The sequence below is a fragment of the Paucibacter sp. M5-1 genome (assembly GCF_027498415.2).
Lineage (GTDB): Bacteria > Pseudomonadota > Gammaproteobacteria > Burkholderiales > Burkholderiaceae_C > Roseateles_E.
On record NZ_JAPZLM020000001.1, the window covers coordinates 1,519,921 to 1,632,977 of the forward strand.

101 protein-coding genes, 3 tRNA genes and 1 other RNA gene (2 of these 105 only partly in view) are annotated in these 113,057 nt (G+C 67.4%); 42 read left to right on the top strand and 63 right to left on the bottom strand.

The annotated features are described in order from the left end of the window. The 3 genes from O5M90_RS07040 to O5M90_RS07050 all read right to left on the bottom strand — a co-directional run. Positions 1-133, bottom strand: the 5' end (the start) of a protein-coding gene (locus tag O5M90_RS07040; RefSeq protein ID WP_269840485.1) for a thiamine pyrophosphate-binding protein. It extends 1,592 nt beyond the left edge of the window; only the first 133 of its 1,725 coding nucleotides appear in the window; its start codon is at positions 131-133; its stop codon lies beyond the left edge, outside the window. A gap of 50 nt (positions 134-183) precedes the next feature. Continuing rightward, a complete protein-coding gene (locus O5M90_RS07045) occupies positions 184-510 on the bottom strand; it encodes a DUF6966 domain-containing protein (protein ID WP_269840486.1) in 327 nt (108 codons plus the stop codon). Positions 511-742: 232 nt separating this feature from the next. Next, positions 743-1,312: a YrhB domain-containing protein gene (locus O5M90_RS07050; protein WP_269840487.1), complete on the bottom strand. Its 570-nt coding sequence runs from the start codon at positions 1,310-1,312 to the stop codon at positions 743-745. 242 nt (positions 1,313-1,554) lie between these two features. On the opposite strand from O5M90_RS07050, the gene O5M90_RS07055 reads away from it, so the two are divergent. Continuing rightward, positions 1,555-2,223, top strand: a complete 669-nt coding sequence (locus tag O5M90_RS07055) for a hypothetical protein (RefSeq protein ID WP_440401909.1) — start codon at positions 1,555-1,557, stop codon at positions 2,221-2,223. A gap of 251 nt (positions 2,224-2,474) precedes the next feature. On the opposite strand, the gene O5M90_RS07060 is transcribed toward O5M90_RS07055, so the two are convergent. Next, positions 2,475-3,728: an MFS transporter gene (locus O5M90_RS07060; RefSeq protein ID WP_440401910.1), complete on the bottom strand. Its 1,254-nt coding sequence runs from the start codon at positions 3,726-3,728 to the stop codon at positions 2,475-2,477. A gap of 70 nt (positions 3,729-3,798) precedes the next feature. Between O5M90_RS07060 and O5M90_RS07065 the strand changes: the two genes are divergently transcribed. The 3 genes from O5M90_RS07065 to O5M90_RS07075 all read left to right on the top strand — a co-directional run bounded on the left by O5M90_RS07065 (position 3,799) and on the right by O5M90_RS07075 (position 6,157). Beyond that, the gene (locus O5M90_RS07065; protein WP_269840489.1) at positions 3,799-4,614 is read left to right on the top strand and encodes an AraC family transcriptional regulator; all 816 of its coding nucleotides are present in this window, start codon (positions 3,799-3,801) and stop codon (positions 4,612-4,614) included. 68 nt (positions 4,615-4,682) lie between these two features. Then, positions 4,683-5,783 (top strand): quinolinate synthase NadA, encoded by a 1,101-nt coding sequence (nadA, locus tag O5M90_RS07070; protein ID WP_269840490.1) that lies wholly within the window; start codon positions 4,683-4,685, stop codon positions 5,781-5,783. Between the two features lie 89 nt (positions 5,784-5,872). Further along, positions 5,873-6,157, top strand: coding sequence for a late competence development ComFB family protein (locus tag O5M90_RS07075; protein ID WP_137941867.1), 285 nt, complete (start codon positions 5,873-5,875; stop codon positions 6,155-6,157). A 6-nt stretch (positions 6,158-6,163) separates the two neighbouring features. Here the strand turns inward: O5M90_RS07075 and nadB are convergent, their stop codons facing one another. Then, the gene (nadB, locus tag O5M90_RS07080) at positions 6,164-7,774 is read right to left on the bottom strand and encodes an L-aspartate oxidase (protein WP_269840491.1); all 1,611 of its coding nucleotides are present in this window, start codon (positions 7,772-7,774) and stop codon (positions 6,164-6,166) included. Positions 7,775-7,857: 83 nt separating this feature from the next. Here nadB and O5M90_RS07085 point away from each other — a divergent pair, with 83 nt between their 5' ends. From O5M90_RS07085 to O5M90_RS07095, 3 genes are read left to right on the top strand one after another with little or no spacing between them, the layout of a single operon-like run. Next, positions 7,858-8,544 carry a class I SAM-dependent methyltransferase gene (locus tag O5M90_RS07085; RefSeq protein WP_269840492.1) on the top strand — a complete coding sequence of 229 codons (687 nt, stop codon included), beginning with the start codon at positions 7,858-7,860 and terminating at the stop codon, positions 8,542-8,544. A gap of 52 nt (positions 8,545-8,596) precedes the next feature. Beyond that, on the top strand, positions 8,597-9,859 hold the full coding sequence (locus O5M90_RS07090; RefSeq protein ID WP_269840493.1) for a S8 family peptidase: 1,263 nt from the start codon (positions 8,597-8,599) through the stop codon (positions 9,857-9,859). A 16-nt stretch (positions 9,860-9,875) separates the two neighbouring features. After that, positions 9,876-10,661 (top strand): hypothetical protein, encoded by a 786-nt coding sequence (locus O5M90_RS07095; RefSeq protein ID WP_269840494.1) that lies wholly within the window; start codon positions 9,876-9,878, stop codon positions 10,659-10,661. Here the strand turns inward: O5M90_RS07095 and O5M90_RS07100 are convergent. The 5 genes from O5M90_RS07100 to O5M90_RS07120 all read right to left on the bottom strand — a co-directional run bounded on the left by O5M90_RS07100 (position 10,658) and on the right by O5M90_RS07120 (position 15,536). Continuing rightward, complete coding sequence (locus O5M90_RS07100) at positions 10,658-10,924, bottom strand: hypothetical protein (RefSeq protein WP_269840495.1); 267 nt, start codon at positions 10,922-10,924, stop codon at positions 10,658-10,660. The genes O5M90_RS07095 and O5M90_RS07100 overlap by 4 nt on opposite strands. 88 nt (positions 10,925-11,012) lie before the next feature. Continuing rightward, positions 11,013-11,822 carry a PEP-CTERM sorting domain-containing protein gene (locus O5M90_RS07105; protein WP_440401911.1) on the bottom strand — a complete coding sequence of 270 codons (810 nt, stop codon included), beginning with the start codon at positions 11,820-11,822 and terminating at the stop codon, positions 11,013-11,015. A gap of 186 nt (positions 11,823-12,008) precedes the next feature. Next, on the bottom strand, positions 12,009-14,603 hold the full coding sequence (gene clpB, locus O5M90_RS07110; RefSeq protein ID WP_137941860.1) for an ATP-dependent chaperone ClpB: 2,595 nt from the start codon (positions 14,601-14,603) through the stop codon (positions 12,009-12,011). 73 nt (positions 14,604-14,676) lie between these two features. Beyond that, entirely contained in the window at positions 14,677-15,051 is a 375-nt protein-coding gene (crcB, locus tag O5M90_RS07115) for a fluoride efflux transporter CrcB (protein WP_269840497.1), read from the bottom strand. Continuing rightward, positions 15,048-15,536: a molybdenum cofactor biosynthesis protein MoaE gene (locus O5M90_RS07120; RefSeq protein ID WP_137941858.1), complete on the bottom strand. Its 489-nt coding sequence runs from the start codon at positions 15,534-15,536 to the stop codon at positions 15,048-15,050. Before O5M90_RS07120 ends, crcB begins: the two co-directional genes overlap by 4 nt. 187 nt (positions 15,537-15,723) lie before the next feature. Between O5M90_RS07120 and O5M90_RS07125 the strand changes: the two genes are divergently transcribed. Both O5M90_RS07125 and dapA read left to right on the top strand, forming a co-directional pair. Continuing rightward, positions 15,724-17,250, top strand: coding sequence for a GGDEF domain-containing protein (locus O5M90_RS07125; protein WP_440401912.1), 1,527 nt, complete (start codon positions 15,724-15,726; stop codon positions 17,248-17,250). 234 nt (positions 17,251-17,484) lie between these two features. Beyond that, complete coding sequence (gene dapA, locus O5M90_RS07130; RefSeq protein WP_269840499.1) at positions 17,485-18,402, top strand: 4-hydroxy-tetrahydrodipicolinate synthase; 918 nt, start codon at positions 17,485-17,487, stop codon at positions 18,400-18,402. On the opposite strand, the gene O5M90_RS07135 is transcribed toward dapA, so the two are convergent. Beyond that, entirely contained in the window at positions 18,377-19,096 is a 720-nt protein-coding gene (locus tag O5M90_RS07135; protein WP_269840500.1) for a hypothetical protein, read from the bottom strand. The genes dapA and O5M90_RS07135 overlap by 26 nt on opposite strands. A gap of 94 nt (positions 19,097-19,190) precedes the next feature. On the opposite strand from O5M90_RS07135, the gene O5M90_RS07140 reads away from it, so the two are divergent. Next, positions 19,191-19,736 (top strand): Mpo1 family 2-hydroxy fatty acid dioxygenase, encoded by a 546-nt coding sequence (locus O5M90_RS07140; protein WP_269840501.1) that lies wholly within the window; start codon positions 19,191-19,193, stop codon positions 19,734-19,736. Between the two features lie 28 nt (positions 19,737-19,764). Here the strand turns inward: O5M90_RS07140 and O5M90_RS07145 are convergent, their stop codons facing one another. The 12 genes from O5M90_RS07145 to tolB all read right to left on the bottom strand — a co-directional run bounded on the left by O5M90_RS07145 (position 19,765) and on the right by tolB (position 28,450). Beyond that, positions 19,765-21,039: a hypothetical protein gene (locus tag O5M90_RS07145; protein ID WP_269840502.1), complete on the bottom strand. Its 1,275-nt coding sequence runs from the start codon at positions 21,037-21,039 to the stop codon at positions 19,765-19,767. A 65-nt stretch (positions 21,040-21,104) separates the two neighbouring features. Continuing rightward, positions 21,105-21,689, bottom strand: coding sequence for a nitroreductase family protein (locus O5M90_RS07150; RefSeq protein ID WP_269840503.1), 585 nt, complete (start codon positions 21,687-21,689; stop codon positions 21,105-21,107). Next, positions 21,686-22,792 (bottom strand): transglutaminase-like domain-containing protein, encoded by a 1,107-nt coding sequence (locus O5M90_RS07155; protein WP_269840504.1) that lies wholly within the window; start codon positions 22,790-22,792, stop codon positions 21,686-21,688. Before O5M90_RS07155 ends, O5M90_RS07150 begins: the two co-directional genes overlap by 4 nt. Before the next feature lie 25 nt (positions 22,793-22,817). Continuing rightward, positions 22,818-23,318: a TlpA family protein disulfide reductase gene (locus O5M90_RS07160; RefSeq protein WP_269840505.1), complete on the bottom strand. Its 501-nt coding sequence runs from the start codon at positions 23,316-23,318 to the stop codon at positions 22,818-22,820. A 115-nt stretch (positions 23,319-23,433) separates the two neighbouring features. Then, a tRNA-Lys gene (locus O5M90_RS07165) sits at positions 23,434-23,509 on the bottom strand. A gap of 39 nt (positions 23,510-23,548) precedes the next feature. Further along, a tRNA-Lys gene (locus O5M90_RS07170) sits at positions 23,549-23,624 on the bottom strand. Between the two features lie 29 nt (positions 23,625-23,653). After that, positions 23,654-23,729 (bottom strand) — tRNA-Lys (locus O5M90_RS07175). Between the two features lie 33 nt (positions 23,730-23,762). Continuing rightward, on the bottom strand, positions 23,763-24,581 hold the full coding sequence (locus O5M90_RS07180; RefSeq protein ID WP_269840506.1) for a tRNA threonylcarbamoyladenosine dehydratase: 819 nt from the start codon (positions 24,579-24,581) through the stop codon (positions 23,763-23,765). After that, the gene (locus tag O5M90_RS07185) at positions 24,578-25,687 is read right to left on the bottom strand and encodes a YeeE/YedE family protein (RefSeq protein ID WP_269840507.1); all 1,110 of its coding nucleotides are present in this window, start codon (positions 25,685-25,687) and stop codon (positions 24,578-24,580) included. Before O5M90_RS07185 ends, O5M90_RS07180 begins: the two co-directional genes overlap by 4 nt. Before the next feature lie 134 nt (positions 25,688-25,821). Next, a complete protein-coding gene (gene ybgF / locus O5M90_RS07190; protein ID WP_269840508.1) occupies positions 25,822-26,595 on the bottom strand; it encodes a tol-pal system protein YbgF in 774 nt (257 codons plus the stop codon). A 1-nt stretch (position 26,596) separates the two neighbouring features. Next, a complete protein-coding gene (gene pal / locus O5M90_RS07195; protein ID WP_332909496.1) occupies positions 26,597-27,130 on the bottom strand; it encodes a peptidoglycan-associated lipoprotein Pal in 534 nt (177 codons plus the stop codon). Between the two features lie 63 nt (positions 27,131-27,193). Beyond that, positions 27,194-28,450, bottom strand: coding sequence for a Tol-Pal system beta propeller repeat protein TolB (tolB, locus tag O5M90_RS07200; protein ID WP_269840509.1), 1,257 nt, complete (start codon positions 28,448-28,450; stop codon positions 27,194-27,196). A 168-nt stretch (positions 28,451-28,618) separates the two neighbouring features. Here tolB and O5M90_RS07205 point away from each other — a divergent pair, with 168 nt between their 5' ends. From O5M90_RS07205 to O5M90_RS07215, 3 genes are all read left to right on the top strand, one after another. After that, positions 28,619-29,227, top strand: a complete 609-nt coding sequence (locus O5M90_RS07205) for a peroxidase-related enzyme (protein WP_269840510.1) — start codon at positions 28,619-28,621, stop codon at positions 29,225-29,227. A 107-nt stretch (positions 29,228-29,334) separates the two neighbouring features. Next, the gene (locus tag O5M90_RS07210; protein ID WP_269840511.1) at positions 29,335-30,222 is read left to right on the top strand and encodes an amino acid ABC transporter substrate-binding protein; all 888 of its coding nucleotides are present in this window, start codon (positions 29,335-29,337) and stop codon (positions 30,220-30,222) included. Between the two features lie 8 nt (positions 30,223-30,230). Next, a complete protein-coding gene (locus O5M90_RS07215; protein WP_137941844.1) occupies positions 30,231-30,968 on the top strand; it encodes an aspartate/glutamate racemase family protein in 738 nt (245 codons plus the stop codon). Here the strand turns inward: O5M90_RS07215 and O5M90_RS07220 are convergent. The 10 genes from O5M90_RS07220 to O5M90_RS07265 all read right to left on the bottom strand — a co-directional run bounded on the left by O5M90_RS07220 (position 30,919) and on the right by O5M90_RS07265 (position 39,377). Beyond that, the gene (locus O5M90_RS07220) at positions 30,919-31,818 is read right to left on the bottom strand and encodes a LysR family transcriptional regulator (protein ID WP_269840512.1); all 900 of its coding nucleotides are present in this window, start codon (positions 31,816-31,818) and stop codon (positions 30,919-30,921) included. The genes O5M90_RS07215 and O5M90_RS07220 overlap by 50 nt on opposite strands. 10 nt (positions 31,819-31,828) lie before the next feature. Then, positions 31,829-33,322 (bottom strand): ribonuclease G, encoded by a 1,494-nt coding sequence (gene rng, locus O5M90_RS07225; protein ID WP_137941842.1) that lies wholly within the window; start codon positions 33,320-33,322, stop codon positions 31,829-31,831. Positions 33,323-33,405: 83 nt separating this feature from the next. Beyond that, on the bottom strand, positions 33,406-34,002 hold the full coding sequence (locus O5M90_RS07230) for a Maf family protein (RefSeq protein ID WP_269840648.1): 597 nt from the start codon (positions 34,000-34,002) through the stop codon (positions 33,406-33,408). A gap of 10 nt (positions 34,003-34,012) precedes the next feature. Next, on the bottom strand, positions 34,013-34,483 hold the full coding sequence (gene rlmH, locus O5M90_RS07235) for a 23S rRNA (pseudouridine(1915)-N(3))-methyltransferase RlmH (RefSeq protein ID WP_269840513.1): 471 nt from the start codon (positions 34,481-34,483) through the stop codon (positions 34,013-34,015). Further along, positions 34,483-35,190 (bottom strand): ribosome silencing factor, encoded by a 708-nt coding sequence (rsfS, locus tag O5M90_RS07240; protein WP_269840514.1) that lies wholly within the window; start codon positions 35,188-35,190, stop codon positions 34,483-34,485. Before rsfS ends, rlmH begins: the two co-directional genes overlap by 1 nt. Continuing rightward, complete coding sequence (gene nadD, locus O5M90_RS07245; protein WP_269840515.1) at positions 35,191-35,817, bottom strand: nicotinate-nucleotide adenylyltransferase; 627 nt, start codon at positions 35,815-35,817, stop codon at positions 35,191-35,193. It abuts the gene before it with no gap. Further along, positions 35,808-36,743: an oxygen-dependent coproporphyrinogen oxidase gene (hemF, locus tag O5M90_RS07250; protein WP_137941916.1), complete on the bottom strand. Its 936-nt coding sequence runs from the start codon at positions 36,741-36,743 to the stop codon at positions 35,808-35,810. The genes nadD and hemF overlap by 10 nt, the downstream gene beginning before the upstream one ends. After that, the gene (locus O5M90_RS07255; protein ID WP_269840516.1) at positions 36,743-37,375 is read right to left on the bottom strand and encodes a 1-acyl-sn-glycerol-3-phosphate acyltransferase; all 633 of its coding nucleotides are present in this window, start codon (positions 37,373-37,375) and stop codon (positions 36,743-36,745) included. The genes hemF and O5M90_RS07255 overlap by 1 nt, the downstream gene beginning before the upstream one ends. Further along, positions 37,372-38,652, bottom strand: coding sequence for a phosphoribosylamine--glycine ligase (gene purD, locus O5M90_RS07260; protein ID WP_269840517.1), 1,281 nt, complete (start codon positions 38,650-38,652; stop codon positions 37,372-37,374). Before purD ends, O5M90_RS07255 begins: the two co-directional genes overlap by 4 nt. After that, positions 38,649-39,377 carry a YebC/PmpR family DNA-binding transcriptional regulator gene (locus O5M90_RS07265; protein WP_269840518.1) on the bottom strand — a complete coding sequence of 243 codons (729 nt, stop codon included), beginning with the start codon at positions 39,375-39,377 and terminating at the stop codon, positions 38,649-38,651. Before O5M90_RS07265 ends, purD begins: the two co-directional genes overlap by 4 nt. A 110-nt stretch (positions 39,378-39,487) precedes the next feature. Between O5M90_RS07265 and O5M90_RS07270 the strand changes: the two genes are divergently transcribed. Continuing rightward, the gene (locus O5M90_RS07270) at positions 39,488-41,017 is read left to right on the top strand and encodes a helicase HerA-like domain-containing protein (RefSeq protein ID WP_269840519.1); all 1,530 of its coding nucleotides are present in this window, start codon (positions 39,488-39,490) and stop codon (positions 41,015-41,017) included. A gap of 2 nt (positions 41,018-41,019) precedes the next feature. Here O5M90_RS07270 and O5M90_RS07275 read toward each other — a convergent pair whose 3' ends face one another. Then, positions 41,020-41,283, bottom strand: a complete 264-nt coding sequence (locus O5M90_RS07275) for a DUF2798 domain-containing protein (RefSeq protein WP_262969496.1) — start codon at positions 41,281-41,283, stop codon at positions 41,020-41,022. A 149-nt stretch (positions 41,284-41,432) separates the two neighbouring features. Between O5M90_RS07275 and O5M90_RS07280 the strand changes: the two genes are divergently transcribed. Next, complete coding sequence (locus tag O5M90_RS07280; RefSeq protein ID WP_269840520.1) at positions 41,433-42,371, top strand: LysR family transcriptional regulator; 939 nt, start codon at positions 41,433-41,435, stop codon at positions 42,369-42,371. Here O5M90_RS07280 and O5M90_RS07285 read toward each other — a convergent pair. Beyond that, complete coding sequence (locus tag O5M90_RS07285; protein WP_269840521.1) at positions 42,361-43,194, bottom strand: N-formylglutamate amidohydrolase; 834 nt, start codon at positions 43,192-43,194, stop codon at positions 42,361-42,363. The two genes, O5M90_RS07280 and O5M90_RS07285, sit on opposite strands and share 11 nt — an antisense overlap. Positions 43,195-43,315: 121 nt before the next feature. On the opposite strand from O5M90_RS07285, the gene O5M90_RS07290 reads away from it, so the two are divergent. Both O5M90_RS07290 and O5M90_RS07295 read left to right on the top strand, forming a co-directional pair. Continuing rightward, positions 43,316-44,425 (top strand): sensor histidine kinase, encoded by a 1,110-nt coding sequence (locus O5M90_RS07290; protein WP_269840522.1) that lies wholly within the window; start codon positions 43,316-43,318, stop codon positions 44,423-44,425. Continuing rightward, positions 44,422-45,279 carry a LytR/AlgR family response regulator transcription factor gene (locus tag O5M90_RS07295; RefSeq protein WP_269840523.1) on the top strand — a complete coding sequence of 286 codons (858 nt, stop codon included), beginning with the start codon at positions 44,422-44,424 and terminating at the stop codon, positions 45,277-45,279. Before O5M90_RS07290 ends, O5M90_RS07295 begins: the two co-directional genes overlap by 4 nt. A 94-nt stretch (positions 45,280-45,373) precedes the next feature. Here the strand turns inward: O5M90_RS07295 and O5M90_RS07300 are convergent, their stop codons facing one another. Continuing rightward, entirely contained in the window at positions 45,374-48,916 is a 3,543-nt protein-coding gene (locus O5M90_RS07300; protein WP_332909497.1) for a TonB-dependent receptor, read from the bottom strand. 332 nt (positions 48,917-49,248) lie between these two features. Between O5M90_RS07300 and O5M90_RS07305 the strand changes: the two genes are divergently transcribed. Continuing rightward, entirely contained in the window at positions 49,249-49,512 is a 264-nt protein-coding gene (locus tag O5M90_RS07305) for a hypothetical protein (protein ID WP_269840524.1), read from the top strand. 69 nt (positions 49,513-49,581) lie between these two features. Here the strand turns inward: O5M90_RS07305 and O5M90_RS07310 are convergent, their stop codons facing one another. Both O5M90_RS07310 and O5M90_RS07315 read right to left on the bottom strand, forming a co-directional pair. Next, on the bottom strand, positions 49,582-49,899 hold the full coding sequence (locus O5M90_RS07310; protein WP_262969503.1) for a hypothetical protein: 318 nt from the start codon (positions 49,897-49,899) through the stop codon (positions 49,582-49,584). A 99-nt stretch (positions 49,900-49,998) separates the two neighbouring features. After that, positions 49,999-50,538: a deoxycytidylate deaminase gene (locus O5M90_RS07315; protein ID WP_269840525.1), complete on the bottom strand. Its 540-nt coding sequence runs from the start codon at positions 50,536-50,538 to the stop codon at positions 49,999-50,001. 61 nt (positions 50,539-50,599) lie between these two features. On the opposite strand from O5M90_RS07315, the gene O5M90_RS07320 reads away from it, so the two are divergent. Then, complete coding sequence (locus O5M90_RS07320; RefSeq protein ID WP_269840526.1) at positions 50,600-51,283, top strand: Crp/Fnr family transcriptional regulator; 684 nt, start codon at positions 50,600-50,602, stop codon at positions 51,281-51,283. A 4-nt stretch (positions 51,284-51,287) separates the two neighbouring features. Here O5M90_RS07320 and O5M90_RS07325 read toward each other — a convergent pair whose 3' ends face one another. The 4 genes from O5M90_RS07325 to O5M90_RS07340 form a co-directional block, all read right to left on the bottom strand. Then, a complete protein-coding gene (locus O5M90_RS07325) occupies positions 51,288-54,347 on the bottom strand; it encodes an efflux RND transporter permease subunit (RefSeq protein WP_262969506.1) in 3,060 nt (1,019 codons plus the stop codon). A gap of 13 nt (positions 54,348-54,360) precedes the next feature. After that, the gene (locus tag O5M90_RS07330; RefSeq protein ID WP_269840527.1) at positions 54,361-55,518 is read right to left on the bottom strand and encodes an efflux RND transporter periplasmic adaptor subunit; all 1,158 of its coding nucleotides are present in this window, start codon (positions 55,516-55,518) and stop codon (positions 54,361-54,363) included. Between the two features lie 138 nt (positions 55,519-55,656). Continuing rightward, the gene (gene rnhA, locus O5M90_RS07335; RefSeq protein WP_137941824.1) at positions 55,657-56,124 is read right to left on the bottom strand and encodes a ribonuclease HI; all 468 of its coding nucleotides are present in this window, start codon (positions 56,122-56,124) and stop codon (positions 55,657-55,659) included. Further along, positions 56,121-56,963 carry a class I SAM-dependent methyltransferase gene (locus tag O5M90_RS07340; protein WP_440401913.1) on the bottom strand — a complete coding sequence of 281 codons (843 nt, stop codon included), beginning with the start codon at positions 56,961-56,963 and terminating at the stop codon, positions 56,121-56,123. The genes rnhA and O5M90_RS07340 overlap by 4 nt, the downstream gene beginning before the upstream one ends. A 40-nt stretch (positions 56,964-57,003) precedes the next feature. Here O5M90_RS07340 and gloB point away from each other — a divergent pair, with 40 nt between their 5' ends. Both gloB and O5M90_RS07350 read left to right on the top strand, forming a co-directional pair. Further along, complete coding sequence (gloB, locus tag O5M90_RS07345) at positions 57,004-57,786, top strand: hydroxyacylglutathione hydrolase (protein WP_269840528.1); 783 nt, start codon at positions 57,004-57,006, stop codon at positions 57,784-57,786. After that, entirely contained in the window at positions 57,786-59,327 is a 1,542-nt protein-coding gene (locus O5M90_RS07350; RefSeq protein ID WP_269840529.1) for a transglycosylase SLT domain-containing protein, read from the top strand. Before gloB ends, O5M90_RS07350 begins: the two co-directional genes overlap by 1 nt. 16 nt (positions 59,328-59,343) lie before the next feature. Here O5M90_RS07350 and O5M90_RS07355 read toward each other — a convergent pair whose 3' ends face one another. From O5M90_RS07355 to dnaX, 4 genes are read right to left on the bottom strand one after another with little or no spacing between them, the layout of a single operon-like run. After that, on the bottom strand, positions 59,344-59,733 hold the full coding sequence (locus tag O5M90_RS07355) for an MAPEG family protein (protein ID WP_137941820.1): 390 nt from the start codon (positions 59,731-59,733) through the stop codon (positions 59,344-59,346). 4 nt (positions 59,734-59,737) lie between these two features. Further along, on the bottom strand, positions 59,738-60,319 hold the full coding sequence (gene recR / locus O5M90_RS07360; protein ID WP_137941819.1) for a recombination mediator RecR: 582 nt from the start codon (positions 60,317-60,319) through the stop codon (positions 59,738-59,740). A 4-nt stretch (positions 60,320-60,323) separates the two neighbouring features. Continuing rightward, the gene (locus tag O5M90_RS07365) at positions 60,324-60,650 is read right to left on the bottom strand and encodes a YbaB/EbfC family nucleoid-associated protein (protein WP_137941818.1); all 327 of its coding nucleotides are present in this window, start codon (positions 60,648-60,650) and stop codon (positions 60,324-60,326) included. A 21-nt stretch (positions 60,651-60,671) separates the two neighbouring features. Continuing rightward, positions 60,672-62,678: a DNA polymerase III subunit gamma/tau gene (gene dnaX / locus O5M90_RS07370; protein WP_269840530.1), complete on the bottom strand. Its 2,007-nt coding sequence runs from the start codon at positions 62,676-62,678 to the stop codon at positions 60,672-60,674. Positions 62,679-62,745: 67 nt separating this feature from the next. Here dnaX and O5M90_RS07375 point away from each other — a divergent pair, with 67 nt between their 5' ends. The 4 genes from O5M90_RS07375 to O5M90_RS07390 all read left to right on the top strand — a co-directional run bounded on the left by O5M90_RS07375 (position 62,746) and on the right by O5M90_RS07390 (position 66,174). After that, entirely contained in the window at positions 62,746-63,873 is a 1,128-nt protein-coding gene (locus tag O5M90_RS07375; protein WP_269840531.1) for an AIR synthase-related protein, read from the top strand. Between the two features lie 63 nt (positions 63,874-63,936). After that, a complete protein-coding gene (locus O5M90_RS07380) occupies positions 63,937-64,314 on the top strand; it encodes a SirB2 family protein (RefSeq protein ID WP_440401914.1) in 378 nt (125 codons plus the stop codon). Positions 64,315-64,365: 51 nt separating this feature from the next. Further along, positions 64,366-64,463: signal recognition particle sRNA small type (ffs, locus tag O5M90_RS07385), an RNA gene on the top strand. Between the two features lie 193 nt (positions 64,464-64,656). Continuing rightward, complete coding sequence (locus O5M90_RS07390) at positions 64,657-66,174, top strand: methyl-accepting chemotaxis protein (RefSeq protein ID WP_269840533.1); 1,518 nt, start codon at positions 64,657-64,659, stop codon at positions 66,172-66,174. 9 nt (positions 66,175-66,183) lie between these two features. Here O5M90_RS07390 and O5M90_RS07395 read toward each other — a convergent pair whose 3' ends face one another. The 3 genes from O5M90_RS07395 to hrpA all read right to left on the bottom strand — a co-directional run bounded on the left by O5M90_RS07395 (position 66,184) and on the right by hrpA (position 74,625). Beyond that, positions 66,184-68,610 carry a serine/threonine protein kinase gene (locus O5M90_RS07395; RefSeq protein WP_269840534.1) on the bottom strand — a complete coding sequence of 809 codons (2,427 nt, stop codon included), beginning with the start codon at positions 68,608-68,610 and terminating at the stop codon, positions 66,184-66,186. A gap of 37 nt (positions 68,611-68,647) precedes the next feature. After that, on the bottom strand, positions 68,648-70,525 hold the full coding sequence (locus O5M90_RS07400) for a serine/threonine protein kinase (RefSeq protein ID WP_269840535.1): 1,878 nt from the start codon (positions 70,523-70,525) through the stop codon (positions 68,648-68,650). Between the two features lie 116 nt (positions 70,526-70,641). Further along, positions 70,642-74,625 carry an ATP-dependent RNA helicase HrpA gene (hrpA, locus tag O5M90_RS07405; protein ID WP_440401916.1) on the bottom strand — a complete coding sequence of 1,328 codons (3,984 nt, stop codon included), beginning with the start codon at positions 74,623-74,625 and terminating at the stop codon, positions 70,642-70,644. A gap of 149 nt (positions 74,626-74,774) precedes the next feature. Between hrpA and O5M90_RS07410 the strand changes: the two genes are divergently transcribed. The 10 genes from O5M90_RS07410 to hemH all read left to right on the top strand — a co-directional run bounded on the left by O5M90_RS07410 (position 74,775) and on the right by hemH (position 89,190). Next, a complete protein-coding gene (locus tag O5M90_RS07410) occupies positions 74,775-76,895 on the top strand; it encodes a S8 family peptidase (RefSeq protein WP_269840537.1) in 2,121 nt (706 codons plus the stop codon). A gap of 106 nt (positions 76,896-77,001) precedes the next feature. Next, positions 77,002-78,342, top strand: coding sequence for an amino-acid N-acetyltransferase (gene argA / locus O5M90_RS07415; RefSeq protein ID WP_266005877.1), 1,341 nt, complete (start codon positions 77,002-77,004; stop codon positions 78,340-78,342). 41 nt (positions 78,343-78,383) lie between these two features. After that, entirely contained in the window at positions 78,384-78,656 is a 273-nt protein-coding gene (locus tag O5M90_RS07420) for an oxidative damage protection protein (RefSeq protein WP_137941807.1), read from the top strand. A 73-nt stretch (positions 78,657-78,729) separates the two neighbouring features. After that, complete coding sequence (locus O5M90_RS07425; RefSeq protein ID WP_440401917.1) at positions 78,730-79,776, top strand: Fe(3+) ABC transporter substrate-binding protein; 1,047 nt, start codon at positions 78,730-78,732, stop codon at positions 79,774-79,776. 202 nt (positions 79,777-79,978) lie between these two features. Next, positions 79,979-80,275, top strand: a complete 297-nt coding sequence (locus O5M90_RS07430; protein WP_137941806.1) for an H-NS histone family protein — start codon at positions 79,979-79,981, stop codon at positions 80,273-80,275. 208 nt (positions 80,276-80,483) lie between these two features. Beyond that, positions 80,484-82,502, top strand: a complete 2,019-nt coding sequence (locus tag O5M90_RS07435; protein ID WP_269840538.1) for a putative bifunctional diguanylate cyclase/phosphodiesterase — start codon at positions 80,484-80,486, stop codon at positions 82,500-82,502. A 10-nt stretch (positions 82,503-82,512) separates the two neighbouring features. Continuing rightward, positions 82,513-84,447, top strand: a complete 1,935-nt coding sequence (gene dnaG, locus O5M90_RS07440) for a DNA primase (RefSeq protein ID WP_269840539.1) — start codon at positions 82,513-82,515, stop codon at positions 84,445-84,447. A gap of 320 nt (positions 84,448-84,767) precedes the next feature. After that, positions 84,768-86,960 carry an RNA polymerase sigma factor RpoD gene (gene rpoD / locus O5M90_RS07445; protein WP_137941803.1) on the top strand — a complete coding sequence of 731 codons (2,193 nt, stop codon included), beginning with the start codon at positions 84,768-84,770 and terminating at the stop codon, positions 86,958-86,960. Between the two features lie 156 nt (positions 86,961-87,116). Next, positions 87,117-88,085, top strand: coding sequence for an adenylate/guanylate cyclase domain-containing protein (locus tag O5M90_RS07450; RefSeq protein ID WP_137941802.1), 969 nt, complete (start codon positions 87,117-87,119; stop codon positions 88,083-88,085). 13 nt (positions 88,086-88,098) lie between these two features. Next, positions 88,099-89,190: a ferrochelatase gene (gene hemH / locus O5M90_RS07455; RefSeq protein WP_269840540.1), complete on the top strand. Its 1,092-nt coding sequence runs from the start codon at positions 88,099-88,101 to the stop codon at positions 89,188-89,190. On the opposite strand, the gene O5M90_RS07460 is transcribed toward hemH, so the two are convergent. The 4 genes from O5M90_RS07460 to O5M90_RS07475 form a co-directional block, all read right to left on the bottom strand. Beyond that, a complete protein-coding gene (locus O5M90_RS07460; protein ID WP_269840541.1) occupies positions 89,143-91,917 on the bottom strand; it encodes a PEP-CTERM sorting domain-containing protein in 2,775 nt (924 codons plus the stop codon). The genes hemH and O5M90_RS07460 overlap by 48 nt on opposite strands. A 100-nt stretch (positions 91,918-92,017) precedes the next feature. Beyond that, positions 92,018-93,505, bottom strand: coding sequence for a tripartite tricarboxylate transporter permease (locus O5M90_RS07465; protein WP_137941799.1), 1,488 nt, complete (start codon positions 93,503-93,505; stop codon positions 92,018-92,020). 9 nt (positions 93,506-93,514) lie between these two features. Continuing rightward, a complete protein-coding gene (locus O5M90_RS07470; RefSeq protein ID WP_269840542.1) occupies positions 93,515-94,030 on the bottom strand; it encodes a tripartite tricarboxylate transporter TctB family protein in 516 nt (171 codons plus the stop codon). Between the two features lie 68 nt (positions 94,031-94,098). Continuing rightward, on the bottom strand, positions 94,099-95,058 hold the full coding sequence (locus O5M90_RS07475) for a Bug family tripartite tricarboxylate transporter substrate binding protein (protein WP_137941797.1): 960 nt from the start codon (positions 95,056-95,058) through the stop codon (positions 94,099-94,101). A gap of 104 nt (positions 95,059-95,162) precedes the next feature. On the opposite strand from O5M90_RS07475, the gene O5M90_RS07480 reads away from it, so the two are divergent. The 6 genes from O5M90_RS07480 to dnaJ all read left to right on the top strand — a co-directional run bounded on the left by O5M90_RS07480 (position 95,163) and on the right by dnaJ (position 101,635). Then, on the top strand, positions 95,163-95,837 hold the full coding sequence (locus O5M90_RS07480) for a response regulator transcription factor (protein ID WP_262969527.1): 675 nt from the start codon (positions 95,163-95,165) through the stop codon (positions 95,835-95,837). Continuing rightward, positions 95,834-97,246, top strand: a complete 1,413-nt coding sequence (locus O5M90_RS07485) for a sensor histidine kinase (RefSeq protein WP_137941795.1) — start codon at positions 95,834-95,836, stop codon at positions 97,244-97,246. The genes O5M90_RS07480 and O5M90_RS07485 overlap by 4 nt, the downstream gene beginning before the upstream one ends. Positions 97,247-97,275: 29 nt before the next feature. Further along, positions 97,276-97,707: an RNA-binding S4 domain-containing protein gene (locus O5M90_RS07490; protein ID WP_137941794.1), complete on the top strand. Its 432-nt coding sequence runs from the start codon at positions 97,276-97,278 to the stop codon at positions 97,705-97,707. A gap of 90 nt (positions 97,708-97,797) precedes the next feature. Then, a complete protein-coding gene (grpE, locus tag O5M90_RS07495) occupies positions 97,798-98,313 on the top strand; it encodes a nucleotide exchange factor GrpE (protein ID WP_137941793.1) in 516 nt (171 codons plus the stop codon). 117 nt (positions 98,314-98,430) lie between these two features. Then, positions 98,431-100,380 (top strand): molecular chaperone DnaK, encoded by a 1,950-nt coding sequence (gene dnaK / locus O5M90_RS07500; protein ID WP_137941792.1) that lies wholly within the window; start codon positions 98,431-98,433, stop codon positions 100,378-100,380. 112 nt (positions 100,381-100,492) lie between these two features. Beyond that, a complete protein-coding gene (gene dnaJ, locus O5M90_RS07505; RefSeq protein ID WP_137941791.1) occupies positions 100,493-101,635 on the top strand; it encodes a molecular chaperone DnaJ in 1,143 nt (380 codons plus the stop codon). Here dnaJ and O5M90_RS07510 read toward each other — a convergent pair whose 3' ends face one another. The 9 genes from O5M90_RS07510 to O5M90_RS07550 form a co-directional block, all read right to left on the bottom strand. After that, positions 101,636-102,739, bottom strand: coding sequence for a PA0069 family radical SAM protein (locus O5M90_RS07510; RefSeq protein WP_269840543.1), 1,104 nt, complete (start codon positions 102,737-102,739; stop codon positions 101,636-101,638). A 43-nt stretch (positions 102,740-102,782) separates the two neighbouring features. Beyond that, positions 102,783-104,204, bottom strand: a complete 1,422-nt coding sequence (dnaB, locus tag O5M90_RS07515) for a replicative DNA helicase (protein WP_137941789.1) — start codon at positions 104,202-104,204, stop codon at positions 102,783-102,785. Between the two features lie 158 nt (positions 104,205-104,362). Beyond that, positions 104,363-104,815 carry a 50S ribosomal protein L9 gene (gene rplI, locus O5M90_RS07520; protein WP_262969533.1) on the bottom strand — a complete coding sequence of 151 codons (453 nt, stop codon included), beginning with the start codon at positions 104,813-104,815 and terminating at the stop codon, positions 104,363-104,365. A 13-nt stretch (positions 104,816-104,828) separates the two neighbouring features. Further along, positions 104,829-105,119 (bottom strand): 30S ribosomal protein S18, encoded by a 291-nt coding sequence (gene rpsR, locus O5M90_RS07525; RefSeq protein ID WP_137941787.1) that lies wholly within the window; start codon positions 105,117-105,119, stop codon positions 104,829-104,831. A gap of 17 nt (positions 105,120-105,136) precedes the next feature. Further along, positions 105,137-105,484, bottom strand: a complete 348-nt coding sequence (gene priB / locus O5M90_RS07530) for a primosomal replication protein N (RefSeq protein WP_262969534.1) — start codon at positions 105,482-105,484, stop codon at positions 105,137-105,139. 6 nt (positions 105,485-105,490) lie between these two features. Then, entirely contained in the window at positions 105,491-105,856 is a 366-nt protein-coding gene (rpsF, locus tag O5M90_RS07535) for a 30S ribosomal protein S6 (protein ID WP_137941786.1), read from the bottom strand. A gap of 183 nt (positions 105,857-106,039) precedes the next feature. Further along, positions 106,040-108,136 carry a sodium:solute symporter family protein gene (locus O5M90_RS07540; protein WP_269840544.1) on the bottom strand — a complete coding sequence of 699 codons (2,097 nt, stop codon included), beginning with the start codon at positions 108,134-108,136 and terminating at the stop codon, positions 106,040-106,042. Positions 108,137-108,239: 103 nt separating this feature from the next. Continuing rightward, positions 108,240-109,361, bottom strand: coding sequence for a fatty acid desaturase family protein (locus O5M90_RS07545; RefSeq protein WP_269840545.1), 1,122 nt, complete (start codon positions 109,359-109,361; stop codon positions 108,240-108,242). A 7-nt stretch (positions 109,362-109,368) separates the two neighbouring features. Further along, a complete protein-coding gene (locus O5M90_RS07550) occupies positions 109,369-110,433 on the bottom strand; it encodes a ferredoxin reductase (RefSeq protein WP_269840546.1) in 1,065 nt (354 codons plus the stop codon). Positions 110,434-110,598: 165 nt separating this feature from the next. Here O5M90_RS07550 and fabR point away from each other — a divergent pair, with 165 nt between their 5' ends. After that, positions 110,599-111,276, top strand: a complete 678-nt coding sequence (gene fabR, locus O5M90_RS07555; RefSeq protein ID WP_137941782.1) for an HTH-type transcriptional repressor FabR — start codon at positions 110,599-110,601, stop codon at positions 111,274-111,276. Between the two features lie 61 nt (positions 111,277-111,337). Here fabR and ppsA read toward each other — a convergent pair whose 3' ends face one another. Beyond that, positions 111,338-113,057: the 3' portion of a phosphoenolpyruvate synthase gene (gene ppsA / locus O5M90_RS07560; protein WP_269840547.1), read on the bottom strand. It continues 689 nt past the right edge of the window; 1,720 of the gene's 2,409 nt are visible here — the last part of the coding sequence; its start codon lies off the right edge, out of view; the stop codon is at positions 111,338-111,340.

A 113,057-nucleotide genomic window follows, 5' to 3' on the forward strand; every position in this document is an offset into this window, starting at 1 on the left:
GAAAGCCGTCCAGCACAGCCAGATAGCTCTCGCCGGGGACTCCAAAAACAAAATCCACCCCTTGGGCGATCAGAGCTTCGACGAGGGCATGGCCGGCAAGGCGCGCGCCGGTTCCGTTGTGACTACTGTTCATGGCGGCTGACTGTAGCGAGTGCCGGGATTCGTGCAAGCGTGCAATGGCGATCAAGCGTTACCGGGGCTCGCAGCCGATTCCTCTTGCGCCAATTTATGAGCCAGTTCGTAGATTTTTTGACGCAGCGCTGAAATTCTGTCGTCATCCACCAGGCCGACAACCCTTCCGTCGATGTTCGGCTGCGTAAAGGTCACATCGTTCAGACTGCCCATCCCACCGAATGCCTGTAGTAGGTGCTGCACCCCGTAGAAATCGAGGCTCCGAATGAGTTGGGCATCTCGCTCCATCCAACTTGCCCGGTGGTCATCGCGATGCTTGCGAAGCAGCGCCGCCGCCTCATCAAGCATATCCACCAGTTTCACAATCTCTGGGTGCATAAGGTTTAGGCCTGCTTGTCCGAGTGACTGTTCTTTTCGCTTATCGGTCTAGATACCGAATCGCCAGGCACTCCAAAAATGTCGGCAATGCCCTGTTCGATGAGGGCCTCAACGAGGACGTGGCCGGCGAGACGCTCGGAGGATGCGATCGGGCGGAGGGGCATGCGGCTGAATTTAGAAGGCGGTGAAGTTGATGCAAATCCTCAACGGCTATTGCTGGCGGGGCTCGCTCCTACGCACCTGTCGCGAGTGGAGAGCCAATGTCTGGCATGCAGAAGACCTGACGCTCCCCATAGGAAATTTCCGCGATAAAACCTAGTGACGCAAGTGTGGATACCAACGCCCGCGCGCCATCGACGCTGGCCGTTCCTATGGGAACAGCATGCCCGTTCAAGCAAGCGTCAACCGTTTGCTTGGCTTCGCTAAGGCCGAGAGACGTTGCCGACCTGATGGTTTGAGTCGCGGACACCTTCGACGCGCCAATCTTCCATCCAGAGAGCACCACTTCCGCGTTTGGAGCAGCATTTGGGTCCCCGCAGAAGCGGTAGGCCGCCATGCTTTCGTCTACCGATCGGTGGTAGCTGATGATGGCCGGCGTCGCGCCATCACGAGGAACAAAGAGTGGAGCGTTGCCAACGAGCATTGACGAGAAGTCCCCGGTGGCAAGGTAGTCCTCGCCCTGGTGATAAAACACCCAACCTTCGTCGCGCTCTTCGGTTGCGGTTTCTATCAAGGCAAGCCCATTACCAATAGCGCCTAGCCGTTCAAAGGCTGCGGAGAGGGCCTGTTGGAACGTTCTCATTGGAAACGGACTGATTTGGATACCGTATCGCCGGGCACGCCGAAGACGGAACTCACGCCTTGAGAAATCAATGCTTCGACCAAAGCATGGCCGGCGAGTCTAGATCGTGTATTGCCCATGCCATCAACTGTAGCGCCGGCTACTACGACCATGTATGAGGCCTTTTACTCAGCGCGCAGGCATGAGGCCATCACCTCTGGCATGAGATAGTTGCCTGAAAAACAAAGTAGAGGGAGTTCGACATGATTGGATTGATCGCATTGGCGTTTTTGGTAGCCGCAATCTTCGTGGCTTGGCTGTTTACGCGACTGTTTGACGAGCGTATCCGGCCACTTGTTTGGGTTGGAGTTATAGGCTGCGCTATCGCCTTTCCGTTTCTCCACTTTCTCTACCCCAGTTACTGGGAGTACCAGGCGCTGTGCAAGAGCCCAGATCGGTTTGTCGTGCATGAAGTAGTTCCGGTGCGAAGTGTGTTCTACGGCACCAGCGCCATGTATGCATACCGCTTCGGGCAAAGGCACAAGTACGAAAGCGTAGACATCAAGGAGGGGCACTTCGGATACTTCCGCCTTACCAACACTTCCGAATGGGCAACACCAGCGTGCCAGAAGGCGTGTGCGGACCCATCAGTCTTCGTATGGGAGAAAACCTGCCTTCCTGGCTGTGTATCCAAGACCCCAATAACCGCCCCTGAAGTCGAACCCAAGTTTGTCAGCGCAGAGTCCATCTTGGTCGAAGGCCGCCTTACGGCAAGCCGTATCAAGGTGAACACCCCCGACGGCCGCAAGCTAGCAACCAGCAGCGCCTACACCTACTACCCCTACGGACAAGGTTGGGCATCGCTGCTGGGCGGTGCTAGCGGCTCCCCCCCTCCACGACATGCGAGCATGACCAGCGGCTTTGGGATCTAGCTTTCTTTAGACCAAAGGCCCATTGATTCAATAGCGAGTAGCCGGTGGCTGACTCGGCTGAACAGGGGCAGTTAGAGGCACGTTCCGACGAGTTAATACAACGTATCACTTGGCACGCCGAAGACGGTATGGACACCCTGGGCGATCAAGGCCTCGACCAGCAGGTGGCCGGCCAGTCGTGATGAAGTGGAGTCAGGGCTTTGTGGCATGGGCCGGATGTAGCGCCGGCCAGGGCCGGCGCACATCAGCGCTTATGCGGTGGCCAGCCGCGTGCGGGCGATGCGCAGACCGACCAGGCCGGCCGAGGCGATGCCCAGGCCCAGGGCCGCGGCCGAGCCGGCGAACACGCCGGCCGGATGGCCGCCGTCCAACAAGGCGCCGAATACCGGCGCGGCCAGCGCGAAGCCGACATCCAGGCCCGAGTACACCGTGCCGTAGACCCGGCCGGTGGCGCCCGGGGGCGCGGCGCGCTTGATCAGCATGTCGCGCGAGGGCCCGGCCAGGCCGGTGCCGAAGCCGGCCAGCGCGGTGGCTGCCGCAGCCACCAGCGGCGGCAGCCAGCCGGCCGCGACCAGCAGCAGCAGGCCGGCGGCCAGCGCCATCGCCAGCGCGATCGTGCGTTCCAGGCGCTGCACCTTGGCGACCAGGAAGCCGCCGATCACCATGCCCAGTGCGCCGCACAGCATATAGCCGGTCACCACATAGGCGGTCAGGCTCAGCGGCAGGCCGTACATCTGGCCCAGCGCCGGGCTGGCAAAGCTCTGGATCGCGCTCAACGCGGCGGTCGTGAAGAAGAAGAACGAGAAGCACAGCCAGACCGAGGGCAGGCGCAGAAAGGCCATCGGATGCTCTTCCTTGACACCGGCGGCAGGCTTGGCATGGCCCCAGGAACCCTGGCTGTCATCAATCGCCGCGCGCTTGAGGAACAGCAGCGCGATCACCGCCAGCGCCACCAGGCCGGTGCCCAGATAGGCATAGCGCCAGTTGCCGGTGGCCTCGGCGATGCCGATCGAGAACACCGGCGCCAGCGCCCAGCCCAGGTTGCCGGTGATGCCATGCACCGAGAAGGCATGGCCCAGGCGCGGCTGCGAGACGCGCTTGTTCAGTATCGTGAAGTCCACCGGGTGGAAAGGCGAGTTGCCCAGGCCCGCCAGCGCCGCCGCCAGCATCAGGCCGGCAAAGCCGGTGGCCATGCCGGCCGCGACCGAGGCCAGCACAAAGCAGGCCAGCGCCGCGAACAGCACCGGCCGTGCGCCGCGCTTGTCAACCAGAAAACCGGCCAGCGCCTGGCCGATGCCCGAGATCACGAAGAAGGTCGTGACCAGCAGGCCCAGCTCCGAATAGCTGAGCCCGAAATCCTTGATGAAGGCCGGGAACAGCGGCGGCAGCAGCATGTGGAAGAAGTGCGAGGTGCCGTGGGCCAGGCCGATCAGGCTGATCGTGCCGTAGTCGCGCCGGGCCTGGGCGCGGCCGTCGAGGGTGAGGGAGGCGGTATGCGTCGTCATGGCGCCAATGTAGGCGGCGGCGGCGCGGCCGGGTTACGATAGATCGCCAAGCTTTGTCGCAATCACGCCAATGGCCACCTCTCGATCCGCCACGCGCACCAGCCTGCCGCCCGCCGACCCGCGCCGTTACGCCCCGAGCCCGGAGCGCCCGCTGCGCGGCAAGGCGCGGCTGATGGAGCACCAGATGGACATCCAGCCGCACCAGCACGACTGGGGCCAGCTGGTGTTCTCGGTGGGTGGGGCGGTGCGCGTCAGCACCAGCGCGAGCACCTTCATCGTGCCACCTTCGCGTGCGGTCTGGATCGCGCCGCGCATCGTCCATGCGGTCTCGGCTATCGAGCGGGCCGATCTGCGCACGCTCTATCTGCATGAGAGCCTCACACAGGCGCCCGCCTGGTCGCAATGCCGGGTGCTGGAGGTTTCGCCGCTGCTGCGCGAGCTGGTGCTGCAGCTGCCCACCGACCCGGACGCCGCGCCCGACACCCCGGCCGAGCGCGAACGCTGCATCACCCATCTGATCGTCGACGAGCTGGTCCGGGCGCGCAGCCTGCGCCTGGGCGTGGCCCTGCCGCAGGACAAGCGCCTGCTGCGGCTGTGCCAGGCCATCATCGAAGAGCCGGGCCGCCACAGCAGTCTGGCCGACTGGGCCGCCGAGGTCGGCGCCAGCGAGCGCACGATCTCGCGTCTGTTCCGCGAACAGCTGGGCAGCGGCTACGGCCAGTGGCGCAGCCAGGTGCTGCTGGCCCATGCGCTGTCGATGGCCGCGCGGCAAAAGCCGATGAGCCATATCGCCGCCGAGCTCGGCTATGCCAGCGCCAGCGCCTTCACCGCGATGGTGACGCGCACCGTGGGCATGCCGCCAAGCCGCTTCTTTGCCGAGGCCTGAGCAAGGCCATCGCGCTCCGAAAGGCCTGACGCCAACGGGCGGCATGGCCGCAGACCTAAAATCCGCTGATGACTCAGGTTCTCTTCGACTACACCCGCCAGGACGCCGAAGGCGCCAGTTGCACCGCCCATGCCTGGGCCAAGGTGCCGGCGCCCTTGACGCCCAGCCAGCGTGCCACGCTGAAAGCCCGCGCCGCCGCGCTGCTGAAGGCCCGCAATGCGGTGCTGGTGGCGCATTACTACGTGGACGGCGATCTGCAGGATCTGGCGCTGGAGACCGGCGGCATCGTCTCCGACTCGCTGGAGATGGCCCGCTTCGGCCGCGACCACGAAGCCCAGACCCTGATCGTCGCCGGCGTGCGCTTCATGGGCGAGAGCGCCAAGATCCTGTCCCCGGAGAAGCGCGTGCTGATGCCCGATCTGGACGCCACCTGCTCGCTGGACCTGGGTTGCCCGGCCGATGAGTTCGCGGCCTTCTGCGACGCCCATCCGGACCGCAAGGTGGTGGTCTACGCCAACACCAGCGCGGCGGTGAAGGCGCGCGCCGACTGGATGGTCACCAGCTCCTGCGCGCTCGAAATCGTCGCCGAGCTGAAGGCCAAGGGCGAGAAGATCCTGTGGGCGCCGGATCGCCATCTGGGCCGCTACATCCAGGAGCAGACCGGTGCCGACATGCTGATGTGGAACGGCGCCTGCATCGTCCACGACGAGTTCAAGGGTCTGGAGCTGGACCTGTTGAGCGAGCAGCATCCGGACGCGATGATTCTGGTCCACCCCGAGTCGCCCAAGAGCGTGGTCGACAAGGCCCACGTCGTGGGCTCGACCTCGGCGCTGATCAAGGCCGTGGTCGAAGGCAAGGCGCAGGAATACATCGTCGCCACCGACAACGGCATCCTGCACCGCATGCGCCAGCTGGCGCCCGGGAAGACCCTGATCGAGGCGCCCACCGCCGGCAACAGCGCCACCTGCAAGAGCTGCGCGCACTGCCCCTGGATGGCGATGAACGGGCTGCAGGGCGTGATTGACTGCCTGGAACAGGGCCAGGGCGAGATCCAGATCGACGAGCCGGTGCGTATCAAGGCGCTGGGCTGCATCGAACGCATGCTGGACTTCACGGCGGCGCTGAAAGCCCGGACGGCCGGCATGAAGACCGGCATAGGCGCAGCCTGAATAAGGGGGAATGGCGCCCGTTTTTCGTCTGCAGGGAGCGCTATAAAGCGAATACGCTTGCGCGGATCCACAGAAAGACGAGACGCCTCATGACCGACTTCAGCTCGCTCTACAACCACCACGAACGCGAGGTGTTCAACGCCGTCGCGACGGTGGCCCCGCAGTTCCCGGCCATCAGCAGCAACGACCTGCTGGTCGACGTGGCCTGCGTGGCGCTGAACCGCCTGCCGCCGCGCTACATCCGCCACGAGGTGGATTTCTCCTTCTACCTGACCGAGCATGAGCGGCTGGAGATCGACGCCGCGATCAGCGAGGCGGTTACCTATGCCTTCAACTTCGTGCAGGCGCGCACCGCGCTGCGCGCGCGGCGCTGAGCCTCTTCATCCGCCGCGCAGCCCCCGCTCGGCGATCAGCACGGTCGGGAAGCTGACCGGCAGGGTGCGCGGATAGTCGCGGCTGAAATGCAGGCCGCGGCTCTCGTGGCGCAGCAGCGCCGAACGCACGATCAGCTCGGCGCAATCGACCAGATTGCGCAGCTCCAGCAGATCGCGGGTGACGCGGAAGTTGGCGTAGTAGTCGTCGATCTCGCCGCGCAACAGATCGATGCGGTGCAGCGCCCGCTCCAAGCGCTTGGTGGTGCGCACGATACCCACATAGTTCCACATCAACAAGCGCAGCTCGTCCCAGTTGTGGGCGATCACGACCTGCTCGTCGGCGTCCTCGACCTGGCTCTCGTCCCAGGCCGGTAGCGGCGCCGGCTCGCCCTCGTCCCGGGCCAGGATGTCCTGCGCACAGGTCTGGCCCAGCACCACGCATTCCAGCAGCGAATTGCTGGCCAGGCGGTTCGCGCCATGCAGGCCGGTATAGCTGGTCTCACCGACCGCATAAAGCCCCGGCAGATCGCTGCAGCCCTTCAGGTCGGTGACGACACCGCCGCAGGTGAAATGCACGGCCGGCACGACCGGGATCGCCTGGCGCGCGATATCGATGCCCAGACTCAGGCAGCGCGCATGGATGGTCGGGAAATGCTCCTTCAGAAAGGCCTCGCCCAGGTGCGTGGCGTCCAGCCACACATGGTCCAGGCCGTGCTTCTTCATCTCGAAGTCGATCGCGCGGGCGACAATGTCGCGCGGCGCCAGCTCCATGCGCTCATCATGCGCGGCCATGAAGCGGGTGCCGTCCGGCAATTTCAGATGACCGCCCTCGCCGCGCAGCGCCTCGGTGATCAGGAAACTGCGCTCCTGCGGGTGGTAGAGGCAGGTCGGGTGGAACTGGATGAACTCCATGTTCGCAACCCGGCAGCCGGCCCGCCAGGCCATCGCGATGCCGTCGCCGGTCGAGGTGTCGGGGTTGGTCGTGTAGCGATAGACCTTGCCGGCGCCGCCGGTGGCCATCACGACCGCGCGCGCGGCCAGGGTTTCGACGCGGCGGCTGTCGATGTCCAGCGCGTAGATGCCGTAGCAGCGCGGTTGCACTTCATGTTGCAGATGGCGCTGCACATGGCGCGAGGTGATCAGATCCAGCGCCATCCAGCGCTCGCGCAGCGTGATATTGGGATGGGCATGGGCGGCCGCCAGCAACTGGTCGTGGATGGCCTTGCCGGTGGCATCGGCCGCGTGGGCGATGCGACGCACCGCATGGCCGCCCTCGCGGGTCAGATGCAGGCCCAGCGGGCCGTCGTCGTCCGGCGTGAAGGGCACACCCTGCTGCACCAGCCACTCGACCGCCGCCGCGCTGCGCTCGGCGATGAAGCGGGCGGTGGCCTCGTCGACCAGGCCGGCGCCGGCGTCCTGGGTGTCGCGCACATGGCTCTCGATGCTGTCGTCGCGCCCCAGCACGCCGACGATGCCGCCCTGGGCCCAGGCGGTGGCCGCCTCGGTCAGGTCGCGCTTGGCCAGCACGATGACCGGCACCGCATCGGCCAGATGCAAGGCCACGGTCAAACCGGCCAGGCCGGCACCGACGATCACCACGGGAGCTGCTGCAGTCATTCAGGCGGCCGCCAGTTGCGTGGCGTCATCAAACAAGGAAGCGCTGATTCTAAGTAGCGATCGCGGTCCGGATAATCCGATGCATGAGCGCTCTGCCCCGCATCGCCTGCCCCTTGTGCGGCGGCCTCGATCTGCTGACCCTGCCTGCCGTGCGCGAGCGCGCCTACCGGCAGTGCCCGCGCTGCCGGCTCAGCTTCATGCAGCCGGCCGACCGCCCGAGCCCGAGCGCCGAAAAGCAGGAGTACGACCGGCACCGCAACGAGCCCGGGGACAGCCACTATCGGGCCTTCCTCGACCGCCTGGCCCTGCCGCTGGCCGAGCGGCTGCGGCCCGGCGACGAGGGTCTGGACTATGGTTGCGGCCCCGGCCTGGCCTTGGCGGCCATGCTCAGCGAGCGCGGCTTCCTCACCGCCGCCTACGACCCCATCTATGCCCCGCATACCGAGTTGCTACAGCGCCGCTATGACTTCATCAGCTGCTCCGAGGTGGCCGAGCATTTCCACGCCCCGGCGGCCGAGTTCGCGCGGCTGGACGCGCTGCTGCGCCCCGGTGGCTGGCTGGGACTGATGACGCAGTGGCGCCAGCCGGAGCGTGACTTCGCGGCCTGGCGCTATGTCCATGACCCGACCCATGTGTGCTTTTACGAGCGCGCCACGCTGGACTGGATCGCCCGGCGCTGGGGTTGGGCGCTGCAATGCCCGGCCGCGCACATCGCCTTGTTCCGCAAGCTCCCTAGCCCGAAGGATGCAAGCCGGGGCGCCGCTGCCTAGAGTCCTTGCCAGCGGCGCCGTCGTGCCGCCCGAGCCGTTCTAGGAGAACCCCATGGCCACTGCAAGAAAGAGCACTGGAGCCCCCGACGCCACCGCCCGCAAGTCGGTGATCGTCACCTTCAAACCCAAGGACAAGCGCAAGAACAAAAAGGCCGACAAGCTCGAGCTGCTGGCCAGCAGCTGCCCGCGCAGCGAAAGCCTGGAGTTCTTCGACGTCGGCAGCGCCTCGGCCTTCACGATAGGCTCGCCCGGCCTGCCGGGCGGCCTGGACAGCGATCACATGGGCTTCGACATCAATCTGTTCGAGGCCCCGATCCTGACGCTGACGCTCAGCGATGCCGAGATCAAGGCGCTGAAGGGCAACCCCGACGTCGCCGCCGTCGAGACCGATGGCTGGGCCTATGCGCTGCCGATGGAGACCCTGGTGTTCGAGGGCCAGCCCTCGGTGCAGGCCGAGACCGTGCCGGTGGGTGTCTCGCAGATCAAGGCGCCGCCGGCCTGGGGCTGCTCGCGCGGCCGCGGCATCAAGGTCGCGGTGCTGGACACCGGCATCGACTGGAACCACCCCGACCTGAAGGCCAATGTCAAAGGCGCGGTCAGCTTCGTGCCCGGCGAGACCGCGATGGACGGCAACAGCCACGGCACCCATTGCGCCGGCACGATAGGCGCGGCGATCAACGGCGCCGGCGTGGTCGGCGTTGCGCCCGAGGCCTCGCTGTACGGGGTCAAGGTGCTGGCCAACAACGGCAGCGGCCAGTACAGCTGGATCATTGCCGGCATCAACTGGGCGATCCAGAACAAGATGCAGATCGTCAGCATGAGCCTGGGTGGCGGCGGTGCACCGGCTGCGCTGGAGGCGATCTGCGACGCCGCCTACAACGCCGGCGTGCTGCTGATCGCGGCGGCCGGCAATGCCGGCCCGGGCATGGGCACGGTGGGCTACCCCGGCAAGTACAAGCGCGTGATCGCGGTCTCGGCCATCGACAACAGCAATGTGATCGCGTCCTTCAGCAGCCGCGGCCCCGAGATCGAGATCGCCGCGCCGGGCGTGCAGGTGCTGTCCACCGTGCCGGGCGGCGGCTACGGCCAGAAGAGCGGCACCAGCATGGCCTGCCCCCATGTGGCCGGCGCGGCAGCCGTGGTCTGGGGTGCGCACCGCTTCGCGAGCAACACGCAGATCTGGAACCTGCTGGCCAGCACCGCCGATGCGCTGGGCCCGCCGGGATGGGATCCGCTGTACGGCTATGGCCGGGTCGATGTGGACCAGGCGGCGCTGGCCATGGTGCCGGCCCCGGCCGTGGCCTTCAAGCCCTGAGCCTGCGGACCGGCCGGTGGAACTGCGGCTGCTGAGCCTGGTGCCCGACGCGCCGCTGCCGCAGCGCGCGCCGGCCTCGACGCGGCCGGCCGTGCCACCCGGCTACGGCGTGCAGGAGCAATGCCTGCCGTTCACGGCTGCCTGCGCGCTGGGCCTGCTGGTGCCGGCCCCGTTCGACTTCGGCCTGTGCCTGCCGGCCGAGCTGCCGGCCGGCGTGCAGGGCTTTCGCGCACCGGGGCCACGCGATGCCGCGACCGAGGATCAGCGGCTGTTCTATGTGCGCGACCGACCCAGCAGCCGCTTGCGCGCCAATGCCTACAGCTTCGATCCCCTGCCCTTCGACGACGAGCGCGGCGAACGCGCCGAGTTGCGGCCGGTGCAGCCGGGGCTGAGCTTCTTCGAGCGCGCCGACCAGGTCGGGCTGTTCAAGCTGCACCTGCCCTGGCTGCTGCGTACGCCGGACGGCATCGACAGCCTCTATGGCCCGCCACTGAACCGGTCGGCACCGCTGGAGTTGCTGAGCGGCCTGATCGAGAGCGACTGGTATGCCCACCCGGTCAATCTGGTCGTTCGCCGGCCCGCCATGGGTGCACTGCACATCAGCGCCGGCCAGATCATTGCCCAGGTCTTGTTCCTCGCCCGCGACAGCCGTCGCGCCGAAGCGCTGCCGGCCAACGGCGCCGCCGCCCAGGCCCTGCGCAACGACTTGCTGCGCTGGTTCGTCGCCCACCGCCAAGACCGCAGCGCCTACCGGCGGCTGGCGCGCAGCAAGCAGGGACGGCTCGACGTCGCCAAAGACTAAGGCTTGAGCAGCGCGTCCAGCGCCTGCATCTGCCCGTCCAGCTCGATGCGCTCGATATCGTCGCGCTGGGCCAGCGCCAGGGCCTGGGCCGCGCTCATGCGGCCGGCCGCCATCCGTATCGCGTCGACAGCGGTCTCCACCTTGAACGGCAGCGCCGCCGCCCCCGGCGCCAAGGTCACGATGAAGGACAGCGGCTCGACCACCCCCTGCGCGGCCAGCGAGCGCAGGCGGGTGGCGAGATCGGCGGCGAGCTCGGCGGGCATGGCGGTCCTTTTGGAAGAGCAGGCGAACAGTCTAGTGCCAGCCGTACACCACAATCAAATCAAGCCGAGCGACGCCGCAAAAGCATAGTCAAGAGGCACGGAGAGACGGCGATCTGCGACGTCGCCAGACCAGAAAGCACAAACCAGACAGAAGCGTGGCGATGCTCGAGGGCTCGGGGACGGGGCTGACAGCGCCGACTATGGTCACTTGGGTAATGCGGCCGGTCGTCGCCCAACCCGGCATATCAGGAGCGGGGTCAGGATCAGGCAGAACAACCGGATCATAGACGGGAGGAGTGCTCGGATCTCCATCGAGGACAAGATGCCTCAATCTCGGCAAGCGCCGTATAGCTGTCACCGGGTAGGTGTAATGGGCACTGAAGGCATCAGGCACGAACTTCAAAGCCATTTCAGTCGATGTCACATTCCCCGACAAATACTCTCCCGTCAGCAAGGATCCCAAAGGAACGGCGCTTATGCATGCACACATGCTGCCAGTTCCGGGATACGCCCCTAAATCCGATGGCCACAGCGACGACGAGGGATCCAAGTCATGAACGGCTCGCCCAAACTCGCCGTTGGACGAATCGAAGGTTCTTCGCACATTGGCCGCAAAGCCAAAACTTAACGGAGCTTGGTGAGACAGAACCACCTGGCTGAAATGAACCAGAGGCAGTTCGCCGGGGCCGGCAGGACCCAGACGTACAAGATTCATTGAACCTGACAACTCGTAGCGGGTTGCCGTCACTGAGTAGGTCCAGCCCACGTCGATCCACTCCGGCGCTTCCGTGACCGTCCAACGCAAATCCGCGATCGTCTGTATCTCAACAAAGCTCGCACGCGGATCAATCTCGTATTTCGCTGCATGAGCCAGCAAGGGCGCAGCGGTGGCATACACACATGCCGCAAGCACTAGATTCCTCATGATCCCCCCTGGAGCGGCTCTCGACCGTTTTCGGTGAATCAAGTGAAGCAGGTAAGCATGACGTCGAAATGAACTTCGAGGCGAGGATCGATGGTCGGATCGGACTACTTGAACTGCAGTCCGGTCCTCCCCCGAGATAGCGCGGCCGCAAAAGACCGCTTAGTGCACGACCCGCCCGAACTGGAATTCCCCATCGGCCACATCGACCGGGATCACATCCTTGGGTCCGAAGCGGCCTTGCAGAATCAGCTTGGAGAGCGGGTTCTCGATGCGCTGCTGGATCGCGCGCTTGAGCGGCCGAGCACCGAACACCGGATCGAAGCCGACCTTGGCCAACTCGCTCAGGGCCGCCGGGCTGACGTCCAGCTTCATCTCCATCTTCTCCAACCGCTGCTCCAGGATCTGCAGCTGGATGCGGGCAATATCCTGGATGTGCTTCTGATCCAGCGCGTGGAAGACCACGGTCTCGTCGATGCGGTTCAGGAACTCGGGGCGGAAGTGGGCCTTGACCTCGCCCCAGACCGCGTCGCGTATCACCTCGTCGGACTCGCCGACCAGGTTCATGATGTGCTGCGAGCCGAGGTTGCTGGTCATCACGATGACCGTGTTCTTGAAGTCCACCGTGCGGCCCTGGCCGTCGGTCAGGCGACCATCGTCCAGCACCTGCAGCAGCACATTGAACACGTCCGGATGGGCCTTCTCGACCTCGTCGAGCAGCAGCACCGAATAGGGCTTGCGGCGCACCGCCTCGGTCAGCGTGCCGCCCTCCTCGTAGCCGACATAGCCCGGGGGCGCGCCGATCAGACGGCTGACCGAATGCTTCTCCATGAACTCGCTCATGTCGATGCGTACCAGATGGTCTTCGCTGTCGAACAGGAAGCCGGCCAGGGCCTTGCACAGCTCGGTCTTGCCGACGCCGGTGGGGCCGAGGAAGAGGAAGGAGCCCAGCGGCCGGTTCGGGTCGGACAGGCCGGCACGTGAGCGGCGGATCGCATCGGCCACCGCGACGATGGCCTGCTCCTGGCCGACCACGCGCTGGTGCAGCTTCTCTTCCATCTGCAGCAGCTTGTCGCGTTCGCCCTGCATCAGCTTGGCGACCGGGATGCCGGTGGCTCGCGCCACCACTTCGGCGATCTCCTCGGCGCCGACCAGGGTGCGCAGCAGCTTGTTGGCCGGACCGGTGCCGCTCTTGCCGGCCTCCTTGGCCTGCGCGTCCTTGAGCTTGGCCTCCAGGCCCGGCAGCTTGCCGTACTGCAACTCCGCCACCTTGTTGAAGTCACCCTTGCGCTTGAGCTCCTCGATCTGCTGCTTGATGCGATCGATCTCTTCCTTGACATGGGCACTGCCCTGGGCCTGGGCCTTCTCCGAGGTCCAGATCTCTTCCAGGTCGTTGTACTCGCGCTGCAGCTTCAGCAACTCTTCCTCGATCAGCGCGAAGCGCTTTTGCGAGCCTTCGTCCTTCTCGCGGCGCACCGCCTCGCGCTCGATCTTCAGCTGGATCATGCGGCGATCGAGCTTGTCCATCACCTCGGGCTTGGAGTCGATCTCGATCTTGATCTTGGCCGCCGCCTCGTCGATCAGGTCGATGGCCTTGTCGGGCAGGAAGCGGTCGGTGATGTAGCGATGGCTCAGCTCGGCTGCGGCGATGATGGCCGGGTCGGTGATCTCGACGCCATGGTGGACCTCGTACTTCTCCTGCAGGCCGCGCAGGATCGCGATCGTCGCCTCGACGCTGGGCTCGTCGACCAGCACCTTCTGGAAGCGCCGCTCCAGCGCCGCGTCCTTCTCGACGTACTTGCGATACTCGTCCAAGGTGGTCGCGCCAATGCAATGCAGCTCGCCACGCGCCAGCGCCGGCTTGAGCATATTGCCGGCGTCCATCGCGCCCTCGGCCTTGCCGGCACCGACCATGGTGTGCAGTTCGTCGATGAAGAGGATGATGCGGCCCTCATCGAGCGCCACTTCCTTCAGCACGGCCTTCAGCCGTTCCTCGAAGTCGCCGCGGTACTTGGCGCCGGCCAAGAGGCCCGCCATGTCCAGCACCAGCACGCGCTTGTTCTTCAGCGACTCCGGCACCTCGCCATTGACGATGCGCTGGGCGAGGCCCTCGACGATGGCGGTCTTGCCGACGCCGGGCTCGCCGATCAGCACCGGGTTGTTCTTGGAGCGACGCTGCAGGACCTGGATCGCGCGGCGGATCTCGTCGTCGCGGCCGATCACCGGGTCCAGCTTGCCCTCGCGAGCCCGCTCGGTCAGGTCCAGCGTGTATTTCTTCAGCGCCTCGCGCTGGCCCTCGGCCTCGGGGCTGTCGACCTTCTGGCCGCCGCGCACCGCCTCGATCGCGCCTTCCAACGCCTTGCGCGTCAGGCCATGGCCGCGCGCGATGCCGGCCAGATCGGTCTTGGCATCGGCCAGCGCCAACAAGAACATCTCGCTGGCGATGAACTGGTCGCCGCGCTTGCTGGCCTCCTTCTCGGCGGCCTGCATCAGGCTCATCAGATCGCGGCTGGGCTGGACCTGCTGGCCCTCGCCCTGCACCTGCGGATAGCCGGCCAGCACCGTGTCCAGCGCGGTCTTCAGCGCCGGCACCTTGACGCCAGCGCGCTCCAGCAGCGCACGCGGCCCGTCGGGCTGGGCCAGCATCGCGCCCAGCAGATGGGCCGGCTCGATATAGGGGTTGTCGGTCGTCACGGCCAGGCTTTGGGCCTCGGCCAGGGCTTCCTGGAAGCGGGTGGTGAACTTGTCGACACGCATGGGATAAAACCTCCGTTGCCCGGCAGATGGGACCCAGCGTCCGCTTTTCAAGGCGCGGCGGCCTTGCGCCAGATCAAGTCCGCAGCAGCGCCTGCATCAGTTTCAGACCCAGCGCCGCCGCGCCCAGCGAGCCCAGCACATGGACCGCCGTGTGTGTCAGCGCCAGGCCGAACGCGCCGCGCTGCAGCAGGGCCAGCGACTCGCCCGAGAAGGCCGAGAAGGTCGTCAGCCCGCCCAGAAAGCCGGTCACCAGCAGCAGCTTCAGCAACTCATCGGGCTGGCGGCCGAACCATTCCAGCGCCATGCCGATCAACAGCCCGCCGACCAGATTGACCAGCAAGGTACCCAGCGGAAAGCCCTGCCAGCTGGTGTTGAGCCAGACCCCGGCGCGCCAGCGCGCCAATGCCCCCAGCGCCGCCCCCAGGGCCACGGCCAGGGCGGCGCTCATGCCGCGTTCCCGGCCTCGATGCCCCAGCGCTGCAAGGCCGCATCGTCCGCCACCCGCGCATCCACCCAGTGGGCGCCCTCGGGCGTGTGCTCCTTCTTCCAGAACGGGGCCTGGGTCTTCAGATAGTCCATCAGGAATTCGCAGGCCTGGAAGGCCTGGCCGCGATGCGCCGAGGCCACCAGCACCAGCACGATCTGCTCGCGCGCCGCCAGCGCACCGACGCGATGGATCACCCGGGCGGCCCGGATGTCGAAGCGCCGCTGGGCCTCGTCGATCATCGCCTCGATGGCCGCCTCGGTCATGCCGGGGTAATGCTCCAGCTCCATCAGGCGCACGCTCTGGCCATGGCTGGCGTCCCGGACGGTGCCGACAAAGCTGACCACCGCGCCGATGCCGCCATCGGCTGCGCGCAAGGCCAGGGTCTCGGCCGAGAGGTCGAAATCGGCGGTCTGGATGCTGACGCGGGGCGGGTTCGGGCTGCTCATGGGCAGATTGTGGCATCCACGCCGGCCCCGCCTGAGCGGGCGGCCAGCGCACGGCATGCCCGCCGACTCAGGGCCAACACCGGGGCGCGCCACGCCTGCAACTTGTTACATTTGTCCCCAATACAGGTGACAGGTCTTCAAAACAATGAAAAGCGACGGGAGCGGGCGGGAGGCCTGCAACAACCATATGCAACAGGAGTTGCGCTCGCCGTCCTGGCTGGCCACGCTGTCAGGCGACGAGGTGCCACCGGACACCCAGGCGCTGCTGCGCCAGGGACGCCAGCTGATCATCAGCGCCGCCTACCGCCAGGCCTATGCCTTGTTCATGCGCGCCAGCCAGCAAGCCCATGAGGCCGGCCATCTGGCCAGCGAGGCCCAGGCGCTGGCCCTGCTCTCCTATGCGGCCGGCAATCTGGGCCATAACGAGGAGGCCATCGAGACCGCGATGCTGGCCACCCAGCTGGCCGACGCCGGCCAGGCCCCGCTGGTCAGCCTGATGGTGCTGAACTATCTGGGCGTGGCCCTGCTGTGGAACGGCAGCCATGACGGCGCCGAGGCGGTGCTGACCCAGGCCTATGACGATGCGCTGCGCCACGGCCGGCCCGGCGTGGTCTGGCAGCCGCATATGAATCGCTGTCTCAACGAGGCCTACCGCGCCGTCACGCTGCGCCAGCTGGAGCGACAGCGTCCCGACGCCAGCCGGTTGCGCCGCCTGCTCGACGATTTCGATGCCAGCGCCGAGGCCCTGGGCAAGGCCGGCGCACCGGCCTCGCTGATGCAGCAGGGCGTGCTGCAGTGGCTGCGCGCGCTGGCCGAGGGCTGGCAGCATGGCGCGGCGGCGGCCGAGCCGCTGGTGCAGGCCAGCGAGGCGCTGGCCGCGCGCCTGCCCGAGGTGCGCCTGCTGCAGGCCATGCAGCCCTGGCTGCGCTGCGAGATGGCCCTGCTCAGCGATGCGGCACCCGCCGCGCTGCAGGCGGCGCAGCAGATGCATGCCTCCTGCGTGCGCATCGAACACCAGCCCTTGCAGCGCATCGCGCTGCTGCTGAGCAGCGAGCTGCATGAGCGGCAAGGCCAGGCCGGCGAGGCGCTGGCCTGCCTGCGCCTGCTGCAGCGCGGCGAACACCAGCTCCGCCAGGTCAGCATGCACCACCGTCGCAGCGTGGCGACCCTGCACTTCGAGCTGCGCCAGCACAAGCAGGAGGTGCAGCACCTGAGAAGCAATGCGCAGCAGCTGCAGCGCTTGTCGATGGAAGACGCGCTGACCGGCCTGCTGAACCGGCGCGGCATGGAGCTGCTGCTGACCGAGGCACTGGCCGGCCGGCCCGAGGACGGCAGCGCGCTGTATCTGTCGGTGGTCGATGTGGACCGCTTCAAGTCGGTCAACGACCGCTACTCCCATCAGGTCGGCGATCAGGTGCTGCGCGTGCTGGCCGAGCTGTTCCAGCAGTCGCTGCGCGGCCAGGACCTGGCCGCACGCTGGGGCGGTGACGAGTTCGTGCTGGCCTTCTGGGCTCCGGACGACGAGCAGGCGGCCGCGGTCGGCGAGCGCCTCAAACGCGCCGTGGCCGCCTATCCCTGGGGCATGCTGGCCACCGGCCTGTGCGTCAGCGTCAGCCTGGGCCTGACCCGCTCGCGCAGCGACGATAGCCTGGACAGCCTGCTGCTGCGCAGCGATCTGGGCATGTACGCAGAAAAACGCCAGCAGCCGGCTTGAGCCGGAGCGCCGGCCCTGGTTATAGTCGCCGCATGCCGCAACGCCACACGCCGACTCCCGCCCAGCGCTGGGTCGGTGCCGCGCCCGCGGTTTTGAAGAAAAGCAAGAAAAAGCAGTCGCTCATCTGACCGGCACTGCTGCCGCGCTCAGATGAGCGACGGCAGCCCTGGCATCGCCACGGTCCGGTCCCGCTCGTCTTGGCACGGCCTCCCAGGTCAATACTGGAGGACCATCGTGTCTGACAACAATTACAGCGGTCTGTGGATTCCCCTGGTGACCCCCCTCCACCATGATGTGGTCGATCACGCGGCCTTGTCGCAGCTGGTGCTGCATCTGAAGGCGCAGGGGGTCAATGGCTTCGTCGCCTGCGGCAGCACCGGCGAGGCCGCCCTGCTCGATGAGCATGAGCAGGATGCGGTGCTGGAGACGGTCTGCGAGGCGGCCGGCGGCACGCCGGTGATGATGGGCGTCTCGGGCCCGCGCCCCAGCCAGGTGGCGGCGCGCATGCTGGCCATCGCCAAGCGTTTCCCGGTCTGCGCCTTCCTGCTGCCGGCGCCCAGCTATATCCGGCCCAGCCAGCAGGGGCTGCTGAACTTTTTCGGCAGCATCGCCGATGTCGCACCGGCACCGCTGGTGCTCTACGACATTCCCTACCGCACCGGTGTCAAGATCGAGCTGCCCACGCTGCTGACCCTGGCCGCGCATCCGAACATCGAGGCGCTGAAGGACTGCGGCGGCTCGCTGCAAGCCACCCAGGCGCTGATCGCCGATGGCCGCCTGGCCGTGCTGGCCGGCGAGGACCACAACATCTTCCCGACCCTGGCCCTGGGCGGCGCCGGCGCGATCGCGGCCAGCGCCCATCTGCACACGGCCCATTTCGTGCGCCTGGTCCAGGCCCTGCGCGACGAGCAGACCGAGACCGCCCGGCGGCTGTGGCAGGCGCTGACCCGGCTGATCAACCTCAGCTTCGCCGAGAGCAATCCGGCGCCGATCAAGTCTGCGCTGGCGCGGCTGGGCCGGCTGCACAACGAGCTGCGCGCCCCGCTGCAGCAGGCCTCGCCCGAGCTGGAGCAGCGGCTTTGGGACGCTTATGGACAGGCCGGGGAGCAGCTGCAGCCCGGGGCCTTCAGAGCGGCCGTGCCAGCAGGCTGAACTCGATCACCAGCTCGTCCTGTACCGCCAGCAGGCCGCCGGCGACGCTGAAGGGCTGCAGGCCCAGATCGCTGTGCCGCAGCACGAAGGCGCCGTCAATGCGCAGGCTGCCGTCCTGCTCGCTCAGCGTCAGCGGCAGGCTCAGCGCATGGCGGCGCCCGGCCAGCGCGATCTCGATGCGGGCCGCCAGCTTCGGCGGCTCGCCGGCCAGCGCCAGCAGGCGCAGCCCGAGCTCGGGGTGGCGCGTGGCATCCAGCCCGCGCTCGCCGAGCATATTGGCGCGCGTGGCCGCCACCGCCTCGGCGCTCAGCGGGCCGGCAAAGCCGCCGCCGGTGGCCGCGCGCAGCGCCGGGTCGTCGAGCTGCAAATCCGCCAGACGCAGGCGCAGCTCGAAGCGGGCCTCGGCCAACGTGTCGGGCCACAACAGCCAGGCCTCGAAGCGCGGCGCCGCCAGCACATGGTTGTGGCCCAGCCGCGCAGCCCGGCCGGCACGGAACACATAGATGCGCACGGCCGAGTCGATCGCCTCGATGCGGTAGAGCCGCCCGCCCTGCCCGGCCCGCAGCGCGGCAAAGCGCGGCTTCAGGTCCTGGGCCGGCGGCGCGGGTTCGGTCGGTGGTGCGGCGCAGCCGGCCAGCCACAAGCCGATCAAGAGCGCGGCCCGCCGCGCCGGGGCCAGGAGATCAAGCAACATAGGGAAAACGGCGAGTCCCGGTGTCGGCATTTTGACAGTCGGCCGGCAGCGTGCTGCACTAGCATCCAGCCATAAGCAAACAGGAGACATCGCCATGGCCGCCAGCCCCTTCCGCCCCGCGCTCGATCTGATGGTGCAGTACGCCCGCTACCACCGCGACCGCCGCAATATCGCCACCCACTTCGTCGGCATCCCGCTGATCGTGTTCGCGATCGGCATCCTGCTGGCGCGCGCGCAGTTCCAGCTCGGCGATGTCCAGCTCAGCGCGGCCTGGCTGCTGTGGGCGGCGAGCACCGCCTGGTATCTGAGCCGTGGCAATCTGGTGCTGGGCGCGGCCACCGCGCTGGTCAATGCGGTGCTGATTGCGCTGGCCGAGCCGCTGGCCACCGGTTCGACCGCCGCCTGGCTGGGCTGGGGCCTCGGCATGTTTGTGCTGGGCTGGATCATCCAGTTCGTCGGCCACTACTACGAAGGCAAGAAGCCCGCCTTCGTCGACGACCTGGTGGGCCTGCTGGTCGGGCCGATGTTCGTCGTCGGCGAGGCCTTGTTCATGCTGGGTTGGGGCCGCTCGATGCTGGCCGAGATCGAACGCCAGGCCGGCCCGACCCATTTGCGCGATCTGGCCCAGCCCGCCGGCTGAACTCGACAAGACCCGAGGCGCGCCGCGATTACCAGCGGCAGCCCTTGTTCCTGGCCGCATCGGCGGCCAGCGGCAACGCCGCCAGCAGCCCCATCTCCTGGTAGGCCTGGCGACAGTCGGACTTGGCCGCCTTCTCGATGCTCTCGCTGAGCTTGGACTTGAGCTCGGGCGGATGCGGCACCAGCGGCAGCACGCCGCGCGAGCCCCGGCTCGAGACCTCGCCGCCGCGGGTCAGCGGCAGGTTCAGATTCAGCCGCGGTGCATTCGGCGGGGTCGAGGCCGGCGTGGCCACATCATGGCCCTGGCGGGCGCCGGCATCGGGGCTGCCGGCGGGCGGCACTGCGGGCGTGGCCGACGGCGCCGAGCTCGTGCGCGAGCCGGGGTCAGGTGTTGAGGGAGCGACCGTGACCGGCTGGGCGGCAGGCGCCGGCGGGCGTTCGGGCTGGGGCACCGTCGGGGCGCTCGGTGCGGCCGGCAGATCCGGCGCCTCCAAGCGCGTGCTGGGGCTCAGCTGAGGCAGAGCCTGGACCGGGGTGGCCGGGCTCGGCTCGGGCAGCGCCGGCAGCGCGGCCGGGGGCAAGGGCGGCGCTTCGAAAGCCGGCAAGGCCGGCAGCGCCTCGGGGGCCGCCACCGCAGCGCCGCTGACGCTGGGCGGACGCACGGCGGCGCGAGGCCGGGCGCCCAAAGCCGGTATAGCCGGCAAAGAGGGCAAGGCCTCAGTCTCGGCTTGCAGGGCCGGTGCCTGGCCCAGCGTGGCGCTGGGCGTGTGGCGGGCCAGCGGGGTCGGCTCGGGCAGTGCCAGCGGCACGGCGGGCACGGCGGGCACGGCAGGTGCCGGCTCCGGCGTTGCCAGCGAGGGCGATTCCAGCGGCTGCAGTGCCGATGGCGCTGCCGAGGGCTCGGCTGTGTGCGGCCGCCACTGGCCGAGCCGGGCCGCCCCGGGCTCGGCGTCGGCGGGCGCTGGGGCGGCTCGCACGGCCCCGCCATAGCGCCGCTGCCGGGCCTCGCCGGTCGGGCCGCTGTGCTGGTCCGGCGGGGCCGGCAGACCGGCGCCCGGCCCGGGGCGCGGCGCGTTCAGCGCATCGCTGCGCAGCGTGATGTTGAGTGCTCCCCAGACCCCTTCGCCGCGCCGGGCCGTGCCGCCGGGCGTGTTGCCCAGCACCAGCACCAGCAGGATGTGCAGCAGCACCGCCAGCAGCAGGCATTGCTCCATGCGCGAGGGCGCAAGCGGCGTAAGCGGTTGCAGCACGACCACTGCGGACGCAGCGCCGGCGGGCTGGAGTGAGGGCAGGAGGCGGCTCATGAGGGTGGGCCGCAGTGTGCCGGGACGGGCCCGCAACGTCCACTGCGGCGGCACAACAGCGCCCCTCAGCCCCAAATCGTCATGGCCGCGTCCACGCCACCCTTTCTCGACGGCCCCTGGGCGCGGCGCGTCGGCGTGCCCAGCGCGATCCAACCCAGCAAGGTCTCGCCCGGCTCGCTGAAAGCGGTCGCGATCTGCGCATCGCGCACCTTCGCCCCGCTGAGCATCTTGCCGCCATAGCCCAGCAGATGGGCGGCCGCAAGAAACTGCGCCAGCGCGCCGCCCACCGCCGCCCATTGCTCGTGGGCCGGCACCTGCGGATGGCCGAGATCGATGCGGGCCAACACGGCCACCGTGACCGGCGGCCGCAGCGCGCGCTCGGCATCGAGCTGCGCACCGGCCTCGTCCTTGCCGGCGGCCCGGGCCGCAGCGGCAAACAGATCGGCCATGCGCTGGCGCGCCGCGCCACGCACGATCTTGAAACGCCAGGGCAGCAGCTCGCCATGGTCCGGCGCGCGCAAGGCGGCCTGCACCATCAGGCTCAGCTCGTCCTCGCTGGGGCCGGGCTCCACCAGATGCCTGGGGCCGACCGAGTAGCGCGACAGCAGGGCTTGCAGGGCCAGGGCCTGGGGCTTGTCGTGGCTGCTCATGCCGGCGCCAGCTCCTTGGCGCTGATCGCGTACCTGAAGCTGTCGGGCGCCAACTCATCGAAGCGGCCGCTGGCGTTCTCGCCCTGCGGGTACATCAGGAAAGGCAGGCTGGCCTTGCCGGCGCTGCCGGGCAGCCGCAGATCGTGCGCGGTGTTGTAGGCCACCCAGTTGCCTTCCCAGCCGCCGAACAAGCCCTTGTTGACCGGCGCCACCCGCGGATGCGACGGATCCTTGATCCACTCCTGGGTCTCCTGTCGCATCACCTTCAGCACATCGGCCGGGTCCATCGCGACCCAGCCATACTGCTTCAGAAACACCTCGGCGCGGCAGTGCTGAGCGCCTTTCAGGCCCGCCGGGTTGGCGCCCAGCTCGCGGTAGCCGAAGGCCGAGGGCACCAGGCGCAGGCCGTAGACATCGCGCGCCGGCACGCCCACCGCGCGGCACAGGCCGACGAAGACCGCATTCAGGTCGGCACACTTGCCGCCCAGATTGCCGGTCTCCAGCATGGTGCGTACATCGCCGGTGCCGCAGCCGCGCACCTTGGGTTCGCGGTGGGCATTGGCCAGCACCCAGCGATAGATCGCGCGGGTCTTGTCGAGATCGGTCCGCGCGCCCTGCGTGGCCGCCAGCGCCGTATTGCGGACGATGCCGTCGACCGGAATCAGCTCGGTCGGCGCCAGGTTGGCACGCAGCACCTCGGGGTCCTCGCTGGCACGGACCGGCTTGTGCCAGTCGACCGCGCGGCTGCGCGTCTGCAGCCGGCTGACCAGCTGCAGGGTCGGCGTTGTCACGCTCGCAGGAAACTCGGCATAGAGCATGCGCACGCCGCGCGGCGCATCGGCCACCAGCCGCATCTCGCTGGCGTTGCCGCTCCAGCTGTGGCCCAAGCTGCGCTGGTAGTCGGTCTCGACATCGGGCAGCGGCAGCCAGAGCTTGGTCGTTCCCTGATGGTCGGCCACCGCAATATCCATCGTCATCTCGAAGCTGCGCCAGGGGCCGATCTGAGGCTCGAAACGGCGCGGCGCCTGGGTCTGCGACAGCGCGGGCAAAGGCAGCGCAGCGGCACATCCGGCGTGGATCAGTTGGCGACGGGACAGTGTCATGGCGGGTTCCTGGAAAGGTAGGGGCTTAGAGCAGCGGGGCGATCCATTGGTGGGCCTGGGCACCGGTCCAATCGAGTTCCCCGATGACGGAAAAGGCGGCACGGCCGTCGCGGGCAATCAGCACGCTGGTCGGAAAGATGCGCACGCCGAAGCTGCGGCTGGTGGAGCCGTCGGTGTCGCGCAGGATGGGCAGGCTGACCGGCATGGTCTGCAGAAAACGGCGGATCGCGGCATCGGTCTCGCGGTGGTTGACCGCCAGCACCAGCAGGCCCTCGGCCTCATGGCGCTGGGCAAGCAACTCCAGCGAGGGCATCTCGGCGCGACAGGGCTCGCACCAGCTGGCCCAGAAGTTCAGCAGCACCGGCCGCCCCTTGGCCTCGGCCAGGTTCCAGGCGGGGCCCTCGAAACCGGGCAGCGTCAGGGCCGGCGTCGGCAGGCTCTTGGGCCAGGGCCGGCGCAGCGCGTCTGCCGCTGCAGGAAGCACCGTCGCAGCGGCAGCCAAGGTCAGCAGATCACGGCGTTTCATCGACAGGGCCTGACTAGAAAGCGAAGCCGCGCATTGTCGCAGCAGGTAGCCCTTGATCTGGGTCGAGACAAATGCAAAACGGGACCAGCCTCTCGACTGATCCCGCTTGCTTTTCTGGTGGGCCCTGAGTGACTCGAACACTCGACCTACGGATTAAGAGTCCGCTGCTCTACCAACTGAGCTAAGAGCCCTGAAATTTGTACTGCCCGTCTATGCCGTCATTGCTTGTTTGGTGGGCCCTGAGTGACTCGAACACTCGACCTACGGATTAAGAGTCCGCTGCTCTACCAACTGAGCTAAGAGCCCCCGAAACTGCAATAACGATCAACCGGTGATGGTGGGTTGTGCGGGACTCGAACCTGCGACCATCGGATTAAAAGTCCGGTGCTCTACCAACTGAGCTAACAACCCAACAATCTAGTTGTTCTGCCCTTCAGCAGAGCCTCACATTATAGGCGGCGCCAAACGCTTGGCGCAAGAGCTTTCCAAAAAATGTTTCAGCAATTCAGCGGCGGCGGCCATGCCGAAACTGGCCGTGACCGCGACGCTGGACCCATAGCCGTGGCAGTTCAGGCTGCTGTCGCTCTGCGCATCGATGGCGCAACCGGCATCAGCCGGGCGCAGCACCGCCTCGCGCGAGAACACGCAGGCCACGCCCATCTTGCCGGCCCTTGGCGCGGCGTGGAATTTGCGCAGGCGCTGGCGCAGCGAGGCCAGCAACGGGTCATGCGTGACCAGGCCCAGGTCCTCGACCTGCAGCGCATGCGGCTGGCGCTTGCCGCCGGCCGCACCCACCGTGACGAAGGCCCTGCCCTGCTCTCGCGCCCAGGCCGCCAGCACCGCCTTGGCACGCACCTGGTCGCAGGCATCGATCAGGCCGTCAATCTGAACATCGCCGAGCAGGGCCGGCCAGTTCTGCTCATCGACGAACTCCTCGATGACCGTGACCTCGCAGCCCGGGTGGATGTCGGCAATGCGACGGCGCAGCGCCTCGGCCTTGGCCATGCCCACGGTCGACCCGAGCGCCTGCACCTGGCGGTTGATATTGGACTCGGCCACCTGATCCAGATCGATCAGCACAAGACCTGACACCCCGGTGCGCGCCAGCGCCTCGACGGCCCAGGAGCCCACGCCCCCGAGGCCGACCACGGCCAGCCGTGCGCCACGCAGGCGCAGATAGTCGGCGTCGCCATAAAGGCGGCGCAAGCCACCGAAGCGGCGCTCCAGATCGGCATCCAGATCGGCAACATCAGGCAGGCTCATCCGAGGCGCCACATCTGATAGCGCAGCGCCAGCACGGCGCCGGCGATGATGGCGGCCAGCGCGATGAAGCTGCCCAGGCTCAGGGTCGAAACACCCGACAGGCCCTGGCCTATCGTGCAACCCAGCGCGACCACGCCGCCCACGCCCATCAGCAGCGCGCCAACGATATGGTTGCTGGTGTCCTCGACGCCGCGGAAGGCCTCCCAGCGGAAGCTGCGCGTCGCCAGCGCGTAGACGCCGGAGCCGGCAACCACCCCCACCGTGCTGACGATGGCAATCGTCAGCAGCTTGCTGGTATCGCTGAAGAACATCAGCCAGTCCAAGGTGTAGGCCATCGGCGAGACAAAGCTCAGCGCCTCCATGCGCGCGCCGCTGGTGCTGCGCACGAAGACCTCTTCCAGCGTGTTCGGGTCCTCGGCCACATGGCCTAGCACGCCCGACACCCACCAGATGCCGACGATCACCGCACCGCTGCCCAGGCCGCCCAGCAGCACATCGGCGCTGCGGCCCTCGGCACGCATCAGCGCCCAGACCAGCAGGCCGCCGCCGATCACCAGGCCCAGCATCAGCGCCAGCTGCTGCTTGGCCAAGCCCAGACTGGGCGCCAGCAGCGACGGCAGGTCCTGACCGCCGGCCAGCGTGACGGCGACGCTGTCGACCGTGGCCACGCGCAGCACCGCCGTGATGCCCTTGAGCGTCGCAAACGCGGCCACCCCCATCACCACGAACACCACCAGGGACTTCAGATTGCCGGCGCCTATGCGCACCAGGGTCTTGCTGCCGCAGCCCGAGGCCAGCACCATGCCGAAGCCAAACATCAGCCCGCCCACGACATTCGACAGCCACAGCAGGCGCGGCGCCGCGTAAATCGTCTTGCCGGCGTCGATCCAGCCGAGGAAGACCATGGTGTTGAAGCCCAGCATCGCCACCGCGATCGCCAGCACCCACATGCGCATGCGCGCCCAATCGCCCATATTGACGATGTCGGCCACCGCTCCCATCGTGCAGAAATGGGTGCGCTGGGCCAGTGCGCCAAAGACGAAGGCGAGGCCGAAGGCGGCCCACAGCACCTGCTGGCCCAGGGCGTTGATATCGAGTTCTTGCATGGGGCGGGATTCTAGGCGGCAATGAAAAAGCCCCACGGGCCGGAACCGGTGGGGCCAGGTCTTGCAATGGGCGACTCCAGTCAGTTGGGGACAGAGCTACTCGCTGCGCTCGGGCGGTCTGTCCCGCAAAGCCATTACTTCAGCGAGGCCAAGCGCTCTTTTGCCGCCTGCGCCGCCTCGGTGCCCGGATAGGCCTTCAGCAGGTCTTCCAGGCTGCGGCGCGCGCCCTTCACTTCCTTCAGCTCGATCTGGCAGTTGGCCATGGCCAGCATGGCTTCGGCCGCGCGCGGGTGGGCAGGATTCGCGGCCACGAAGGCCTTGAAGGTCGCAATCGCTTCCTTGTAGTCGCGCTTGCCGTACAGCGCATTGCCGAGCCAGAAACGCGCCGAATCGCCATAGCCGCTGGTCGGAAAGCGGCGCTGGAAGGCCGCCAGCGCCGTGGCGGCTTCGGCGAAGTCGCCGCGCCGCACCAGGGCCATCGCAGCCTCGTACTGGGTTTTCTCGTCCGGGCCGGCCTGGAACTCACGACCGTCCAGCACCACCTTCTGCGGCTCCAGCGGGCGCAGACGCGTCTCCAGCGCCTGCGACTGGTCGGCCAGCTTGCGCTGGGTCTCGGCCAGGTCGCGTGCCAGTTGCTCGTTCTGGCCGCGCAGCTTGGCGACCTCGCTGCGCAAGGCCTCGATCTGGGCATTGAGATCCAGCAGGCTGCGGCGCAGCGGCGCGATCTGCTCCTGCGCCTGCTGCTCGGAGGCCTTGCGTTGCGCCTCCTCGCTTTGCTGCAGCCGCGTGCGCAGGTCCAGAATGGCCTTGCGTGCCTCGTCGTCCTCGAACAGCGCGAAGGCCGGCTGGCTGCACAAGCTCAGGGCCGCCAGCGCCAGCGCGCCGAGGCCGGATCTCAGTGCCCTCATCTCACTTGTCCTTCAGCTCGACGCGACGGTTCTTGGCCCAGGCGGCCTCGTCGCTGCCTTGCACGGCCGGGCGCTCCTTGCCGAAGCTGACCGGCTCGACGCGCGCGGCCGGCACACCCAGCAGACCCAGCGACTTGGCCACGGCCTCGGCGCGCTTCTGGCCCAGGGCCAGGTTGTACTCGCTGCCGCCGCGCTCATCGGTATGGCCTTCCAGACGCAGGGCCACCTTGGTGTCGACATTCATGCGCTTGGCATGGCCGTCGATGACGTTCTGGAAATCGGACTTGACGACAAAGCTGTCGTAGTCGAAATAGACCACGCGCAGGCTGGACACGGCGGCGGCGGCCTGGGCGGCCAGGTCGACGGTGGCGACCTTGGACTCCGAGGTCGGCGCGGTGTTGGCGCCGGTGTTGCCCGACGGCGTGGCCGTCACCGGGCGGGATTCGACCGGTGCGGGCTCATCCAGCTTGGTGGAGCTGCAGCCCACCAGGGCGGCGGCGGCCAGAACGGAAAGGGCCAGCTTGTTCATCATCATCACTATCACTCCTAAGGAAATCGCCTTGCCCTCGCAAAGCGGCATGAAATTCAATCGTTGCCCTCAGCGCCCGAACGGGCCCCAGGTCGGCTCGCGCACATCGGCCGCAGTCGACACCAGCTTGGCCTTGATGCGGCCGTCCAGTGTCGTGGTCATCAGCACATCCTTGCCGCCGACGCGGGTCGCGTAGACCAGCAAACGCCCGTTCGGCGCGAAGCTCGGGCTCTCGTCGTCGCTGGTATCGCTGATCTGCTGCACCGCGCCGCTGGCCAGGTCCATCACGCTGAGGCGGAACGCGCCGCCGTTGCGGGTGATGTAGGCCAGGGTCTTGCCGTCCGGGCTGATGGCCGGGCTGATGTTGTAGCTGCCGTTGAAGCTGACGCGCGCAGGCGCACCGCCGGCCACCGGCATGCGGTAGATCTGCGGGCTGCCGCCGCGGTCGCTGACGAAGAACAGGGTCTGGCCGTCCGGCGCGAACACCGGCTCGGTGTCGATCGCCGAGCTCTGCGTCAGCCGGCGCAGGCCCGAGCCATTGCGGTTCATCATGAAGAGCTGGGAGCCGCCCTCGCGCGACAGGGTCAGCGCCAGTTGCTGGCCGTCCGGCGAGAAAGCCGGCGCGCTGTTGCTGCCGCGGAAATCGGCCAGCACACGGCGCTTGCCGGTCGACAGGTCCTGCACCCAGACCACCGCCTTGCGGCTCTCGAAGGAGACATAGGCCAGCTCGCGACCGTCGGGCGACCAGGTCGGCGAAATGATCGGATCGGGACTGCCCAGCGCCACCTGGCCGCCCTCACCGTCGGCATCGGTGATGCGCAGCGAGTAGCGACCGCCGGCCTTGGTCACATAAGCCATGCGGGTCGCGAACACGCCGCGCTCGCCGGTCAGCTTCTGGTAGATCGAATCGGCAATGCGGTGCGCGGCCAGACGCACATCGTCGGGCGCCACCGCATGGGCCTCGCCACCGAGGTCCTGGCCCTTGACCACGTCCCAGAGCTTGTGGCGCACATCGAAGCGGCCATCGGCCAGCCGCGTCACCGAACCGGCGGCCAGCGCATCGGCCTGGCGGCCGCGCCATTCGGACCAGTCGGGAGCGCTGTTCTCGGTCGGACCCGCCAGCGCCTCGATCAGGCGGAACTGGCCGCTGCGCTCCAGATCGCTGCGGATGATGGCCGACACCGGCTGGCCGCTGCGGGCCTCATCGCGGAACTCGGGAATGGCGATCGGCATCTGCGTCGCGCCGACGCCGGCAATCTCCACCCGGAACTGGGCCAGGGCCGGCAGGCTGAGCGCGGCGGCCGAGCCCAGCAGGCTGCGGCGCATCAGATCGATGGGGGGACGGGATAGCTTGTGTGCGGACATTCGACTCGCTGAGCATGAGCGCCCACGACGGACGCTGCCATTCAATGCAGCCCCGTATTTTGCCTGAGCCGGCTGAAGGCCCGCTGAGGCCGCTGGCTATCATGCTGCAAACAGTAACAAGAGGCCCCCATGAGCGAGACAAATTCCCAGCCCCCGTGCCGCTACCCGACCCCGGACCCCGCCGACCTCGGCGCCCTGCCCGACGATGTGCGCCAGCGCATTCTGGAGGTGCAGGAGAAGGCCGGCTTCGTGCCGAATGTGTTCCTCGCACTGGCGCGCCGTCCGGACGAGTTCCGGGCCTTCCTGGCCTATCACGACGCGCTGCTGCTGCGTGAGTCGGGTCTGAGCAAGGGTGAGCGCGAGATGATCATCGTCGCCACCAGCGGCGCCAACCAATGCCTGTATTGCGTGGTCGCGCACGGCGCCATCCTGCGCGTCTATGAGAAGGCACCGCGCCTGGCCGACCAGCTCGCGACCAATTACCGCAAGGCCGATATCACGCCGCGCCAGCACGCGATGCTGGACTTCGCGCTGAAGGTCTGCCTGCGCTCGGCCGAGGTCGGCGAGGACGACTACAGCGCCCTGCACGCCCATGGCTTCGACGACGAGGACATCTGGGACATCACCTCGATCACCGCGCTGTTCGGACTGTCAAACCGCCTGGCCAACACCATCTCGCTGCGGCCCAACGACGAGTTCTACCTGCTGGGCCGCCTGCCCCGTCCCGCCAAACCCTGAGGCTCGGTCATTAGTTGAACTTATGACCCCCGGTATAAACGCGATGAACACCGGGCGCTGCAATCCATAGCATGGGGGCTCTTCGTCAGCCCCACAAGGATTTCAGCATGCGTCTCTCGCCCCTCACCGTCCTGACCCTGCTCGGCGCCTGCGGCGCAGCCCTGGCGCAAACGCCGGCCACCTTGGACAAGATCAAGGCCAGCGGCAGCATGACCGTGGCTTACCGGGAATCGTCGATCCCCTTCTCCTACCTTGGCGGCGAGGGCCAGCCGGTCGGTTTCGGCTGGGAGATCTGCGGCAAGATCGTCGAGCAGGTCAGACGAGCGACCGGCCGCGCCGACCTGAAGGTCGCCACCCAGGCCGTGACCTCGCAAAACCGCATCCCGCTGCTGCAGAACGGCACGATAGACATCGAGTGCGGCTCGACCACCAACAACAGCGAGCGCGCCAAGCAGGTGGCCTTCGCGACCAACTACTTCTACACCGGCACCCGGCTGCTGGTGCGGGCCGGCTCGCCTATCAAGAGCACGGCCGATCTGAAGGGCAGGAAGGTGGTCTCGACCACCGGCACGACCAACTACCAGGTGCTGCGCAAGCTCAATGCCGAACAGAACCTCGGCTTCGAGCTGATCGCCGCCAAGGACCATGCCGAATCGGCCCTGCTGGTGCAGCAGCAGCGCGCCGATGCCTTCGGCATGGACGACATCCTGCTCTACGGCCTGCGCGCCAGCGCACAGAACCCGGCCGAGCTGGCAGTGGTCGGCGAGGCCCTGCAGGTCGAGCCCTACGCCATCATGCTGCGCCGCGACGACCCGGCCTTCAAGAAACTGGTCGACGACACCCTGGCCGGCCTGATGAAGAGCGGCGAGTTCGAGGCGCTCTACAAGAAGTGGTTCCAGTCGCCGATCCCGCCCAAGGGCATCAATCTGAACGCGCCGATGAGCCAGGAATTGCAGGACAACCTGAAGGCCTTGTCGGACAAGCCGGCGCTCTGAGAACCCCGATGCTTGCAGTTGTAGATACCGATGTGGTGGGTGTGCTGGGCGGCATGGGGCCGCTGGCTTCGCTGGACTTCATGCACAAGATGCTGGCGGCCACGCCGGCCGCGCGCGACCAGGAGCATGTGCCGGTGGTGCTGAGCTCCATCCCCCAGGTGCCGGACCGCACCGAGGCCTTCCGTGGCGAGGGCGACTCGCCGCTGGCGGCCATGCTGGCCAGCGGCCGGCGCCTGCGCGATGCCGGTGCCGGCCTGGTCGTGATGCCCTGCAACACCGCCCATCTGTGGTTCGATGAGCTGCAGGCCGCGCTGGGCCTGCCGATGCTGCATCTGGTCGATGCGGCGCTGGAAGACGCGGTGGCCAGCGCCGGGCTCAGCGCGCGCATCGGCCTGCTGGCCACCGACGCGACCCTGGCCTCGGGCCTCTACCTGAACCGCCCGGCCTCGCAGCAGGTGCAATGGCTGCTGCCCACGGCCAGCGAGATGCTGGACTGGGTGATGCCGGGCATCCAGGCTGTCAAGGCCGGACGGCTGGGCGAAGCATCCGCGCTGCTGCTGCGCGCGGCGACGGCGTTGCAGCGGCGCGGTGCGGCGGCCCTGGTGCTCGGCTGCACCGAGATCCCCTTGGTCTTGACGACTGCGAACGCGCCGGTGCCGGTGATCGATGCCACGGCCGCGCTGGCGCGCCGCGCGGTCAGCTGGTCCTTGAGCCAGCGTCCGTCACTTCACGAAACGCCGCAATAAAGTCCGCCACCGGCTGCGGCGAGCGCAGGCCTTGTGGCAGCAGCGCCCGCACCTCGACCGGCACCTCGGGCAGCAAGGCGCGCACATGCAGCGTGTCGCTCTGGCTGGCCTGGGCGGTGAAGGAGTCGATGATGGCCGGGCCGAAGCCCTGCTCGGCCAGCACCATCGCGATATGGTGGGTCTGCACCGTGATGCCGGCCTGCGGCGCCATCTCCAGCCGCGCCCATTGATCGGCCAGCATCGCGCCCAGGGGATCGCGCTCGTCGATGCGTATCAAGGGCGCGCGCAAGACCTCCTCCATCGTCACGGTCGCGCGCTTGTCGGCGCCGGCACCGCCAACCCGCGAGACGCAGACCAGGCGGCCGGTGGCCACCAGTTCCTCGTGCACGGCCGCATGGCCCGGGCTGCCGTAGACGATGCCCACATCGCCCTCCTGCAGCGCGATCGCACGGGCGATCTCGTTTGAGTGCAGGCTGCGTATGGACACCGGCATGTCCGGGTAACGGGCCCGGAAACGCTGCAAGGCATCCGGCAAGGCCCGCACCGCCAGCGAAGGCACCACCAGCACACGCAGCTCGCTGTCGGCCCCGCCGCCCAGCGCCACCGCCAGCCGGCGCACCGACTCCAGCTGAGACATCAGGCGCTGCACCTCGGGATACAGCGCCAGGGCTTCGCGCGTAGGCACGAGGCGCTGGCGCTGGCGGGTGAACAGCACATAGCCGAGCTGCTGCTCGGCATGCTGCAGCGCCTGGGTCACGGCCGGCTGGGTCACATGCAGCAGCCGCGCGGCGCCGCTGACCGTGCCAGTCAGCATCACCGCATTGAACACCTCGATGGCCTTCAGTCGCATCGCCCGATGCTCAGAGCAGCACGATGTCGTAATGCTCGGTCTGGTTGGCCGGCTCGGCGGTCAGCGAGATGGGCTTGCCGATGAAGTCCGACAGGCCGGCCAGATGCTGGCTCTCCTCGTCCAGCAGCATCTCGACCACATTGGCAGCAGCGACGACGCGGAATTCCTTAGGTGAGAACTGGCGCGCCTCGCGCAGGATCTCGCGCATGATGTCGTAGCAGACGCTGCGCGCGGTCTTGATCTGGCCGCGGCCCTCGCAGGTCGGGCAGGGTTCGCACAGCATGCGGGCCAGCGATTCGCGGGTGCGCTTGCGCGTCATCTCGACCAGGCCCAGCTGGGTGAAGCCGCCCACCGTGACCTTGGTGCGGTCCTTGCTGAGCTGCTTGCGGAACTCGCTGAGCACCGCGCTCTTGTGCTCCTCGCGCGTCATGTCGATGAAGTCGACGATGATGATGCCACCCAGATTGCGCAGACGCAGCTGGCGGGCGATCGCGCCGGCCGCCTCCAGATTGGTCTTGAAGATGGTGTCGTCGAAATTGCGCGCGCCGACGAAGCCGCCGGTGTTGACATCCACCGTGGTCATCGCCTCGGTCTGGTCGACGATCAGATAGCCGCCCGACTTCAGATCGACGCGGCGCGCCAGCGCCCGCACCAGCTCGGCATCGATATTGTTCAGATCGAAGATTGGCCGCTCGCCACGGTAATGCTCGAGCTTGGCGGTCGCTGCCGGCATATAGAGCTCGCCGAAGGCATGCAGCACCTCGTACTGCATCTTCGAGTCGATGCGGATCGAGCCGGTGCGCTCGCTGACCAGATCGCGCAGCACCCGCTCGACCAGGCTCAGGTCCTGGTGCAGCAAGGTGCCGGGCGGCGAGCGGTGCGCGCGCTCGCGGATCAGCGCCCAGGTCTTGCGCAGATAGGCGATGTCGGTGGCCAGTTCCTCGTCGCTGGCATCCTCGGCGTTGGTGCGCAGGATGAAGCCACCGCCACCGCTGCCGCCGCCGTTGTCAGCCGGCGTGCCGACCAGGGCCTGCATGCGCGCGCGCAAAGCCTCGCGCGCCTCGGGCGAACCGATCTTCTGCGAGATGCCGATATGGTCGTCCTGCGGCAGATGGACCAGCATGCGGCCGGCGATGCTGATCTGGGTCGACAGCCGCGCGCCCTTGGTGCCGATCGGGTCCTTGATCACCTGCACGGTCAAGGCCTGACCCTCGAACACCAGGCGCTCGATCGGCACCGCCGTGCCCGCCTCGGCATGATGGCTGCGCGGGCTGACACCGGCGACATGCAGATCGGCCACATGCAGAAAGGCCGCCCGCTCCAGGCCGATGTCGATGAAGGCCGACTGCATGCCCGGCAGCACCCGCGCGACCTTGCCCGAGTAGACATTGCCCACCAGGCCGCGCTCCAGCGTGCGTTCGATGTGCAGCTCCTGCACCGAGCCGTTTTCGACCACGGCCACCCGGGTCTCCTGCGGAGACCAGTTGATCAGAATATCTTCCATAGCTTGTGTCTCCATAACCGGGGCTCTGTGTCCCCGGTCAAGCACTGTCGGCAGGCGCGCGGCCTGGCGACAAGACTCGGTCCTCAGAGCTCGAAACCGGCGCCGCGCAAGAGCTGGGCGGTCTCGAACAAGGGCAGACCCATGATGCCTGAATATGAGCCGTCGATGTGTTCGATCCATCCTGCTATCTGGCTCTGGATCGCATAGGCCCCGGCCTTACCCATCGGCTCGCCGCTGGCCACGTAGCGCTGCAGCAGCGCGTCGGGCACGGCGGCAAAGCGCACATGGGAAACACTGACACTCAGCGCCTGCTGACCATCGCCCCAGGCCAGCGCCACCGCCGTCAGCACGCGATGCGTGTGGCCGGACAAACGCTTGAGCATGGCCAGCGCATGCTCGGCGTCGGCCGGCTTGCCGAGGATGGCCGTGCCCAGCGCCACCGTGGTGTCCGAGCACAGGATGGGCGCTGCGGGCAGGCCGCGTGCGGCGCGCCGCAGCACCGCCGCATTGAGCTTGTTCTGCGTCGCGCGCCGCACATAGGCCTCGGGCAGCTCGCCAGCCTGCTCGGCCTCCAGCGCCTCGGCATCCTCGTCAGCGCCGGGCAGCAGCAGCTCATGGGAGACGCCCAGCTGATCGAGCAATTGGCGGCGGCGCGGGCTTTGCGAAGCGAGATAAATCATCGGGGCGCGCTCACTCACGGTGATAGGGATGGCCGGCCATCACCGACCAGGCGCGGTACAGCGCCTCGGCCAGCAGCACGCGCACAAAAGCGTGCGGCAGGGTCAGGTCGGACAGGCGCAGCGTCTCGTCGGCCGTGGCCTTCAGCGCCGGGTCGAGGCCGTCGGGGCCGCCGATGAAGATGGCCACATCGCGGCCATCGCCCTTCCAGCGCTCCAGGCGCTGCGCCAGCTGCACGGTGGTGACACGGTCGCCGCGTTCATCGAGGATGACACGGCGCACGCTCTTGGGCAGCGCGGCCTCCAAACGCTGGGCTTCGGCCGCCATCAGCTGCTCGGTGCTCTTGCCGGCGGTGCGCGGCTCGGCCTTGACGGCCTTCAGTTCCAGCCGCATCTCGGGCGGGAAGCGCTTGGCGAACTCCTCGTAAGCCGTGTCGGCCCAGGCCGGCTGGCGCTGGCCCACGGCCACCAGCAGCAGCCGCATCAGGCGCGGGCGGCCTTCTTGGCCGCAGCCTTCACCGGGGCGGCCTTCTTCGCTGCCGGGCGGGCAGCCGCCTTCGCAGCGGTTTTCGCGGCGGTCTTCTTGGCGGCAGGCTTAGGCGTGCCGACCTTGATGGTCTTGACGGCCGGGGCCTTGGTGGCCGTTGTGGTCTTGACGCCAACGGTGCGGGTCACGCCCTTCTTCGCCGGCACGGCCTTCTTGGCAGCAGGCTTGGCGGTCGCCGAGGTCTTCTTCGCGGCAGGCTTCTTGACGGCCGCAGGCGCAGCCTTGGCTGTCGTCTTCTTCGCAGCCGGCTTCTTGGCCGGGGCCTCGTCTTCGGAGGCCTTGACCAGCTTGGTCTCGCTGTCGCCGAGCTTGAGCTTGACCGGCTTGTCGCCCCAGATCTCTTCGAGGTGGTAGTAGTCGCGGATCGCGGGCTGCATCACATGGACGACGGCGGCGCCGCAGTCGACGATGATCCACTCACCGTTCTCCTCACCTTCCATGCGCATCACGTCCATGCCGCGTTCCTTGACCGTCACGCGCACGCTGGACGCGAGGGCCTTGGTCTGGCGGTTGCTGGTGCCCGAGGCGATGATCACGCGCTCGAACAAGGGCGACAGATGCTCGGTGTTGAAGACCACGATGTTCTGGGCCTTCACGTCTTCCAGACCATCGACGATGGCACGTTGCAGTTTACGAATGTCCATTCAGTTCTCGCTTCTTTGGGCCGCAGCCTCGTAAAGACGATGGAGGGCAATATAACCCGCTACCGCCTCGCCCACCATGGGGCGTATGTCCTCGCCACGCGACGCCATGTCGCGCACTTGGGTTGATGAATAAGCCAGGGCCGGCATCGCCAGCCTCAGCATCCGGTGCGGCTGACCCTGCAGCTCGGCCGAAGCCTGGATGGCCTGGCCGTCGCGCGCCGCCACCGCCAGGGTGACCAGGCCCAGCAGCTCGCGCCATTCGCGCCAGGTGTGCAGCCGCGCGTACTGGTCCTGGCCGATCAGCAGGAACAGCTGCTCATCGGGCCGGGCCGCCAGCCGCGCGCGCACCGTGTCTATCGTGTAGCTGGCGCCGTCGCGCTCCAGCTCGCTGTCGTCGACCGCGAAACGCGGCTCACCCGCCACCATCAGCGCGACCATCGCGCGCCGGTGTTCGGGCGAGGCCAGGCCCCGCCCCGCCCCGTCCTGCAATTTCTGCCAGGGCCGACCGGCCGGCAGCCACAGCAGCTGGTCCAGGCCCAGTTGCTCCAGTGCGCAGCGTGCCAGGCTCAGATGGGCCAGATGGACCGGGTCGAAGCTGCCGCCGAACAGCCCGGTCTTCAAAGCCATAAATGCCCGGCCTGCTCATGGGCCCAGTCGCGTGGACGCAGGAAGTCCGTGTACAGCTTGGCCTCCAGGGTGCCGGGCTCGGGCGCGTACTGATAGCGCCATTTGACGATGGGCGGCATCGACATCAGGATCGATTCTGTGCGCCCACCCGACTGCAGGCCGAACAGGGTGCCACGGTCGAAAACCAGGTTGAACTCGACATAGCGGCCGCGCCGGTAGGCCTGGAAGTCGCGCTCGCGCTCGGTATAGGGCAGGCCCTGGCGGCGTTCGACGATGGGCATATAAGCGGGCAGGAAGGCATCGCCGACCGAGCGCAGCATCGCGAACGCGGCCTCGAAACCGCCGTCCGCATAATCATCGAAGAAGATGCCGCCGATGCCACGCGGCTCGTTGCGATGCTTCAGGAAAAAGTACTCGTCGCACCAGGTCTTGAAACGCGGATAGAGCTGCTCGCCATGCGGCTTCAGGGCCGCCTCGCAGGTACGATGGAAATGCTGCGCATCGCGCTCGAAGCCGTAGTAGGGCGTCAGGTCCATGCCACCGCCGAACCAGACCACCGGCGCACGGTCCGCCGGCAGCGCCGCGAACATGCGCACATTCATGTGCACGGTCGGCACAAAGGGGTTGTGCGGGTGCATCACCAGCGAGACGCCCATGGCCTCGAAGGGCGAGCCGGCCAGCTCGGGCCGGTGCTGGGTGGCCGAGGGCGGCAAGACCCGACCCCGCACATGCGAGAAATTGCAGCCGCCGCGCTCCAGCAGTGCGCCGTTCTCGATCAGCTGGGTCAGGCCATCGCCCTCCAGCCGGCCGCCGGGCTCGCGCTCCCAGCCGTCGCTGAGAAAGGGCTGGCCATCGGCCGCCTCGAAGCTGGAGACGATGGTCTGCTGCAGACCCAGCAAATACTCGCGGACCGCCAAGGTGTTCATCATGGATTGAGCCTCACCGGACTGGCCAGCTCGGGCCGTTTGCCACGTTTACCGGCCAGATACTGCGCCATCAGCGCAAAGTCCGCCTCGGCATTGCCACTGAGTTGCACGAACTGGGTCAGGCCCACGGTCTTGCTGGCGAAATCGAAGTAGGCCAGGCCCACCGGCACGCCGGCCTGCACCGCCACCTGATAGGCGCCGGAGCGCCAGCCGGCGCTCAGCGAGCGCGTGCCCTCGGGCGCGGCGGCCAGCCAGAAGCTGCGCCCCTCGGCGCGCGCCGCCTGCAGCTGCGCCACCGTTCCGCCGACCAGGCCCTGCTTGCTGCGCCGCTCCACCGCGACGCCGCCCAGCCAGCGCAGCCAGCGGCCGAACAGCGGCAGGCCGAACAGGCTGTTCTTGACCCAGAAACGCAGCTCCAGCCCCAGCGCCCATTTGGACATCAGGCCCAGCACAAAGTCCCAGTTCGAGGTGTGCGGATAGACCAGGATCACGCCCTGCGGCCCCGGCAACCCGTCGAACAGCAGACGCCAGCCGGCCAGGCGCAGCAGCGAGCGTGCCAGCGCATGGCCTTGCGGCTGCACCGGCATCGCGCCGGAGATGGCTTGCGGCCCGGCGGAGAAGCTCGCGCTCAACGCTTCACCGCCCGGTGGCCGATGTCGCGGCGGAACTGCTTGCCCTCGAACTGGATATTGACCAGGCTGTCATAGGCCAGTTGCTGCGCCTTGCGCACCGACTCGCCCAACGCCGTCACGCACAGCACACGGCCACCCGAGGTCTGCAACTGGCCGTCGACCTCGGCCGTGCCGGCGTGGAAGACCATCGCATCCTCCGCGTCGGCCGGCAGGCCGGTGATCGCATCGCCCTTGCGCGGCGACAGCGGATAGCCGTGGGCGGCCATCACCACACCCAGCGCCACACGGCGGTCCCATTGCAGCTCGACCTGGTCCAGCGTGCCGTCGGTGGCCTGCAGCAGCACCTCCAGCAGATCGCTCTTGAGCCGCATCATGATGGGCTGTGTCTCCGGGTCGCCCATGCGGGTGTTGAACTCGACCGTGCGCGGCTGGCCGTGCTCGTCGATCATCAGCCCGGCATAGAGAAAACCGGTGAAGGGGATGCCGTCTCTGGCCATGCCCTGGATGGTGGGCATGATGATCTCGTGCATCGCCTTCGCATGCACATTGGGCGTCACCACCGGGGCCGGCGAGTAGGCACCCATGCCGCCGGTGTTGGGGCCCTCGTCACCGTCCAGCAAGCGCTTGTGATCCTGGCTGGTGGCCAGCGAGACGACGTTCTTGCCGTCGCACAGCACGATGAAGCTGGCTTCCTCACCGCTCAGGAACTGCTCGATGACGACGCGCGCGCCGCCTTCGTTGTGGACCACGCCCAGCTTGTTGTCCGCCAGGATCCAGTCGATCGCCTCGTGCGCCTGCTCAAGACTGGTCGCGACGACCACGCCCTTGCCAGCCGCCAGGCCGTCGGCCTTGATGACGATAGGCGCACCCTGCACATCCACATAGGCATGGGCTGCCACCGCGTCGCTGAAGACCTCATAGGCCGCCGTCGGGATGCCGTGGCGCTTCATGAAGTCCTTGGCGAAGGCCTTGGAGCTCTCCAGCTGCGCGGCCGCCTTGGTCGGGCCGAAGATGCGCAGGCCGCGGGCGCGGAACTCGTCGACGACGCCGGCGGCCAGATAGGCCTCGGGGCCGACCACGGTCAGCGCGATCTTCTCGGCCTCGGCGAAGTCGGCCAGCGCCTTCACGTCGGTGATCAGGATATTCTTCAGCAGCGGGTCGCGGGCCGTGCCGCCATTGCCCGGAGCGACAAAGACCTGGCTGACCCGCTCACCCTGGGCCAGCTTCCAGGCCAGGGCATGTTCACGGCCGCCGTTGCCAAGCACGAGAACTTTCATGCGGCCTCGATGCTCGCGTTGTGGAACACATCCTGGACATCGTCCAGGTCTTCCAGCACATCCAGCAGTTTTTGCATGCGTTCGGCGTCCTCGCCCGTCAGTTCAATCGTGTTGTCCGGCCGCATCGTCACCTCGGCCACCTCGGGCCTCAGGCCGGCGGCCTCGAGCGCGTTCTTGACGGCCTCGAAGGCCGGTGCCGGCGTCAGCACCTCGATGGCGCCATCGTCGTCGGTGATCACATCGTCGGCGCCGGCTTCCAGCGCCACCTCCATGATCTTGTCCTCGGAGCTGCCCGGGGCAAAGATCAGCTGGCCGCAATGCTTGAACTGGAAGGCCACCGCGCCCTCGGTGCCCATGCTGCCGCCGTACTTGCTGAAGGCGTGGCGCACCTCGGCCACGGTGCGGACCCGGTTGTCGGTCATCGTGTCGATGATGATGGCCGCGCCACCGAAGCCATAGCCTTCGTAGCGGATTTCCTCGTAATTGACGCCTTCGAGGGCGCCGGAGGCCTTGTCGATGTTGTACTTGATGCGGTCGGCCGGCATGTTCGCGGCCTTGGCCTTGTCCACGGCCAGGCGCAGGCGCGGGTTCTCCTTGACATCACCGCCGCCCTGGCGGGCCGCGACGGTGATTTCACGGATGATGCGGGTCCAGATCTTGCCGCGCTTCTCGTCCTGACGACCTTTGCGGTGCTGAATATTGGCCCATTTGGAATGCCCTGCCATTGCCTGCTTCTCCTGGCGAGCGCACCCCTTCGCATGCCGGGGGCGGCTCCATGTTTTGTTGGATAGACTGCGATTTTAGCCGCCGCCACCATATCTCCTGGAGAACCCCAATGGCCGACCCGATTCTGCTGGCTCGCAACGCGGCCACCGAGTGCCAGCTCTTGCCCGCGCTGGCGAACCGCCACGGCCTGATCACCGGCGCCACCGGCACCGGCAAGACCATCAGCCTGCAGTCGCTGGCCGAGAGCTTTTCCAAGCTCGGCGTGCCGGTCTTCATGGCCGACGTCAAGGGCGATCTGACCGGCATCTCGCAGACCGGCAAGCCCAGTGAGAAGCTGCTGGCGGTGCTGAAGGAGCGCGGCATCGAGCCGCCCGCGCCGATCGCCTGCCCCACCACCTTGTGGGATGTATTCGGCGAGCAGGGCCATCCGGTGCGCGCCACCGTCTCCGACATGGGCCCGTTGCTGCTGGCCCGCATGCTGGCGCTCAACGAGACCCAGCAAGGCGTGCTGCAGATGGTCTTCAAGATCGCTGACGATGCAGGCCTCTTGCTGCTGGACCTGAAGGATTTGCGCGCGATGCTCCAGCATGTCGGCGACAACGCCGCGCAGTTCACCACCGAGTACGGCAATGTCTCGGCCGCCAGCGTCGGTGCGATCCAGCGCGGCCTGCTGCAGATCGAGGCCCAGGGCGGCGATCAGTTCTTTGGCGAGCCGATGCTCAATATCGCCGACTTCATGCAGACCGAGGCCGGCCAGGGCGTCATCAACATCCTGGCGGCAGACCGGCTGATGAATGCGCCGCGGCTGTACGCGACCTTTTTGCTGTGGATGCTGTCCGAGCTGTTCGAGACCCTGCCCGAGGTCGGTGACCTGGAGAAGCCCAAGCTGGTGTTCTTCTTCGACGAGGCGCATCTGCTGTTCAAGGAGGCGCCGGACGCGCTGGTCGAACGCATCGAGCTGGTGGTGCGCCTGGTGCGCTCCAAGGGCGTCGGCGTCTATTTCGTGACCCAGAACCCGCTGGACATCCCGGACACGGTGCTGGGCCAGCTGGGCAACCGGGTCCAGCATGCGCTGCGCGCCTTCACGCCGCGTGACCAGAAGGCCGTCAAGTCGGCCGCCGAGACCATGCGGCCCAAGCCAGGGCTGGACATAGCCGCGGCCATCACCGAGCTGGCGGTGGGCGAGGCCCTGGTCAGCCTGCTGGACGAGAAAGGCCGGCCCGGTATCACCGAGCGGGTCTTCGTGCTGCCGCCGGGCAGCCAGATCGGGCCGATCTTGGCCGAACAGCGCGCCGCGCTGATCAAGGGTTCGCTGGTGGCCGGCGTCTACGAAAAGCTGGTGGACCGCGAGTCAGCCTACGAGAAGCTCAAGGGCCGTACCGAGGCGACGATGGCCGATGAGGCCACGGCCGCGACGAACCAGGGCAAGCCCGGGCAGACGGCAGAAGACGGCGGCCTGATGGGCGGTCTCAAGGACATCCTGTTCGGCTCCACCGGCCCGCGCGGCGGGCGCCGCGAGGGCCTGGCGGAGACGGCGGCCAAGTCGGCGCTGCGCACGATGGGCTCGACCGTGGGCCGCGAGATCATCCGCGGCGTGCTGGGCAGCATCCTGGGCGGCGGCGCGAAGAAGCGCCGCTGAGCTCAGTCGGCCACCGTCGCGGCGACCAGCCTCAACACCAGCGGCCGCACCAGCATCACGCAGCAGAACGCCACCGGAAAGGCCAGCGCATAAGTGCCCAGCACCCGGCTCAGATAGCCCGGGCCGAGCCCGGTGTTGACGCCGACGATGACCAGGCACATCAGCATGGCCATGATGCCGGCCATATAGAAGGCGAATACCGCGGGCGTGAAGCGCTTGGGCAGGCCGCGTGCGGCCGTGATCTTGGACAAGGTGGGGTGATTCATAAGGGTCAGATAGGCATCAATGAAATGGGATTGGCGCCACTGTAGGCACGCAGGGCCTGGCTGATAAGCCCATCGGCACCCTGCTCACTCGATATCAAAAACATCGAATCAACCTCCATCAACAGCCATGATCCAACATAATCTGGCGCATGGACACCCTCAGCGGCATTGCCGCCTTCGTCAAGGCCGTGGAGGCCGGCAGCATCGCGGCCAGCGCCCGGCAGCTGGGCATCACGCCGGCCTCGGCCGGCCAGGCCATCGCCAGGCTGGAGGCCTCGCTGGGCACGCGGCTGCTGACCCGCAGCACGCGGGCACTGGCGCTGACCGAAGCCGGCGAGCTCTATTTCCAGCGCGTGCGCGATCTGCAGGCCCAACTGGAGCAGGCGCGCGCCGATGTCACCGCCTTCAGCGGCGAGCCGCGTGGGCGGCTGCGCATCGCCGCCTCGGTGGCCTTCGGCCGACACCTGATCGCGCCGCTGCTGCCGGCGTTTGCGCGCGCCCATCCGCGCATCCAACTGGAGCTGACGCTGGCCGACCGTAGCGTCGACCATGTGCGCGAGGAGTTCGATCTCAGCATCCGCTTCCGGGCCCAGTTGGAGCCGGGCCTGATCGCGCGGCGCATCGCGACCGCGCCGATGCTGTTCTGCGCCTCGCCCGACTACCTGGCGCGCGCCGGGCGGCCGACCCGGCCGGAGCAGCTGCAAGAGCATGACTGCCTGGGCTTTCGCCTGCCGGTGGACGGTCGGCTGCTGCCCTGGGCTTTCATCACGCGCGAGGGCGAGCGCATCGTGCCCGAGCTGAAGATCAGCTGCCTGGCCAATGACATCGACGCGCTGGCCGCGCTGGCCATCGGCGGCATGGGCATCGCCCGGCTCGGCAGCTTTGTCGCCCGGGAGCCGCTGCGCCAGGGCCTGCTGCTGCCGCTATTCCTGGCCGAGGACGAGGCCCAGGCGGTGGCCGAGCCGCTCGAGTTCTTCGCCTGCTGGCGCGAGCGTCGCCAGATGCCGGCACCGCTGCGCCTGTTCATCGACTATCTGGGCGAGGCGTTGCGCGAGCACCCGGCCCTCGAAACCCCGCCTACGCGCTGATGTGCCGCGCCAGCGCCGCCAGCATGGCCTGGATCGCGGCCTGGGCGCGCGCAAAGCCTTCGTTGGGCTGATGGCTGGCCACATCCATATAGAGCGAGCGCTTGATCTCGATCTGCACCGAGTGGCACAGCGCGGCCGGGTTGCCGGAGCGCTGAATCAAGGTCACACCCTTGAAGGGCTCGTTGAAGGCCACGCTATAACCGGCCGCACGCAGCGGCTCGGCCAGCACCAGCAGGGTCGCGGCATCGCTGCTGGCGCCGTCCAGATTGCCCAGCACGAAGTCGGCCAGTTGACGCTCCGGCAAGCCCAGCTGGGCATAGGAGTCGTCGGGCATCGAATGCACGTTCAAATGCCAGCGCCGGCCATGCCGCGCCAAGGCGTCGTCGAGCAGGCGGCGCAGCGCCAGATGGTAGGGCCGGTAGCAGTCGCGGATGCGGGCCTGCACCTCGGCCACCGTCAGGCGGCGGTCATAGATGTCGCGACCCTGTCCCATCGTGCGCCAGATCAGGCCTATGCCCAGCTCGGTCTTGCGGCTGGGTGTGACGGCGCCGGGCCAGTCGGCGTCCAGCATGGCCGGGTCGATATCGTCCAGGCCCCGGTTCGGGTCGATATAGGCACGCGGGAACTGCGCGGCCAGCAGCGTGGCGCCGAGGCTGTGCGCGCCTTCGTAGAGCCGCTCGACAAAGGCGTCCTCGCCCTCGCGCAAGACGCTCAGCGGCTGGCGGCTGCCGAAGTCGGCCGGATAGTGCTGGCCGCTGTGCGGCGAGTCGATGATCAGCGGGATCGCCGGGGCGCTGGGCGGGGTCAGGACAAAGGCTTGCATGGGCGGCATTGTGCGTGAGGCGCCGGGCCACTCGCGCCCGCCCGGTGCGGCTCGCGCCCGCTCCGGGCGCGTCGTCGCAGCGCCGGCGATCGTCGGCCTCACCTGCTCGACAATGGCCACCATGCCGCTGCCCCCCTCGATACACAGACTCTCAAGCCGCCTGCCCTACCCGCTGCGCATGGCCGGCGTCACGACCTTGTTCTCGGCCGGCATCGGCCTGCTGGTCTATGGCTTCTCACGCAACAATCTGCTGGCCAGCCTGGTCTACTCGATCACGATAGGTCTGATGTGCTGGGCGCTGATCGATGCCTCGCGCGCCCTCAGCGCGGCCGTGATGCGGCGGTTGCGGCCCGGCTGCGAGGCGCATCGGCACGACTGGCCCGGCTGGCCGGTGATGCTGGGCTGCGTGGCGCTCAGCGTGCCGCTGGCCTACAGCCTGGGCAGCGGGCTGGCCGACCAGCTCCTGGGCTACCGCACGCGCAGCCTGTGGAACAGCCATTGGCGCGAGATCGCCGGCTTGCTGCTGGTCTCGCTGCTGGCCTCCATCGTGGCCACCGGCTTCTTCTACGCCCGCGGCCGTCTCCATGCCAGCCAGGTGGAGGCCGAACAGGCGCGCCGCCAGGCCGCCGAGATGCAGTTGCGCCTGCTGGAATCGCAGTTGGAGCCGCATATGCTGTTCAACACCCTGGCCAATCTGCGCGTGCTGATCGCGCTGGACGCAACGCGCGCCCAGGCCATGCTGGACCAGCTGATCGCCTTTCTGCGCGCCACCTTGAACGCCTCGCGCAGCGGCGCCCATCCGCTGCGCGAGGAATTCGCCCGGCTGGCCGACTATCTGGCCCTGATGCAGGTGCGCATGGGCGCGCGGCTGCGGCCGCAGCTGATACTGCCGGAGGAGTTGGCGGGGCTGCCTATCCCGCCACTGCTGCTGCAGCCCCTGGTCGAGAACGCCATCCAGCACGGGCTGGAGCCCCATATCGAGGGTGGCGAGCTGATCATCAGCGCGGCGAAAGACGAGCGGGGTCAGCTCTTGCTGCAGGTGCGGGACACCGGCGCCGGTCTGGGCCAAGCCGGCCCATCGACGGGCACCGGCTTCGGCCTTGAGCAGGTGCGTGCCCGGCTGGCGACCCAATACGGCAGCGCCGCCGCGCTGCGCATCGAGCCGGCCCATGACGAGTGCGGCGGCACTCTGGTCAGCATCACCCTGCCCCTCACCGACACCACGCCATGAACAGCACCTGCACCGCCCTGATTGCCGAAGACGAACTGCTGCTGGCTGAGAGCCTGCGCGCCGACCTGGCCGCGCTGTGGCCCGAGCTTCAGATTGTTGCGATGGCCGCCCATGGCGAGGCCGCGCTGGAGGCCGCGCTGCGGCTGCGCCCCCAGGTGCTGTTCCTGGACATCCGCATGCCGGGCATGACGGGGATGGAGGTGGCACAGGCGCTGGCCGAGGACTGGCCCGACGGCGATCAGAACAGCACGCCCTTCCCGCTGCTGGTCTTCGTGACCGCCTACGATCAGTACGCGCTGAAGGCCTTCGAGCAGGCTGCGCTGGACTATGTGCTCAAACCCGTGCAGCGCGAGCGCCTGGCGCAGACCTGCAGCCGTTTGCAGACGGCCCTGCGGCAACGCGAGGCCTCACTGTCGGCACCACAGCACCCCGCCGACAGCGGTGCGATGACGGCGGTGGCCCAGCTGCGCCAGCTGCTGGCTGCACCCGGCGTGCCCGAGGCACTGGGCCTGCCGGCGCCCGCGGCCCAGCCGCTGCGCCTGCTGCAGGTCAGCGTCGGCCAGACCATCCATATGGTGCCGGTCAGCGAGGTGATCTATTTCGAGGCGGCCGACAAGTATGTGCGCGTTGTCACCGCCGACAAGGAGCATCTGGTACGCGCCTCGCTGCGCGAGCTGCTGCCCCAGCTCGACGCGCAACAGTTCTGGCAGGTGCACCGCAGCGTGGTGGTGCGTGCCGAGGCGATCACTCGCGCGGTGCGCGACGACGCCGGCAGGCTGAGCCTGCATCTGCGCGAACGACCGGAGCGGCTGGCGGTCAGCCGCATGTTTGCGCATTTGTTCAAGGGGCTGTGACACACGGCGCCCAATGAAAAAACCGCCGCATGAGCAAGTCATGCAGCGGTTTCTGAAGGCGCCGAATCGCATTCAGGCGCCGGACTTGCTCAGATCAGAACTCGTAGCGAGCGGTGATCTGGGCTGCCCATTGCGACTCGCCCTTGTTCTGCTTGACGGTATAGGTATCCGGATCGGCAACCGAATAGATCATCTTGCCGGTCGCCGGATCGATACCGGCGAAGTTCACGAAACGGCGTACATTGCCGCCCGAGCCATCGCGGAAGCTGATCTCGTCGATGCGGCCCCAGCGCTTGTTCAGGAAGTTGCCGACATTCATCAGGTCCAGCGACACCACGCCCTTGTGACCGGCGAAGAGACCAGGCACTTCCTGGCTGATGCGCAGATCGAAGCTGTTGCTGAACTTGGAGAAGGCGCTGTTGCGCGACACCACGCGTCCCTTGGCCGCGCTGAGCGCGCTGCTGGCATCGACGATGCTCCAGAACTTGGCCTCGGCAGCCGAGCCCGATGCCGCAGGGCTCTGACCCGGCAGACGGAACAGCACCTCGCCCGATCCCGGCGCCTTGGGGATATACATCAGGTCATTGCCGCTGATGCCGTCACCATTCATATCATTGCCATAGGTCCAGCTGAAGGGCTTGCCCTCGCGGCCTTCGTAGAACAGGCCCACCGTGGTCTTGTACTTGCCGATGAAGGCCTTGGACCAGTTCAGCGATGCATTGAAGCGATCACGCACCAGATAGGCCGAGTTGGCATTCACCTCTTCATTGGGATTGAAGACCGCGCGGTTGGCAAAGTTCGAGAAGGCGGTCGACGAGGTCAGCGGGCTGACTTCGGTCGCGCTGGTGCGGGTGTAGGCCACCGACCAGCCGAAGCCGGTGCGCACCGGACGCCCCAGCGACAAGGTCAACGTGTTGCCGCCGCCCTTGCTGGTGGACTCGACAAGGGTGACGTCGCCATAGCTGCGATTGCGCAGATCCTTGGCGCTTGCACCGCAGCCGTCGGTCACGCTCGAACCACCGGCCGTCCAGCAATTCGGGCTCCGGCCCGAGGCATTCCAAAACATCTGGCGGCCGTCCAGCGCATTGGTCACGGTGGCCGGACCCAGGTTCAGATGCTGGTAGAACAAGCCATCCTTGACCTTGGTGTGCACCCACTCGGCACCTGCGACCAGACCGAACCAGGGCAGTTCGGTGTCATAGGCTAGGTTGAACTTCCAGACCGAAGGCTGAGTTACGCCTGGGGCGATGATGTCAACGTTAGGAACCGCTGCACCAGTAAGCGTGGGCTGCTTGCTCGGGTCGGGGTTGTATGTAAGGCTGCTACAAGGCGTGCCCGTGTTGCTGCAAGAGGTGTCCGCCACCACCATGCCAGTGTTCTGGTAGGGATTGGCCAACCAGACACTGGCGGCAGCACCCTGGAACAGGCCCATGCCACCACGCAGTTGCGACTTGCGCTTGTCCGCCGACTCAAAGGCGTAGTTGAAGCCCAGACGCGGTTGCACCAGCTTCTCGCCATCGATGGTGCGCGAGTTATCGTAGCCGAAGCCGCCAGCCTGGCGTCCGGTCGCAGCAGCGATAGTCATCGGCTGAGCAACACCGGGATTAGCCAGCGGATTGCTGCCGACGCTGATGCGATCCAGACGCACACCGGCGGTAACCGACAGCTTCTTGCTGATGGTCCAGGTGTCCTGCAGGAACAGGCCCAGATTGCTGAAGCTCATGTCGGCCGCAGCATCGTTGAATGTCTTGCCAGCTAGCGGTGTCTGGATGCGGAAGGCAGTTGGCACACCTTTCAGAAACTTCGCGATCGGATCTTCTGCAGGTGCAGTAGCCGTAGCAGGAGTTCCGGTAAACGTGTACTGACCCTTCGCACGACGCACAAAGGCGTTGAAAATTTCATTGCGCTCGGCGTCCAGACCGAACTTCAGCTCATGGTTGTCCAGCAACAGATTGCCGGCCAGATAAGCATTGGTGGTCTCGGTCTCGAGGCGGTTGAAGTGGCGGGTCTCTTCCGTGCCGAAGCGCAGCGTGCGATCACTCGCGTTGGGGGCAGTGAAGTTCAACACCACCTCGGGCATGTCCGACTTGTTCAGCGGCACGCTCAGATAGTCGCGCTTGGACAGCTTGAGCTCGGTCGAGAACACATCGGTCCAGTCGGCGAACCACTGGCCGACCAGCGAGTCAATGGTCTTCTCGGTCGTGTAGAAACGCGAATCCAGCGACAAGGAGGTGGAAGAGAAGCCCGGGGCGATCGGCTGCGACTGCTCGGTCTTCGAGTAGCGGAGGCTGGCGCGATGGTTGTCGTTGATGTTCCAGTCCAGCTTCAGCAGCGTGTCCTTGACAAGCAACTCCTCGGGGCCGGGAATGCCGCCGATGTCGATGCCGTACTTGGTCTTGGCCACTTGCTGGACGGCGGCGATCTGCGCGGGCGTGATGTTGACATTGATCAGGCTGCTGCCCACCGGGCCGAATTGCGGCACATCGCGGTCGCTGCGCAGTTCTTCATAGCTGGCAAAGAAGAACAGCTTGTCCTTGATGATCGGACCACCGAGCGTGACGCCCTTGGTCGTTTCGTGGAAATTGGGCGGATTGGAGTAGGTGTCGCGCACATTGTCATAGCGCTCCCCGCCCAGGCTGCTGTCGCGATACACAAAGTACACACTGCCCTTGATGTCATTCGTGCCGGACTTGGTCACGGCATTGATGTTGGCGCCGGTATAGCCCTGCTGCGTGACGTCGTAGTTCGAGATATTGACCTGCACCGCCTGGATCGCGTCGATCGAGATCGGCTGCTTGATGGTCGGCAGGTTGTTGCCCTCGAGGCCGAAGGTGTCGTTGATGCGCACGCCATCGACCGTGATCGCATTGAAACGCGAGTTCTGGCCCAGGGCGGAAATCTCGCCACGGTCCTTGTCGGTCTGCGCCAGGCGCGGATCGGTACGTGCGTAATCCTGCAGGCTGCGTGCGGCAGAGGCATAGGCGTCGAGTTCCTGGCGACCCATGCTGGTGCCGGCACCCATCGATCCGCTATTGAACTTGCCGCCGGTGCTGGAACCCGTCAGCACCACGGTCTCGAGCTTGCTCGCACCCAGGCTGACATCCAGGCTCAGGCTCTCGGCCAGAGCCAGGTAGATATCCTCGCGAACTTCCTTGTCCGCACCCTTGGCCACCGTGATCACATAAGGGCCACCGACGCGCAAGCCGCGGACCGAATAGCGGCCATCGGCATCGGTCACCAGATTACTGGCCGAACCCGACTCGCGATGCAAAACGCTAACGTTTGCGCCCGCAATAGCTTTGCCATCCGTGCCCGTGACACGCCCGCTCACGGCGGCGGTCGTGTTCTGCGCCATGACGGGCGCTGCGGCCACGATGGCTACCGCCGCGCTCAGCGCGGTCCTCGTAAAACTCCAACGATTGCTACTCATGCTGTGACTCCTCAAAGACTTCCCACACCGGCGCATGCCAACGCCCACCGTAAAAAAATGTAGCACCCGGGGTAACCGCAAACGTTTGGGATCGCGGTTTTCCCACACCGAGGAACTACGGCTTGAAAGAAGCTGCTGTTTGTGCTGCCCCGCCTCACCCGCCCACCTCGCCGAGCGAACTTGCACCATTGCGATGCAAAGCACCACGCTCGTGCCTCATCTACCTGAATTCGTGTAGCAAAGAGGGTGCCAGCAAGACCCGAAACCGGCTCTCATCGGGGCCTGCGCAGGGCCGCCCATGAGCACAGTTCGATCAAGTTGTCCGTGTGACAGTTTGGCGATGCGATATGTAGGCCAGATGACATGCACTGAGGCCGTGCGCTGATGCACGCAAAAACAACAGCGGCGATGCGCGCTCGCCTTTGCTGACGGGTCAGGCCCTTGCCGGCCTGAACGCTTCAAAGCGCTGGCTTTTCAGCCGCAGTTGAGCGATAAACAAGCTGACGCGAAGCTGACAAATTGGCGCAAGGAGTTTGATCATGACTCTGCAGCAACTGACCCAAGTCAAGCACTGGCTGATCCTTCATGGCGGCCGCCATCCGGTGGAATCGCAGGCCTGGGACCTGGTCCTGACCTGCTGGGTGCTGGGCTGGATCAGCATGCCCAGCCTGCTGCTGCTGGAGGCCTGGGTGGCGCTGCCGCTGAGCCTGGCGGCCTTTCTGCTGCCGACCTGGTATGCCCGGGCACGCCGGCGCCTGCATCGCCTCGGACGACTGCGCTGCGACTGGCTGACCGCGCTCTGAAAACCCTGCGCTCGCCAATAAAAAAGCGCCCTCGCGGGGCGCTTTGTGAATGCGGCCAAGCCTGGCGCTTCAGTGCATCAGCGCGATCCATTCGCCGGCGCGCTGATAGCTGTCGAACAACTGCATCGCAAGCTCTCGCAAGGCCTGATTGCCGCTCGCATGCGCGTCGGCCAGGCGCTCGAAGGCGTAGAGCCGGTCGTAGAGCATGCGGGTCGGCTGCAGGCGCAGCCCGGCCTGCTGCATCAAGGTCTGAAAGGCCTGCAGCTGGGCGCCGTCCACCGGGCCGGCAATCGACAGACCCAGATCCGGCACCTCGGCGACGCCGGCGTCGAAGAACTCCAGTGATGGGCGGCTCTGGGCGGGAATCAGGTGCAGCGGGATCATCATCGTCGAACTCCTCGAACCGGCGGGTTGATGGCTCGGATGATGCCGGGAGCCGGCGCAACTTAAGCGAGAAAAAGCCGGCGCTTCACCCGCTGATTCGGCTCAAGTCGCGCCACTACCGAGCGCCTGCTGCGTGATGAAACCGGCCAGGGCCTCGGACCACTGCGCCGACGGCGGCTCCAACTCTTCGAGCGAATGGATATGAACCCCGGCATCGGCCAGCATCTTGTTGGCGGCCTCGTTGGCCCGCGAGTGATGCAGCTTCTTCTCCAGATAGATCACCTGGCGGATGCCGACCTGGATGATGGACTGCACGCAGCGCGGGCAGGGAAACTGGGTCGCATAGATCGTGCTGCCGGTCAGCGGCAGCACGACGCAGTTCAGGATGGAGTTGACCTCGGCATGGACGATGTAGCTATGGCGCGATTGATAGGGATCCGAGTCGTCATCCGCCCAGTAGCCGGCATCCTCGTCGGAGCAGCCGCGCGGCAGACCGTTATAGCCAACGCCCAGGATCTTGTTGTCGGCGCTGACGATGCAGGCGCCGTTGCGCTTGCGCTCGTCCTTGGAGCGCGCGGCGGCCAGCAGGGCCACGCCCATGAACATGGAGTGCCATCGGATCAGGGGCTGATTCTTCGTCATAGCTGCGGTGATGTTGGAGGCTGAGCCGAACTGTACCGGGCCTGCCTCCTAGAATCGCCGCATGAGCTTGCAAGAGATGCTGGAGAAGTCGATCTGGGGCCGCAACCTCAGCCCCGCCGAAATGCAGCGCGTGCAGGCAGAGTGCCGCGAGCGCCGGGTGGCGGCCGGCCAGGCGATGGTACGCATGGGCGAGCCGGCCGAGCATTGGGTCGGGCTGATCAGCGGCTTCGGCAAGATGAGCGTCGGCAGCCCCGACGGCCGCGAGACCACGCTGATCGGCACCGCGCCCGGCGGCTGGTTCGGCGAAGGCACGCTGATCAAGCGCGGCCGCTGGCAGTACGAGGGCGTGGCCCTGCGCGACTCGCACCTGGCCCTGCTGCCGCGCGAGACCTTCGAGTGGCTGCGCGCCACCAGCCTGCCCTTCAACCACTATCTGCAGCACCTGATGAACGCCCGCATGGGCAGCTTCATCGCCCAGCTGTGCAACCAGCGCCTGCTGGACTGCACGGCGCGGGTCGCACGCAGCCTGGCCGCGCTCTACAACCCCGAGCTCTACCCGGAGCCGGGCCTGTTCCTGGACCTGCGCCAGGTCGAGGTGGCCCAGCTGGCCGGCATCTCGCGCCAGCGCGCCAATGCCGCGCTGCAGCGCCTGGAGGCCGCCGGACTGCTGAACATCAGCCGGCGCGGCATCGAGGTACTGAGCCTGGCCGGCCTGCGCGACTACGCCAGCCCGCGGGCCGATTGATCCCTCAGGACGCCAGCGCCGGCGTCGTGATCTCGCCGGGCGTGCTCTTGCGCGCGAACAGCGTGTACATGGTCGGCACGACGAAGATGGTCAGCAAGGTGCCGAAGCTCATGCCGCCGACGATGACCCAGCCGATCTGCTGACGGCTCTCGGCGCCGGCGCCGCTGGCCAGCGCCAGCGGGATCGCGCCCAGCACCATCGCGCCGGTGGTCATCAGGATGGGGCGCAGGCGCAGTGCCGAGGCCTCGATCACCGCCTCCATCACATCCTTGCCCTGCTGGCGCAGCTGGTTGCTGAACTCGACGATCAGAATGCCGTGCTTGGTGATCAGCCCCACCAGCGTGATCAGGCCGATCTGCGAGTAGACATTGAGCGTGCCGCCCGACCATTGCAGCGCCGCCAGCGCACCGACCATGGACAGCGGCACCGCCAGCATGATCACAAAGGGATCGATGAAGCTCTCGAACTGCGCCGCCAGCACCAGGAAGATGAAGAGCAGGGCCAGCACGAAGACCAGGCCCAGCGCGCCGCTGGACGAGCGGAACTCGCGCGAGACGCCGTTGAGCTCGGTCGCATAGCCCATAGGCAGGATCTCGCGCGCGGTCGCGTCCATGAACTCCAGCGCCTCGCCCAGCGCATAGCCGGGCGCCAGATTGGCCGTGATGGCCACCGAGCGGCGCTGGTTGAAGTGGTTCAGCTCGCGCGGGCTGACCGCCTCGCGCACCTTGACCAGGCTGGCCAACGGAATCATCGCGTCGCCACGGCCGCGCACGAACAGCTTCTCGATATGGTCGGGCGTGGTGCGGCCTACCGCATCGGTCTGCACGATCACGTCGTACTGCTCGGCGTCACGCTTGTAGCGGGTCACATTGCGGCCGCCCAGCATGGTCTCGACGGTGCGCGCCACCTGGTCGACATTGACGCCCAGATCGGCCGCGCGCTCGCGGTCCACCTCCATGAAGACCTCGGGCTTGTTCAGGCGCAGATCGTTGTCGGGCTGCACAAAGCCCGGGTTCTTGGCCAGCGCGGCCATGAACTGCTGGGTCACGCCGGCCAGATTGGCATAGCTGTCGCTGGTCAGGATCACATAATTGATCGAACGCTCGCGAAAGCCCTGGCCCAGGCTGGGCGGCGTCACCGCGAACACGCTGACCCCCGGCAGCCCGGCCAGCTGCGGCTGCAGCCGGCGCGCCAGCTCCTGGGTGCTGACATCGCGGTCCACCCAGTCCACCGTGCGCAGGATGCCGGTGGCCTGAGCCACGGTCGCACCGCCGACAAACATGAAGCGGCGGTCGAACTCCGGATAGCCGGCCGCGACCCGGTCGATCGCATCCAGATAGCGGGCGGTGAACTCCAGGGTCGAGCCATCCGGCGCGCTGATCGGCATGAAGATCACGCCTCGGTCCTCCAGCGGCGCCAGCTCGCTCTTGGCATGGCTGAACAGCCACCAGCTGTAGGCGCCCGAGGCCACCATCACCGCCACCACCAGCCAGCGCGTGCGCAGCGCGAAGCGCAGCGCGGCCGCATAGCGATCGCTGATCCAGACCAGCACCCGCTCCATGCCGGTGTCGAAGCGCGTGGGCTTGCTGTTGTGGCGCAGCAGCTTGCTGCACATCATCGGCGTGAGCGTCAGCGCAACAAAGCCCGACACCACGACGGCGCCGGCCAGCGTCAGCGCGAACTCGACGAACAGCCGCCCGGTGCGCCCCGGCGTGAAGGCCAGCGGCGCGAACACCGCGACCAGGGTCAGCGTCATCGCGACCACCGCAAAGCCGATCTCCTTGGCCCCCTTCAACGCCGCCTGGAAGGGCTCCAGCCCCTCTTCGATATGGCGGAAGATATTCTCCAGCACGACGATGGCATCGTCCACCACCAGGCCGATCGCCAGCACCAGGGCCAGCAGGGTCAGCGTGTTGATCGTGAAGCCGGCGGCCGCCATCAGCGCGAACGAGCCGATCAGGCTGATCGGGATCGTCACCAGCGGGATGATGGAGGCCCGCAAGGTGCGCAGGAACACGAACACCACCAGGGCCACCAGCACCACCGCCTCGGCGATGGTGGTGTAGACCGATTTGATCGAACGGTCGATGAAGACCGAGTTGTCATTGGCCGGCCGCACCGTCACCGTGTCCGGCAGGTCCTGCTGGATGCGCGGCAGCATGGCCTGCACGCCGGCCGACACATCCAGCGGATTGGCCGTGGCCTGGCGGATCACGCCCAGCGACACCGAGGGCACACCGTTCAGCCGCACGCGCGAGCGCTCGCTGGCGGCGGCCTCCTCGATGCGCGCCACATCCTTGAGCCGCACCGTGAAGCCGCTGGCCTGCTTCAGCGCCACCTCGGCGAACTGCGCCACCGTGTTCAGGTCGGTGCGCGCGGTGACATTGAACTCGCGCTGCTGGCTCTCGATGCGGCCGGCCGGCACCTCCAGGTTCTGACGCCGCAGTGCGTCCTCGACATCCTGCACCGTCAGCTTGTAGGCGGCCAGCCGGTCGGGGTCCAGCCAGATGCGCATCGAATACTTGCGATCGCCGCCGATCTGCACATCGGCCACGCCCGGCACGGTCTGCAGCCGCGGCTTGACGACGCGGTTCACCAGATCGGTGATCTGCAGCGGGTCCAGGGTCTCGCTGGTGAAGGCCAGCCAGATCGTCGGCGTCGCATCGGCCTCGACCTTGGCGACGATGGGCTCGTCCACCGCATCGGGCAGGCGGCCGCGCACCCGCGAGACGCGGTCACGCACATCGGCGGCGGCATCGTCGGGATTCTTCTCCAGCTTGAAGCGCACCGTGATCTGGCTCTGCTCGGAGCGCGAGATCGAGGTCAGGATGTCGACGCCGTCGATGCCGGCGATCGAGTCCTCCATCGGCTTGGTGACCTGGGTTTCGATCACCTCCGACGAAGCGCCCACCAGCCGGGTGCTGACCGTCACGACCGGCTCGTCGATGCGTGGGTACTCGCGCAGCGACAGCTTGTCGAAGGACACGATGCCCACCAGCAGCAGCAGCAGCGACATCACGGTCGCAAAGACCGGGCGGCGGATCGAGGTTTCAGAGATGCGCATGAGGCAACCCTCCTTAGCGGCTGGCGGCCGAGGCGGTCGGCGCGGGCGCGCGAGCGGCAGCCGGCTTGTCCAGGTCCACCAGTTTGACCGCTTGCGACTCGCCGCGCATCAGCGGCCCCTGCCCCGCCGTCACGACACGGTCGCCGGCCTTGACGCCGCCCAGCAGTTCCACCTTGCCCGGCACCCGCATGCCCAGCTGCGCCTCGACGCGCTGCGTCATCAAGCGCCCATCGGCGCCCTCGACCAGCTTGACAACAAACTGCTTGCCGCCCATGGGTACCAGCGCCTCCTCGGGCACGACCAGGGCCTGCTCGCGCAGCGCGAACACCACCCGCACGCGGGCGAACAGCCCCGAGCGCAGCATGCTGGTGTCGCCCAGCAGGCGCGCACGCACCAGCATCGACCGCCCGGCCGTGTCCAGCTGGCTGTCCAGCGCCTCGATGCGGGCCTTGAACTCGCGGCCCGGCAAGGCATCCAGGCCCAGCGACACATCCTGGCCCAGGCGCAGCTGGGGCACGAAACGTTCGGGCAGGCGGAAATCCACCCACATCGACGAGGCATCCTCGACGCTGACCAGATCGGCGCCGTCCTTCACATAGTCACCCAGATTGATCAGCCGGATGCCCATCACGCCGTCAAAGGGCGCACGCACCTGCAGCCGCGCCAGCTGGGCCCGGGCCAAGGCCACCTGGGCCTCTGCCACCTTCAGGGTCGCCTCCGCTTGGTCGACCACGCTGGGCGAGACGAAACTCTGGGCCAGCAGCTCACGGTTGCGCTGCAGCTGGGTGCGGGCAATGCCGGCCTGGGCCTCGGCCTGCTGCAGCTGCGCCGCCTGCAAGGCCTCGTCCAGCTGCACCAGCAGCTGCCCCTGGCGCACGCGCTGGCCGTCGGTGAAACCGAGCTTGGTGATGCGGCCGCTGACCTCGGGCCGCAGCATCACCGACTGGCGCGCCCGCAGCGCGCCGACCGCCTGCGCGTCGTCGGCCAGGCTCTGCACCTGAACCCGGCCGGCCTCGACGCTGAGCGGGCCGCGCCCGCCCGGCTGGGCAGCCTGGCCGGACTTGGCCGCCGCCTGGGCCTTGCCCGGCTGGTGCTGCCACCAATAGGCCAGCGCACTGAGCCCGACCAACGCAACAACCGCAACGACGCTATGTAGTTTCTTGAAGCTCATGCATTTTTCTCCGACCGCGCACTGTAGCGGCGAACACATGTTGTTGCAGTCAGCGCTGCGGCATTACGGCACTGAAACACGGCGGCAGAGGCGTCAACAGCACCCGCCGGGCGCACAGCGCACGCCGTCGGCCGGCATTCAGACGCTGGCAGCGCCCCGGTTGGCCAACGCATCGGCGCGCTCGTTGCCCGGGTCGCCGGCATGGCCCTTGACCCAGCGCCACTCCACCTCATGCAGCTTGCGCAGCGCGTCCAGGCGCTGCCAGAGCTCGACGTTCTTGACCGGCTTGCCGTCGGCGGTCTTCCAGCCGCGACGCTGCCAGCCGCTGATCCACTCGGTCATGCCCTTGCGCACGTACTCGCTGTCGGTATAGATCGTGATCTTGCAGCTGCGCTTGAGCGAGGCCAGCGCCTCGATCACCGCGGTCAGCTCCATGCGGTTGTTGGTGGTGTTGGCTTCGCCGCCGAACATCTCCTTGTCGTGGCCGCCCGAGCTCAGCCAGGCGCCCCAGCCGCCGCGCCCGGGATTACCCTTGCAAGCCCCGTCGGTGTAAATCGTCACCACCGGCTTTTGGATGGTGGCGGCGGGCTTGTTCTCTGTCGTCATTCGTTCGCTTCTCGGTGCTTGTGATGTTGATGCAAGGCCACGGCGGCGCGCGCCTTGGCGGGCCGGGCCGGCTGGCGGGCCAGGCCGATCAGGCGCATGCCGTGCACGCGCTTGACCGCAGTGAGGAAATAAACCGCGCCCAGCACCGGCCACCAGCGCGAGCCCACGCCCTCCAGCCAGTCCCAGCGCTTGAGCCATTTGTCGCTGCGCAGCGGCGGGCAATAGCCGCCGAACTGTGCGCCCTCGACCTCGAAGCTCAAGAGGCGCAGCCAGTCGCGCAGCCGCCAGTAGCCGATGAAGTCGCCGGCGCGCGGCAGATAAAGCCGCTCGCCGCTGCCCGGCAGGCGGTTCACCAGCCGGCCCAGATTCTGCCGCAGCCCCCAGGCACTGGCCGGATTGATGCCCGAGATCACGAGCCGCCCCTCGGGCCGCAGCACCCGCTCGACCTCGCGCAGCGTGCGGTGCGGATCGCTCGCCAACTCCAGCGTGTGGGGCAGCAGCACCAGGTCCAGGCTGTTGGCCTCGAAGGGCAGCGCATCGAACTCGCCGAACAGCGCCACGCCCCGGTCGGCGAGCTGGGTGTCCAGGCCGAACTGGCTGAAACCGGCCTGCGCTTCCTCATCGGCCGGCACGCTGGCATGCCAGTCCGCCGCGTTCTGCGCCAAATTGTCCAGCGCCAGCCAGCGGTGCGGCATGCGGTTGGCGCGCAGCCCCTGCAACTCGGGCAGGCCGAGCTGCAGCGCATGGAAGCCGAACAGGTCGACCACGGCCGCGTCGAGCTGTGCCTGCTCCCAGGCCAGCAGATAACGGCCGGGCGGTGTCTGCAGCCAGGCGGCCAACTCTACAATCGAGGCTTCACGCGTCACAAGAACTCGCTGCATGGATTTGGTCGCACTGCCCGCCTTTACCGATAACTACATCTGGATGCTGCACGACGGTGCTCAAGCCCTGGTGGTGGATCCCGGCGAGGCGGAACCCGTGCTGCGCGCCCTGGACCACTACTCGCTGCGCCTGGCCGGCATTCTAGTGACCCACCATCACGGCGACCATGTCGGCGGCCTGGCCGGCCTGCGGCCGCGCCTGCAAGGCCCCGTCTTCGGCCCGGCGCGCGAGACCATTCCGGGGCCTGTGCAGGCCTGCAGCGACGGCCAGTGCGTTGAGCTGCTGGGCCAGCAAATCCGCGTGATCGACGTGCCCGGCCACACGGCCGGCCATATCGCCTATCTGATCGAGACGCCCAGCGATGCCAGCGCACCCCTGCTGTTCTGCGGCGACACGCTGTTCTCCGGCGGCTGCGGCCGCCTGTTCGAGGGCACGCCGGCGCAGATGCAGGCCTCGCTGCAGACGCTGGCCGCGCTGCCCGGCCAGACCCGGGTCTGCTGCGCGCATGAGTACACCTTGTCGAATCTGCGTTTTGCGCGGACCATAGAGCCCGCGAATCCGGCGCTGCTCGACTACCAGGCCTGGTGCGAGACCCGCCGCCACGACAATCTGCCGACCCTGCCCTCGACCATAGGTCAGGAACAAGCCATCAACCCCTTTCTGCGCTGCGACCAGCCCGCCGTGCGGGCCGCCGCCCTGGCCTACCAGCCGCAGCTCCTGGACACCGACCCTGTTGCGGTGTTCGCCACCCTGCGGCAATGGAAAAACGACTTCCGATGATGATCAACACCCCCCTGCCCACACTCTCCACGCTGGCGCTGGCCTTGCTACTGGGCGCCTGCGCCAGCACTCCGCTGCCGCCGATGGAGTCTGCCGCCCCGGCTCCGCAGCTCAGCACCGCAGCGACCGCCGCGCCGGTGGCCGAGTCGCCGGCACCCGGCACCCTCGCCGCCCTGCCCCAGGTCGAGGACGCGTTGCAGCCCGGCGTCACCGTCGACCTGAACGACGCCAAGGCCAAGGCCGATCTGTGGGTGCGGGTGCGCGGCGGCTTTGCGATGCCCACGCTGGAGAACGATCTGGTGCGCCGTGCCGAGGCCTGGTACAGCCAGCGCCCCGACTATGTGGCGCGCATGACCACGCGCGGCGGCCGCTACCTCTACCACATCGTCGTCGAGGTCGAGAAGCGCGGCATGCCGATGGAGCTGGCCCTGCTGCCCTTCATCGAGAGCGCCTTCAATCCGCAAGCCCTGTCCAGTGCCAAGGCCTCGGGCATGTGGCAGTTCATGCCGGCCACCGGTCGCGATTTCGAGCTGCGCCAGAACATCTTCCGCGACGACCGCCGCGATGTGCTGGCCTCGACCCGCGCCGCGCTCGACTACCTGGGCCGTCTGCACACCATGTTCGGCGACTGGCATCTGGCACTGGCGGCCTACAACTGGGGTCAGGGCAATGTGCAGCGCGCCATCAAGCGCAACGAGCGCGCCGGCCTGCCGACCGACTACGAGAGCCTGCGCATGCCCGACGAGACGCGCTACTACGTGCCCAAGCTGCAGGCGGTCAAGAACATCGTGCTGCGCCCCGAGGCCTTTGCGCTGTCCCTGCCCGAGATCGCCAACCACCCCTACTTCCTCAGCGTCAATATCGACCGCGACATCGATGTCGATGTCGCCGCTCGCTTTGCCGGCATGACGGTCGATGAGTTCAAGCAGTTCAACCCGCAGGTCAACAAGCCGGTGATGCTGGCCGCAGCGACCGAGCAGGTGCTGCTGCCCTACGACAACGCCGACGCCTTTGCCCGCAATCTCGCCGCCCACCGTGGCGCGATGGCAAGCTGGACCGCCTGGGTGGTGCCGCGCACGATGAAGCCGGCCGATGCCGCCCAGCAGGTCGGCATGAGCGAGGCCGCGCTGCGCGAGATCAACAAGATCCCGCCGCGCATGCTGGTGCGCCAGGGCTCGACGCTGCTGGTGCCGCGCAGCGCCAAGCGCGACCAGGATGTATCCGAACATCTGGCAGACAACGCCAGCATCAGCCTCGCGCCCGATGTGCCGGCGCTGCGCCGTGTCAGCTTCAAGGCCCGCAAGGGTGAGACCGTCGCCAGCGTCGCGCAGCGCTACAAGGTCAGTGCCAGCCAGGTCGCGCAGTGGAACAAGGTCTCGGCCAAGGCCGCCTTCAAGCCCGGCCAGACCCTGGTGGTCTACACGCCCAATAGCCAGCGCGTGGCCGCAGCGGCGCGCACGGCCAAGGCCGTCAAGGCGGGCCGCCCGGCCGCGAAGAGCACCCGGGTGGCCTCGGCGGCGCGCAAGGCAGCTAAACGCTGATCACAGCGCTGATCGATCAGGCGAAGAACAAGGCCACCGCGCTGCCCAGCGCGGCAAACCAGGCCAGCGAGCGCAGATTCGGCTGGTCGGCCAGGTACAGGCCGATATAGGCCAGGCGGAAGGTGATGAAGGACAGCGCCAGCATGTCGATGCGCTCCTGCACCGCCCCCATCTGCTGCGCCGCCAGCACACCGGCAATGAACAGCGGCAAGGCCTCGAAGCTGTTGGCCTGGGCCGCGTTGGCGCGAGCCTGCCAGCCCGACAGGCCGGCCAGCCAGGCGCGGGGATTGTGGTTGTCGAAGCCCCCGTCGCGGCGCGGCTTGCCGAAGCCCTTGGACTTGGCCATGCCGGCGCAGAGGATGGGCAGCACGCAGGCCGCGATGATGCAGTAGTTGGCAACAGTCATTCGCTCAGCGCCTATCGGTCAAAGCATGGGCAATGGTGCCCAGATCCACATACTCGAGTTCGCTGCCCACCGGTACGCCGCGCGCCAACCGGGTGGCGCGGATACCGCGCGAGCGCAGCGCCTCGGCCAGCACATGGGCGGTGGCCTCGCCCTCGGCGGTGAAGCTGGTGGCCAGGATCACCTCCTCGACCGCCGCCTCGGCCGCGCGCAGCAGCAGCTGCTCGGCACCGATGGCCTGGGTGGACAGGCCGTCCAGCGGGCTCAGCCGGCCCTGCAGCACGAAGTAATAGCCGCGGTAGGAGCCGGTGCGCTCCAGCGCGGCCTGGTCGGCCGGACTCTCGACCACACACAGCAGGCGTGCGTCGCGCTGGGCATCGGCGCAGATCGCGCAGATCGGCGCCTCGCTGAAGGTATGGCAACGCTGGCAGTTGCCCACCTGCGCCATCGCCGCGGTCAGCGAGGCCGCCATGCGGCGCGCGCCCTCGCGGTCGTGCTGCAGCAGGTGGTAGGCCATGCGCTGGGCCGATTTCTGGCCCACGCCCGGCAGGCGCTTGAGCGCCTCGATCAGATCGTCGAGTGCGGTCAAGGGCTTAGAAGGGGAACTTCATGCCGGGCGGCAGCGGCATGCCGGCGGTCAGCTTGCCCATCTTCTCGGCGCTGACTTCCTCGGCACGGCGCAGGCCGTCGTTGAAGGCGGCGGCGACCAGGTCTTCCAGCATGTCCTTGTCATCGGCCAGCAGGCTGGGATCGATGGTCAGGCGCTTGACCTCGTGCTTGCAGGTCATCGTGACCTTGACCAGGCCGGCACCCGACTGGCCCTCGACCTCGATATTGCCGAGCTCGTCCTGTGCCTTCTTGAGGTTGTCCTGCATGGCCTGGGCCTGCTTCATCAGGCCGGCGAGTTGACCCTTCATCATGTGCATATCTCCTAAAGATGTTCAGTGGGGTTTGATCGACCCGGGCACGATGCGCGCCGTCTTGAACTGGGCCAGCAGTTGCTGGACCAGCGGGTCTTGGAAAACGAATTGTTCGGTCTGACGCTGGCGCGCCTGGACGTCCGCGGCATCGCGCAGCGCCGGCGAATCCTGCGCCACGCCGGGCTCGACCTCGATAGCCACCGGCCGCTCCAGCACGGCAGCCAGCGCCGCCTGCAGCTTGTCCTTCAGCGCCGGCTGGCGCAGCGACTCGCGCTCGACCTTCAGCCGTATCAGCGCTGTCTCGGCCTGCTCGTCGAAGCCGACGCACTCGGCCTGCAACGCCAGCTCGCGGGCCAGCGCCACCAGGCTCAGGCGCTTGACCAGCCCGGCCCAGCGCTCGCCCAGCGGCGTCGGTGACAGCTGCACATCGCTGCCGGCGGTGGAGGCGTAGACGCCGCCATGGCCGGCGGACTCGCCGGGCTCGGCCGACTCGTCGCCGCCGGCCTGCACCACCGCACCACCCTCCTCATCGGCGGGCGGCGCATCCAGCCAGGGCGGCGGCTCGTCGGCCTCGCCGCGCTCGTCGATCACCACCGGGCGCGGACGCAGCCGGGCACTCAAGCTGCCGGCCTCGGCCTGGGCGCGCGGCGACATCGGCGCGGGCTGCGCCACCGCCGGCGGCGCAGGTTCGCGCACCTCGACGGCCACCGGGCTGGGCGGCGGCGCGCTGGCAGGCGTTGTTGCGGGCTCGCTCGCAGACACGCTTGAAAGCTCCTGCACCGGGCTCGGCTTGGGCTCGGGCGGACGCACCACCAGGCTCGGCGCCGCCGGCCGCAGCAAGGGCGCGCTCACAGGTGTCGGTGCCGGTGCCGGCTCGGGCTTGCGCGGCGGGGCCGCGGCCTGGTTCAGTGCCGGGTTCGTCGCGATGCCACCGGGCCGAAAGGCCAGCATGCGCAGCAGCACCATGGTCAGGCCGGCGTACTCGTCCGGCGCCAGTCCCAGTTCCTGGCGACCGTGCAGGGCCATGCTGTACATCAGCTGGATCTCGTCGGCCGGCAGCAGGCCGGCCAGGCGCCGGGCCTCGGCGCTGTCGGGGTCTTGATCGTCCACGGCCTTGGGCGCGGCCTGGGCCACCGCCGTCTGCTGCAGCAGGCTGGCCAGGTCCTCCAGCGTGCCGGCCGCCGACAGGCCCAGGCTGCGCAAGCCATCCGCCTGGGCCACGACGGCCGCGCCATCGGCGGCCACCAGCGCATCCAGAATGGCCACCACATGGCCGCGATCCACTGTGCCCAGCATCTGGCGCACACCGGCCTCGACCAGGGCACCGGCGCCAAACGCGATCGCCTGGTCGGTCAGCGACAGCGCGTCGCGCATCGAGCCGCGCGCGGCGCGCGCCAGCAGGCGCAGCGCGCCGGCATCGGCCGCCACCTGTTCGGCCTCCAGCACGGCGCTCAGGTGCGACAGCACGGTCTGCGGCGCCATCGGCCGCAGATTGAACTGCAGGCAGCGCGACAACACGGTGACCGGCACCTTCTGCGGGTCGGTCGTCGCCAGCACGAATTTCAGATAGTCCGGCGGCTCCTCCAGCGTCTTCAGCATCGCGTTGAAGGCGGTGTTCGACAGCATATGGACTTCGTCGATCATGTAGACCTTGAATCGCCCCACGACCGGCTTGTAGACCGACTGATCCAGCAGCTGCGAGATCTCCTCGACGCCCCGGTTCGAGGCCGCGTCCAGCTCCACATAGTCGACGAAGCGGCCGGCATCGATATCGCGGCAGGCCTCGCAGACGCCGCAGGGCTGGGCCGTGATCGTGCCCTGCCCATCGGCGCCGGTGCAGTTCAGGCTCTTGGCCAGGATGCGCGACACCGTGGTCTTGCCGACGCCGCGGGTGCCGGTGAACAGATAGGCATGGTGCAGGCGCTGCTGCGTCAGCGCATTGGCCAGGGCCTGGACCACATGCTCTTGGCCCCGCAGTTCCTCGAAACTGTGGGGGCGGTATTTGCGGGCGAGGACCTGGTAACTCATGGGGGCGCATTCTACGGGCGCGCCCAGCCCCGCCACGGGCCTGGCGCATGGTCGATAATCCCGCCCCATGAGCACGCATGCCCCCTCCTCTCCCGACACCCTCAGCTACGAGCAGGCCGGTGTCAATTACGACCTGATCGACCCGCTGAAGATCGCCGCCCAGCGCGCAGCGGCGGCCACCGGCGCCCATCTGGGCGGCCATGGCTTCAGCGAGGTGCCGGCCTCGCGCGGCGAGTCGGCCTATGTGGTGGATGTCGGGCCCTTCTACATCGCCTCCATCGTCGAATGCCTGGGCACCAAGACCCTGGTGGCCGACGAGATGGCGCGCCTGACCGGCAAGAGCAGCTACTACGCTGGCATCGCCCAGGACACCATCGCGATGGCCGTCAACGACCTGATCACCGTCGGCGCCACGCCGCTGGTGGTGCAGGCCTACTGGGCCGCCGGCGGCTCGGACTGGTTCGGCGACAAGGCCCGCGCGCAAGCCCTGGTCGAGGGCTGGAAGAAGGCCTGCGACACCTGTGCCGTGGCCTGGGGCGGCGGCGAGACCCCGGCGCTGGCCGGCATCGTCGAGGACGGCCGCATCGACCTGGCCGCCTCCTGCACCGGCCTGATCAATCCCAAGAGCCGGCTGTCGGTCGGCGACGATCTGGCCGCCGGTGATGCCATCGTGCTCCTGGCCTCCAGCGGCATCCACGCCAATGGCCTGAGCCTGGCGCGCAAGCTGGTGGAGCGCCTGCCGCAGGGCTACCTGACCGAGATCGAACCCGGCCTCACTTACGGCGACGCACTGCTGGCCCCCACCGTGCTGTACTCGCCGGTCACCGAGGCGCTCTTCAAGGCCGGCATCCAGCCCCACTACTGCGCCAACATCACCGGCCACGGCTGGCGCAAGCTGCTGCGCCACCCGGCCCAATTCAGCTACCGCATCCACACGGTGCCGCCGGTCACGCCGGTGCTGAAGTTCATGCAGGAACAGGCCAAGCAGGACGACCGCGAGGCCTACTCGACCCTGAACATGGGGGCAGGTTTTGCCATCTTCGTGCCGGCCGCCGATGCCCAGCGCACCGTCGAGGTGGCCAAGGCCTGCGGCATCGAGGCCTGGGTGGCGGGCAGCCTGGAAGAAGGCGAGAAGCAGCTGCTGATCGAGCCGCTGAACATCCGCTTCAGCGACGACGATCTGCAGCTGCGCTGAGCCCGAGCCGGGCTTGACAGCCTCGCTGGCGCCGACCAAGCTTGCCCCAAACAGGGGGCGGTGATGGACTGGTTCTACTCGGGGATGCTGCGAATGCACGAGCTGCTGGCCTGGGCCAGCCTCGTGCTTTTTTTTGCCCGCGGCCTGGCCGCCCAGGTCAAGGCCGAATGGGGTGATGACGACCGCCTGCGCGCGATCTCCTTCGGCCTGCACTTCCTGCTGGCCGTCTCCGGCCTGAGCCTGTGGGGGCTGCTGCACTACGACCTGCTGCGTGACAGCTGGTTGGCCGCCAAGCTGCTGGCGCTGTGCGGCTACGCGGCCTGCGCCCACTGGACCGTCGCGAGCCGCGACTACCGCCTGCCCGCCTATCTCGGCGCGCTGGCCCTGCTGGGCTATGCCATCGGCGCCTCGATGACGCGCTCCGCCACGCTGGGGCTGTAGGCGCACCCCAGGTTCCGAGAAGGCCGGCGCGCATCGCATACAATGCTCGCTGACGGGCCTCCTCGCATGGAAGCACGGCCAACCGGGTCAGATGGGGAACCAAGCAGCCCTAACTGTTGTGACCAGTGCCGGGGGTAAGGCTCGTCAACCTCCCTCTTTCTCCCTCTTCCCCCTCTCTTCGTGCCGCCGTTCTGGCGCTGCGCCCGCCCCCGAAGATATCGGCAGCTCAAGCTCGGCCGATTTGCGCCGATAAACAGCCATCACCGTCGCCCGGCGGTGCCCGCCATGGCTGTACGGCACCGCGTTCGGCCAGCTCCCTCTCTCCCCGATGTCTGGTCTCGCATGAAGCTCAACACACGAATCCTGCTGCTTTGCGGCACCGCACTGCTTGGCGTGGTGCTGCTGGCCGCCATCTCGCTGAGCACCTTGAAGCAGTCGATGATGAAGGAGCGCACCGCCCAGCTCTCGACCCTGGTGCTGCTGGCGCACTCGGCCCTGGAAAAGCTGCATGCCCAGGAAAAAGCCGGCGAGATCTCCAAGGCCGATGCGCAGAAGGAAGGCAAGCGCATCATCGGCAGCTTCCGCAAGGACGAGCTCTATTTCTTCGTCCGCGGCTACTCGGATGACATCAACCATGTGCACCCCAACCCCAAGCGCATCGGCATCGTCGACGCCAAGGGCGGCAAGGAAGCCGGCGAGCGCTACCGCAAGGCCCTGGCCGGCCAGACCATAGGCACGGTCATCGCACCGGGTACCCGGCCCGGCACCGAGGGCAAGGTGGACAAGCTCTACGCGGTGATCAAGTTCGAGCCCTGGGACTGGATCATCGGCTTTGGCGACTACATCGACGATATCGAGACCGCCTTCTGGCGCAGCGCGACCGTGCTGCTGTCGATAGGCGCGGTGCTGGTGTTGGTCGTCGGCGTCCTGGGCTGGCGCATGATGCGCCACATCTACCTGCAACTGGGCGGCGAGCCCGACTATGCCGCCGACATCGTGCGCCGCATCGGCGCCGGCGATCTTGGCGTGAGCGTGGCGCTGCGGCCGGGCGATGACGCCAGCCTGCTTGCGGCCATGCACCAGATGCAGCAAAGCCTGGCCGGCACGGTGCGCCAGATCCGCGACTCCACCGACACCATCGCCACCGCCTCGGGCCAGATCGCGGCCGGCAACCTGGACCTGTCGGGCCGCACCGAGGCCCAGGCCAGCGCGCTCGAGCAGACCGCGGCCTCGATGGAGGAGCTGACCGCCACGGTCAAGCAGAACGCCGACAACGCCCGCCAGGCCAACCAGCTGGCGATGTCGGCCTCGGCCGTGGCCGTGCAGGGCGGTGAGGTGGTCAGCCAGGTGGTGCAGACCATGAACTCGATCAGCGGCTCGTCGAAGAAGATCGTCGACATCATCGGCGTGATCGACGGCATCGCCTTCCAGACCAATATCCTGGCGCTGAACGCGGCGGTGGAAGCGGCACGGGCCGGCGAGCAAGGCCGTGGCTTCGCAGTGGTCGCTTCCGAGGTGCGCGGCCTGGCCCAGCGCTCGGCGGCTGCAGCCAAGGAGATCAAGGGCCTGATCGTCGACTCGGTCGAGAAGGTCGACAGCGGCAGCGCCCTGGTCGGCCAGGCCGGCGCGACGATGGAGCAGATCGTCGCCAGCGTGAAGCGGGTCACCGACATCGTCGGCGAGATCAGCAGCGCCAGTGTCGAGCAGACCGCCGGCATCGAGCAGATCCACCAGGCCATCACCCAGATGGATCAGGCCACCCAGCAGAATGCCGCGCTGGTGGAAGAGGCCTCGGCCGCCGCTACCTCGCTGCAGCAGCAGTCGCAGCAGCTGGTCGCCGCGGTCAGCGTGTTCAGCTGAAGAGCAGGCTCAGCTGGCCTGCCTGAAGGCCATCACCGCCTGGTTGCGCAGCGTGCGCAGCAGCGACAACTCCTTCTCGCCCAGATCGATGCCGCCGGGCCGGGCCTTGTCAGCATAGATCATCGCGAACGGCGCGCCCTTGACCGCCATCGGCAGTATCAGGAAGCTGGCCGCCTTCGGCGCGCCGAGGAACCAGGCCGGCAGGCGCTCGGCGATCTTGGGCACCGAGGCGTCGGCGATCAGCGTGTCGACGCCCTTCTGGCAGACCGCCGAGAACAGATCGGCCGTGACCCCGGGCGTGCTGCGCAGCGGCACGCGGAACAGCGGCGCCACCGCCTCGACCCCCTCGCCCAGGCCGAAGCGGCCGGTCAGGGTTTCGGTCTTCGGGTCGCGCAGGCAGAACACCACGCGCCGAAAACCCAGGCTGCGGTAGATGGTCTCCAGAATCATGCGCAGCACTTCGTTGAGCTTGAAGTTCTCGACCATCGCATTCGTAATGTCCTGGATGCCGGCGGCCAGGGTCTCGCTGGCCTGCTCGCGCGAGACCTCGGCCTCGCTGCGCTGCAGGGTCGGCTCGGCCAGCAAGGTGGCCTGCAGCTCGTGCGGCGACAGGCTGTCATCGACGGTAGGGGTCAGCGGCGCCAGCAGACGCTGGGCCGGTGAGTTCTTGGCCAGGCTGATGCCCATGGCCTGGGCCAGCTGGGCCAGGCGCTGGCGGGCCTGATCGGCGGCCGCATCGAAGGCCTCGACCGGCACGCCCAGCGCGCGCGAGTAGCGCTGCGCCATCGCCTTGAGCTTGGCATGGGTCTCGGCCGGCTCGGTCTGCAGGATCGCGTCAGACATCTCGTTGGCCGCCCGCGCCAGCCAGCGCTGGCGCTCGGCCGGGTTGTCCTGCAACCGCGTCGGCACATCGCCGTCGGGGCGGCGCATGCTGCGCTGCAGGCTGTCCGGCAGCCCCCATTGCTTGGCCACGCCCAGGCCCAGCTGCTCATAGCTCAGGCCCAGCACCTGGGCCGAGGCCAGCGCCTCGCTGACCGGCGCGGCCGGCCCGGCCGTGTCGCCACCGGCGCGGCGCTCGGGCCGCGTGATGCGGCGCACCTGCTGGGCTTCCTCGGGAAAGTAGAACTCGGTCAGCAAACGGCCCAGGTTCTGGAACATCGCGGCGAGAAAGCTCTCCTCGTTCTCGCGCTGCACCAGGCACAGCTCGCGAGCCAGCGAGCCGGCCATCAGCGAGCGCAGGAACTCCTCGCGCAAGAGCTGGGCATGGGCCTTGTTCTCCATGCGCTCGAGCAGGATCAGCGACAGCGCCAGATTGCGGATGCCGGCAAAGCCGATCAGCGCGGCGGCACGCGAGACCGTCGAGATGCTGCCGCCACCGGCATGGCTGAACTGGGCGGTATTGACCAGGCGCAGCAGCTTGTGGGTCAGCGCCACGTCCTTCAGGATCTCATTGGAGAGGCTGGTGATGCTCTCGTTCTCGGACAGGGTCAGGCGCTGGATGCGACCGACCGAATCGGACATGGCCGGGAAGTCGGTCTTGTGGCGCATGCGGCGCAGCAGGAACTCCAGCGCCGCCGTGTCGCCCGCTTCGCTGCTGGGCGCCACCGCCGGGTGCAGCCATTCGTTGAGCGCATCGTGAAAGGCCTTGGCCGTGGGCCAGCGCCGCGTCGCATCGCGCGCCAGGCCGCGCAGCACGATGGCGCGCAGCGCATCGTCGACCTCGGCATTGAGCCCCGGCGGCAGGGCCAGGTCTTGCTCGATGACGCGGCGCACCGCGCGCCAGGGATCAGGGTCGGCGTTCAGGCGCTGGCCCGACAGCAGCTCACCCAGCATCACCGCGGCCGCGAACACATCCATCTGCGGGCTCGGCGCCTCGCCGCGCGCGGCCTCGGGCGAGATATAGCCGGGCGTGCCGACGATGCCTTGCGGTTTGCCGGCATCCGTCAGGCGGGCGGCGATGCCGAAGTCCATCACCCGCGCCCGGCCCTTGGCGTCGAGCAGGATGTTGGAGGGCTTCAGATCGCGGTGCACGACGCCGGCGGCATGGGCGGCCTGCAGGCCGTCGAGCACGCCCAGCATCAGCTCGACCGCGTCGCGCGGGCGCAGCGCCGGGCCGCTGCGCAGGCGCTCGCTGAGCGTCGGGCCGGCCACATACTCGAACACCAGATAGGCCTGGCCGCCCTGCATATCGGCCTCGAACACCGGCACGATGTTCGGATGTGTCAGGCGGCTGACGGCGCGGGCCTCGTGCAGCCAGGCCTCGACATTGGCCGGCGTGGCGCCGGCCAGCAAGACCTTCAGCGCCACCTCGCGGTCCAGCCGCGGGTCATGCGCCAGCCAGACCGTCGCCTGCGCGCCCTGCCCGAGCCGGCGCAAAGGGCGAAAGCGCCCCAGCGCAGGCGGCATCTGCGGTGCGGTGGGTGTGGAGGGAAGCATGGGGACCTTGTTCTAGGAATCGTGGCGAGCGGGCGAATCAGCCGCTCGGCGCGATGGGCGGCTGGGCGACCGGGTCGTCGCTCTCGGTCTTGCCTCGCAGGCGCGAGCGCAGCGGCGAGGCCTGGGGCTGCGTTGCGGCCGGCACGGCGTGGTCGGGATGATCGGGGTGGGCGGCGTGGGCTGTTGCGGGGGTCACGGCTGCGGCCGGATTCAGCGCCTCGTAGACCTCGCGCAGGCCCAGGCCCAGCGCCCGCGCATAGCGCCGCGTAGCCGTCTCGACGCCGGCCTGGCGCTTCTCTTCGGGCAGGGCCAGCGCATCGACGATTTCATTGGCCAGGCTGCAGGTCAGGCGCAGCAGCTCAGCATCGCTGCCGCCACCACGCACCGGCGCCTCGATGGCCTGGCGCCGCATCATGTGCAGCAGCTCGTCGCCCAGGCTCCAGTAGCGCGCCACCGCCGTGCCCAGCGCTTCGAGATCGCAGCCCAGCACCGCATAGGCGGCCGACTGCTCGCTCATGCCGACCGGCTTGGGGTTGTCGGCGGTCGGCTCGGACGGGCGCATCAGCTGGCGGATCTGCTGTGCATCATCGGGAAAGTGGTACTGCAGCAGCAGGCGGCCGAGGTTCTGCATCACGGTGATCAGATAGACCACCTCGGCGTCGTAACCGGCCGGGCGCAGCGCCTGCGCCACCTGGCCGGCGCGCTGCACCCGACCCATCAGGCTGCGCAAGGTCGCGGCATTGGCTTCGGACAGCGGGCCGGGCCAGGGCTTGAGCGCACGGGCCGCCTGCTGCACGCCGTTCAGGCCCAGCATCGCGATGGCGCGCTGCATATTCAGGATGGCGCCGCCGCCGGCTGCAATGCCTTGCTGCTTCAGCGCGTTGTTGACACGGCGCAGCATCTCCAGGCTCAGCGCCATGTCCTGCAGCACCAGGCCGGAGAGCTCGCTGGCGTGCTGGCCCTCCATGCTGGACGACTGGGCGATGCGCTGCAGGCGCAGCGAGGCGATCGGCAGATGGCCGACGCGCTGCAGCTTGTCCATCAGCTGCGCGATCGCGCCGCCCTGGTCATTGGCGGCGCTGCGCCAGCCCTCCAGCGCGCGCCAGAAGCTGCGCGCCAGATGGTAGCGATGGCCGGTCTGGCGGTCGGTGGCGCGGTTGACGATGGCGCGCAGCGGTTCGGCAATCGGGTGCGGCGTCTCCCAGCCCAGGCGCAGCAACTCATGGCCTTGCGGCTGCATGCGCTGCATCACCAGCAGCAGATCGGCCTCGTCGAGCACCGGCCGGGCGGTCAGCATGCGGTGCATCAGCAGGCCGACGCACAGCACATCATCCTGGGCCGCCTCGCGCACCGCGCGCCGCGTCACGGTATTGAAGTCCACATTGGCCGGGAACACCTCCTGCGCCACCTCCAGGCCCAGCACCCGCACATGGCCCAGGCTGTCGATCAGCATCGAGGCGGCCTGCACATCGCGATGCGCATGGCCGGCCTCATGGGCGAAGGCCAGGCCTTCGAGGTACTGGCAGGTCCAGGCCGCCACATCCAGCGGCAGCGGCGCGTTCTGACGCGCCAGCCGCTCATCCAGGGTCTCGCCCAGCGCCCGGTCATAGGCGATGAACGGCCAGTGCTCGACCTGGCCGACCTCGACCACATGGGCCAGGTTCGGGTGCTGGATGCGGGCGCCGGCATTGGCGGTCTTCAGCCAGTGGGCCAGCGCCTCGGGGCTGTTGGGCGCCAGCCGCGGCATGCAGATCAGCATCTCCTGCTGGCTGCGGGTGTCCAGCACCAGCCACAACATGCTGCGCGTGCTCTTGTTCAGCAGCGCGCGGAGTTCAAAACGACCAAAGCGCCGCACGGCGGCGGCGGTCTTGGCGCCAGCGTCGGGCGGACTGGCAGTCGGTTCAGCATTCGGCACGATGCGTGCGGACCTTGGAGTTTGATGAAACAAAGTGTGATTTGACCCAGATTGTGCGCCTGGCGATGCGGCAATAAAGCCTCGATTCACGGGGCATTCGGCGCGGGCGCGACAACTCAGGTGCTCAGCTGGGCCCAGACCTTGTCCAGCCGCTTGACGCTGACCGGCTGCGGCGTGCGCAACTCCTGCGCAAACAGGCTGACGCGCAGCTCCTCCAGCTGCCAGCGGAAATCCACCAGCCGGGCGTCCGTCGTGCCCTTGAGCTCGGCCAGGCGGCGCAGGAAACGCTGCTCCAGCGGCTTGAGCTCGGCCAGCAGCTTGGCGTCGCGCGCCGGGTCGGCACGCAGCTTGTCCAGCCGCGCGGTGATGGCCTTCAGATAGCGCGGCAGGTGCTGCAGCTGGGCCCAGGGCGTGGCGGTGACGAAGTGCTTGGGGCACAGGCGCTGCAGCTGGGCCGTGATGTCCTCGCCCACCTCCTTGGGCGCACGCGCGTCCTTGAGCTTGCGGCTCGCGGCCGCCAGCTCGATCAGCACCACCCCGGTCTGGCGCGCCACCTCCTGCGCGATCAGGTTGAGCCGCGCCCGGCCCTCCTCGATGCGGGCCTTGAAGGCGAATTCGTCGGCCGGCAGCGGATCGGCCAGGAAGGCGCGGTCCAGTGCGACGCCGATGATCTGGTCGCGCAGCTCCTCGGCCGTGCCCAGGCTCATGAACAGCACCGACATCTTCTGCAGATCCGGGATGTTCTTCTCCAGATACTTCAGCGGCTCCTTGAGCTGCAGCGCCACCAGGCGGCGCAGGCCCAGACGGTGCTTGGCGGCGGCGACATCGGGCTCATCGAACACCTCGATCTCGACATGGCTGACCCGGTCGATCAGCGCCGGGAAGCCGATCAGGGTCTGGGCGCCGCGCTTGACTTCCATCAACTCGGGCAGCTCGCCGAAGGTCCAGCCGGTGTAACTCTTGCTCGCCTCGCGCACCGGTGCACTGGCCGGCTTGACGATCTCGGCCCGGATGCCCCCGGGCGCGACCGGCGGCGGCTCGGCAACGGGCGCGGCCGGTAGCTTCAGCGCCGCCAGGGCCTGGAAGGCGCTGCGCGCCTGGCCGCCCAGCTCGGCCTTCAGCGCCGCCAGATTGCGGCCCTGGCCCAGCTGGCGGCCGTGCTCGTCGACGACGCGGAAGTTCATGAACAGATGGGCTTGCAGCTGTTCGAGCTTGAAATCGTTGCGCTGCACCGCGATCTGGCTGCGCTCCTTGACGGCCTTCAGCAGCACCTCGACCAGGCTGCCCTGGGCGAAGGGGTTGAGCTCGATGAACTCGGCGACGAAGTCCGGCAGCGGCACCAGGCGCGAGCGCGGCCGCTGGTGCAGGCTCTTCAGCAAGGCCGTGACCTTGGCGCCCAGCATGCCGGGCACCAGCCATTCACAGCGTTCCTCGTTGACCTGGTTCAGCGCATAGATGGGCACGGTGACGGTGAGGCCATCGCGGGCATCGCCGGGTTCGTGCAGATAGGTGGCAGCGCAGTCGACCCCGCCCAGGCGGATGGTCTTCGGGAAGGCGCTGCCGGTGATGCCGGCCGCCTCGTGGCGCATCAGCTCCTCACGGCTGAGCTGCAGGAGTTTCGGATTGGCCTTGGACTCGTGGCGGTACCAGCGCTCCAGCGTGGCGCCCGAGCACACCTCGGCCGGCAGCTGGGCGTCGTAGAAGGCGTAGATCAGCTCGTCGTCGACCAGCACGTCCTGGCGCCGCGATTTGTGCTCCAGCTCCTCGACCTTGGCGATCTGCTTCTGGTTGTGGGCCAGGAAGAGCAGGCGGGTCTCCCATTCGCCGTTGACCAGGGCCTCGCGGATGAAGATCTCGCGCGCGGCGGCCGCATCGACCTTGCCGAAGTTCACGCGCCGGTTGCTGTAGATGACGATGCCGTACAGCGTCGCGCGCTCCAGCGCGATCACCTCGGCCGCCTTCTTCTCCCAGTGCGGCTCCATCAACTGGGTCTTGATCAGATGTCCGGCGATGGCCGGCAGCCACTGCGGCTCGATCGCGGCGATGCCGCGGCCGAACAGCCGCGTCGTGTCCACCAGCTCGGCCGCCACGATCCAGCGGCCCGGCTTTTTGCTCAGATGAGCACCGGGGTGGCGCCAGAACTTGATGCCGCGCGCGCCCAGATACCACTCGTCCTCGTCGCTCTTCAGGCCGATATTGCCCAAGAGGCCGGCCAGCATCGACAGATGCACCTGCTCATAGGTGGCCGGGCTGCCGTTCATGCGCCAGCCATGCTCGGCGACCACGGTGTGCAGCTGCGAATAGATGTCGCGCCATTCGCGCACCCGGCGAGGGCTGACGAAGTTCTCGCGCAGCAGCGCTTCGTAGCGGCGGTGGCTGAGCTTGTGTTCCCCGGAGCCGCCCTTGCTCTCTTCCAGCCATTTCCACAGCTTCAAGTAGCCCAGGAACTCCGACTTCTCGTCATCGAACTTCTTGTGCTTTTCATCGGCCGCCTGCTGCGCCTCCATCGGCCGGTCGCGCACGTCCTGGCCGCTGAGCGCGCTGGCGATGATCAGGATCTCGGTCAGCGCCTCGCGGTTCCTGGCCTCCAGAATCATCCGGCCGACCCGCGGGTCCAGCGGCAGCTTGGCCAGCTCCCAACCCATGGGCGTCAGCTCGTTCAAGTCATCGACCGCGCCCAGCTCGCCCAGCAGCTGGTAGCCATCGGCCACGGCCTTGCGCGGCGGCGGCTCGATGAAGGGGAACTCGTCGACCTGGCCCAGGTGCAAAGCCTTCATGCGCAGGATCACGCCCGCCAGCGAGGAGCGCAGGATTTCCGGATCGGTGAACTTGGGGCGGGCGAGGAAGTCCTTCTCGTCGTACAGACGGATGCAGATGCCGTTGGAGACGCGGCCGCAGCGGCCGGCACGCTGGTTGGCGCTGGACTGGCTGATGGCCTCGATCTGCAGCTGCTCGACCTTGTTGCGGTAGCTGTAGCGCTTGACCCGGGAGAGGCCCGGGTCGATCACATAGCGGATGCCCGGGACGGTCAGCGAGGTCTCGGCCACATTGGTCGCCAGCACGATGCGGCGCTGGCCATGCGGTTCGAAGACCTTGTCCTGCTCCTGTTGCGACAGGCGTGCGAACAGCGGCAGCACCTCGACGCCGGGCGGGTGGTGCTTGCGCAGCGCCTCGGCCGCCTCGCGGATCTCGCGCTCGCCGGGCAGGAAGACCAGGACATCGCCGCCTCCCTCGCGCCAGAGTTCATCGACGGCGTCGACGATGGCGTTGTTGACGTCGTACTCGCGCGATTCCTCGAAGGGCCGGTAGCGCTGCTCGACCGGGAACAGCCGGCCCGAAACCATCAGCACCGGCGCCGGGCCCTTGCTCGATGCAAAGTGGTTCGCGAAGCGGTCGGCGTCGATGGTGGCCGAGGTGACGATGACCTTCAGGTCCGGCCGGCGCGGCAGCACCTCGCGCAGATAGCCGAGCAGGAAATCGATGTTCAGCGAGCGCTCGTGGGCCTCGTCGATGATGATGGTGTCGTAGGCCTTCAGCAGCGGATCGGTCTGCGTCTCGGCCAGCAGAATCCCGTCGGTCATCAGCTTGACGCTCGCCCCCGGCTGCAGCCGGTCCTGGAAGCGCACCTTGTAGCCGACGATCTCGCCCAGCGGCGTCTTCAGCTCCTCGGCGATGCGCTTGGCCACGCTGGACGCGGCGATGCGCCGCGGCTGCGTGTGGCCGATCAGCTTGCCGGTGTGGGCCCGGCCGCGGCCCAGCGCCAGCGCGATCTTGGGCAGCTGGGTGGTCTTGCCCGAGCCGGTCTCGCCACAGACGATGATGACCTGGTGTTCGGCCAGCGCGCGCGCGATGTCCTCGCGCCGGCTCGAGACCGGCAGCGATTCTGGGAAGCTGATGGGCGGCAGCGGATTGGCGGGCGGCGGCGCGGGCCGGCCGGTATTCGCCTTCGGCGACTGCTGCGGCCTTGGCGGCCTGGGGGAGGAAGACGATGGATTCACGAGCCCAGGATTATCGGTGTCTTTGCAGGTCCGGCGCGGCGGGCCTTGTCGGACCGCTGTTCGCACACCCCCAAGAACTAAGGAACGCCTATCGCCCGCCATCGCCACAAGCGCGGGAAAACCGGTACTTCTTCACAAAACAGCAACACTAGCATCGGGCGCTTGATCGGCAGACGGGTCAGGTCTTGCCTCTGCGCCCTTTCCCGGCCGGTCACCAATCTCGTCATCCATACCCCTTTGGAGATCGACCGATGAAGCGCACCCCGTCTCACCTGAGCCCCACCCGCCTGGCCGTCCTGCTGCTCGCAGGCCTGGCCGCCCAGCAGGCCGCCGCCATCACCACCTACGACGGCGACCCCGGCATGCTCGGTGATCCGGCCAGCTGGCGAACCGCCGAGTTCCGGCGTGACTGGGGCCTGCTGTCCATCGGCGCCGAGTACGCCTATGCAGCCGGCTACAGCGGCGCTGGCATCAAGGTCGGCATGGTCGATTCAGGCTTCTTCGACCTGCACCCGCAGCTGAGCAGCGATCGCTACCACCAGGTGACGGTCAACAGCATCGCCGGCAGCTACAACCCGGCCTACAACGACAGACACGGCACCCATGTCTCTGGCACCATCGGCGCCTCGCGCGACGGCAGCATCGGCGGCAGCAACAACTTCCATGGGGTGGCCTTCAATGCCAATGTCTACGTCGGCAACACCGGCAAGACCGACGGCGCCCTGTTCGGCATGCCGCAGGTGACGCAGACCGCCGCCCAGACCATCGACCAGGCCCATGTGGCCGATGTCTACCGCGGCGTCAACGCCCAGGGCGTGCGCATCATCAGCACCAGCTGGGGCAGCCAGCCCAATAGCGAGCAATACAACACACTGGGACCCAGTCCCACCGGCGCAGCCGGCCTGATCGGGTCCTGGGGTTTTCTGTCGCGCGATGACACCTGGATCAAGGGCGCCGTCGACGCCGCCAAGACCGGCACGGTGATGGTCTTCAGCGCCGGCAACACCGGCTTCACGAATGCCAGCGCCCGCTCGGGCATGGCCTACTTCATGCCGGAACTGGAAAGCAGCTGGCTGGCCGTGGCCGCGATCCGCCAGAACCTGGTGGTCGGCGGCGTGGCGGCCGGTCAGTCGCTGAACGGAGACGGCTCGGTCAATGTGCCGGGTGCACAGCTGTACAACCAGTGCGGCCTGTCCAAATGGGCCTGCGTGACGGCCCCCGGCAATGCCATCAACGGCAGCTCGGTGACCGGCACAACGGCCGGCTATGCCAGCCTGTCGGGCACCTCGATGGCCGCCCCGCACGCCTCGGGTGCCTTGGCCGTCATCATGGAGCGCTACGGCTACATGACGAATGCCCAGGCCCTGGAGGTGATGAAGACCACCGCGGTGCAGAACGGCACGATCAACAATGCCTCGGGTACGGCCATCGTCAACCCGAATGCCGGCAAGCTGACCGCGGTGCCGGATGAGCGCAACGGCTGGGGCACGGTGAGCCTGCGCCATGCGATGAACGGACCGGGCCAGTTCCTCGGCAAGTTCGCCGTCAACACGCAGGGCCAGAACGACACCTGGAGCAACAGCATCTCCGACACCGCCATCAAGGCGCGCAAGCTGGAGGACCAGGCCGAGGCCGCCAGCTGGCAGGCCACCAAGACAGCCAAGGGCTGGCTCAACGGCCTGCCCGGCAGCGCCAGCGCCGATGAGCAGACCGAGTACGCGATGGGTCTGGCCCGGGAGGCAGCCCGCGACAGCCGTGTCTATGAGGGCAGCCTGTCCAAGTCCGGTGCGGGCACCCTGGTACTGGCGGGCGACAACAGCTATTCCGGCGGCACCGAGCTGTTCGGCGGCACCCTGATCGGCCGCTCGACCAGCGCCTTCGGCAGCGGCGATGTGACGGTGCATGGCGGCACGCTGGCCGGCAACGCCACCATCCTGGGCGATCTGCTCAACGAGGCCGGCCATATTGCTCCCGGCGAGGATTCGATCGGCACGCTGACGGTGCTGGGCAACTTCGCCCAGTTCCCGAGCGGCTGGCTGGACCTGGAGCTCGGCGCCGGCGGCACCGATCTGCTGGCCGTCGGCGGCACGGCCTTCCTCGGCGGCGGCTTGCAGCTGACCCTGCTGGACAGCTTCTCGCTCAGCGGCAAGGCCAGCTTCACGCTGATGAGCGCCGGCAACTTCATGGGCCAGTTCTCGTCGGTCCAGGTCAGCGGCCTGGGCGCGGGCTACACCAGCGCGCTGTTCTATGACAACGGCAGCGTCCGCCTGGACATCAGCGCCGTGCCCGAGCCCGAGAGCTACGCGCTGATGCTGGCGGGTCTGGGCCTGCTGAGCTGGCAGCTGCGGCGCCGGCGCGGCCCGCAGGCCTGAACGGCCTGGCCACGGAGTGCCCTTGCGGCACTCCGAGCAGGTGGCGCTGCGGCACAATCGGGGCCCATTCCGTCCCGTCCTGCTGCCGCAACCGCCCTCTCGCTACATGAGCCTTGTCTTTCCCCACACCTTCGTGCCCTGGTTCCGCTCGGTCGCGCCCTATATCCATGCCTACCGTGGCGAGACCTTTGTGGTCGGGATGCCGGGCGAGCTGGTGGCGGCGGGCAAGCTGAACGCCTTTGTGCAGGACCTGTCCATCCTGCATGCGATGGGCATCAAGATCGTGCTGGTGCACGGCTTCAGGCCCCAGGTCAACGAGCAGCTGGCCGCCAAGGGCCAGACGCCGAAGTTCCACCAGGGCGTGCGCGTCACCGACGCGGTGGCGCTGGACTGCGCCCAGGAAGCGGCCGGCCAGCTGCGCTTCGAGATCGAGGCCGCGTTCTCGCAAGGTCTGCCGAACACGCCGATGGCCAATGCGACGGTGCGGGTGGTGTCTGGCAATTTCCTGACCGCGCGGCCGGTGGGCATCGTCGACGGCGTCGATTTCCAGCACAGTGGCCTGGTGCGCAAGGTCGATGCGGCGGCGATCCAGCGCGCCATCGACAGCGGCGCCATCGTGCTGCTGTCGCCCTTCGGTTTCTCGCCGACCGGCGAAGCCTTCAATCTGACGATGGAAGAGGTGGCGACCAGCGCCGCGATCGCGCTGCAGGCCGACAAGCTGCTGTTCATGACCGAGGTGGCCGGCGTGCGCGAGAACCCGGACGACCCTGACAGCGCCATCGACACCGAGCTGGCCCTGGCCGACGCCAAGCGCATGCTGGCCAGCCTGCCGCGCCCGACCCAGCCCACCGATGTGGCCTTCTATCTGCAGCACTGCGTCAAGGCCTGCCAGGCCGGCGTCGAGCGCAGCCACATCCTGCCGCTGGCGGTGGATGGCGCGCTCTTGCAGGAGGTCTACACCCATGACGGCATCGGTACCATGGTGGTCGACGAGAAGCTGGAAAGCCTGCGCGAGGCCAGCCCGGACGATGTCGGCGGCATCGTCGCGCTGATCGAGCCCTTCGAGCGCGACGGCACCCTGGTCAAGCGCGACCGCAACGAGATCGAGCGCGATATCGAGGCCTACACGGTGATCGAGCACGACGGCGTGATCTTCGGTTGCGCGGCGCTGTACCCTTATGTCGAGGCACGCACCGCCGAGATGGCGGCGCTGACGGTCTCCAGCGAGGTGCAGGGCCAGGGCGACGGCGACCGCATCCTCAAACGCATCGAGCAACGCGCCAAGGCGCAAGGCCTGAGCAGCATCTTCGTGCTGACCACACGCACGATGCACTGGTTCATCAAGCGCGGCTTTTCGCCCGTCGAACCCGAATGGCTGCCCGAAGAGCGCAAACGCAAATACAACTGGGACCGGCGCTCGCAAGTGCTGGTCAAGAAGCTGGCCTGAATCCGGGCCTCCCCTCCACACTCAAGCAAACAGAGGTTGTTATGGCACGCATGGTGCAATGTGTTTATCTGAAGAAGGAAGGCGAAGGCCTGGATTTCGCGCCCTATCCCGGCGAACTGGGCAAGCGCATCTATCAAAACGTCTGCAAGGAGGCCTGGGCGGCCTGGATGAAGCATCAGACGATGCTGGTCAACGAGAACCGCCTGAACCTGGCCGATCTGCGCGCCCGCCAATACCTGGCCCGGCAGATGGAGCAATTCTTCTTCGGCGCCGGCGCCGAAGCGGTGGCGGGCTATGTGCCGCCGACGACCTGAGATTGAGCTCAAACAAGAATTATTCTTGTTCACAGGGTAAACTCCGGGCCACCTTACTTGGCTTGGAGACCCCATGCGAATTTCCCGTCTCGTCAAATCCGCCCTCGCCGCCGGCCTGCTGACCGGCCTGGCCACGGCCACGCTGGCTCAGGAGCAGGTGCTGAATCTGTATTCGGCCCGTCACTACCAGACCGACGAAGCGCTGTACGCGAATTTCACGAAAGCCACCGGCATCCGCATCAACCGCGTCGACACCGATGATGCCGGTCTGATCGCGCGCCTGAAAAGCGAGGGCAGCTCCAGCCCCGCCGACGTGATCCTGCTGGTCGACGCCGCACGCCTGTGGCTGGCCGAAACCGACGGCCTGTTCGCACCGGTCAAGTCGACCGTGTTGGAGCAGCGCATTCCCGCCCATCTGCGCGCCAAGGACAGCGGCCAGGGTTCGGCGTGGTTTGGCTTGTCGACCCGCGCCCGCGTGATCGTCTACAACAAGATCAATGTCAAGAAAGAGGACGTCGATACCTACGAGGAATTGGCCGACCCGAAGAACAAGGGCAAGGTCTGCCTGCGCAGCGGCTCGCACCCCTATAACCTGTCCTTGTTCGGCGCGATGTATGAGCATATGGGAGCGGAGCGTACCGAGGCCTGGCTGAAGGGCGTGGTCGACAATATGGCGCGCGCCCCCAAGGGTGGTGATACCGACCAGATCAAGGCGGCCGCCAGCGGCGAATGCCAGATCGCCGTGACCAACAGCTATTACCTGGCCCGCATGATGCGTTCGAGCAAGCCGGAAGACCGCGCGGTGGTCGAGCGCCTGGGCGTGGTTTTTCCCAATCAGCAGAGCTGGGGCACCCATATGAATATCGCCGGCGGTGCGATGGCCAAGCATGCGAAGAATCGCGACAACGCGGTCAAGTTCCTCGAGTACCTGAGTTCGCCGGAAGCGCAAATCTATTTCGCCAACGGCAATAACGAATGGCCGGTGGTGGTCGGTGTGCGCCCGGCCAATCTGGCACTCGAGGCGATGGGTGAATTCAAGAGCGAAACCATCCCGGTTTCCTCGGTGGGCGCGAATCTGCCCAAGGTGCAGCAGCTGCTGGACAAGGTCGGCTTCAAGTAAAGCGCGCCGGGGTCGCCGCCCGCACGGGTTTGTGGCGGCCCCGCGTCAATATGTCGGCACCACGACAACAGCCCTTTTCAACGAATATTGCGAGCGGCGCGGCATCTGCGCATAATAGGTCGCTAGAGAGTTTTGCGGGCCCATGCCTATAATCGGCGCGTCCCCCATGCTTGAACTTGAAACCTAGCGAGGATTTGCAAAGATGGCATCACTCAAAGACCTATTGGCTCAACGGGCCGCACTCGACGAACAAATCGCCCAAACCAAGGATCGCGAACGCGCCGATGCCGTTGCCAAGGTCAAGAGTTTGATGTCCGAATATGGCCTGACGGTCGCCGATCTGAGTGTGCGCACACCGAAGACCGGCAAGACCTCCAAGGTGGCGGTCAAATATCGCAACCAGGCCACCGGGGAAACCTGGAGCGGTCGCGGTTTGCAGCCCAAGTGGCTGAAGGCGGCGATCGGCGGCGGCGCCAAGCTGGAAGATTTCAACGTCTGAGCCCCAGCGGCACGGTCGAGAATCTCGGCCAGCAATACCCGAGGCTGCCTTCAGGCAGCCTTTTTTGTTTTGAGGCGGGGTTTTCGAGCCATCTATTTGCGGGGGCAAACTCAAGGCCGCCGGGTCGCCGCACTGCTAGCATCTCGCGGCCCTTGCCCGGGGGCTTTGCGCCCGCGGCCAGAATCACTACCCCCCCCCGCAGGCGCCCATGCCCCAGTCGCCTCCCATTGCTGTTGCCGAAGCCTCGCCCCGCTGGTGGCAGGGCCGCGTGCCATTCGCGGCCGGTGCGGCGCTGAGCATCGTGTTGCTGCTCAGCCTGCCGATGCCGTCGCGGGCCAGCGACTGGCTGCTGGGGTTGGGCCTCGCGGCCCTGGCGGTCTGTTTGTTGCTCGGCACCCTGACCGGCCTGCGGCGACGCGAAACTCGGCGCTGGCGGGCGGCGCTGGCGGCGATAGCGGTCGAACGTGCCGAGTGGCAGCGCAGCGCGGAGGAGCGCCAGCGCATGAGCGTCAGCCTGTTCCAGCATCTGCACGAGGGCCTGCTGGTCACCGATGCCGAGCATCGGGTGCTGGATGCCAACCCCAGCTACTGCCGGCTGATGGACCTGCCGCGCGAGGCCCTGTGCGGCCAGATCGCCGCGCCGCTGACGTTCGAGAGCCTGCGCCGCAGCGGCCACGACCCGCAAGCCTTGCGCCAGGCGCTGCTCCAAGATGGCCACTGGCAAGGCCTGCTGCAATGCCGACGCGGCAATGGCGAGAGCTGCCACCTGCAGATCACGGTGTCGACGATTCCGGAACCGGCCGGCCCGGTGCGCTTTCATGTCGTCACGGTGTCCGACCAGACCGAGCAGTTTCGCCAGCAAGACCTGCTGGCGCGCCAGACCCGGTTTGACGGGCTGACCGGTCTGCCGAATCAGAACGAGTTCAAGCAGCGCATCGAGCTGGCCCTGCAGAGCAGCCGCCGCGAGGGCTTTCTGCTGTGTCTGTGCTGCCTGGATCTGGACCAGTTCAAAAACTTCAACGAGCGGCTGGGCGCGGACGGTGGGGACCAACTGCTGAGACAGGTCGCGGCGCGGCTGCAGGCGGCCTTGCGCAGCGGCCGCGAATGGTCGGACGAGGTCGCCCGCCTGGGCGGCGATGAGTTCGGCCTGCTGCTGCGCTGCCGCAGCGTGGAGGAGGCGCAGCTGGCGGTCGAGCGAGTCTTGAACGTGCTTCGCGCGCCCTACCATCTGGATGGCCACCGGCAGACCCTGGAGCTCAGCGCCAGCCTCGGTGCGACGGTCTTCCCCCAGGACCACTCGGATGGCGAAACCCTGCAGCGCCATGCCGCCCATGCGCTCTACCGCGCCAAGCGCTCCGGGCGCAATGGCTACCAGTTCTTCGACACCGAGAAGCGCCTGCGCAGCGATGCCCGGGTGCTCGCCCTGGGCCGCATGCAGCAGGCGCTGGACGGCAACGAGCTGCAGCTCTACTACCAACCCAAGGTCGATATGCGGGCCGGCACGGTGCTGGGCGTCGAGGCCTTGCTGCGCTGGCAGCATCCGGAGCGCGGCCTGCTCGGTCCGGCCCATTTCCTGCCGGTGGTCGAGCAGACCGGCCTGGCGGTCCAGGTCGGCGACTGGGTGATCGAGCAGGCGCTGAAGCAGTCCAGCCAGTGGCTGGCCGGCGGCCTGAATCTGCGCGTCAGCGTCAACGTCGCGGCCCGCCATCTGCAGGCCGACGACTTCGCCCAGCGCCTGAAGGAATTGCTGGCCCGGCACCGCGAGCCGCTGGCCGAGCACCTGGTACTGGAAGTGCTGGAGTCGACCGCGCTGGCCGATATCGACGCCACCCAGGCCCTGATCCGGCGCTGCCGCGCCTTCGGCGTGCGTTTCGCGCTGGACGATTTCGGCACCGGCTATTCCAACCTGACCTATCTGAAGCACCTGCCGGTCGACACGCTGAAGATCGACCGCTCCTTTGTGCAGAACATGCTGATCGACGATCAGGACAAGGCCCTGGTCGAGGGCGTGATCGGGCTGGCGCGCACCTTCGGCTGCAGCGTGGTGGCCGAGGGGGTCGAGACCGCCTCGCACGCGCGTGCGCTGCTGGCGCTGGGCTGCGACCATGGCCAGGGCAATGGCATCGCGCTGCCGATGCCGGCCGAGCAGGTGGCGGACTGGGTGGCGCGCTTCGAGCGAAGCCCAGTGCTGGCCGGACGGCAGGAGCCGGTGCCGAGCCTGCACTAGACTCTCGCCGGTGATACCACCCGGCTTTATTCAGGACCTGCTCTCCCGCGTCGACATCGTCGAGGTGGTGGGGCGCCATGTCGAGCTCAAGAAGGCCGGCATCAACCACAAGGGGCTGTGCCCCTTCCACGGCGAGAAGTCGCCCAGTTTCACCGTCAGCCCGACGCGCCAGACCTACCACTGCTTCGGCTGCGGCGTGCATGGCAATGCCATCGGTTTTCTGATGGAACACACCGGCGCCGGTTTTGTCGAGGCGGTGCAGGACCTGGCCCAGCAGACCGGCATGCAGGTGCCGGAGGACGAGCGCTCGCCCGAGGAGCGCGAGCGCGCCGCGGCACAGAAAGTCCGCCAGGCCACCCTGACCGAGGTGCTGGCGCGGGCCAGCGACCATTACCGCGCCCAGCTGAAGAAGAGCCCACGCGCGGTGGCCTATCTGAAGGGCCGCGGCCTGACCGGCCAGATCGCCGCACAGTTCGCGCTGGGCTATGCGCCCGAGGGCTGGCGTGCGCTGGCCAGCGCCTTCCCCAGCTATGACGACCCGCTGCTGGCCGAGTCGGGCATGGTGATCACCTCCGGAGAAGAAGGCGGCGAGCAAAAACGCTACGACCGCTTCCGCGACCGGGTGATGTTCCCGATCCGCAATGTGCAGGGCGAGACCATAGGCTTCGGCGGCCGCATCCTCGACAAGGGCGAGCCCAAGTACCTGAACTCGCCGGAAACCCCGGTCTTCAGCAAGGGCCGCGAACTCTACGGCCTGTTCGAGGCTCGCACCGGGCTGCGCCAGCGCGGCTATGCGCTGGTGGTCGAGGGCTATATGGATGTGGTGGCGCTGGCCCAGCATGGTTTCAACAACGCGGTCGCCACGCTGGGCACGGCCTGCACGGCCGAGCATGTGCAAAAGCTGTTCCGCTTCACCGAATCGGTGGTATTCAGCTTCGACGGCGACGCCGCCGGCCGGCGCGCCGCCGGCCGCGCGCTGGAGGCCGCCCTGCCCCACGCCACCGACACCCGCTCGGTCAAGTTCCTGTTCCTGCCCACCGAGCACGATCCCGACTCCTATGTGCGCGATCTCGGTGCCGAGGCCTTCGAGCAGTGTGTGGCCGAGGCGGTGCCGCTGTCACGCCAGCTGCTGGAGACGGCGGCCGAAGGCTGCGACCTGGGCAGCGCCGAAGGACGCGCCCGATTGCTGGCCAATGCCAAGCCGCTGTGGAATGCCCTGCCCCAAGGCCTGTTGAAGCGTCAGATGCTGGGTGATCTGGCGCGCCGCGCCCAGCTTCCGGATCAGGAGCTGATGGGCTTGTGGCAAGCCGGTGGCGGCAGCCCAGGCCCGAGCCGCAGCGAGCGAGTCTTCGATGGCCCGCCCGACGACGCTCCTCCGCCCGACTACGAACAGCAGGCCAGCCCGGCTAAACCGGCGCGGCGCGAATGGAAGAAGGACTGGAAGCCGTCGGGCAAGGGCAATTGGAAGCGCCGCGGCGAGCCGGTCGACGAAACGATGGGCACGCCGCGGCGCCAGCCGATCTCGCCGACCGATCACGCGCTGCGCATGCTGCTGCTCAGCAGCGACTGGTGGGAGCGGCTGAGCCTGGATCAGCAACAGCTGCTGCATGAGCTGCCGGGCCGCCAGGGCGAGCTGGTCGGCTGGCTGGAGCGATTCCTGGTCAACCATGGCACGGCGCCCTGGTCGGTGCTGGAGGCGACGCTGCAGGCGGAGGATGGCCCGCTGGACCAGGCCCGGCGGCTCACCAGCAGCCTGTATGGCGAGGAAGAGCCGCAGTTCGAGGATTTGCAGCATGTGCTGCGCCAGCTCCAGATCGACGCGCTCGCCAAGCAGATCCAGGCCTTGATCGCCAGCAACCCGCAGGGCGAACAGCTGCGCGAGATTGCCCGCCTGCGCCAGGAAATCGATCAGCTCAAGAAGGCCATGCTGGTCAGCTCCGGTTGAAGCCTGGCAGATGTTCCGCCGATTTAGCCTATAATTAAGGGTTTTCGCGCGCGTCAAGAGTGACGGCAGCCACTTCCGGTCCCGGCCACCCATCGAAAATGGGCACCCATCGAGGTATCAAGGCCACCTTTACCGCCAAGAGCTGCAATCTCAAACGTTCACGCCAGCTTGCACGCGCCACGGTCCGCCCCCATCTTGCTCTCAAGGCAGGATGGCCGAACCGCCTGAATGCCGCCTGGGCCACGCTTTGCTTGAATGCAATGTACGGGGCCCCAGGCGGCCGCTGCATTGCTCCGCCCAACACCGACCCGAGGATTTGCATGACTGCCAAGAAGACCGCGACCAAGGCTAGCGCCACCGAGGCTGACGACATCAAGAAGCCCGCTGCCAAGGCAGCCAAGGCCGTGAAAGCCACGGCCGCCGCTGGCGCGGACGACAAGCCCAAGCGCGGTCGCAAGCCCAAGGCCGCCACCGAGACCAAGAAGGCCGCTGCGGCCGAGGTCGAGGAGGTTGATCTGTCCGACCTCGAGGCCGATCTTGAGGGCGAGCCCGAGGCCGAAGTCGAAGAGGCCGGCGAGGACAAGCCCAAAGCCAAGCCGCTGCGCATGAAGGTCAGCCGCGCCAAGGAGCGCGCGCTGATGCGCGAGTTCGGCCTGGACGAGACCGCGCTGACCGAGGAAGAAGTCGCCAAGCGTCGCCATGAGCTGAAGACCCTGATCAAGATGGGCAAGACGCGTGGTTTCCTGACCCATCAGGAAATCAACGACCACCTGCCCGAGAAGCTGGTCAGCGAGGAAATCCTCGAGGCCATCATCTCCATGCTCAATGACATGGGTATTGCGGTCTACGAGCAGGCCCCCGACGCCGCCACGCTGCTGATCTCCGGCAACACCACCAGCACCGCCACCGAAGAAGAAGCCGAAGAAGCCGCCGAAGCGGCGCTGTCGACGGTGGACTCCGAATTCGGCCGCACGACCGACCCGGTGCGCATGTATATGCGCGAGATGGGCACGGTCGAGCTGCTGACCCGGGAAGGCGAAATCGAAATCGCCAAGCGCATCGAAGGCGGCCTGCAGGCCATGATGCTGGCGATCTCGGCCTCGCCGACCACGATCGCCCACATCCTGGAGTTCTCTACCAAGATCCGCGCCGGCGAGATGACCATCTCCGAGGTGGTGGACGGCTTCGTCGCCGCCGACGAGGCCGACGACTATGTGGCCGAGGAAGACTTCGACGAGTTCGACGAAGAGGACGATGACGACGGCAATGGCGGCTCCAAGGCCCTGACCAAGAAGCTCGAGGAGCTGAAGAACGCCGCCCTGGTCAAGCTCGACTCGCTGTCGAGCAACTTCGACAAGATGCGCAAGGCCTTCGAGAAGGACGGCTACAAGTCTGCCTCCTACAACAAGGCCCAGCTGGCCATCAGCCAGGAGCTGATGACCATCCGCTTCACGGTCAAGACCATCGAGAAGCTGTGCGATCTGCTGCGCTCGCAGGTCGATGATGTGCGCCGCTATGAGCGCGAGCTGCGCAAGATCGTGGTGGACAAGTGCGGCATGCCGCAAGAGCACTTCATCAAGACCTTCCCGCCCAATGCGCTGAACCTGCAGTGGGCCGAGAAGGAAGTGGCCGCCGGCAAGCCCTACTCCACCATCCTGGCGCGCAATCTGCCGCCGGTACAGGAGTTGCAGCAAAAGTTGATCGACATCCAGGCCCGGGCCGTCGTGCCCATCGAGGACCTGAAGGACATCAACAAGAAGATGAACGAGGGCGAGAAGGCCTCGCGCGACGCCAAGAAGGAAATGATCGAGGCCAATCTGCGCCTGGTGATCTCGATCGCGAAGAAGTACACCAACCGCGGCCTGCAGTTCCTGGACCTGATCCAGGAAGGCAATATCGGCCTGATGAAGGCGGTGGACAAGTTCGAATACCGACGCGGCTACAAGTTCTCGACCTACGCGACCTGGTGGATCCGCCAGGCCATCACCCGCTCGATCGCCGACCAAGCCCGCACGATCCGCATCCCGGTGCACATGATCGAGACGATCAACAAGATGAACCGCATCTCGCGCCAGCATCTGCAGGAATTCGGCTTCGAGCCGGATGCGCCGACCCTGGCCGAGAAGATGGAGATCCCCGAGGACAAGATCCGCAAGATCATGAAGATCGCCAAGGAGCCGATCTCGATGGAAACCCCCATCGGCGACGACGACGACTCCCATCTGGGCGACTTCATCGAGGACACCAACAACACCGCACCGATCGAGGCCGCGATGCAGGCCGGTCTGCGCGATGTGGTGAAGGACATCCTCGACTCGCTGACCCCGCGCGAGGCCAAGGTGCTGCGCATGCGCTTCGGCATCGAGATGAGCACGGACCACACGCTGGAAGAAGTCGGCAAGCAGTTCGACGTCACCCGCGAGCGCATCCGGCAGATCGAAGCCAAGGCCATCCGCAAGCTCAAGCACCCGAGCCGCTCGGACAAGCTGCGCACCTACCTCGACAACCTCTGAGGCAATCCCCGCCACAGCAGCCAAGGCCGGAGTCACCCTCCGGCCTTTTTTGCGCTCCTCGCACCGCTTGGGGATTTCTCGGCGTTTATGCGGCGATCAAGCGCAACAGGGCGCGGCTACACTGAGAAATAATTCACAGCTCCCCCGCCAGCACACATGACCCATATCCGGGAACGCACCGTTTTGTTTGCCGACTTGCGCGGCAGCACGGCGCTTTTCGAGACCCTGGGCAATGCCGAGGCGACCTCGGTGGTCACCCACACGGTCAGCCTCATCGGGCAGGCGGTCGACGAGTGCGGCGGCAATCTGATCAAGACGCTGGGAGACGGCCTGATGGCGGTCTTCGACTCGCCGCGCAATGGCGTCAAGTCGGCAATGCGCATGCACGAGCTGCTGGAGCGCGTGGTCTCGCGCGGCAAGCAGCACGGCGCGTCGCCAGGCCTGCGGGCGCTGCGCATGCAGGTGGCGCTGGCGCGCGGCGAGGTGGTCGAGATGAGCGGCGACTGCTTCGGCGATGCCGTCAATGTCGCGGCCCGGCTGCTCGACCATGCGGGCGACAACGAGACCCTGATCACCGCCGAGGTCCTGTCCGGCCTGCCCAGCGCACAGAAGCTGCGCTTTCGCAGCCTCGACCTGATCGCGGTGCGTGGCCGTGCCGAGCCGGTCCATGTCCATGTGCTGGACCAGCCGACCCAGGGCGATATGGCGGCCACCCAGTTCGGCGAGGTCATCCATGCCTCGACCGAGCCCGACGGCATCCGCCTGATCTGGCTGGACCTGGACCGCGTCTTCGACATCGACAGCATGCCCGTCATCCTCGGCCGCAGCGTGCAGGCCACTTACTGCATCACCGATGGCCGGGTCTCGCGCTCGCATGCCCGCATCGACTGGCATGGCGGCTCGTTCTCTCTGACCGATCTCAGCTACAACGGCACGTTTGTGCGCTTCGGCAGCGCTGGAGAGACCCTGAGCCTGCGCCGCGGCAGCTGCACCCTGCACGGCAGCGGCGTGATCGGCCTGGGCAGCCCGCCGGTCGACGCACTCTCCCCCTCGGTACGTTTCGAGATCCTGCACTTCGCCGACACCGAACCCCTGGCCAGCGGCGGCCGGCGTTCGATCGGCTGACCCCCCCTTCTCCATGCCCTATCGAGCCGAAGCGAGCTTCAGCCATGGCAGCGCGGCCAAGACCGCGCTGCTGTTCTGCAATCTGGGCACCCCCGATGCTCCCACCGCAGCGGCCACGCGGCGCTATCTCGCACAGTTCCTCAGCGACCCGCGCGTGGTCGAGATCCCCAAGCTGGTCTGGCAGCTGATACTGCACGGCATCATCCTGCGGGTGCGCCCGGCCAAGTCGGCGGCCAAGTACGCCACCGTCTGGATGCCCGAGGGCTCGCCGCTGAAGGTCTGGACCGAGCGCCAGGCCAAGCTGCTGCAGGGCTATCTCGGCGAGCGCGGCCACCGCATCAGCGTTCGCTACGCGATGCGCTACGGCGCACCAGCGATTGCCGATGTACTCAACGAGCTGCGCAGCGAGGGCGTGAGCCGCGTGCTGGTGCTGCCGGCCTATCCGCAGTATTGCGCGGCGACCACGGCCAGCGTGATCGACGATGTGGCGCGCTGGTCGCTGCAGACCCGTCATCTGCCCGAGCTGCGCTTCATCAATCGCTACCACGACGACCCCGGCTATATCCAGGCCCTGGCCGCCAGCGTCAAAGCCCATTGGGCCGCCAACGGCCGGCCCGAGCTGCTGATGATGAGCTTTCACGGCATGCCGGCCCGCACCCTGGCCCTGGGCGACCCATACCACTGCGAATGCCTGAAGACCGGTCGTCTGCTGGCCGAGGCGCTGGGCCTGAGCCAGGAGCAGTACCTGGTCACCTTCCAGAGCCGGTTCGGCAAGGCCCGATGGCTGGAGCCTTATACCGAGCCGACCCTGAAGGCGCGTGCCGCAGCCGGGCTCAAGAAGGTGGACCTGATCTGCCCGGGTTTCAGTGCCGATTGCCTGGAGACGCTGGAAGAAATCGCCCAAGAGGCAAGAGATGCCTTCCTGAGCGCCGGCGGCCGCGACTTCGCCTACATCCCCTGCCTCAACGACAGCCCGGCCGGCATGTCCATGCTGGCCGACCTGGCCGAGCGGCATCTGCAAGGTTGGCCGACCCGGCAACCGGTCGACGCCGACGCGCTAGCCCGGCAGCGTGAGGCCGCGCTGGCGGCGGGTGCCAAGGACTAGGCCCAGCAGCCCCAGCAGCAGCATCGCCCAGGTCTGCGGCTCGGGCACCGGCTGCGCGCTGAAGGCAGCCCCGTCGGCCGCGCTGAAGCTGAAGTTGCTGATCACATAGGCATCGGCCTGGGCGCTGAACTGCACGCCCGCAAAGCTCTGATCGGCCAGCGCCACCATGCCGCCGGCGCCATCGCTGCGGCCGAGGAAGGTGTCGATGTCGAAGCGGCCGCTGCTCTGGAAGGCGGCGGGATTGGTCGCGCCGAGGAAGCGGAATTCGACCGCCATCGCACCCAGCGCGACCGCACCGCCGAACACCACCACATCGGTCAGGTAGCCGCCCATGCCGTCATCCTCGACCTCGAGAATCATGCGGCTGCCGGACATCGCGCTGAAGTCGCCGTTCAGATTCAGCGTGCCCGGCGAGTTGCCGGGGCAGAAGATGCCGTGGTTGACAACATTGCCGCTGATGCTGCCGGTGCCGCACAGAAAGCCCTTGCTGCCGATCACGATGTCCTGGGCCGTCAGCGTGCTGTCTATCAGCACCATGGTGGCGGTGCCGCCGTCGGCATCGCCGGTGGCGGTCTTGTTTCGCCCCACCCCGACCCAGCCGGCCGTGACGCTGGAGCCCTCGGAGACGATCAAGGTGCCATCGCTGCCGGAGAAGCGGCCGAGATAGAGATTGCCGCCCGCATTGTCCAGCTCGCTGGCGCCGCGCATGCGCATGAAGCCGCTGCCCTCGCGGCCTATGGTCACGGCACCCAGGCCGGGCTGGGCCTCGACAACAATGCGGGAAGCGCCCGCCAGGGCCAGACTGCCCTCGCCGCCGGAGAAGGCCCCGCTGCCGCCCAGGCTCAGACCCGCGCCGGCGCTGCCCATATTGCTCAGCGTCACCAGGCTGCCCTTGTCGACCGAGGCCACGCCGATGCCGGCGCCGGTGCCGACGGTCAGGAAACCGCCGGACAGATTGCCGGCGGTCTGCTGCCCCGACAACAGCAATTGCCCGCCATCGAGCTTCAGCACACCAACCCCGCCGCTGCGCCCCACGCCCAGCCCGATCGCGCTGACCAGGGCCTGGTTGTTGATGCTCAGCTGGCCGCTGCTCTGCGGGCCGATGCCGACGCCGATGAAAGTGTCCGTGCCGCTCAGCCGGATCTCCGAGCCCGCCCCGCTGACAGTGGCGATGCCGTGGCCGCCCGGCGTGTTGTCATTGAAGCCACCGATGATCAGCGAGGTGCTGCGGCGATCGGCCGGGGTCGAGACCGCTCCGCCCTGCAGCAGCAGCTTGCCGCCATCGCTGATATTCAGGGTGCCGCTGCCGTCGCGCCCCACCCGCATCACCGGATTCGGCGCCTCGCCCGGCCCGCCGCCGGGCAGCACCGAGATCGATTCCATCAGCAGCAGCGAGCCCGGCCCGTGGATGTTCAGCGTGCCGGCCGAATTGGCATCGCGACCCAGATTCAGGCTCAGGCCCGGCAGGCCCTGCGCGGCCAGTAGATGGATGCGGCCGCCCGCCCCCACCGTGACCTGGCCATAGCCACCATTGCGACCGATGTCCAGGCTCGCAAGTGCCGCCGAGCCATTGGCGGCCGCCGAGGCCCTGCCGTCGACCAGCAGCTCAGAGCCTGCCCCCTGGACGCTCAACTGGCCCAGCGCCCCATCACGGCCGACACCGACATAGAACATGCCGCCGGCCCGGCCGCCCGCCTCAATGACAAGGTTGCCGCTGCCGGAAGCGCCGCTGCGGCCGATGTTCAGCACGCCCGCATCGCCGGTGAACAGGATGTTGGAGCCGGCGCCGCTGACGATCATGTCGCTGCGCCCGCCGCCGGTGCTCAGCCCGACCGAGTTGTACAGGCCGTCGCGCCCTTCGATCAGCAACTGGCCGCCGTTGCGGATGGCCACCGAGGCCCAGGCGTTGCGATGCGTGCCCAGCGCAAAGAAGCCCCCGGTGTTCTCCAGGGTGCCGCCGCTGATGCGCCAGACCGAGCCGGGGCCGTCGATCAGGGCGTCGGCAAAGCTGCGCTCGCTGCCCAGCGGGCTGCTGCCGCCCGGCCCCACGCCCAGCGTGGCGCTGTCGGTCAGCAGCGAGGCGCCGTCCAGCACCTTGACCGTGCCGCTGCTGCTGGCGCCCGGCGTGCCGAAGGTGAAGCCGTCGATCGGCGGGCGGAACACCGCCAGCCCGCCGACGATGAAGCCGCGCAGGAAGGAGGCCGAGGAACCGGCACCGGTGACCGTGAAGCGGCCGGTGGAGCCGGCAGCATTGCCGATGAAGCTGTTGCAGAAGTGGTTCGCACCCAGGCAGGCGTTGGCGTTGGCACGACCGTCCAGCACGGCACCACCGGAGATGGTCATCGCACCCAGGCCCCAGGCGCCGACCTCGAAGCGGTTGAGCACGCTGTCGGAAAAGCCGTCGCCGGTCAGCTCGATACGGCTGCCTGCTCCGTCCAGATAGGCCCAGCCGCTGCCGTCCCCGTTGCCGCCAGGGCCCAGCAGCAGGCTGCCGGTGCGCAGCAGGCTGCCGCCGCCGACATCGAGGCGGCCGTAGGCACTGCTGCCGACATAAAGCCCGTTATTGCCCAGGTCTGTATCGCCGGGGCCTATGGGCAGATTGAGCGGGCCGGTGGAGACGGTCCCGAGGGTCGTGATGTCGGCCCGAAGCGGCGCCTGCACCCCCAGGACCAGGAGGGCTGCGACCGCCAGGGGCCGCAGGGCGGAGGGAACACGGCAATGCTGCATGACCGGACCTCAGGCGCCGTGAAGCGACGCTCACGGCAGCCGAGTATCCGCTCGGCCGGCCACAATGCATCCCTCAATCGTTCGAGGCCTGAAGCCGGAATCAGGGACGGCGACTCCAGCGCAGCAGGCGCGGCAGCACCAGGATCAGGGCCACCAGGATCAGCAGCCCCAGCGACATCGGCCGCTCCCAGAACACGCTCCAGCTGCCACCGCCGATCGACACCGCATTGCGCATCTGCGCCTCGGCCAGCGGGCCCAGAATCATGCCCACCACCACCGGCGCGGTCGGGAAGTCGAAGCGCCGCATCACCACGCCCAGCAGGCCGATGGCCAGCATCAGGTAGAGGTCGAACGCGCTCTGGCGCATGCCGTAGACGCCCACCGTCGCGAAGATCAGGATGCCGGCATAGAGCTGGGGCTTGGGAATCTTCAGCAGCTTCACCCACAGCCCCACCATCGGCAGGTTCAGCACCAGCAGCATCACATTGCCGATGTAGAGCGAGGCGATCAGGGCCCAGACCAGGGTGGACGAGGTCTGGAACAGCTGCGGGCCGGCCTGGATGCCGTAGTTCTGCAGCGCCGACAACAGGATGGCGGCGGTCACCGAGGTCGGAATGCCCAGCGTCAGCAGCGGCACCAGGGTGGCGGTCACGGCCGAGTTGTTGGCCGCCTCGGGGCCGGCCACGCCTTCGATCGCGCCGCTCGTGCCGAACTCGTCCTTGTGCTTGGAGAGCTTGCGCTCGGTCGCATAGCTCAGAAAGGTCGGGATCTCCGAGCCGCCGGCCGGGATGGTGCCGAAGGGAAAGCCGATGAAGGTGCCGCGCAGCCAGGCCGGCCAGGAGCGGCGCCATTCGGTCTTGGTCATGTGCACCGAGCTCATCTTGTTGAGCTCCTGGGTGCTGCGGCCTTCATACAGCGCGTTGTAGAGCGTCTCGCCGACCGCGAACAGGCCCACCGCGACCAGCACCACCTCGATGCCGTCCATGAACTCGGGGACGCCCATGGTGTAGCGCACCTGGGCGGTGATCTGGTCCAGCCCGATCAGGCCCATCGCCAGGCCGATGAAAAGCGCCGTCATGCCGCGCAAGGTGCTCTTGCCCAGCACCGCGCTGACGGTGGTGAAGGCCAAGAGCATCAGGCAGAAATACTCCGGCGGGCCGAGCTGCACGGCAAAGTCGGCCAGCACCGGCGCGAACAGCGTGACCAGCACGGTGGCGATGGTGCCCGCGACGAAGGAGCCGATCGCGGCGGTCGCCAGCGCGGCGCCGGCGCGGCCGCTCTTGGCCATCTTGAAGCCTTCCAGCGCCGTCACCATCGTGCCGGTTTCGCCAGGGGTGTTGAGCAGGATGGAGGTGGTCGAGCCGCCATACATCGCGCCGTAGTAGATGCCGGCGAAGAAGATCATCGAGGCCGTCGGCTCGACCTGCGAGGTGATCGGCAGCAGCATCGCCACCGTCACCGCCGGGCCCAGGCCCGGCAGCACGCCGATGGCCGTGCCCAGCGCGCAGCCGACAAAAGCCCACAGCAGATTGATCGGTGTGCCGGCGGTCGCAAAGCCGCCCAGCAGGTTGTTCCAGAGATCGAGCATAGTCTCTCCTCAGAGCCAGCCGCTGGCCGTCAGGCCGGGCAGATTGATGGCCAGCAGCTTGGTGAAGAGCCAGAACACCGGCGCGGCGATCAGCATGCCGGTCACGCCATCGACCAGAACCTGGCGCGCACCGCCGCCGGCCTTGCCCTCGGACATGCGCATGCCGCGCACCGCCAGCATGAAGCACAGCGTGCAAGCGAGGATGAAGCCCAGGCTGGTGATCAGGCTGGCATTGGCGATCACGCCGGCCATCACCCAGGCGGCCGCGCGCCAGTCGCCACGCTCGGCGCCCGAGGGCTCGTCCATCTGGCGGTAGCCGCCACTTTGCGCTTCCCAGATCAGCCAGGCGCCGCAGATCAGCAGCACCACCGCGACCACCCAGGGCAAGGCGTTCGGGCCGACGCCTGCATAGCCGGCGTCCGAGGAGATGAAGGTCGCGCCATAGGCCATCACGGCACCGATCAGCAGTGCGCCGGCGCCGACCAGGCTTTGGTGCAGGGACTTGTGTTGGGCTGAGTCAGCCATTGGCCACTCCATATGAAACGGGGGCCGGCCGCAGGCAGCCAGCCCCTCGCAGACAGCGGTCAGACCGCTCAGATCATGCCGGACTTGACCATGGTGGCGCGCAGGCTGGCGAACTCACGGTCGACGAAGTCCTCGAACTCCTTGCCGGCCATCACGGCGGGCGTCCAGCCGTTCTTCTCCAGCGCCTCGGCCCAGGCCTTGCTCTTGGTGGCCTTGATGACCATATCGGTCAGGGCCTTGCGCTGCTCGGGCGTGATGCCCGGAGGCGCATAGACGCCGCGCCAGTTGCCGATCTCGACGTTGTAGCCCATCTCCTTGAGCGTCGGGATGTCCAGGCCCTTGAGCCGGGTGGCCGAGGTCACCGCGATCGCGCGCATCTTGCCGCTCTCGATGTACTGCTGGAATTCGCTGTAGCCGCTGCCGCCCACCGTGACATTGCCGCCCAGGATGGCGGCCGTGGCTTCGCCGCCGCCACGGAAGGGCACGTAATTGATCTTGGCCGCATCGACGCCGGCTTCGCGCGCCAGCATGGCCGCCGCGATGTGCTCGGTGGCGCCGCGCGAACCGCCGCCCCACTTGACGCTGGCCGGGTCCTTCTTCATCTGCTCGACCACGTCCTTCATGGTCTTCAGCGGCGAGCTGGCCGGCAGCACGAAGACGTTGTACTCGCTGGTCAGGCGCGCGATCGGCGTCGCCTGGGTCAGGCTGACCGGCGGCTTGCCGGTGATCAGGCCGCCCAGCATCACCGCACCCATCACCATCAGCGAGTTCGGATCGCCCTTGCTGGCGTTGACGAACTGGGCCAGGCCGATGGCGCCGGCCGCGCCGCCCTTGTTCTCGAAGGTGACCGAGGAGGCCACGCCGGCGTCCTGCAAGGCCTTGCCCAGCGCGCGGCCGGTGCTGTCCCAGCCGCCACCCGGGTTGGCCGGCACCATGATCTTCAGATTGGCAGCAGCGCGGGCCGACAGCGGCAGCGCGCCGGCGGCGGCCAGGGCGGCCAGGGACTTCAGAAAGACGTCACGACGCATGGTCTTGTCTCCTATTGTGGTTTGAGTGAACAGTGGCGATCCTCGCTGTCAAGGCTGTCAGTCCGCTGTCGCGGGACCTAGGGAAAATGCTAGGCTCGCGCCCCATGAAACTGCTTCTGGTAGAGGACGACCCGGCGATGCAGCTGAGCCTGACGCGCAGCTTCGAGCGCCGCGGCCTGCAGGTGCAGGCGGTCGGCGACGGGCTCAAGGCGCTGGAGCGCTGGGCGCAGTGGCGGCCCGATGTCGTGGTGCTGGACCTGAGCCTGCCGGGGCTGGACGGGCTGGACGTGCTGGCCCGCGCACGCGCCGACGGACAGAAGACCCCGGTGCTGATACTGACCGCCCGCGGCACGGTCGGCGACCGCATCCTCGGCCTGAACGTCGGTGCCGACGACTACCTGCCCAAGCCCTTCGATCTGGACGAGCTGATGGCCCGCATCCAGGCGCTGGGCCGGCGCAGCGGGGTCAGTCCGGCGCCGCAGCGCCAGACCGCCTTTTGCGGCATGCAGCTGGACGGGGACAGCGGCGCGGTCTACTTCGAGGACCAGGTGCTGGAGCTGACACCGCGCGAGAGCGCGCTGCTGCGCGCGCTGCTGGCACGGCCCGGCCATGCGATCGCCAAGGAGCGGTTGTTCGAGCTGGTCTTCCCGGGTGAGCTGGACGTGCAGCTGGAGGCCATCGAGGTGGTGGCCTACCGGCTGCGCAAGCGCATCGCCCATACCGGCGCGCAGCTGGTGACGCTGCGCGGCCTGGGCTATCTGCTGAAGGCAGGCGCATGAAGCGGCCCCACCGCCCCTCCTCGCTGCGGCGGCGCCTGACCCTGGGCATTTTGCTGCCGGTGGTCGCGCTGATCGCTTTCAACAGCTGGAGCCTGTACCAGCAGGCCTTGCGCGCCGCCGACACCGCCTACGACCGCACCCTGCTGGCCTCGGCCAAGTCGATCGGCGAGCTGCTGGAAGTCACCTCGGATGGCAGCCGCGCCCAGCTGCGTGCCACCGTGCTGTATTCGGCGTTGGAGCCCTTCGAGGCCGACAACCGCAGCCGCATCTTCTACCGCGTCAGCGGCTTCGACGGCGAGATGGTGTCCGGATTCGAGGACCTGCCGGCCTGGCACGGCAAGCTGCCGGCCAAGAGTCCTTACGCCGCGCTCGTCTCCTTCTACGACGACCACTACCGCGGCGAGCCGATCCGCGTCGCGGTGCTGCTGCAGCCGGTGGCCGGCATCGCCGGCCAGGGCATGGCGACCATCCAGGTGGCCGAGACGCTGGAGCTGCGCCACACCCTGGCCCAGCAGATCCTGACCGAGACCCTGTGGCGCCAGGCCCTGCTGGTGCTGGTGATCGTGATCGTCGTCGTGCTGGTGGTGCAGCGCGCCACGCTGCCGGTGCGCCGGCTCTCGGCCCAGCTGCGCGAGCGCACCGAGGGTGATCTGTCGCCGGTCGATGCGCCCGACGCGCCGCGCGAATGGCAGCCGCTGGTCGATGCGACCAACCAGGTGGTGGCGCGGCTGAAGGCCTTGCTGGAGCACCAGAAGCGCTTTGTGCGCGACGCCTCGCACCAGCTGAAGACCCCGCTGGCGGTGCTGAAGACCCAGGTGCAGAGCGCCCGCCAGGGCGATGTCGAGCCGCTGCAGGCGCTGGCCGAGATCGACACCACGGTGGCGCGCGCCACCCAGGTGGCCAACCAGATGCTGGCGCTGGCCAAGGTCGAGCAGCTGCGCCACCAGGTCGAGGCCATGCCGGTGCAGGACTGGGCCGAAGTGACGCGGGCGGTGGCGCTGGATGTGGCACCGCTGATCGCCGAGCAGCAGCTGGACTTCGATATCGAGACCCAGGCCGCGCCGATACGCAGCCATGAGTGGGCCCTGCGCGAGCTGACCCGCAACCTGATCCACAACGCCATCCACCACACGCCGGTCGGCGGGCGCCTGCACATCCGGCTGCTGGTCGACGCGCGGGTGGCGGTGCTGACCGTGGCCGATTCGGGCCCCGGGCTGAGCGCGGCCCAGCAGACCCAGCTCTTCCTGCCCTTCGCGGCCGGCGATCCGCGCAAGGGCTCGGGCCTGGGGCTGGCGATCTGCCATGAGATCGTGCAGTCGCTGGCCGGCAGCATCGAGCTGAACAACCGGCTCGATGGGCAGGAAGTCAGCGGCCTGGACGCCCGCGTGCGGCTGCCGCTGGCCGGCTGAGCGGCGCCGCGGCTGGATAAAATCGCACGATGAAACAACAGGAACAGGCCGCTGCCGGCCTGCGTTTGGACAAATGGCTGTGGGCGGCGCGCTTTTTCAAGACCCGCGCGCTGGCGGTCGAGGAGATCGGCAAGGGCCGGGTCCAGATCAATGGCCAGGCCGCCAAGGCCTCGCGCGAGCTGAAGCTGGGTGACCGCGTGCGGTTGCGCCAGGGCGTGGTCGAGCGCGAGGTCTGGGTGCGCGGGCTCAGCCACATCCGTGGCCCGGCGCCACAGGCCCAGGCCCTCTATGAAGAAACGCCGGAAAGCCTGTTGCTGCGCGAGCGCGCGGCCGAGGCGCGCCGGCTCGCGCCGGAGCCGGCCCAGACCATTGTCCAGGGCCGGCCGACCAAGCTGGACCGGCGCCGTCTGGCCGACTGGGACCGCTGGTCGGCCACGGCCGAGGACCCCGATCTGGACTGATTCAGGTTTCTCCGGGCATCCCGGCGACAATCCCCCTCTTGAAATCCAGGACAAAGCGCCCATTTGGGCGCGATTGCTTCTCTTGCCACCATGACTACCGACAACGCCCCCACCCCCCAAGAAGTCCCGGTCGAGCAGGCCGAGGCCCCCAGCCCCGAGGCCAAGCTGGCCGAACTGGAAGCCCGTCTGGCCGAGATGTCGGACGCCTATCTGCGCGCCAAGGCCGAGGTCGAGAACATCCGCCGCCGCTCGGAAGACGAGATGGCCAAGGCGCGCAAGTTCGCCGTCGAAGGCTTTGCCGAAGCCATGCTGCCGGTGATGGACAGCATGGAAGCGGCCATCGCGATGCCCGAGGCCAAGGTCGAGACCGTGCTCGAAGGCGTGCACGCCACCCGCCGCCAGCTGGCCGCCGCGCTGGAGCGCAACAAGGTCATCGAGATCAACCCGGCCCCCGGCAGCAAGTTCGACCCGCACCAGCACCAGGCCATCTCGATGGTGCCGGCCGAGCAGGAAGCCAACACGGTCGTGATGGTGCTGCAAAAAGGCTACTCGATTGCCGAGCGCGTGCTGCGCCCGGCGCTGATCACGGTCGCCGCGCCCAAGTAATTCACAGGTCGCTGCCCCTTGAAAAGCAGCGACTTATCCACATTTCATCTTCAGTCAACGCTCAGCAGATCGCCATCGGCGGATTGAGCGGAAATCAAGCAATTTCAGGAGTCACACATGGGAAAGATCATCGGTATTGACCTGGGCACCACGAACTCGTGCGTCTCGGTCATGGAAGGCAACACGACGCGTGTGATCGAGAACGCCGAAGGCGCTCGCACCACGCCGTCCATCATTGCCTACCAGGAAGATGGCGAGATCCTGGTCGGCGCCTCGGCCAAGCGCCAGGCCGTCACCAACCCGAAGAACACCATCTACGCGGTGAAGCGCCTGATCGGCCGCAAGTTCACCGAGAAGGAAGTGCAGAAGGACATCGACCTGATGCCCTACACCATCGCGGCCGCCGACAACGGCGACGCCTGGGTGGAAGTGCGCGGCAAGAAGCTGGCGCCGCCCCAGGTCTCGGCCGAGATCCTGCGCAAGATGAAGAAGACCGCCGAGGACTATCTCGGCGAGGAAGTGACCGAGGCCGTGATCACGGTGCCGGCCTACTTCAACGATGCCCAGCGCCAGGCCACCAAGGACGCCGGCCGCATCGCCGGTCTGGACGTCAAGCGCATCATCAACGAGCCCACTGCCGCGGCCCTGGCCTTCGGCCTGGACAAGCATGGCAAGGGTGACCGCAAGATCGCCGTCTATGACCTGGGCGGCGGCACCTTCGACGTGTCGATCATCGAGATCGCCGATGTCGATGGCGAGATGCAGTTCGAAGTGCTGTCGACCAACGGCGACACCTTCCTGGGCGGCGAAGACTTCGACCAGCGCATCATCGACTACATCGTCACCGAGTTCAAAAAGGAACAGGGCGTCGATCTGACCAAGGACGTGCTGGCGCTGCAGCGCCTGAAGGAAGCTGCTGAGAAGGCCAAGATCGAGCTGTCGAACTCCTCGCAGACCGATGTCAACCTGCCCTACATCACGGCCGACGCGTCGGGCCCGAAGCACCTGAACATCAAGCTGACCCGAGCCAAGCTGGAGTCGCTGGTTGAAGAGCTGATCGAGCGCACCATCGCCCCCTGCCGCACCGCGATCAAGGATGCCGGCGTGGCCGTGTCCGCGATCGACGATGTGATCCTGGTCGGCGGCATGACCCGCATGCCCAAGGTGCAGGAGAAGGTCAAGGAGTTCTTCGGCAAGGAACCGCGCAAGGACGTCAACCCCGATGAGGCCGTGGCCGTCGGTGCCGCGATCCAGGGCCAGGTGCTGGGCGGCGAGCGCAAGGACGTGCTGCTGCTGGACGTGACGCCGCTGAGCCTGGGCATCGAGACCCTGGGCGGCGTGATGACCAAGATGATCGCGAAGAACACGACCATCCCGACCAAGTTCAGCCAGACATTCTCGACTGCCGACGACAACCAGCCGGCCGTGACCATCAAGGTGTTCCAGGGCGAGCGCGAGCTGGCCTCGGGCAACAAGAGCCTGGGCGAGTTCAATCTGGAAGGCATTCCGCCGGCACCGCGCGGCACGCCGCAGATCGAAGTCAGCTTCGACATCGACGCCAACGGCATCCTGCATGTCGGCGCCAAGGACAAGGGCACCGGCAAGGAAAACAAGATCACCATCAAGGCGAACTCGGGCCTGTCGGAAGCCGAGATCGAGAAGATGGTCAAGGACGCCGAGGCCAACGCGGTCGAGGACAAGAAGAAGGTCGAACTGGTGCAGGCCAAGAACCAGGCCGATGGCATGGTGCACAGCGTGCAGAAGTCGCTGGCCGAGCATGGCGACAAGCTCGACGCCGCCGACAAGGAGAAGATCGAAGCTGCGATCAAGGACGTTGAAGAAGCCATCAAGGGCGACGACAAGGCCGCGATCGAAGCCAAGACCGAGACCTTGATGACGGCCAGCCAGAAGCTCGGCGAAAAGATGTACGCCGATGCCCAGGGCGCCGAAGCGGCGGCCGCTGCCGCCACCGGTGCGGCCGAGCAGCCGCAAGCGGCTTCGGCCAAGCCGGCGGCTGACGACAATGTGGTCGACGCCGAGTTCAAGGAAGTCAAGGACAGCAAGTAAGTCCAGCAGGGTGCGCCGGACCAGGGTCCGGCGCTGTCGCCGCGCCGCAGCCTCAAAAGCGCGTCGCGGCGCTGTTGTTTAAGCAATGTGATTTTTGGCTCGGAACCCGCCCATGGCAAAGCGCGACTATTACGAAATCCTCGGTGTGGCCAAGACCGCCACCGAGGACGAGATCAAGAAGGCCTACCGCAAGCTGGCCATGAAGCACCACCCCGACCGCAATCAGGGCGAGGGTGCGAAGAAGGCCGAGGAGCAGTTCAAGGAGGCCAAGGAAGCCTACGAGATGCTGTCGGACGCGCAAAAGCGCGCGGCCTATGACCAGTACGGCCATGCCGGCGTCGACCCCAACCGCGGCGGCGGCCCCGGTGCGGAAGGCTTTGGCGGCTTCGCCGAGGCCTTCGGCGACATCTTCGGCGACATCTTCGGCGGCCAGCAGGGCGGCGGCCGGCGTGCGGGCGGCGGCCAGCAGGTCTATCGCGGCAGCGATCTGTCCTACGCGATGGAGATCACGCTGGAAGAGGCCGCGCGCGGCAAGGAAACCCAGATCCGCATCCCCAGTTGGGAAGGCTGCGAGACCTGCAGCGGCTCCGGTGCCAAGCCCGGCACCAGCGCCAAGAGCTGCGGCTCCTGCAATGGCTCGGGCACGGTGCATATGCGCCAGGGCTTCTTCAGCATCCAGCAGACCTGCCCGCATTGCCACGGCACCGGCAAGATCATTCCCGACCCCTGCACGGCCTGCAACGGCCAGGGCAAGGTCAAGAAGAGCAAGACGCTCGAGGTCAAGATCCCGGCCGGCATCAACGAGGGCATGCGCATCCGCTCGGCCGGCAATGGCGAGCCCGGCGTCAATGGCGGGCCGGCCGGCGATCTCTATATCGAGATCCGCATCAAGCAGCACGAGATCTTCGAGCGTGACGGCGACGATCTGCATTGCACGATGCCGGTGGCGATCACGACGGCGGCGCTGGGCGGCAGCATCGAGGTGCCGACCCTGGGTGGCAAGGCCGAGATCGAGCTGCCCGAGGGCACGCAACATGGCAAGACCTTCCGCCTGCGCGGCAAGGGCATCAAGGGCGTGCGCTCCAGCTACCCGGGCGATCTGTACTGCCACATCAGCCTGGAGACCCCGGTCAAGCTGACCGAGCACCAGCGCAAGCTGCTCAAGGAGCTGGACAAGAGCCTGCGCGACGGCGGTGAGCGCCACTCGCCCAATGCCAAGAGCTGGACCGATAGGGTCAAGGACCTGTTCAAGTAATCAGAACAGCGTCTGCTGAGCCTGGCCGTCTTCGGGCGGCCGGAACTGGCTCAGGTCCACGACGCGGCGCTCGCGCCCCAAGCCCAGGCGCTCGCAGGCCTTGCGCAGGCGCTGCTGCATCAGCTGGGCCCACAGGCCTTCACCGGTCATGCGGGTACCGAAGCGGGCGTCGTTATCGCGTCCGCCGCGCATATCGTGCAGCCGCGCCATCACCCGCGCGGCGCGCTCCGGGTAATGGCGCTGCAGCCATTCCTGGAACAGCGGATTGACCTCCCAGGGCAGGCGCAGCGGGATGCTGAAGGCGCTGCTCGCGCCGGCCTCGGCGGCGGCTTCCAGAATGCGTTCCAGCTCCGGTTCGTTCAGAAAAGGGATCAGCGGCGAGACGCTGACCCCGACCGGCACGCCCGCCTCGGCCAGGGCCTTGATCGTGCGCAAGCGCCGCTGCGGCGCGGCGGCACGCGGCTCCATCAGCCGCGCCAGCTGGGGGTCCAGCGTGGTGATCGACAGGTAGACCGAGGCCAGGCCGCGCGCCGCATGCGGCGCGATCAGGTCCAGATCGCGCTCGACGCCCGATGACTTGGTGACCAGCGAAAACGGGTGGCGGCATTCGCTCAGCAGCGCGATCAGGCCGCGCGTCAGACCCAGGCGCCGCTCCACCGGCTGGTAGGCATCGGTGGCCGTGCCCAGCACCAGGGACAGCGGCCGGTAGCCCGGCTTGCTCAGCTCGGCGCGCAGGCGCTCCACCGCATTGACCTTGGCGATGATTTTGGTCTCGAAGTCCAGACCCGGCGAGAGGTTCAGATAGCTGTGGGTCGGCCGCGCAAAACAGTAGATGCAACCGTGCTCACAGCCCCGGTAGGGATTGATCGATCGATCGAAGCTGATGTCGGGTGACTGGTTGCTGGAGATGATGCTGCGCGCGCGCTCCTCGATGATCTCGGTCTGCGGCGCCAGATGCTCCTCTTCGGCGCACTGGTCCAGCGTGCCCCAGCCATCATCGAAGACCTCGCGCTCGGCGCGCTCGAAACGGTGGGCGATCTGCCAGGCGCTGCCCCGCCCCTTCTGGACGGTGGCTTGACTCGGGGCGGGCTGCTTGATTGGCATACTGTTAATTTATACAGCATGCCGCCACTTGTCGAGCGCTCGCTCAGTACTCGTCGCCGCCCGGACTCACATAGCCGGGCGCCAGGTTCTCGAACTTGGTGTGCTGGCGCGCAAAGGCCAGCTTGACCGTGCCGACCGGGCCGTTACGCTGCTTGGCGATGATGATCTCCGCGACACCGGGCTCCTTGCATTCGTCCTTGGTGTAGTACTCGTCGCGGTAGATGAACATGATGATGTCGGCATCCTGCTCGATGGCGCCGGACTCGCGCAGATCGGACATCATCGGCCGCTTGTCGGGCCGGGTTTCGACCGAGCGGTTCAGCTGCGAGAGCGCGATCACCGGGCACTTCAGCTCCTTGGCCAGCGCCTTCAGGCCGCGCGAGATCTCGCCGATCACGGTGGCACGGTTCTCCTCGTTGCCGCCGTTGCCGCTCATCAGCTGCAGATAGTCGATGATGATGAGGCCGAGCTGGCCGCTGATGCGGGCCTGGCGACGCGCGCGGGCGCGCACCTCGCTGGGCGACAGGCCGGGGCTTTCGTCGATATAGATATGGGCCTTGCCGAGCTTGTCGACCGCCTCGGACAGGCGGCCCCATTCGTCGTCGGCCAGCCGGCCCAGGCGCAGGCGGCTCTGGTCGATGCGCCCGACCGAGCCCACCATACGCAGCGCCAGCTGGGCCGCGCCCATTTCCATCGAGTAGATGACGACCGGCAGGCCTTCGTTGATCGCGACGTTCTCGCCGATATTGACCACGAAGGCGGTCTTGCCCATCGAAGGGCGCGCGGCCAGGATGATCAGGTCGCCGGGCTGCAGGCCGGCGGTCATATTGTCGAGGTCGTAGAAACCGGTGCGTACGCCGGTCACGTCCTCGGCGCCGTTCTCGGCCAGCTCGTTGACACGGTCGATCAAGGCGACGACCAGGTTGTCCATGCTCTGGAAGCCCTGGCCGCTGCGATTGCCTTCCTCGTTGATGCGGAAGATCTTGCCTTCGGCCTCGTCGACGATGTCCTTGACCGCCCGCCCCTGCGGATTGAGCGCCGCGCTGGCGATCTCGTCGCTGGCGCTGACCAGCTTGCGCAGCACCGCGCGCTCGCGCACGATTTCAGCATAGCGGCGCAGATTGCCGGCGCTCGGCACGCTTTGCGCCAGATCGTTCAGATAAGCCAGGCCGCCGCAGTCCTGGGCCTTGCCCAGCGAGGTCAGCTCCTCGAACACCGTCACCACATCGGCCGGCTTGCCGGCATTGATCAGCTTGCCGATCGAGGCATAGATCTGCTTGTGCTCGTAGCGGTAGAAGTCGGCGTCGGTCAGCATGTCGCCGGCGCGGTCCCAGGCCGTGTTGTCGATCAGCAGTCCCCCGAGCACGCTTTGCTCGGCTTCGACCGAGTGCGGCGGCACGCGCAGGCGGGCCACTTCGTCATCGTGACCGCTGGGAGTAGGAGCAGAGGAGAAGATCGCAGACATGGCGGTTTCAGGGCTCTGTGGATAAAGCTGTGCAAAAGCGCTGAATAGCGGATGAACAACTCATCCGCCCAGAAGGCAAAAAGCCGATGACTGACCAGTCATCGGCTTTCTCGATCAAAACAGCCTGATCGGCTGTTGACCATTAGGGCTTGGCCTGATTACTCGGCTTCGGCAACCACTTGCACGGTCACTTCCGACACCACATCGGTGTGCGGAGCGACGCTGACGGCGAACTCGCCGACGGCCTTCAGCGGGCCCAGCGGCAGACGGATCTGCGACTTGCTCACGGCGAAGCCCAGCTTGTTCAGTGCATCGGCGATGTCGGCATTGGTGACCGAGCCGAACAGACGGCCGTCCACGCCAGCCTTCTGGCTGATGCGCACGGTCTTGCCGTTCATGCTGTCGCCCAGGGCTTGGGCGGCGGCCAGCTTCTCGGCGGCGGCCTTTTCCAGTTCGGCGCGCTTGGCTTCGAATTCCTTGATCGCGGCGGCCGTGGCACGGCGTGCCTGGCGGGTCGGGATCAGGAAGTTGCGGGCGTAGCCGTCCTTGACCTTGACGACGTCGCCGAGGTTGCCGAGGTTCGCGACCTTTTCAAGCAGGATGATTTGCATGTTGGGTGTCTCCTCAGACCTTGTGCTGGTCGCTGTACGGCAGCATGGCCAGGAAGCGCGCGCGCTTGATGGCAACCGTCAGCTGACGCTGGAAGAAAGCGCGCGTGCCGGTCAGACGAGCGGGCGTGATCTTGCCGTTTTCGCCGACAAAGTCGCGCAGGGTGTCGATGTCCTTGTAGTCGATCTGCTCGACACCGGTGACGGTGAAGCGGCAGAAACGCTTGCGGCGGAACAACAGCGATTGTTGGTTGCGCTTGGGCTTCTTGTCTTTGGAGAAGCGACCTTTACCACGTGGCGGGGGCATATTAGACCTCTTTCAATTCAATCCGGATTCGAACAATGTGGCGTGGGACCGGGCGTCAGGGCGGTGATGTGGAAGATCGTTCCACGACCGTTGCGCATGGCGCTGAGGAAACCCGTGAACAGGGCATTGCCTCCGACACCAAGCGCCTGAACGCGCTTGCAGATCTCACCGATGGCCACCGCACGTATCTCCATCGAGACCTTGCGGGGCCTGCCTGCTTCCTGCACCTGGGATTCATGCTTCAAGCTGAAGTCCAGGGCCGTCTGGCCGGCCGGCGTGTATCTGATCAGTCCCAGCTCAAGCAGCTGCGCTTGCAAAACCAGTTGATTCACCGGCGTTTGCGCGTTGGGCTGCGCGAGCGTCACCAGCGCTTAGGCGTGGGCTTCTTGCTGAGGCGCCTTGCGGGCCTCTTCACGCTCGACCGACTTCATCATCACCGACGGGGTGGTCTCAGCCTTGGGCTTGACCACGGTCAGGTGACGCAGCACGGCGTCGTTGAAGCGGAAGCCGGTCTCGAGCTCAACCAAGGTTTCCTTGCTGCACTCGATGTTCAGGCACAGGTAATGGGCCTTGGCCAGCTTCTGGATCAGGTAGGCCAGTTGACGGCGGCCCCAATCTTCGACGCGATGCACAGCACCACCGCCAGCGGTGATCAGGCCCTTGTAGCGTTCCAGCATGGCCGGAACTTGTTCGCTTTGATCCGGATGGATCAGCAGAACGATCTCGTAATGACGCATAGATACTCCTTGTGGATTCCAGACCGCTGGGCTCTCGTGAACCCGTCCGGCCTGAGGAAGCCGCCCCACAGCGTCAGCAATCGTGGGTACGGCAAGGGGGAAAGCCCGCGAGTATAACGCGAACTGCGATGCGGCCGCAATGCGCCGTGGGCCAGAGACCTTGAAGCCCTCTTTCTCGACCGCTCAAGGCGGCATGCGCACCGCATCGACAAACTCCTGCTGGGCGCGGCGCGGCGCCGGGCTCAGCAGGCTGACGATGACGATGGCCGCCGCGCCGGCCGGCACGCCGAACACGCCGGCCGAGATCGGCTGTATGCCCCACCACAGCTCGGGCACACCGGGCAGCTTCAGCGCCGCATGCAGCCAGGGATGGGCGGTGATCATGTAGTAGGCCGTCACCCCCAGACCCACCAGCATGCCGGCCATCGCACCCCAGCGATTGGCGCGCTTCCAGAACACGCCCAGCACCAGGGCCGGCACAAAGGCGGCGCCGGCAAAGGAAAACGCCGCCGACACCAGCAGCAGGATGTCGGCCGGTTTTTGCGCCGCCACCGCCGCCGCGGCCAGCGCCGTCAGCAGCAGCAGGGTCTTGGAGATCATCACCCGCTGGGTCGCCGAGGCACGGGGGTTGATGATGCGGTGGTAGACGTCATGCGCCAGTGCGCTCGAGATCGTCAGCAGCAGGCCGTCGGCGGTGGACAGCGCGGCGGCCAGCCCGCCGGCCGCCACCATGCCCGAGACCACATAGGGCAGCCCGGCCAGCTCGGGCGTCACCAGCATCACGATATCGCTGCCGATATACATTTCGCCGAGCTGCAGGATGCCGTCGCGATTGATGTCGCTGACCGACAGCAGGCCCGGGTCCACCTTGCCCCACTGCGCGATCCAGCCCGGCAACTGGTCGAACGGTGTGCCGACCAGGGTGTTGAAGACCTCGAACTTGACCATCACCGCCAGCGCCGGCGCCGTGAAGTACAGCAGGCCGATGAAGAGCAGCGACCAGCCGACCGACTCGCGCGCCTCGCGTACCGAGGGCGTGGTGTAGCAGCGGTTCAGGATGTGCGGCAGGCCGGCCGTGCCCACCATCAGACAGAACACCAGGGCCAGGAAGTTGCGGCGCGACTCATCGAAGAGCTGCACCTGCTGGGCATCGCCGGCCGGGTCGCCGGCGAAGGCCTGGGCATGCGGCGGCATGCCGGCCAGCGGCCTGGCGCGGGCCTCGTCGGCAGCCATCAGCCGCAGCCACAGCTCGCGCGCCTCGGCCGGCGTCTTGGGCAGGGCCGCCAGGCGCTTCTCGGCAGCCTGGATCTGCGCCAGTGGCGCATCCTCGACCTTCAGGCGGGCGACATGGCGCAAGGCCTCGGCCCGCTCGCGCGCCAGCGCCGCCGGCACATCGCGCAGTTTGCGCTCATAGGCCTGCACCCGCTCGCGCAGCACCTGGATCACCTGCTGCTCGGCCGGATCGCTCACCAGCTCGCGCTCGCGCTCGCTGATCTTCTGCACCTGGTAGCCATAGACGGCCTGCGGCACCGGCACCCCGGTCTGCTTGACCGAGAGCCAGATCACCGGCACCAAGTAAGCAATGATCAGGATGATGTACTGCGCCACCTGGGTCCAGGTGACCGCCCGCATGCCGCCGAGAAACGAGCACACCAGCACCCCGCCCAGGCCGACGAAAACGCCGATCTCGAAGGTCAGGCCCGAGAGCCGCGTCGTGATCAGGCCGATGCCATAGATCTGCGCGACCACATAGATGAAGGACACACCGATCGCCGACAGCGCCGCGATCAACCGCACCGCATTGCTGCCGTAGCGCTCGCCGAGAAAGTCGGGCACGGTGAACTGACCGAAGCGGCGCAGATAGGGCGCCAGGCACAAGGCCACCAGGCAGAAGCCGCCGGTCCAGCCCAGCACAAAGGCCAGGCCGCTGTAGCCGGACAGGTAGAGGGTGCCCGCCATGCCGATGAAGCTGGCCGCGCTCATCCAGTCGGCCCCGGTGGCCATGCCGTTGTAGAAGGCCGGCACGCGGCGGCCGGCCACGTAGTACTCGGTCGCATCGGTGGTGCGGCTCAGCACGCCGATACCGGCATAGACGCCGACGGTGGCGAACAGAAAGGAAAAACCGATCCAGCTCTTGGACAGACCCAGCCGCTCCAGCAGGGCCAGCAGCAGCACGAACAGCACAAAGCCCAGCGTGTACCAGGCATAGATGCGGTTCAGCCGCGCCTTCAATCCTGTGGCGGGCGTGGCTGTGGCGGACGGGGCGGTGGGGATGCTCACGCGCGGGCTCTTGTTTTCAAGCCGGCATCATGCGGGCGCCCGCACGCCGCGGCTATAGCGGCGAACCCGGGGCGCGCACGCCCCTCGCCCGGACGGTCAGGACTTAGGAGTTCGCACTGGCCAGGCGGCTGGCGCGCGGGCGGCTGGGCAACGCATGGCGCAGGATGCGCCAGATTACCTGGCCAAACTGCACGGGTAGCGAGCCGGTGTTGTAGTGCACGCCATAGCGCTTGCAGATATCGCGCACCACCGGCGCCATCTCGACATAGCGGTTGGCCGGCACGTCGGGGAACAGATGGTGCTCGATCTGGTGGCTCAGATTGCCGGACAAGGTGTTCAGCACAAAACCACCCGCCAGGTTCGACGAGCCACGGATCTGGCGCCAGTACCAGTGCGCGCGGGTCTCGTTCTTCAGCACACCCTTCGGGAAGGTCTCGACATCGGTCGTGAAGTGGCCGCAGAAGATGATGGTGTAGGTCCAGATATTGCGCAGACCGTTGGCCACCAGATTGCCGCTGGCCACCACCAGAAAGCCCGGGCCGGCCAGCAGCGGGAAGATCAGATAGTCCTTGATCAGCTGGCGGCTCATCTTCTTGAGCACCGGCACGCCGGCGCGGCGCAGCTCGGCGCGTGCGGCCTTCTTGCGCTTGCCGAACAGCTGGCCCAGGCGCAGGTCCTGGATCGCGACGCCCCACTGAAACAGCGCGGCGAAGACCAGCGCATACAGCGGCTGGAACAGCGCGGCCGGGGTCCAGCGCTGCTCGGGGAACAGGCGCAGCACGCCGTAGCCGATGTCGTCGTCCAGGCCGTGGATATTGGTGTAGGTGTGGTGGCGGAAGTTGTGGGTCTTGCGCCAGTTGTCACTGGTGCCGATGATGTCCCACTCGAACTGCTTGCCCTTCAGGTGGGGGTCGCCCATCCAGTCGTACTGACCATGGATGACGTTATGACCCAGCTCCATATTGTCCATGATCTTGGACAGGGCCAGGCTCAGCGTGCCCAGCACCCAGAAGCCGATCAGCCAGGGCGTCGGCAGGAAGGCACCGATCATCAGCAGCGCGCGGCCGGCGAACTCGGTCCAGCGCACGGCCTTGAAGATATTGCGGATATAGCGCGCATCGCGCTCGCCCAGATCGGCCACGGTCTTGGCGCGCAGGGCCTCGATCTCGGCGCCGAACTTCTCCAGTTCGTCATTGGCGAGATTGCGGGTCAGGGATTTGTTCATCTTGTTCTCAAAGATCCAGGCTGATGTCGCTGCAGGCACGGCTCACGCACAGGCGCAAGGCACTGTTGGGCTCGTGATCGCGCTCACCGGTGTCGATGTTCTGGGCCAGGCCCTCGTGCTTGGTGCAGACGCAGCTGTGGCAGATGCCCATGCGGCAACCCGAGGGCGGTCGCACGCCCTGCGCTTCCAGGGCGCTCAGCAGGCTGTCGCCCGAGCTGATCGTCAGGCTGCGGCCGCTGCGGCGCAGCTGCAAGGTGACCTGATGGGCATTGTCGACATTGATCGGCGCGGCCGGCGAAAAGGCCTCGGCCTGAAAGCTCTGCACATGCGGGCGCAGCAGCTGGCGCGCCGTCTCGACAAAACCGCCGGGGCCGCAGCCCAGCACCTGCAGCGCGCCAAGCTGGGTCAGCGGACCCAGCAGCGCCTCGAGCTGGGCCTCACCGATGCGCGTGGCCGGCGCCGTCGGGTCCTGGGTCAGTTGCAGATGCAGTTTGAAACGCGGCTCGCGGGCCGCCAGCGCTTGCAACTCTTCGGCAAAGCACAGCTGCTCGGCCGTCTGGGCCCAGTAGATCAAGGTCAGCGAGGCCGGCATGCCATCGGCAGCCAGCGCGCGGGTCAGCCCCATCAGCGGCGTGATGCCGCTGCCGGCGGCCAGGAACAGCCAGTCGCCCTGCGGCTTGGCCGGCAGCCCCATCTCGCCATAAGCCTGGTCCAGCGGCAGCACATCGCCGATCTGGACCTGCTCGCACAGATGCTTGGACAGCAGCCCGCCCGCGACCCGTTTGACGGTGATCGCGATGCGGCCGTCACGGCGGGGGATGTCGGTCAGGCTGTAGCTGCGGGTCACCAGCCGGCCCTTGATCTCGGCACCGATATTCAGATGCTGGCCGGGCCTGAAACCGCGCCAGTGGCGATTCGGCTTGAGCACCAGCGTGACGGCGTCGGAAGACTCGTCACGCCGCTCGACCACGCGCGCCAGCGGCCGCTCCCAGGTCCAGGTGCGGTTCAGGTGGCCGAGCCAGAAGTCAAAGACAGCCGGGTCGACAAGGGGTTTGGCGAGGCGACGGAGCAATCCGACGCGCGCTGGAGCAAGAGAAGACACGAAAAAACACTCCGTTCGGCACAGCCCCAAGGAGGCCGGCAAGATTCGGGACACAGTATACGGGCATAAACACATTCGTCTATACAGATGTATATCAATCGCCCTTCGGTATGATGCGCACTCTCGCACATCACCATGACAAGCCTTCTACTCAGCCCCGCCGACACCCTGCCGGACCCCCTCGCCCCCCCGGGCCCGGGCCGCAAGGCGGTGATTTCGCGCGAGGACATCGTGCAGGCCGCGCTGAAGCTGGTCGGGCCGCACCGCAGCGTCTCGACCCTGAGCCTGCGCGAGGTGGCCCGCGAGGCCGGCATTGCGCCGAACAGCTTCTACCGCCAGTTCCGCGATATGGACGAGCTGGCCGTGACCCTGATCGACATGGCCGGCCAGTCGCTGCGCGACATCATCGGCGAGGCACGGCGGCGCGCCAGCGACGGCAGCTCCGTGGTGCGCAGCGCCGTCCAGGCCTTTATGGAGCAGCTGCGCTCGGACGACCGGCTGCTGCACATCCTGCTGCGCGAGGGCACGGTCGGCTCGGACGCCTTCAAGCATGCGGTGGACCGGCAACTGCTGTTCTTCGAGGAAGAGCTGCGCGTCGACCTGATCCGCTTTGCCAAGGCCAACAACACCGGCCTCTACGAACCGGCGCTGACCGCCAAGGCCATCACCCGGCTGGTCTTCGCGATCGGCTCCACCGCGATGGACATGCCGCACGACAAGCTGCCCGAGCTGACCGAGCAACTGGTCATCATGGTGCGCATGATCGTCACCGGCACCCAGACCCTGGCGGTGGTCGGCTCGCCAGACCGCTGAGGCCGGTCCCCGGCAAGAAAAAAGCCCGCTGTCGCGGGCTTTTTGCTTTCATTCAAGCGGCTCAGCGCTTGGCCAGCCGCTGCCAGGTCTCGATCACCGAGTCCGGATTCAGCGAGATCGAGACGATGCCCTCCTGGGCCAACCAGTCGGCGAAGTCCGGATGGTCGCTGGGGCCCTGGCCGCAGATGCCGATGTACTTGCCGGTGGCGCGGCAGGCGGTGATCGCGCGCGAGATCAGGGCCTTGACGGCCGAGTCGCGCTCGTCGAAATCGCCGGCCAGCTGCTCCAGGCCCGAGTCGCGGTCCAGGCCCAGGGTCAGCTGGGTCAGGTCGTTGGAACCGATCGACATGCCGTCGAAATGCTCCAGGAAGGCCTCGGCCAAGATGGCGTTGGACGGCACCTCGCACATCATGATGATGCGCAACCCGTCCTGGCCGCCCGAGGCGGCGCGCTTGAGGCCGCGCTCGGCCAGCATCGCGACGACGCGCTCGGCCTGCTTCACGGTGCGCACAAAGGGCACCATGATCTCGACATTGCTCAGGCCCATCTCGTTGCGCACGCGCTTGAGCGCCTCGCACTCCATCGCGAAGGCGTCGGAGAACTCGCCGCTGATATAGCGCGAGGCACCGCGGAAGCCCAGCATCGGGTTCTCTTCATCGGGCTCGTAGCGCGAACCGCCGATCAGCTTGCGGTACTCATTGCTCTTGAAGTCGGACAGACGCACGATCACCGGGCGCGGGAAGAAGGCGGCCGCAATCGTCGCGACCCCCTCGACCAGCTTGTCCACATAGAAGGCGCGCGGCGAGGCGTGGCCGCGCGCCACCGACTCGACCGCCTTCTTCAGGTCGGCATCGATATTCGGATAGTCGAGGATGGCCTTGGGGTGGACGCCGATATTGTTGTTGATGATGAATTCCAGCCGCGCCAGGCCGACGCCGGCGCTGGGCATCTGGGCGAAGTTGAAGGCCAGCTGCGGGTTGCCGACATTCATCATGATCTTGATCGGGCAGTACGGCAGCTCGCCGCGATGCACCTCGCTGACCTCGGTCTCCAGCAGGCCGTCGTAGATGAAGCCGGTGTCGCCCTCGGAGCAGACCACGGTCACCAGTTGGCCGTCCTTGAGCTTCTCGGTCGCGTCGCCGCAGCCGACCACGGCCGGGATGCCCAGCTCGCGCGCAATGATGGCGGCGTGGCAGGTGCGGCCGCCGCGGTTGGTCACGATGGCGCTGGCGCGCTTCATCACCGGCTCCCAGTTCGGGTCGGTCATGTCGGTGACCAGCACATCGCCGGGCTGGACCCGGCCCATATCGGCAATGCTCTCGACCAGACGCACCGGGCCGGTGCCGATCTTCTGGCCGATCGCGCGGCCTTCGGCCAGCACGGCGCTCTGACCCTTGAGCTTGTAGCTCAGCTCGGCCTGACCGTCGGCCTGGCTCTTCACCGTCTCGGGCCGGGCCTGCAGGATGTAGATCTGACCATCGACGCCGTCGCGACCCCACTCGATGTCCATCGGGCGCTGATAGTGCTGCTCGATGATCATCGCGTACTTGGCCAGCTCGATCACCTCGGTGTCGGTCAGCGAGTAGCGGTTGCGCGCCTCGGGCACGGTGTCCACGGTCTTGACCAGCTTGCCGGAGGCAGCCTTCTCGTCCGGCGTCGCGAACTCCATGCGAATCAGCTTGGAGCCGAGATTGCGGCGGATGATGGGCAGCTTGCCCGCCTTCAGCGCAGGCTTGTGAACATAGAACTCGTCAGGGTTGACGGCGCCCTGCACCACCGTC

What these genes read in the sequence shown, in the direction of transcription:
- O5M90_RS07045 (WP_269840486.1), bottom strand. Translation starts at nt 510, where the DNA reads ATGCACCCAGAGATTGTGAAACTGGTGGATATGCTTGATGAGGCGGCG.
- O5M90_RS07050 (WP_269840487.1), bottom strand. Translation starts at nt 1,312, where the DNA reads ATGAGAACGTTCCAACAGGCCCTCTCCGCAGCCTTTGAACGGCTAGGC.
- O5M90_RS07055 (WP_440401909.1), top strand. Translation starts at nt 1,555, where the DNA reads ATGATTGGATTGATCGCATTGGCGTTTTTGGTAGCCGCAATCTTCGTG.
- O5M90_RS07060 (WP_440401910.1), bottom strand. Translation starts at nt 3,728, where the DNA reads ATGACGACGCATACCGCCTCCCTCACCCTCGACGGCCGCGCCCAGGCC.
- O5M90_RS07065 (WP_269840489.1), top strand. Translation starts at nt 3,799, where the DNA reads ATGGCCACCTCTCGATCCGCCACGCGCACCAGCCTGCCGCCCGCCGAC.
- nadA (WP_269840490.1), top strand. Translation starts at nt 4,683, where the DNA reads ATGACTCAGGTTCTCTTCGACTACACCCGCCAGGACGCCGAAGGCGCC.
- O5M90_RS07075 (WP_137941867.1), top strand. Translation starts at nt 5,873, where the DNA reads ATGACCGACTTCAGCTCGCTCTACAACCACCACGAACGCGAGGTGTTC.
- nadB (WP_269840491.1), bottom strand. Translation starts at nt 7,774, where the DNA reads ATGACTGCAGCAGCTCCCGTGGTGATCGTCGGTGCCGGCCTGGCCGGT.
- O5M90_RS07085 (WP_269840492.1), top strand. Translation starts at nt 7,858, where the DNA reads ATGAGCGCTCTGCCCCGCATCGCCTGCCCCTTGTGCGGCGGCCTCGAT.
- O5M90_RS07090 (WP_269840493.1), top strand. Translation starts at nt 8,597, where the DNA reads ATGGCCACTGCAAGAAAGAGCACTGGAGCCCCCGACGCCACCGCCCGC.
- O5M90_RS07100 (WP_269840495.1), bottom strand. Translation starts at nt 10,924, where the DNA reads ATGCCCGCCGAGCTCGCCGCCGATCTCGCCACCCGCCTGCGCTCGCTG.
- clpB (WP_137941860.1), bottom strand. Translation starts at nt 14,603, where the DNA reads ATGCGTGTCGACAAGTTCACCACCCGCTTCCAGGAAGCCCTGGCCGAG.
- crcB (WP_269840497.1), bottom strand. Translation starts at nt 15,051, where the DNA reads ATGAGCGCCGCCCTGGCCGTGGCCCTGGGGGCGGCGCTGGGGGCATTG.
- O5M90_RS07120 (WP_137941858.1), bottom strand. Translation starts at nt 15,536, where the DNA reads ATGAGCAGCCCGAACCCGCCCCGCGTCAGCATCCAGACCGCCGATTTC.
- O5M90_RS07125 (WP_440401912.1), top strand. Translation starts at nt 15,724, where the DNA reads ATGCAACAGGAGTTGCGCTCGCCGTCCTGGCTGGCCACGCTGTCAGGC.
- O5M90_RS07135 (WP_269840500.1), bottom strand. Translation starts at nt 19,096, where the DNA reads ATGTTGCTTGATCTCCTGGCCCCGGCGCGGCGGGCCGCGCTCTTGATC.
- O5M90_RS07140 (WP_269840501.1), top strand. Translation starts at nt 19,191, where the DNA reads ATGGCCGCCAGCCCCTTCCGCCCCGCGCTCGATCTGATGGTGCAGTAC.
- O5M90_RS07145 (WP_269840502.1), bottom strand. Translation starts at nt 21,039, where the DNA reads ATGAGCCGCCTCCTGCCCTCACTCCAGCCCGCCGGCGCTGCGTCCGCA.
- O5M90_RS07150 (WP_269840503.1), bottom strand. Translation starts at nt 21,689, where the DNA reads ATGAGCAGCCACGACAAGCCCCAGGCCCTGGCCCTGCAAGCCCTGCTG.
- O5M90_RS07155 (WP_269840504.1), bottom strand. Translation starts at nt 22,792, where the DNA reads ATGACACTGTCCCGTCGCCAACTGATCCACGCCGGATGTGCCGCTGCG.
- O5M90_RS07160 (WP_269840505.1), bottom strand. Translation starts at nt 23,318, where the DNA reads ATGAAACGCCGTGATCTGCTGACCTTGGCTGCCGCTGCGACGGTGCTT.
- O5M90_RS07180 (WP_269840506.1), bottom strand. Translation starts at nt 24,581, where the DNA reads ATGAGCCTGCCTGATGTTGCCGATCTGGATGCCGATCTGGAGCGCCGC.
- O5M90_RS07185 (WP_269840507.1), bottom strand. Translation starts at nt 25,687, where the DNA reads ATGCAAGAACTCGATATCAACGCCCTGGGCCAGCAGGTGCTGTGGGCC.
- ybgF (WP_269840508.1), bottom strand. Translation starts at nt 26,595, where the DNA reads ATGAGGGCACTGAGATCCGGCCTCGGCGCGCTGGCGCTGGCGGCCCTG.
- pal (WP_332909496.1), bottom strand. Translation starts at nt 27,130, where the DNA reads ATGATGATGAACAAGCTGGCCCTTTCCGTTCTGGCCGCCGCCGCCCTG.
- tolB (WP_269840509.1), bottom strand. Translation starts at nt 28,450, where the DNA reads ATGCGCCGCAGCCTGCTGGGCTCGGCCGCCGCGCTCAGCCTGCCGGCC.
- O5M90_RS07205 (WP_269840510.1), top strand. Translation starts at nt 28,619, where the DNA reads ATGAGCGAGACAAATTCCCAGCCCCCGTGCCGCTACCCGACCCCGGAC.
- O5M90_RS07210 (WP_269840511.1), top strand. Translation starts at nt 29,335, where the DNA reads ATGCGTCTCTCGCCCCTCACCGTCCTGACCCTGCTCGGCGCCTGCGGC.
- O5M90_RS07215 (WP_137941844.1), top strand. Translation starts at nt 30,231, where the DNA reads ATGCTTGCAGTTGTAGATACCGATGTGGTGGGTGTGCTGGGCGGCATG.
- O5M90_RS07220 (WP_269840512.1), bottom strand. Translation starts at nt 31,818, where the DNA reads ATGCGACTGAAGGCCATCGAGGTGTTCAATGCGGTGATGCTGACTGGC.
- rng (WP_137941842.1), bottom strand. Translation starts at nt 33,322, where the DNA reads ATGGAAGATATTCTGATCAACTGGTCTCCGCAGGAGACCCGGGTGGCC.
- O5M90_RS07230 (WP_269840648.1), bottom strand. Translation starts at nt 34,002, where the DNA reads ATGATTTATCTCGCTTCGCAAAGCCCGCGCCGCCGCCAATTGCTCGAT.
- rlmH (WP_269840513.1), bottom strand. Translation starts at nt 34,483, where the DNA reads ATGCGGCTGCTGCTGGTGGCCGTGGGCCAGCGCCAGCCGGCCTGGGCC.
- rsfS (WP_269840514.1), bottom strand. Translation starts at nt 35,190, where the DNA reads ATGGACATTCGTAAACTGCAACGTGCCATCGTCGATGGTCTGGAAGAC.
- nadD (WP_269840515.1), bottom strand. Translation starts at nt 35,817, where the DNA reads ATGGCTTTGAAGACCGGGCTGTTCGGCGGCAGCTTCGACCCGGTCCAT.
- hemF (WP_137941916.1), bottom strand. Translation starts at nt 36,743, where the DNA reads ATGAACACCTTGGCGGTCCGCGAGTATTTGCTGGGTCTGCAGCAGACC.
- purD (WP_269840517.1), bottom strand. Translation starts at nt 38,652, where the DNA reads ATGAAAGTTCTCGTGCTTGGCAACGGCGGCCGTGAACATGCCCTGGCC.
- O5M90_RS07265 (WP_269840518.1), bottom strand. Translation starts at nt 39,377, where the DNA reads ATGGCAGGGCATTCCAAATGGGCCAATATTCAGCACCGCAAAGGTCGT.
- O5M90_RS07270 (WP_269840519.1), top strand. Translation starts at nt 39,488, where the DNA reads ATGGCCGACCCGATTCTGCTGGCTCGCAACGCGGCCACCGAGTGCCAG.
- O5M90_RS07275 (WP_262969496.1), bottom strand. Translation starts at nt 41,283, where the DNA reads ATGAATCACCCCACCTTGTCCAAGATCACGGCCGCACGCGGCCTGCCC.
- O5M90_RS07280 (WP_269840520.1), top strand. Translation starts at nt 41,433, where the DNA reads ATGGACACCCTCAGCGGCATTGCCGCCTTCGTCAAGGCCGTGGAGGCC.
- O5M90_RS07285 (WP_269840521.1), bottom strand. Translation starts at nt 43,194, where the DNA reads ATGCAAGCCTTTGTCCTGACCCCGCCCAGCGCCCCGGCGATCCCGCTG.
- O5M90_RS07290 (WP_269840522.1), top strand. Translation starts at nt 43,316, where the DNA reads ATGCCGCTGCCCCCCTCGATACACAGACTCTCAAGCCGCCTGCCCTAC.
- O5M90_RS07295 (WP_269840523.1), top strand. Translation starts at nt 44,422, where the DNA reads ATGAACAGCACCTGCACCGCCCTGATTGCCGAAGACGAACTGCTGCTG.
- O5M90_RS07305 (WP_269840524.1), top strand. Translation starts at nt 49,249, where the DNA reads ATGACTCTGCAGCAACTGACCCAAGTCAAGCACTGGCTGATCCTTCAT.
- O5M90_RS07310 (WP_262969503.1), bottom strand. Translation starts at nt 49,899, where the DNA reads ATGATGATCCCGCTGCACCTGATTCCCGCCCAGAGCCGCCCATCACTG.
- O5M90_RS07315 (WP_269840525.1), bottom strand. Translation starts at nt 50,538, where the DNA reads ATGACGAAGAATCAGCCCCTGATCCGATGGCACTCCATGTTCATGGGC.
- O5M90_RS07320 (WP_269840526.1), top strand. Translation starts at nt 50,600, where the DNA reads ATGAGCTTGCAAGAGATGCTGGAGAAGTCGATCTGGGGCCGCAACCTC.
- O5M90_RS07325 (WP_262969506.1), bottom strand. Translation starts at nt 54,347, where the DNA reads ATGCGCATCTCTGAAACCTCGATCCGCCGCCCGGTCTTTGCGACCGTG.
- O5M90_RS07330 (WP_269840527.1), bottom strand. Translation starts at nt 55,518, where the DNA reads ATGAGCTTCAAGAAACTACATAGCGTCGTTGCGGTTGTTGCGTTGGTC.
- rnhA (WP_137941824.1), bottom strand. Translation starts at nt 56,124, where the DNA reads ATGACGACAGAGAACAAGCCCGCCGCCACCATCCAAAAGCCGGTGGTG.
- gloB (WP_269840528.1), top strand. Translation starts at nt 57,004, where the DNA reads ATGGATTTGGTCGCACTGCCCGCCTTTACCGATAACTACATCTGGATG.
- O5M90_RS07350 (WP_269840529.1), top strand. Translation starts at nt 57,786, where the DNA reads ATGATCAACACCCCCCTGCCCACACTCTCCACGCTGGCGCTGGCCTTG.
- O5M90_RS07355 (WP_137941820.1), bottom strand. Translation starts at nt 59,733, where the DNA reads ATGACTGTTGCCAACTACTGCATCATCGCGGCCTGCGTGCTGCCCATC.
- O5M90_RS07365 (WP_137941818.1), bottom strand. Translation starts at nt 60,650, where the DNA reads ATGATGAAGGGTCAACTCGCCGGCCTGATGAAGCAGGCCCAGGCCATG.
- dnaX (WP_269840530.1), bottom strand. Translation starts at nt 62,678, where the DNA reads ATGAGTTACCAGGTCCTCGCCCGCAAATACCGCCCCCACAGTTTCGAG.
- O5M90_RS07375 (WP_269840531.1), top strand. Translation starts at nt 62,746, where the DNA reads ATGAGCACGCATGCCCCCTCCTCTCCCGACACCCTCAGCTACGAGCAG.
- O5M90_RS07380 (WP_440401914.1), top strand. Translation starts at nt 63,937, where the DNA reads ATGGACTGGTTCTACTCGGGGATGCTGCGAATGCACGAGCTGCTGGCC.
- O5M90_RS07390 (WP_269840533.1), top strand. Translation starts at nt 64,657, where the DNA reads ATGAAGCTCAACACACGAATCCTGCTGCTTTGCGGCACCGCACTGCTT.
- O5M90_RS07395 (WP_269840534.1), bottom strand. Translation starts at nt 68,610, where the DNA reads ATGCTTCCCTCCACACCCACCGCACCGCAGATGCCGCCTGCGCTGGGG.
- hrpA (WP_440401916.1), bottom strand. Translation starts at nt 74,625, where the DNA reads ATGGCGGGCGATAGGCGTTCCTTAGTTCTTGGGGGTGTGCGAACAGCG.
- O5M90_RS07410 (WP_269840537.1), top strand. Translation starts at nt 74,775, where the DNA reads ATGAAGCGCACCCCGTCTCACCTGAGCCCCACCCGCCTGGCCGTCCTG.
- argA (WP_266005877.1), top strand. Translation starts at nt 77,002, where the DNA reads ATGAGCCTTGTCTTTCCCCACACCTTCGTGCCCTGGTTCCGCTCGGTC.
- O5M90_RS07420 (WP_137941807.1), top strand. Translation starts at nt 78,384, where the DNA reads ATGGCACGCATGGTGCAATGTGTTTATCTGAAGAAGGAAGGCGAAGGC.
- O5M90_RS07425 (WP_440401917.1), top strand. Translation starts at nt 78,730, where the DNA reads ATGCGAATTTCCCGTCTCGTCAAATCCGCCCTCGCCGCCGGCCTGCTG.
- O5M90_RS07430 (WP_137941806.1), top strand. Translation starts at nt 79,979, where the DNA reads ATGGCATCACTCAAAGACCTATTGGCTCAACGGGCCGCACTCGACGAA.
- O5M90_RS07435 (WP_269840538.1), top strand. Translation starts at nt 80,484, where the DNA reads ATGCCCCAGTCGCCTCCCATTGCTGTTGCCGAAGCCTCGCCCCGCTGG.
- rpoD (WP_137941803.1), top strand. Translation starts at nt 84,768, where the DNA reads ATGACTGCCAAGAAGACCGCGACCAAGGCTAGCGCCACCGAGGCTGAC.
- O5M90_RS07450 (WP_137941802.1), top strand. Translation starts at nt 87,117, where the DNA reads ATGACCCATATCCGGGAACGCACCGTTTTGTTTGCCGACTTGCGCGGC.
- hemH (WP_269840540.1), top strand. Translation starts at nt 88,099, where the DNA reads ATGCCCTATCGAGCCGAAGCGAGCTTCAGCCATGGCAGCGCGGCCAAG.
- O5M90_RS07460 (WP_269840541.1), bottom strand. Translation starts at nt 91,917, where the DNA reads ATGCAGCATTGCCGTGTTCCCTCCGCCCTGCGGCCCCTGGCGGTCGCA.
- O5M90_RS07465 (WP_137941799.1), bottom strand. Translation starts at nt 93,505, where the DNA reads ATGCTCGATCTCTGGAACAACCTGCTGGGCGGCTTTGCGACCGCCGGC.
- O5M90_RS07470 (WP_269840542.1), bottom strand. Translation starts at nt 94,030, where the DNA reads ATGGCTGACTCAGCCCAACACAAGTCCCTGCACCAAAGCCTGGTCGGC.
- O5M90_RS07475 (WP_137941797.1), bottom strand. Translation starts at nt 95,058, where the DNA reads ATGCGTCGTGACGTCTTTCTGAAGTCCCTGGCCGCCCTGGCCGCCGCC.
- O5M90_RS07480 (WP_262969527.1), top strand. Translation starts at nt 95,163, where the DNA reads ATGAAACTGCTTCTGGTAGAGGACGACCCGGCGATGCAGCTGAGCCTG.
- O5M90_RS07485 (WP_137941795.1), top strand. Translation starts at nt 95,834, where the DNA reads ATGAAGCGGCCCCACCGCCCCTCCTCGCTGCGGCGGCGCCTGACCCTG.
- O5M90_RS07490 (WP_137941794.1), top strand. Translation starts at nt 97,276, where the DNA reads ATGAAACAACAGGAACAGGCCGCTGCCGGCCTGCGTTTGGACAAATGG.
- grpE (WP_137941793.1), top strand. Translation starts at nt 97,798, where the DNA reads ATGACTACCGACAACGCCCCCACCCCCCAAGAAGTCCCGGTCGAGCAG.
- dnaK (WP_137941792.1), top strand. Translation starts at nt 98,431, where the DNA reads ATGGGAAAGATCATCGGTATTGACCTGGGCACCACGAACTCGTGCGTC.
- dnaJ (WP_137941791.1), top strand. Translation starts at nt 100,493, where the DNA reads ATGGCAAAGCGCGACTATTACGAAATCCTCGGTGTGGCCAAGACCGCC.
- O5M90_RS07510 (WP_269840543.1), bottom strand. Translation starts at nt 102,739, where the DNA reads ATGCCAATCAAGCAGCCCGCCCCGAGTCAAGCCACCGTCCAGAAGGGG.
- dnaB (WP_137941789.1), bottom strand. Translation starts at nt 104,204, where the DNA reads ATGTCTGCGATCTTCTCCTCTGCTCCTACTCCCAGCGGTCACGATGAC.
- rplI (WP_262969533.1), bottom strand. Translation starts at nt 104,815, where the DNA reads ATGCAAATCATCCTGCTTGAAAAGGTCGCGAACCTCGGCAACCTCGGC.
- rpsR (WP_137941787.1), bottom strand. Translation starts at nt 105,119, where the DNA reads ATGCCCCCGCCACGTGGTAAAGGTCGCTTCTCCAAAGACAAGAAGCCC.
- rpsF (WP_137941786.1), bottom strand. Translation starts at nt 105,856, where the DNA reads ATGCGTCATTACGAGATCGTTCTGCTGATCCATCCGGATCAAAGCGAA.
- O5M90_RS07545 (WP_269840545.1), bottom strand. Translation starts at nt 109,361, where the DNA reads ATGAACAAATCCCTGACCCGCAATCTCGCCAATGACGAACTGGAGAAG.
- fabR (WP_137941782.1), top strand. Translation starts at nt 110,599, where the DNA reads ATGACAAGCCTTCTACTCAGCCCCGCCGACACCCTGCCGGACCCCCTC.